98 protein-coding genes (1 of these 98 running past the window's edge) are annotated in these 95425 nt (G+C 68.1%); 47 read left to right on the forward strand and 51 right to left on the reverse strand.

The window, feature by feature from the left end:
* The 6 genes in view from H8R02_RS11245 to H8R02_RS11270 are tightly spaced (at most 15 nt apart) and all read left to right on the forward strand, a layout consistent with a single transcriptional unit that may run on beyond the window.
* On the forward strand, nucleotides 1-629 hold the 3' portion of the coding sequence (locus H8R02_RS11245; RefSeq protein ID WP_187081482.1) for a DMT family transporter. 268 nt of this gene lie to the left of the window's left edge; the window shows 629 of its 897 coding nt (coding positions 269-897); the start codon falls outside the window, past its left edge; it ends in the stop codon at nucleotides 627-629.
* Between the two features lie 15 nt (nucleotides 630-644).
* Nucleotides 645-1835, forward strand: a complete 1191-nt coding sequence (locus H8R02_RS11250) for an aminotransferase-like domain-containing protein (RefSeq protein WP_187081483.1) — start codon at nucleotides 645-647, stop codon at nucleotides 1833-1835.
* A complete protein-coding gene (locus H8R02_RS11255) occupies nucleotides 1832-2458 on the forward strand; it encodes a glutathione S-transferase family protein (protein ID WP_187081484.1) in 627 nt (208 codons plus the stop codon). The genes H8R02_RS11250 and H8R02_RS11255 overlap by 4 nt, the downstream gene beginning before the upstream one ends.
* 7 nt (nucleotides 2459-2465) lie before the next feature.
* Nucleotides 2466-3323 carry a PhzF family phenazine biosynthesis protein gene (locus H8R02_RS11260; protein WP_187081485.1) on the forward strand — a complete coding sequence of 286 codons (858 nt, stop codon included), beginning with the start codon at nucleotides 2466-2468 and terminating at the stop codon, nucleotides 3321-3323.
* Complete coding sequence (locus H8R02_RS11265) at nucleotides 3320-4009, forward strand: VOC family protein (RefSeq protein ID WP_187081486.1); 690 nt, start codon at nucleotides 3320-3322, stop codon at nucleotides 4007-4009. Before H8R02_RS11260 ends, H8R02_RS11265 begins: the two co-directional genes overlap by 4 nt.
* The gene (locus H8R02_RS11270; RefSeq protein ID WP_187081487.1) at nucleotides 4006-4974 is read left to right on the forward strand and encodes a threonine dehydratase; all 969 of its coding nucleotides are present in this window, start codon (nucleotides 4006-4008) and stop codon (nucleotides 4972-4974) included. Before H8R02_RS11265 ends, H8R02_RS11270 begins: the two co-directional genes overlap by 4 nt.
* Nucleotides 4975-4980: 6 nt before the next feature.
* Here the strand turns inward: H8R02_RS11270 and H8R02_RS30375 are convergent, their stop codons facing one another.
* Nucleotides 4981-5490 (reverse strand): DUF6496 domain-containing protein, encoded by a 510-nt coding sequence (locus tag H8R02_RS30375; protein ID WP_187081488.1) that lies wholly within the window; start codon nucleotides 5488-5490, stop codon nucleotides 4981-4983.
* A 151-nt stretch (nucleotides 5491-5641) separates the two neighbouring features.
* On the opposite strand from H8R02_RS30375, the gene H8R02_RS11280 reads away from it, so the two are divergent.
* Nucleotides 5642-6313, forward strand: a complete 672-nt coding sequence (locus tag H8R02_RS11280) for a histidine phosphatase family protein (RefSeq protein ID WP_187081489.1) — start codon at nucleotides 5642-5644, stop codon at nucleotides 6311-6313.
* On the opposite strand, the gene H8R02_RS11285 is transcribed toward H8R02_RS11280, so the two are convergent.
* Nucleotides 6304-7620 (reverse strand): sensor histidine kinase N-terminal domain-containing protein, encoded by a 1317-nt coding sequence (locus H8R02_RS11285; RefSeq protein ID WP_187081490.1) that lies wholly within the window; start codon nucleotides 7618-7620, stop codon nucleotides 6304-6306. The two genes, H8R02_RS11280 and H8R02_RS11285, sit on opposite strands and share 10 nt — an antisense overlap.
* On the reverse strand, nucleotides 7617-8303 hold the full coding sequence (locus H8R02_RS11290; protein ID WP_187081491.1) for a response regulator transcription factor: 687 nt from the start codon (nucleotides 8301-8303) through the stop codon (nucleotides 7617-7619). The genes H8R02_RS11285 and H8R02_RS11290 overlap by 4 nt, the downstream gene beginning before the upstream one ends.
* Nucleotides 8304-8357: 54 nt before the next feature.
* Between H8R02_RS11290 and H8R02_RS11295 the strand changes: the two genes are divergently transcribed.
* The 4 genes from H8R02_RS11295 to H8R02_RS11310 all read left to right on the forward strand — a co-directional run bounded on the left by H8R02_RS11295 (nucleotide 8358) and on the right by H8R02_RS11310 (nucleotide 11519).
* Nucleotides 8358-9059, forward strand: coding sequence for a phosphatase PAP2 family protein (locus tag H8R02_RS11295; RefSeq protein ID WP_187081492.1), 702 nt, complete (start codon nucleotides 8358-8360; stop codon nucleotides 9057-9059).
* Nucleotides 9059-10690, forward strand: a complete 1632-nt coding sequence (locus H8R02_RS11300; protein WP_187081493.1) for a phosphoethanolamine transferase — start codon at nucleotides 9059-9061, stop codon at nucleotides 10688-10690. The genes H8R02_RS11295 and H8R02_RS11300 overlap by 1 nt, the downstream gene beginning before the upstream one ends.
* Before the next feature lie 9 nt (nucleotides 10691-10699).
* Nucleotides 10700-11056 carry a protein disulfide isomerase family protein gene (locus H8R02_RS11305; protein WP_187081494.1) on the forward strand — a complete coding sequence of 119 codons (357 nt, stop codon included), beginning with the start codon at nucleotides 10700-10702 and terminating at the stop codon, nucleotides 11054-11056.
* Nucleotides 11057-11192: 136 nt separating this feature from the next.
* Complete coding sequence (locus H8R02_RS11310) at nucleotides 11193-11519, forward strand: KGG domain-containing protein (protein WP_187081495.1); 327 nt, start codon at nucleotides 11193-11195, stop codon at nucleotides 11517-11519.
* A 58-nt stretch (nucleotides 11520-11577) separates the two neighbouring features.
* Here H8R02_RS11310 and H8R02_RS11315 read toward each other — a convergent pair whose 3' ends face one another.
* Both H8R02_RS11315 and H8R02_RS11320 read right to left on the reverse strand, forming a co-directional pair.
* Nucleotides 11578-11766, reverse strand: coding sequence for a hypothetical protein (locus H8R02_RS11315; protein ID WP_187081496.1), 189 nt, complete (start codon nucleotides 11764-11766; stop codon nucleotides 11578-11580).
* Nucleotides 11767-11881: 115 nt separating this feature from the next.
* The gene (locus H8R02_RS11320) at nucleotides 11882-12706 is read right to left on the reverse strand and encodes a creatininase family protein (RefSeq protein WP_187081497.1); all 825 of its coding nucleotides are present in this window, start codon (nucleotides 12704-12706) and stop codon (nucleotides 11882-11884) included.
* 44 nt (nucleotides 12707-12750) lie between these two features.
* On the opposite strand from H8R02_RS11320, the gene H8R02_RS11325 reads away from it, so the two are divergent.
* Nucleotides 12751-14094 (forward strand): TldD/PmbA family protein, encoded by a 1344-nt coding sequence (locus H8R02_RS11325; RefSeq protein ID WP_187081498.1) that lies wholly within the window; start codon nucleotides 12751-12753, stop codon nucleotides 14092-14094.
* Entirely contained in the window at nucleotides 14091-15380 is a 1290-nt protein-coding gene (locus tag H8R02_RS30780) for a metallopeptidase TldD-related protein (RefSeq protein WP_187081499.1), read from the forward strand. Before H8R02_RS11325 ends, H8R02_RS30780 begins: the two co-directional genes overlap by 4 nt.
* Here the strand turns inward: H8R02_RS30780 and mdeB are convergent.
* Nucleotides 15377-17923: an alpha-ketoglutarate dehydrogenase gene (mdeB, locus tag H8R02_RS11335; protein ID WP_187081500.1), complete on the reverse strand. Its 2547-nt coding sequence runs from the start codon at nucleotides 17921-17923 to the stop codon at nucleotides 15377-15379. The two genes, H8R02_RS30780 and mdeB, sit on opposite strands and share 4 nt — an antisense overlap.
* Nucleotides 17924-18120: 197 nt before the next feature.
* Between mdeB and H8R02_RS11340 the strand changes: the two genes are divergently transcribed.
* A complete protein-coding gene (locus H8R02_RS11340) occupies nucleotides 18121-18579 on the forward strand; it encodes a helix-turn-helix domain-containing protein (RefSeq protein WP_187081501.1) in 459 nt (152 codons plus the stop codon).
* 101 nt (nucleotides 18580-18680) lie between these two features.
* A complete protein-coding gene (locus H8R02_RS11345) occupies nucleotides 18681-19148 on the forward strand; it encodes an Lrp/AsnC family transcriptional regulator (RefSeq protein ID WP_187081502.1) in 468 nt (155 codons plus the stop codon).
* Between the two features lie 9 nt (nucleotides 19149-19157).
* Here the strand turns inward: H8R02_RS11345 and H8R02_RS11350 are convergent, their stop codons facing one another.
* On the reverse strand, nucleotides 19158-19622 hold the full coding sequence (locus H8R02_RS11350; RefSeq protein ID WP_187081503.1) for a carboxymuconolactone decarboxylase family protein: 465 nt from the start codon (nucleotides 19620-19622) through the stop codon (nucleotides 19158-19160).
* A gap of 138 nt (nucleotides 19623-19760) precedes the next feature.
* On the opposite strand from H8R02_RS11350, the gene H8R02_RS11355 reads away from it, so the two are divergent.
* Nucleotides 19761-20627 carry an RNA polymerase sigma-70 factor gene (locus tag H8R02_RS11355; RefSeq protein WP_187081504.1) on the forward strand — a complete coding sequence of 289 codons (867 nt, stop codon included), beginning with the start codon at nucleotides 19761-19763 and terminating at the stop codon, nucleotides 20625-20627.
* Nucleotides 20628-20685: 58 nt separating this feature from the next.
* Complete coding sequence (locus H8R02_RS11360; protein ID WP_187081505.1) at nucleotides 20686-21111, forward strand: YciI family protein; 426 nt, start codon at nucleotides 20686-20688, stop codon at nucleotides 21109-21111.
* Here the strand turns inward: H8R02_RS11360 and arfB are convergent.
* Nucleotides 21108-21512, reverse strand: coding sequence for an alternative ribosome rescue aminoacyl-tRNA hydrolase ArfB (gene arfB / locus H8R02_RS11365; protein WP_187081506.1), 405 nt, complete (start codon nucleotides 21510-21512; stop codon nucleotides 21108-21110). The genes H8R02_RS11360 and arfB overlap by 4 nt on opposite strands.
* Nucleotides 21512-22894: an ATP-dependent RNA helicase DbpA gene (gene dbpA, locus H8R02_RS11370; protein ID WP_187081507.1), complete on the reverse strand. Its 1383-nt coding sequence runs from the start codon at nucleotides 22892-22894 to the stop codon at nucleotides 21512-21514. The genes arfB and dbpA overlap by 1 nt, the downstream gene beginning before the upstream one ends.
* Between dbpA and H8R02_RS11375 the strand changes: the two genes are divergently transcribed.
* Nucleotides 22886-23527 carry a class I SAM-dependent methyltransferase gene (locus H8R02_RS11375; protein ID WP_255429289.1) on the forward strand — a complete coding sequence of 214 codons (642 nt, stop codon included), beginning with the start codon at nucleotides 22886-22888 and terminating at the stop codon, nucleotides 23525-23527. The genes dbpA and H8R02_RS11375 overlap by 9 nt on opposite strands.
* Here H8R02_RS11375 and H8R02_RS11380 read toward each other — a convergent pair.
* From H8R02_RS11380 to H8R02_RS11400, 5 genes are read right to left on the reverse strand one after another with little or no spacing between them, the layout of a single operon-like run.
* On the reverse strand, nucleotides 23524-23817 hold the full coding sequence (locus tag H8R02_RS11380; RefSeq protein WP_187081509.1) for a hypothetical protein: 294 nt from the start codon (nucleotides 23815-23817) through the stop codon (nucleotides 23524-23526). The genes H8R02_RS11375 and H8R02_RS11380 overlap by 4 nt on opposite strands.
* A 56-nt stretch (nucleotides 23818-23873) precedes the next feature.
* Nucleotides 23874-25187: a PQQ-dependent sugar dehydrogenase gene (locus H8R02_RS11385; protein ID WP_187081510.1), complete on the reverse strand. Its 1314-nt coding sequence runs from the start codon at nucleotides 25185-25187 to the stop codon at nucleotides 23874-23876.
* An 11-nt stretch (nucleotides 25188-25198) separates the two neighbouring features.
* The gene (locus H8R02_RS11390) at nucleotides 25199-27145 is read right to left on the reverse strand and encodes a protein kinase domain-containing protein (RefSeq protein WP_187081511.1); all 1947 of its coding nucleotides are present in this window, start codon (nucleotides 27143-27145) and stop codon (nucleotides 25199-25201) included.
* Complete coding sequence (locus H8R02_RS11395) at nucleotides 27142-28932, reverse strand: DAHL domain-containing protein (RefSeq protein WP_187081512.1); 1791 nt, start codon at nucleotides 28930-28932, stop codon at nucleotides 27142-27144. Before H8R02_RS11395 ends, H8R02_RS11390 begins: the two co-directional genes overlap by 4 nt.
* Nucleotides 28929-29885: a cytochrome-c peroxidase gene (locus tag H8R02_RS11400; protein ID WP_354004904.1), complete on the reverse strand. Its 957-nt coding sequence runs from the start codon at nucleotides 29883-29885 to the stop codon at nucleotides 28929-28931. The genes H8R02_RS11395 and H8R02_RS11400 overlap by 4 nt, the downstream gene beginning before the upstream one ends.
* Nucleotides 29886-29979: 94 nt before the next feature.
* On the opposite strand from H8R02_RS11400, the gene H8R02_RS11405 reads away from it, so the two are divergent.
* The 6 genes from H8R02_RS11405 to H8R02_RS11430 are packed head-to-tail and all read left to right on the forward strand — an operon-like array spanning nucleotide 29980 to nucleotide 35706.
* The gene (locus tag H8R02_RS11405) at nucleotides 29980-30714 is read left to right on the forward strand and encodes an alanyl-tRNA editing protein (RefSeq protein WP_187081514.1); all 735 of its coding nucleotides are present in this window, start codon (nucleotides 29980-29982) and stop codon (nucleotides 30712-30714) included.
* Nucleotides 30711-32828: a protein-disulfide reductase DsbD family protein gene (locus tag H8R02_RS11410; protein ID WP_187081515.1), complete on the forward strand. Its 2118-nt coding sequence runs from the start codon at nucleotides 30711-30713 to the stop codon at nucleotides 32826-32828. The genes H8R02_RS11405 and H8R02_RS11410 overlap by 4 nt, the downstream gene beginning before the upstream one ends.
* A 10-nt stretch (nucleotides 32829-32838) precedes the next feature.
* Nucleotides 32839-33447, forward strand: a complete 609-nt coding sequence (locus tag H8R02_RS11415; RefSeq protein ID WP_187081516.1) for a thioredoxin family protein — start codon at nucleotides 32839-32841, stop codon at nucleotides 33445-33447.
* A 6-nt stretch (nucleotides 33448-33453) separates the two neighbouring features.
* A complete protein-coding gene (locus H8R02_RS11420; protein WP_187081517.1) occupies nucleotides 33454-33873 on the forward strand; it encodes a hypothetical protein in 420 nt (139 codons plus the stop codon).
* Nucleotides 33874-33896: 23 nt separating this feature from the next.
* Entirely contained in the window at nucleotides 33897-34376 is a 480-nt protein-coding gene (locus H8R02_RS11425) for a CoA-binding protein (RefSeq protein ID WP_187081518.1), read from the forward strand.
* Between the two features lie 4 nt (nucleotides 34377-34380).
* Nucleotides 34381-35706, forward strand: coding sequence for an O-acetylhomoserine aminocarboxypropyltransferase/cysteine synthase family protein (locus H8R02_RS11430; RefSeq protein ID WP_187081519.1), 1326 nt, complete (start codon nucleotides 34381-34383; stop codon nucleotides 35704-35706).
* Here the strand turns inward: H8R02_RS11430 and H8R02_RS11435 are convergent.
* The 3 genes from H8R02_RS11435 to H8R02_RS11445 are packed head-to-tail and all read right to left on the reverse strand — an operon-like array spanning nucleotide 35679 to nucleotide 38978.
* Nucleotides 35679-36779 carry a methyltransferase domain-containing protein gene (locus H8R02_RS11435; protein ID WP_187081520.1) on the reverse strand — a complete coding sequence of 367 codons (1101 nt, stop codon included), beginning with the start codon at nucleotides 36777-36779 and terminating at the stop codon, nucleotides 35679-35681. The genes H8R02_RS11430 and H8R02_RS11435 overlap by 28 nt on opposite strands.
* Nucleotides 36776-37882 (reverse strand): methyltransferase, encoded by a 1107-nt coding sequence (locus H8R02_RS11440; RefSeq protein ID WP_187081521.1) that lies wholly within the window; start codon nucleotides 37880-37882, stop codon nucleotides 36776-36778. Before H8R02_RS11440 ends, H8R02_RS11435 begins: the two co-directional genes overlap by 4 nt.
* A complete protein-coding gene (locus tag H8R02_RS11445) occupies nucleotides 37875-38978 on the reverse strand; it encodes a tetratricopeptide repeat protein (protein WP_187081522.1) in 1104 nt (367 codons plus the stop codon). Before H8R02_RS11445 ends, H8R02_RS11440 begins: the two co-directional genes overlap by 8 nt.
* A 63-nt stretch (nucleotides 38979-39041) precedes the next feature.
* Between H8R02_RS11445 and hemE the strand changes: the two genes are divergently transcribed.
* Nucleotides 39042-40151, forward strand: a complete 1110-nt coding sequence (hemE, locus tag H8R02_RS11450) for a uroporphyrinogen decarboxylase (protein WP_187081523.1) — start codon at nucleotides 39042-39044, stop codon at nucleotides 40149-40151.
* A gap of 348 nt (nucleotides 40152-40499) precedes the next feature.
* Nucleotides 40500-42512: a primosomal protein N' gene (locus H8R02_RS11455; protein WP_187081524.1), complete on the forward strand. Its 2013-nt coding sequence runs from the start codon at nucleotides 40500-40502 to the stop codon at nucleotides 42510-42512.
* Here the strand turns inward: H8R02_RS11455 and rsmI are convergent.
* A complete protein-coding gene (gene rsmI / locus H8R02_RS11460; RefSeq protein ID WP_187081525.1) occupies nucleotides 42509-43405 on the reverse strand; it encodes a 16S rRNA (cytidine(1402)-2'-O)-methyltransferase in 897 nt (298 codons plus the stop codon). The genes H8R02_RS11455 and rsmI overlap by 4 nt on opposite strands.
* Here rsmI and H8R02_RS11465 point away from each other — a divergent pair.
* Nucleotides 43387-43767, forward strand: a complete 381-nt coding sequence (locus H8R02_RS11465) for a YraN family protein (protein ID WP_187081526.1) — start codon at nucleotides 43387-43389, stop codon at nucleotides 43765-43767. The genes rsmI and H8R02_RS11465 overlap by 19 nt on opposite strands.
* 26 nt (nucleotides 43768-43793) lie before the next feature.
* On the opposite strand, the gene H8R02_RS11470 is transcribed toward H8R02_RS11465, so the two are convergent.
* Nucleotides 43794-44129 carry a hypothetical protein gene (locus H8R02_RS11470; protein ID WP_187081527.1) on the reverse strand — a complete coding sequence of 112 codons (336 nt, stop codon included), beginning with the start codon at nucleotides 44127-44129 and terminating at the stop codon, nucleotides 43794-43796.
* Nucleotides 44130-44352: 223 nt separating this feature from the next.
* On the opposite strand from H8R02_RS11470, the gene H8R02_RS11475 reads away from it, so the two are divergent.
* Both H8R02_RS11475 and H8R02_RS11480 read left to right on the forward strand, forming a co-directional pair.
* The gene (locus H8R02_RS11475) at nucleotides 44353-44952 is read left to right on the forward strand and encodes a phosphoheptose isomerase (RefSeq protein ID WP_187081528.1); all 600 of its coding nucleotides are present in this window, start codon (nucleotides 44353-44355) and stop codon (nucleotides 44950-44952) included.
* Nucleotides 44949-45557: a BON domain-containing protein gene (locus tag H8R02_RS11480; RefSeq protein ID WP_187081529.1), complete on the forward strand. Its 609-nt coding sequence runs from the start codon at nucleotides 44949-44951 to the stop codon at nucleotides 45555-45557. Before H8R02_RS11475 ends, H8R02_RS11480 begins: the two co-directional genes overlap by 4 nt.
* Here H8R02_RS11480 and H8R02_RS11485 read toward each other — a convergent pair whose 3' ends face one another.
* The 4 genes from H8R02_RS11485 to H8R02_RS11500 all read right to left on the reverse strand — a co-directional run bounded on the left by H8R02_RS11485 (nucleotide 45558) and on the right by H8R02_RS11500 (nucleotide 49175).
* Nucleotides 45558-46460 (reverse strand): NAD(P)-dependent oxidoreductase, encoded by a 903-nt coding sequence (locus H8R02_RS11485; RefSeq protein WP_187081530.1) that lies wholly within the window; start codon nucleotides 46458-46460, stop codon nucleotides 45558-45560.
* 26 nt (nucleotides 46461-46486) lie between these two features.
* Nucleotides 46487-46870 (reverse strand): tautomerase family protein, encoded by a 384-nt coding sequence (locus tag H8R02_RS11490; protein ID WP_187081531.1) that lies wholly within the window; start codon nucleotides 46868-46870, stop codon nucleotides 46487-46489.
* 97 nt (nucleotides 46871-46967) lie between these two features.
* Nucleotides 46968-48104: a PilT/PilU family type 4a pilus ATPase gene (locus tag H8R02_RS11495; protein WP_187081532.1), complete on the reverse strand. Its 1137-nt coding sequence runs from the start codon at nucleotides 48102-48104 to the stop codon at nucleotides 46968-46970.
* A gap of 27 nt (nucleotides 48105-48131) precedes the next feature.
* Entirely contained in the window at nucleotides 48132-49175 is a 1044-nt protein-coding gene (locus tag H8R02_RS11500; protein ID WP_187081533.1) for a type IV pilus twitching motility protein PilT, read from the reverse strand.
* Nucleotides 49176-49228: 53 nt separating this feature from the next.
* On the opposite strand from H8R02_RS11500, the gene H8R02_RS11505 reads away from it, so the two are divergent.
* A complete protein-coding gene (locus H8R02_RS11505) occupies nucleotides 49229-49921 on the forward strand; it encodes a YggS family pyridoxal phosphate-dependent enzyme (RefSeq protein WP_187081534.1) in 693 nt (230 codons plus the stop codon).
* On the opposite strand, the gene H8R02_RS11510 is transcribed toward H8R02_RS11505, so the two are convergent.
* The 3 genes from H8R02_RS11510 to H8R02_RS11520 form a co-directional block, all read right to left on the reverse strand.
* A complete protein-coding gene (locus H8R02_RS11510) occupies nucleotides 49911-50321 on the reverse strand; it encodes a PIN-like domain-containing protein (RefSeq protein ID WP_187081535.1) in 411 nt (136 codons plus the stop codon). The genes H8R02_RS11505 and H8R02_RS11510 overlap by 11 nt on opposite strands.
* Nucleotides 50305-51015: a DUF433 domain-containing protein gene (locus tag H8R02_RS11515; protein ID WP_187081536.1), complete on the reverse strand. Its 711-nt coding sequence runs from the start codon at nucleotides 51013-51015 to the stop codon at nucleotides 50305-50307. Before H8R02_RS11515 ends, H8R02_RS11510 begins: the two co-directional genes overlap by 17 nt.
* 87 nt (nucleotides 51016-51102) lie before the next feature.
* Nucleotides 51103-51648 carry a DUF3617 domain-containing protein gene (locus H8R02_RS11520; protein WP_187081537.1) on the reverse strand — a complete coding sequence of 182 codons (546 nt, stop codon included), beginning with the start codon at nucleotides 51646-51648 and terminating at the stop codon, nucleotides 51103-51105.
* A gap of 164 nt (nucleotides 51649-51812) precedes the next feature.
* On the opposite strand from H8R02_RS11520, the gene H8R02_RS30385 reads away from it, so the two are divergent.
* Nucleotides 51813-53012 carry a hypothetical protein gene (locus tag H8R02_RS30385; RefSeq protein ID WP_255429291.1) on the forward strand — a complete coding sequence of 400 codons (1200 nt, stop codon included), beginning with the start codon at nucleotides 51813-51815 and terminating at the stop codon, nucleotides 53010-53012.
* A gap of 56 nt (nucleotides 53013-53068) precedes the next feature.
* Nucleotides 53069-54790, forward strand: coding sequence for a RecQ family ATP-dependent DNA helicase (locus tag H8R02_RS11530; protein ID WP_354004905.1), 1722 nt, complete (start codon nucleotides 53069-53071; stop codon nucleotides 54788-54790).
* On the opposite strand, the gene H8R02_RS11535 is transcribed toward H8R02_RS11530, so the two are convergent.
* Genes H8R02_RS11535 through H8R02_RS11545 form a run of 3 tightly spaced genes read right to left on the reverse strand, consistent with a single transcriptional unit; the run spans nucleotide 54722 to nucleotide 58139 of the window.
* Nucleotides 54722-56197: a hypothetical protein gene (locus tag H8R02_RS11535; protein WP_187081538.1), complete on the reverse strand. Its 1476-nt coding sequence runs from the start codon at nucleotides 56195-56197 to the stop codon at nucleotides 54722-54724. The two genes, H8R02_RS11530 and H8R02_RS11535, sit on opposite strands and share 69 nt — an antisense overlap.
* Before the next feature lie 2 nt (nucleotides 56198-56199).
* Nucleotides 56200-57480: an SPFH domain-containing protein gene (locus H8R02_RS11540; protein ID WP_187081539.1), complete on the reverse strand. Its 1281-nt coding sequence runs from the start codon at nucleotides 57478-57480 to the stop codon at nucleotides 56200-56202.
* Between the two features lie 29 nt (nucleotides 57481-57509).
* Nucleotides 57510-58139: a hypothetical protein gene (locus tag H8R02_RS11545; protein ID WP_187081540.1), complete on the reverse strand. Its 630-nt coding sequence runs from the start codon at nucleotides 58137-58139 to the stop codon at nucleotides 57510-57512.
* Between the two features lie 131 nt (nucleotides 58140-58270).
* On the opposite strand from H8R02_RS11545, the gene H8R02_RS11550 reads away from it, so the two are divergent.
* Both H8R02_RS11550 and H8R02_RS11555 read left to right on the forward strand, forming a co-directional pair.
* Nucleotides 58271-58972, forward strand: a complete 702-nt coding sequence (locus H8R02_RS11550) for a response regulator transcription factor (RefSeq protein WP_187081541.1) — start codon at nucleotides 58271-58273, stop codon at nucleotides 58970-58972.
* Nucleotides 58954-61005 (forward strand): sensor histidine kinase, encoded by a 2052-nt coding sequence (locus H8R02_RS11555; RefSeq protein WP_187081542.1) that lies wholly within the window; start codon nucleotides 58954-58956, stop codon nucleotides 61003-61005. The genes H8R02_RS11550 and H8R02_RS11555 overlap by 19 nt, the downstream gene beginning before the upstream one ends.
* Here H8R02_RS11555 and H8R02_RS11560 read toward each other — a convergent pair.
* Nucleotides 60992-61225, reverse strand: a complete 234-nt coding sequence (locus H8R02_RS11560; RefSeq protein WP_187081543.1) for a hypothetical protein — start codon at nucleotides 61223-61225, stop codon at nucleotides 60992-60994. The two genes, H8R02_RS11555 and H8R02_RS11560, sit on opposite strands and share 14 nt — an antisense overlap.
* A 226-nt stretch (nucleotides 61226-61451) precedes the next feature.
* Between H8R02_RS11560 and H8R02_RS11565 the strand changes: the two genes are divergently transcribed.
* The gene (locus tag H8R02_RS11565; protein WP_187081544.1) at nucleotides 61452-61730 is read left to right on the forward strand and encodes a hypothetical protein; all 279 of its coding nucleotides are present in this window, start codon (nucleotides 61452-61454) and stop codon (nucleotides 61728-61730) included.
* Here the strand turns inward: H8R02_RS11565 and rocF are convergent.
* On the reverse strand, nucleotides 61727-62647 hold the full coding sequence (rocF, locus tag H8R02_RS11570) for an arginase (RefSeq protein WP_354004906.1): 921 nt from the start codon (nucleotides 62645-62647) through the stop codon (nucleotides 61727-61729). The two genes, H8R02_RS11565 and rocF, sit on opposite strands and share 4 nt — an antisense overlap.
* A 136-nt stretch (nucleotides 62648-62783) precedes the next feature.
* On the opposite strand from rocF, the gene H8R02_RS11575 reads away from it, so the two are divergent.
* Nucleotides 62784-63941 carry a zinc-dependent alcohol dehydrogenase gene (locus tag H8R02_RS11575; protein ID WP_187081545.1) on the forward strand — a complete coding sequence of 386 codons (1158 nt, stop codon included), beginning with the start codon at nucleotides 62784-62786 and terminating at the stop codon, nucleotides 63939-63941.
* A gap of 11 nt (nucleotides 63942-63952) precedes the next feature.
* Nucleotides 63953-64489, forward strand: coding sequence for a hypothetical protein (locus H8R02_RS11580; protein WP_222622430.1), 537 nt, complete (start codon nucleotides 63953-63955; stop codon nucleotides 64487-64489).
* Here H8R02_RS11580 and H8R02_RS11585 read toward each other — a convergent pair.
* Together H8R02_RS11585 and H8R02_RS11590 are read right to left on the reverse strand one after the other, a co-directional pair.
* Nucleotides 64467-65909 carry a hypothetical protein gene (locus H8R02_RS11585; protein WP_187081546.1) on the reverse strand — a complete coding sequence of 481 codons (1443 nt, stop codon included), beginning with the start codon at nucleotides 65907-65909 and terminating at the stop codon, nucleotides 64467-64469. The two genes, H8R02_RS11580 and H8R02_RS11585, sit on opposite strands and share 23 nt — an antisense overlap.
* A 49-nt stretch (nucleotides 65910-65958) precedes the next feature.
* Complete coding sequence (locus H8R02_RS11590; RefSeq protein WP_187081547.1) at nucleotides 65959-66984, reverse strand: asparaginase; 1026 nt, start codon at nucleotides 66982-66984, stop codon at nucleotides 65959-65961.
* A gap of 71 nt (nucleotides 66985-67055) precedes the next feature.
* Here H8R02_RS11590 and H8R02_RS11595 point away from each other — a divergent pair, with 71 nt between their 5' ends.
* On the forward strand, nucleotides 67056-68963 hold the full coding sequence (locus H8R02_RS11595) for a carboxyl transferase domain-containing protein (protein WP_187081548.1): 1908 nt from the start codon (nucleotides 67056-67058) through the stop codon (nucleotides 68961-68963).
* A 10-nt stretch (nucleotides 68964-68973) separates the two neighbouring features.
* On the opposite strand, the gene H8R02_RS11600 is transcribed toward H8R02_RS11595, so the two are convergent.
* Nucleotides 68974-69939, reverse strand: a complete 966-nt coding sequence (locus H8R02_RS11600) for an AEC family transporter (RefSeq protein WP_187081549.1) — start codon at nucleotides 69937-69939, stop codon at nucleotides 68974-68976.
* A 35-nt stretch (nucleotides 69940-69974) separates the two neighbouring features.
* On the opposite strand from H8R02_RS11600, the gene H8R02_RS11605 reads away from it, so the two are divergent.
* The gene (locus H8R02_RS11605; protein WP_187081550.1) at nucleotides 69975-72047 is read left to right on the forward strand and encodes an ATP-dependent helicase; all 2073 of its coding nucleotides are present in this window, start codon (nucleotides 69975-69977) and stop codon (nucleotides 72045-72047) included.
* On the opposite strand, the gene H8R02_RS11610 is transcribed toward H8R02_RS11605, so the two are convergent.
* On the reverse strand, nucleotides 72032-73309 hold the full coding sequence (locus tag H8R02_RS11610; protein WP_187081551.1) for an NAD(P)-binding domain-containing protein: 1278 nt from the start codon (nucleotides 73307-73309) through the stop codon (nucleotides 72032-72034). The genes H8R02_RS11605 and H8R02_RS11610 overlap by 16 nt on opposite strands.
* 45 nt (nucleotides 73310-73354) lie before the next feature.
* Between H8R02_RS11610 and H8R02_RS11615 the strand changes: the two genes are divergently transcribed.
* Nucleotides 73355-73756 carry a hypothetical protein gene (locus H8R02_RS11615; RefSeq protein WP_187081552.1) on the forward strand — a complete coding sequence of 134 codons (402 nt, stop codon included), beginning with the start codon at nucleotides 73355-73357 and terminating at the stop codon, nucleotides 73754-73756.
* 9 nt (nucleotides 73757-73765) lie between these two features.
* On the opposite strand, the gene H8R02_RS11620 is transcribed toward H8R02_RS11615, so the two are convergent.
* On the reverse strand, nucleotides 73766-74077 hold the full coding sequence (locus H8R02_RS11620) for a hypothetical protein (protein WP_187081553.1): 312 nt from the start codon (nucleotides 74075-74077) through the stop codon (nucleotides 73766-73768).
* Between the two features lie 221 nt (nucleotides 74078-74298).
* On the opposite strand from H8R02_RS11620, the gene H8R02_RS11625 reads away from it, so the two are divergent.
* Nucleotides 74299-74463, forward strand: a complete 165-nt coding sequence (locus H8R02_RS11625; RefSeq protein ID WP_187081554.1) for a hypothetical protein — start codon at nucleotides 74299-74301, stop codon at nucleotides 74461-74463.
* A gap of 10 nt (nucleotides 74464-74473) precedes the next feature.
* On the opposite strand, the gene H8R02_RS11630 is transcribed toward H8R02_RS11625, so the two are convergent.
* Nucleotides 74474-75427: a Bug family tripartite tricarboxylate transporter substrate binding protein gene (locus H8R02_RS11630; protein WP_187081555.1), complete on the reverse strand. Its 954-nt coding sequence runs from the start codon at nucleotides 75425-75427 to the stop codon at nucleotides 74474-74476.
* A 77-nt stretch (nucleotides 75428-75504) separates the two neighbouring features.
* On the opposite strand from H8R02_RS11630, the gene H8R02_RS11635 reads away from it, so the two are divergent.
* Nucleotides 75505-75984 (forward strand): hypothetical protein, encoded by a 480-nt coding sequence (locus H8R02_RS11635; RefSeq protein WP_187081556.1) that lies wholly within the window; start codon nucleotides 75505-75507, stop codon nucleotides 75982-75984.
* A gap of 32 nt (nucleotides 75985-76016) precedes the next feature.
* Here H8R02_RS11635 and H8R02_RS11640 read toward each other — a convergent pair whose 3' ends face one another.
* A complete protein-coding gene (locus tag H8R02_RS11640; RefSeq protein ID WP_187081557.1) occupies nucleotides 76017-76250 on the reverse strand; it encodes a dodecin family protein in 234 nt (77 codons plus the stop codon).
* A 71-nt stretch (nucleotides 76251-76321) separates the two neighbouring features.
* Between H8R02_RS11640 and H8R02_RS11645 the strand changes: the two genes are divergently transcribed.
* Nucleotides 76322-77233 carry a glutaminase gene (locus tag H8R02_RS11645; RefSeq protein ID WP_187081558.1) on the forward strand — a complete coding sequence of 304 codons (912 nt, stop codon included), beginning with the start codon at nucleotides 76322-76324 and terminating at the stop codon, nucleotides 77231-77233.
* Nucleotides 77234-77260: 27 nt separating this feature from the next.
* On the opposite strand, the gene H8R02_RS11650 is transcribed toward H8R02_RS11645, so the two are convergent.
* Nucleotides 77261-78199: an ABC transporter substrate-binding protein gene (locus H8R02_RS11650; RefSeq protein ID WP_187081559.1), complete on the reverse strand. Its 939-nt coding sequence runs from the start codon at nucleotides 78197-78199 to the stop codon at nucleotides 77261-77263.
* Nucleotides 78200-78304: 105 nt separating this feature from the next.
* The gene (locus H8R02_RS11655) at nucleotides 78305-78940 is read right to left on the reverse strand and encodes a cysteine hydrolase family protein (RefSeq protein ID WP_187081560.1); all 636 of its coding nucleotides are present in this window, start codon (nucleotides 78938-78940) and stop codon (nucleotides 78305-78307) included.
* A gap of 122 nt (nucleotides 78941-79062) precedes the next feature.
* On the opposite strand from H8R02_RS11655, the gene H8R02_RS11660 reads away from it, so the two are divergent.
* A complete protein-coding gene (locus tag H8R02_RS11660; protein WP_187081561.1) occupies nucleotides 79063-80019 on the forward strand; it encodes a GlxA family transcriptional regulator in 957 nt (318 codons plus the stop codon).
* A gap of 4 nt (nucleotides 80020-80023) precedes the next feature.
* Here the strand turns inward: H8R02_RS11660 and H8R02_RS11665 are convergent, their stop codons facing one another.
* Both H8R02_RS11665 and H8R02_RS11670 read right to left on the reverse strand, forming a co-directional pair.
* On the reverse strand, nucleotides 80024-80653 hold the full coding sequence (locus H8R02_RS11665) for a hypothetical protein (protein WP_187081562.1): 630 nt from the start codon (nucleotides 80651-80653) through the stop codon (nucleotides 80024-80026).
* Nucleotides 80650-81645: an ABC transporter substrate-binding protein gene (locus H8R02_RS11670; protein ID WP_187081563.1), complete on the reverse strand. Its 996-nt coding sequence runs from the start codon at nucleotides 81643-81645 to the stop codon at nucleotides 80650-80652. Before H8R02_RS11670 ends, H8R02_RS11665 begins: the two co-directional genes overlap by 4 nt.
* Nucleotides 81646-81785: 140 nt before the next feature.
* On the opposite strand from H8R02_RS11670, the gene H8R02_RS11675 reads away from it, so the two are divergent.
* Complete coding sequence (locus H8R02_RS11675) at nucleotides 81786-82919, forward strand: IQM protein middle domain-containing protein (protein ID WP_187081564.1); 1134 nt, start codon at nucleotides 81786-81788, stop codon at nucleotides 82917-82919.
* A 15-nt stretch (nucleotides 82920-82934) separates the two neighbouring features.
* Here H8R02_RS11675 and H8R02_RS11680 read toward each other — a convergent pair whose 3' ends face one another.
* From H8R02_RS11680 to H8R02_RS11720, 9 genes are all read right to left on the reverse strand, one after another.
* Nucleotides 82935-83354, reverse strand: coding sequence for a hypothetical protein (locus H8R02_RS11680; RefSeq protein WP_187081565.1), 420 nt, complete (start codon nucleotides 83352-83354; stop codon nucleotides 82935-82937).
* 176 nt (nucleotides 83355-83530) lie between these two features.
* Nucleotides 83531-83923: a PX domain-containing protein gene (locus tag H8R02_RS11685; protein ID WP_187081566.1), complete on the reverse strand. Its 393-nt coding sequence runs from the start codon at nucleotides 83921-83923 to the stop codon at nucleotides 83531-83533.
* Between the two features lie 9 nt (nucleotides 83924-83932).
* Nucleotides 83933-85033, reverse strand: coding sequence for an ImmA/IrrE family metallo-endopeptidase (locus H8R02_RS11690; protein ID WP_187081567.1), 1101 nt, complete (start codon nucleotides 85031-85033; stop codon nucleotides 83933-83935).
* A gap of 54 nt (nucleotides 85034-85087) precedes the next feature.
* Nucleotides 85088-85447: a hypothetical protein gene (locus H8R02_RS11695; RefSeq protein WP_187081568.1), complete on the reverse strand. Its 360-nt coding sequence runs from the start codon at nucleotides 85445-85447 to the stop codon at nucleotides 85088-85090.
* Between the two features lie 314 nt (nucleotides 85448-85761).
* Nucleotides 85762-86028 carry a hypothetical protein gene (locus tag H8R02_RS11700; protein ID WP_187081613.1) on the reverse strand — a complete coding sequence of 89 codons (267 nt, stop codon included), beginning with the start codon at nucleotides 86026-86028 and terminating at the stop codon, nucleotides 85762-85764.
* Entirely contained in the window at nucleotides 86016-90644 is a 4629-nt protein-coding gene (locus H8R02_RS11705) for an RHS repeat-associated core domain-containing protein (RefSeq protein ID WP_187081569.1), read from the reverse strand. Before H8R02_RS11705 ends, H8R02_RS11700 begins: the two co-directional genes overlap by 13 nt.
* Before the next feature lie 149 nt (nucleotides 90645-90793).
* Nucleotides 90794-91519 (reverse strand): hypothetical protein, encoded by a 726-nt coding sequence (locus H8R02_RS11710; RefSeq protein WP_187081570.1) that lies wholly within the window; start codon nucleotides 91517-91519, stop codon nucleotides 90794-90796.
* A gap of 116 nt (nucleotides 91520-91635) precedes the next feature.
* Nucleotides 91636-92958, reverse strand: coding sequence for a S8 family serine peptidase (locus tag H8R02_RS11715; protein WP_187081571.1), 1323 nt, complete (start codon nucleotides 92956-92958; stop codon nucleotides 91636-91638).
* 111 nt (nucleotides 92959-93069) lie between these two features.
* Nucleotides 93070-93531 (reverse strand): hypothetical protein, encoded by a 462-nt coding sequence (locus H8R02_RS11720; RefSeq protein WP_187081572.1) that lies wholly within the window; start codon nucleotides 93529-93531, stop codon nucleotides 93070-93072.
* Between the two features lie 128 nt (nucleotides 93532-93659).
* Here H8R02_RS11720 and H8R02_RS11725 point away from each other — a divergent pair, with 128 nt between their 5' ends.
* Both H8R02_RS11725 and H8R02_RS11730 read left to right on the forward strand, forming a co-directional pair.
* On the forward strand, nucleotides 93660-94013 hold the full coding sequence (locus H8R02_RS11725) for a nucleotide pyrophosphohydrolase (protein ID WP_187081573.1): 354 nt from the start codon (nucleotides 93660-93662) through the stop codon (nucleotides 94011-94013).
* Between the two features lie 94 nt (nucleotides 94014-94107).
* Nucleotides 94108-95313, forward strand: a complete 1206-nt coding sequence (locus H8R02_RS11730) for a DNA/RNA helicase domain-containing protein (RefSeq protein ID WP_187081574.1) — start codon at nucleotides 94108-94110, stop codon at nucleotides 95311-95313.
* Nucleotides 95314-95425: the final 112 nt, after the last annotated feature.

The following is a 95425-nucleotide window of genomic DNA, read 5'->3' on the forward strand; positions in this document are numbered from 1 at the left end:
CGTCGATCGCGATGCGCTACGTCGAAGCCGTGCACGCGAGCGTGATCGTCGGTGTGCTGCCGCTGGCCACCGCGGCGGTCGGCGCGATGCTGCACCGGCAGAAACCCTCCCCCGGCTTCTGGGCCTGCGCGGCCGCCGGCAGCGCGCTCGTCGTGGCATTTGCAGTGCTCAAGGCAGGAAGCGGCGTCGCCTTGCACCCCGCCGACGCGCTGCTGCTCGCGGCCATGGGTTGCGCAGCCGTCGGCTACGGCTACGGCGCGCGCCTGTCGCAGACGATGCGCGCCGAGCACGTCATCTGCTGGGCGCTCGTGATCTCCCTGCCCGTCACCCTGCCCTTCGCGCTCGCCACAAGGCCGCAACACGAGCTGAACGACTCGGCGTGGTGGGGCTTCGCGTACGTCGCCGTGTTCTCGATGTGGATCGGCTTCTTCGCGTGGTACCGCGGCCTCGCGCTGGGCGGCACGGTGCGCGTGAGCCAGGTGCAGCTGGTGCAGCCCTTCCTCAGCATGCTGTTCGCCGTGCCGCTGCTCGGCGAGCGGCTCGATACCCTGACCCTCGCTTTCGCCGTGGCGGTGATCGCGACCGTTTTCGTCGGCAAGAAGATGCCCGTGCAACTGGCGCGGGCCTGACCTGGAGCCCCTGGAATGAAGATGAACGACCTGAAGCCCACCTGGACCCTCGCGCGCCGCGCCGAGCGCATGAACCCCTCGGTGATCCGCGAGATCCTCAAGGTCACGGAGCGGCCGGGCATCATCAGCTTCGCGGGCGGCCTGCCCTCGCCCAAGACCTTCCCCGTCACGGAGTTCGAGCAGGCCTGCGCCGAAGTGCTGCGCACCGACGGGCAGGCCGCGCTGCAGTACGCGGCGAGCGAAGGCTATGCGCCGCTGCGTGAAGCGGTGGCGGCGATGCTGCCGTGGAACGTCGACGCGTCGCAGGTGCTCATCACCACCGGCTCGCAGCAGGGCCTGGACCTCGTGGCCAAGGTGCTGATCGACGCCGACAGCCGCATCCTCGTGGAAACGCCCACCTACCTCGGCGCGCTGCAGGCCTTCACGCCCATGGAGCCGCAGGTCGTGGGCGTCGCCAGCGATGCGGAAGGCGTGGACGTGGACGACCTCGCGCGCAAGGCCGACGGCGCGCGCTTCTTCTATGTGCTGCCCAACTTCCAGAACCCCACCGGCCGCACGATGAGCGAAGCGCGCCGCGCGGCGCTCGTCCAAAGCGCAGCCGAGCACGGCCTGCCGATCGTGGAAGACAACCCCTACGGCGACCTGTGGTTCGACGCGCCGCCGCCGGCGCCGCTCACCGCACGCAACCCGGAGGGCATGATCTACCTCGGCTCCTTCTCCAAGGTGCTCGCGCCGGGCCTGCGCCTGGGCTACATCGTCGCGCCCGCGGCCATCGCGCCCAAGCTGCTGCAGGCCAAGCAGGCGGCCGACCTGCACAGCCCCACGTTCAACCAGCGCATGGTGGCCGAGGTGCTGAAGAACGGCTTCCTCGGCCGCCACGTGCCGAAGATCCGCGCGCTGTACAAGTCGCAGCGCGACGCGATGCTGGCTGCGCTGACGCGCGAGCTGGGCGACCTCGACGTGAGCTGGAACGCGCCCGACGGCGGCATGTTCCTGTGGGCGCGCCTGCCCGAAGGGCTGTCCGCGATCGACCTGCTGCCGAAGGCCGTGGAGCGCGGCGTCGCGTTCGTGCCGGGCGCGGCGTTCTACGCCGAGCATGCGGATCCGCGCACGCTGCGGTTGTCGTTCGTGACGGCGACGGTGGAGCAGATCGACACGGGAGTCGCTGCGCTGGGGCAGGCGATCCGGGAAGCCATCCGGCAATGACGACGCGCATCTGGGGCCGCATTTCCTCCATCAACGTCCGCAAGGTCGTGCTGGCGGCGCAGTGGCTGCAGGTGCCGTTCGAGCGCATCGACGCGGGCGCTGCGTTCGGTGTCACGAAGACACCCGAGTACATCGCGAAGAACCCCAACTCGCTGGTCCCGGTGCTCGAGGAGCCCGACGGCTTCACGCTCTACGAATCGAACGTGATCGTGCGCTACCTCGCGGCGAAGCATTCACCCGGCGCGTTGTACCCCACCGACCTGCGCGAACGCTTCGACGCGGAGCGCTGGATGGACTGGCAGCAGACCACATTGAACCCCGCCGGCCGCGAAGCGTTCATCCAGTACGTCCGCACGCCGGCCGAAAAGCGCAGCGACGAGAAAATTGCAGGCTCGGTGCAGCTCGCCGAACCGTTGCTCGACGTGCTCGAAGCCCACCTGGCCTCCCGACAATTCATGGCAGGCGACGGGTTGACCATGGCGGACATCCCCATCGCCTGCGAGATGCATCGCTGGTGGGGCCTGCCGATGCAACACAAGCCACGCCCGCACCTGCGGGCCTGGTACGACGGCATCCGCGCGCTGCCTGCCGCGCGCGGCGTGCTGGACATTGCCCTATCGTGAGGACTCCATGAAGCAGCGCCCGTTCAAGCAAGTCGACGTCTTCACCGCCGAGGCCTACCGCGGCAACCCGCTGGCCGTGGTGCTGGACGGCAGCGGCCTGTCGGACGCGCAGATGCAGCACTTCACGAACTGGACCAACCTGTCCGAAGCCACCTTCCTGCTGCCGCCCACGCAAGCCGGTGCTGACTATCGCGTGCGCATCTTCTGCCCCGGCCGCGAGCTGCCGTTCGCCGGCCACCCCACGCTGGGCTCGTGCCACGCGTGGCTGCAAGCCGGCGGCAAGCCGAAGGGCGACTACATCGTGCAGGAGTGCGGCGTGGGCCTCGTGAAGCTCAAGCGAAGCGGGGAACGCCTCGCCTTCGCCGCGCCGCCGTTGCGCAAGAGCGGGCCGCTGGCGGAAGAAGACGTGTCCCTGATCGCACGCGGCCTCGGCATCGCGCGCGACGACATCGTGGCGCACTCGTGGTGCGACAACGGGCCCAACTGGCGCGGTGTGATGCTCAAGTCGGCCGAGCAGGTGCTCGCGCTCAAGCCCGATGCGCAAATCCTGGCCGGCCTGGACGTCGGCGTGGTCGGCCCGCGCGGCAAGGTCGGCGTGGTCGCGCCGCGCAACGACGACATCGCTTTCGAAGTGCGCGCCTTCTTCCCCGGCAACAACGGCATGGCCGAAGACCCGGTGACGGGCAGCCTGAACGCCGCGCTTGCGCAATGGCTGATCGGCGCGGGTTTGGCGCCCGAGCGCTACATCGCCAGCCAGGGCACCGCCCTCGGCCGCGCGGGGCGGGTGCACGTCGAGCGCGAGGGCGCGGACATCTGGATCGGCGGCGCGTCGGTGACGTGCGTGGACGGGACAGTACTGATATGACCGCACGCATCGACCACCTCGTCGTCGTCGCCGCGAGCCTGGAGCAAGGCGCGGCCTGGTGCCGTGAGACGCTGGGCGTCGAGCCCGGCCCGGGCGGCGAACACCCGCTGATGGGCACGCACAACCGGCTGCTGCGCATCGCCACGGTGGACTACCCGCGCGCCTACTTCGAGATCATCGCGATCCAGCCGGGCCGCGAGCCGCAGGACGGGCGCCGCCGCTGGTTCGACATGGACGACGCGCGTTTGCAGCGCGCCGTGAAGGAAGAGCCGCGCCTGGCGCACTTCGTCACGGTGGTGCCGGAGATCGCACCGGCGTTGCGGGCATGGGCCGAGCTCGGCATCGACCGCGGCCGCGCACTCAAGGCTTCGCGCATGACGCCGCGCGGCCTGCTCGAATGGCAGATCGCCGTGCGCGACGACGGCCAGCGCCTGTTCGACGGTGCGCTGCCCACGCTGATCGAGTGGGGCGCGACGCACCCGGTGCCGGGCATGCCCGAGTCGGGCGTGACGCTGCAGTCGTTCGGCGTCGCGCACCCCGAGCACAGGAAGCTCGCGACGGCCTTCGACGCGATCGGCCTGGCCGGCGTGCACGTGAAGGAAGGCGCGCCGAAGCTGTGCGCCGTGTTCGACACGCCGAAGGGCCGCGTCAAGCTCGAATCGAACCTGCTGCCGGAGGGCGCATGAACCCGATCACGCGAGAAGAAGTCGAAGCGGCGCAGCGCGTCGTCTACGCCATGATGAAGCCGACGCCGCAGTACGCGTGGCCGCTGCTGCGCGAGCGGCTGGGCATCAAGGTGTGGGTGAAGCACGAGAACCACACGCCGGCCGGGGCGTTCAAGGTGCGCGGCGGGCAGGTGTACTTCGAGGCGCTGGCGCGCACCGAGCCCGCGACGCGAGGCGTGGTCTCCGCCACGCGCGGCAACCACGGCCAGTCGGTGGGCTGGGGCGCGCGCAAGTACGGGCTGGCGGCGACCATCGTCGTGCCGCACGGCAACTCGGTGGAGAAGAACGCGGCCATGCGCGCGCTCGGTGTCGAGCTGCTGGAGCATGGCGAGGACTTCCAGGCCGCGCGGGAGTATGCGATCGCGCTTGGACAGGAGCGCGGGCTGCACATGGTGCCGTCGTTCCATCGCGACCTCGTGCGCGGCGTGATGACCTACTGGGTCGAGTTCTTCGAGAGTTTTCCGCGCGGCGAGGAGCCGGCGGTCGTGTACGTGCCGGTCGGCCAGGGCTCCGGCTTCTGCGCGGCCGCGGCGGCGCGCGCGTTCACGGGTGCGAAGAGCAAGCTCGTCGGCGTGGTCTCGGCGCATGCGACGACCTACCTCGATTCGTTCCGGGCGAAGCGCGTGGTCGAGTCGCCGGTGACGGCGGTGCTTGCCGACGGCATGGCTTGCCGCATTGCCGATGAGGAGGCGCTGGAGATCGTCCTGCGCGAGGCGGAGGACATCGTCACCGTCACCGACGACGAAGTGGCCGAGGCGATGCGCATCCTCTTTGCCGATACGCACAACGTGGCCGAAGGCGCCGGCGCCGCGGGGTTGGCCGCTGCGATCAAGGGGCGCGGGCGGTGGCCGGGCGCCACCGTCGGTTTCGCGCTGACGGGCGGCAACGTCGACACCGACGTGTTCGCCCGCGTGCTGCAGGGCTGACAGCCGCTAGGAAGACTTCTTCGCCGCGGACTTGCGGCCCGTCGATTTGCGGGCGCTGGTCTTGCGGCCGGTCGAAGACTTCTTCGCCGAGGCCGACTTGCGAGAGGTGGTGGATTTCTTCGCAGCAGTCTTGCGCGACGTGGTCGACTTCTTGGCGGCCGTCTTCCGTGAAGTCGTGGACTTCTTGGCGGCCGTCTTGCGTGAAGTCGTCGACTTCTTCGCAGCCGTCTTGCGTGACGTCGTCGACTTTTTCGCCGCACTCTTGCGCGCCGTCGTGGACTTCTTCGCCGCCGTCTTGCGCGCGCCCGACGTCTTCTTCGCAGCCGTCTTCGTGCCGCCCGAAGACTTCTTCGCAGGCACCTTGCCGCCTTCCCTGCGCGCCTCGGACAGCCCGATCGCGATGGCCTGCTTGCGGCTGGTCACCTTCTTGCCGCTGCCGCTCTTGAGGGTGCCCCGCTTGAACTCGTGCATCTCCTCTTCGACCTTGTCCGAAGCCTTCTTGCCATAGCGCGCCATCGTTTTCTCCTTGTGGTTGTCGCCGATCCGCCGATGACAACGCCATTCGCGGCCCTTGGTATGACAGACAAGGCGCCGCGTGCGTGTGAGCCTTCGGCGACAGTCGCGAGCGGGACGGACACGCCTGCTTGCGCTCGCCACAATCCGCCGCATGGGAACGCTATACATGGTGCGCCATGGCCAGGCCTCGTTCGGCGAGGCCGACTACGACAACCTGAGCGAGCTCGGCCACAAGCAGAGCGTGCGCCTGGGTGAATGGTTCGCCCGCAAGGGCATCCACTTCGACGCCTTCATCGCCGGCACGCTGCGCCGCCACAAGCAGACGCTGGAGGGCATCCTCAAGGGCATGGACCGGGCGGGCGAGCACCTCTCGTGGGAAGGCCTGAACGAATACGACAGCGAGGCCGTGATCGCCACCGTGCACCCGCACAAGCTGGAAAAGCCGACGTCGCCCGAGATGTACCGCCACCACTTCCGCCTGCTGCGCGACGGGCTCGCGCAATGGATGGCGGGCGTGGTCAGCCCCAGGGGCATGCCGTCGTACAACGACTTCGTGACCGGGGTGTCCAGCGCGCTCGACCACGTGCGCGCCAACCACTATGGCCAGAACGTGCTGGTCGTCACCAGCGGCGGGCCGATCTCGACAGCGGTGGGCTACGTGCTCGGCACCGGCGCGGAAACGACGATCGACCTGAACCTGCGCATCCGCAACACCTCGGTCACCGAGTTCGCGTTCACGCCCAAGCGCCACATGCTCGTGATGTACAACGCCATCCCGCACCTGGACGCACCCGAGTACAAGGACTGGGTCACCTACTCCTGAGGGGGGAAGGTGATGGCGTAGCGGCGCCCCGCGCCTGCGGGGTTGGTGCCCGCTTCGAAGCGCGCGCCGTGCACGGCCGCCACCTTCTCGATCACCCGCAGGCCGAGCCCCAGTCGCAGCGCCGGCGTCGCGCTGTCGGACGCGGCGTCGCTCGCGTCGTCGCACACCGCCAGTGTGCGCCGCGGCGCGTCGACCTCCACCCGCACGTGCGTGCCACGCGGCGTGTGGCTCACGGCGTTTTCCAGCAGGTTGCGCAGCGCCAGCTCCAGCAACACGGCGTGGCCCGGCACCGCCAGCGGGGCATCGGCGACGAGTTCCAGCTCATGCCCGGTGCGGTCGGCCTGCGGCGCCATCTCGGCGACGACGCGTTGCGCCAGCTCGCCGAGTGCCACCGGCTGGGCGGCCTCGGCCAGCTCGGTGCGGCTGGCACGCGCGAGCGCCAGCAGGTGCGACAGCACTTCAGCGGCACGCAGGGCATCCACTTCGAGGCGGCGCGCCAGCGCCGGCACTTCCGCGCCGTCCGCATCCTGCAGCGCACGCGCCTGCAGCGAGATGGAGGCGAGCGGCGTGCGCAGCTCGTGCGCGAACTCGCTCGCCAGCGACCGCTCGCGCTCCAGCGCCGCCTGGTAGCGCACCACGAGCTTGTCGATGGCGTCCACCGTGCCCTGCAGCTCGCGCGGCCGCGCGGCGGCGTCGAGCTGCTGGCCGCGCTCGACGTCGAGCGCATGCACCTGCTGCGAGAGCTCGTGAAGCGAGCGCAGCCCGCGGTGGATGGCAAACCCCAGCACCAGCGCCACGACCGGCAGCAGCCACAGGCTGGGCGCGATCACCTGCCCCGCAATGTCGTCGGCCAGGTCGTCGCGCTCCCGTTCCGAGAGCAGCACCATCACGCGGCGGTCGTGCGAGTCGTTCCAGCGCGAGAACGCGCGCCACGGCTGCGGCGGCTCGCCGAGCGACAGCGTCGTGAACCCTTCCGGGCTGCCGAACCCGGGTTCCGGCGCGTCGCCGCTGCGCGCCAGCACGTTGCCGCGCGGGTCCCAGATGATGACGCTCAGCGACTGCTGGTAGTCGTGGGCGCGCAGGTCGCTCGCGGTGTCCGGCAGGCGAGCGCCGCTTTCGCGCATGAAGCTGCCGTTGGCATAGGCCATGAGCAGCGCGGACGTGCTGGCGAGGTGGCCGTCCGTCAGTTCGTCGGCCTCGTGCTGCCCCGCCTGCCAGCCGGCGACCAGCAGGCTGGCCCACACGACACCGAGGCCGCCCAGCACCCAGGCGAACAGGTCGCGCGCGAGCGAGTTGCCGGGCTTCAAGGTGCAGGCTCCGCGGGGATGAAGTAGCCCACGCCGCGCACCGTGCGCACGAGCCCCTCGCCCAGCTTGCGCCGCAAGCGGTGCACGTGCACCTCGATCGCGTTGCTGTCGAGGGCACTGTCGAAGTTGTACAGGCGCGCTTCGAGCTGCGCGCGCGACAGGACGTGCGGCCGCTCCTCCAGCAAGGCGAGCAGCACGGAAAACTCGCGCGGCGAAAGCTCCACCGGGGCGCCGCCGCGCGTCACCGTGCGCGCGGCCGGGTCAATGACCAGCTCGCCGTACGCGATCGTCGGCAGCGCGCGCCCCGCCGCACGGCGGCGCAACGCGCGCATGCGCGCGGCCAGCTCGTCGGGATCGAAAGGCTTGGCGACATAGTCGTCGGCGCCGAGGTCGAGCCCGGCGATGCGCGACGCAACCTCGTCGCGCGCCGTCATGATCAGCACGGGGGTGTGCGGGTCGGGCAGCCGCCCCGCCGGCGCCGCGCGCAACTGCCGCAACAGCGTCGTGCCGTCGCCGTCCCGCAGGCCCAGGTCCAGCAGCACCATGTCGAAGGGCTCCGCCGCCAACGCGGTCCACCCGTCGCGGACGGAAGCGACGACGTCCACCGCGAGCCCCTGCTTGCGCAGGTGCGCCGCCAGCCCGCCCGCGATGCCTTCGTCGTCCTCGACCACCAGTACCCGCATGCCCCATTCTGCCGTTAAGGATGACTTAAGCCGGCCGGTGCACCATGCCGACCCATGTCTGTACCCGCGCTGAGCGCCGGCCCGACGCCCGCGGTGCGGCGCGTGGGCGCCGGCACGGTCCTCGTTGCCTGCCTCGCACTCGTCATCGGGTGGGACGTGCTCGGCCTCGACTTCGCGGTGGCGCAATGGTCCGGCGACGAATCCGGCTTCCCCCTGCGCCACCACTGGCTCCTGACCACCGTCCTGCACGACGGCGCCCGCTGGCTTTCGTGGGCGCTCGCCCTGCTGCTGTGCGTGGGCGCCTGGCGCCCCGCCGGCCCGCTCGCACGCCTGCCGGTGGCGCAGCGCCTGCAGCTGGCCGTGAGCACTCTCGTGGCGGCCGCGGCCGTGTCGCTGCTCAAGGGGTTCAGCGTGACGAGCTGCCCGTGGGACCTGCAGCAGTTCGGCGGCGTCGCGCAATATGTCTCGCACTGGTCGCAGCTGGCCGACGGCGGCGCGGGGCACTGTTTCCCGGCGGGCCATGCCTCGTCCGGGTTCGTTTTCGTCGCCGGCTGGTTCGCTTTCCGCGACAATGACCGCAGCCATGCGGCGACATGGCTGGCGGGCTCGCTGGCCGCGGGCACCCTGCTCGGCATCGCCCAGCAGCTCAGGGGCGCGCACTTCATGAGCCACACGCTCTGGACCGCCTGGATCTGCTGCGCCACCTGCTGGGCCCTGGACGGCCTGCACCGCAAATTCGCCGTCTCGGAGTTCTGATGGATCGCAAGCGCTGGGCGGTGGCGCCCGCCACCCTGGTGGTGGCCGCCTGCACGTGGCTGGCCACCGTGGGCAACCTCGCATTGTGGAGCGAGCTGCACGCGCTCGGCGCGTTGAACGGCCCTGCCGACTGGCTGCTCGCCGCCGCGCTGGCCGCCATCAGCGGCGCGCTGCTGGTCGCCCTCTCCAGCCTGTTCGCGTGGCGCGGCGTGCTCAAGCCGTGGCTCGTGTTCCTCCTCGTGGCGGCCGGCATCGGCCTGCACTACATGCTGGCCTACCACGTGGTGATCGACAGCACGATGATGGTCAACGTCGCGCAGACGGACCCGCGCGAGGTGGGCGGCCTCGTCGGGTGGGACCTCCTGTTCACGCTGGCCTGGTCAGCCCTGCTGCCGGCCTGGCTGGTGGCGCGCGCACCGCTCGGGCCGTGGCCTGGGTGGCGGCGCCAAGCCGTGCGCAACGCCTTGCTCGCCGGCGCCGCGCTCGCCGCCTGCGCGGCCTTCCTGCTCGCGCAGTTCCAGCCGCTGGCGGGCACGATGCGCAACCACAAGCAGCTGCGCTACCTGCTCAACCCGCTCAATTCGCTCTACGCCCTGGCCGAGCTGGGCACGCGCCCGCTGCGCAACCCGATCGGCCCGATGGAGCCGCTGGGTCGCGACGCGCAGGTCGCCGGTACGCGGGAGAAGCCGCCGATGCTGGTGCTGGTGCTCGGCGAGACGGCGCGCAGCGGCAACTTCTCGGTCAACGGCTACGCACGCGAGACCACGCCCCAGGTCGCGCGCGAGGACATCGCGAGCTGGCGCAACGCGTGGTCCTGCGGCACGAGCACGGCGGCGTCGCTGCCGTGCATGTTCTCGCACCTCGGGCGCACGGCGTTCGACGCGCGCCGCGCCGACAGCGAGAACCTGCTCGATGTGCTGCAGCACGCGGGGCTGGCCGTGCTGTGGGTCGACAACCAGGCCGGCTGCAAGGGCCTGTGCAAGCGCATCCCCAACGTGGCGACCACCTTCGAGAAGGACCCGGTGCTCTGCGCCGGGGGCGAGTGCCTCGACGCCATCATGCTGCAGGGGCTCGAGGCGCGCGTGAAGGCGCTGCCCGCCGAGCGCCGCGCGCGCGGCGTCGTGCTCGTGCTGCACCAGATGGGCAGCCACGGCCCGGCGTACAGCAAGCGGTCGCCACCGGAGTACAAGCGCTGGCTGCCCGAGTGCACCAGCATCAACCTGCAGGACTGCGGCCGGCAGGACGTGGTGAACGCCTACGACAACACCATCGCGTACACCGACCACGTGCTCGCCTCCACCATCCGCTGGCTCAAGGCGCAGCCCGCCTACGAGACGGCGATGGTGTACGTGTCCGACCACGGCGAGTCGCTCGGCGAGAACAACCTCTACCTGCATGGCATGCCGTACAGCATCGCGCCCGACGTGCAGAAGCGCGTGCCGTGGATCACGTGGCTGTCGCCCGCCTTCCAGGCGCGCACCGGCATCACCACCGAGTGCCTGCGCAAGCGCGCCGGTGAGCCGGTGTCGCACGACCACTACTTCCATTCGGTGCTGGGGCTGATGCAGGTGCAGACGAGCGCCTACGACGGGGCGCGCGACGCCTACGCGCCCTGCCGCGCCGCGCCTTAAACTGCGCCGATGACCGATTGGTGGGTGATCTGCCTGTGCGCCGGCTGGTGCGGCGTGTGCCGCGACTGGCGGCCCGCCTTCGAGCAGGCCGCGCGCGACAACCCCGGCCTGCGCTTCGCCTGGGTGGACGTCGAGGACGAGGCGGACCACATGGGCGACATCGACATCGAGACCTTCCCCACGCTGCTGGTCGCCCGCGCTGACGAGGCCCTGTTCCTCGGGCCCGTGCAGCCCACGGCGGCGCAGGTGACGCGCCTCGTGGCCAGCCTGCAAGCTCAGCCGCAGCCCGCGCCGGGGCTTCCCGACGACGCCCAAGGCCTCGTCAAGCGCCTCGCCGCACACGTCTTGCAGGGCGCCGCCCTGTAGGCGCGCAAGGCCGCGTCCTACAGCGGACTGCAGGCGCGCCTGACGAGCGCGAAACGCTCACCCAAGCTCAATCGATGCATGGCCCACGCAGATGCGGCCATGCAGTTCCAACCCGTTACCCAAGGAGATCCAGACCATGGCTTCCAACAACCAAGACATGCAGGGCATGCAAGGCGGCGCAAGCGGCGGCATGAAGTCCGGCAAGAGCAACCGCGGCTTCGCGTCCATGGACCCGGAGCGCCAGCGCCAGATCGCCAGCGAAGGCGGCCGCGCGGCGCACGAGAAGGGCACCGCCCACGAGTTCACGTCCGAGGAAGCCCGTGAAGCCGGCCGCAAGGGCGGCATGGCGCGCAGCGCCAACCGCAGCAAGGCGAACCAGTCCAACCAGGGCAACCAGCCCGCGGGCGGCAATTCGCTGGGCAGCAACCAGCAGGATGGCCAGGGCGAGAGCTCCAACCGCTGATAGCGCCGCGTCTGCGCGACTGAAGTTCAAAGGGCGCCGAGGCGCCCTTTTTTGTTGCTCACCACTCGCCGACCTGCCATTCGCCCGCGAGCCGAACGCGCTCGTCGAGGTCGTCGGGCGGGCTGTCCGCCGGCCACGGCGGCGACGTGCTGGCCATGCTGCGCGGCGCGCCCTCGGCAGCGTCCGCCAGCGCCCGGTCGACGGGAGGCGGCGTCTGCTTGGAGAAGTCGGGGGCTGCGAATCGCATGGTGGGCACCTGTTGCTTGCAGTCTATGCAAGCTCAGGCTTTTGTGCTGTGACCAAACTCACATCGTTCGTCTTGTGTCGCCCTGTCGCGACACAGGTATGAGGACAAACGTGAGTTATTTCGCGGGGCGATCCACCAGCGTGGACAACGGCAGCGCACTCAGCTCCTGCAGCAGCAGGGCGAGTTGCTGGGCTGCGGCGTCGAGCACCCGCCGGCCCTTGTCGGCCGTGGCGGCTGCGGCGTTGCCGGCTGCGCCTTGCGGGTTGTAGTCCTGCATGTGCCAGCCGAGCTTGGCGCTCTTGCCGTTGCCGAGGATGGGGTACTGCGCCGAGCGGTCGCGGGAGGTTGAACCGAAGTTCATCGCGGCCTTCATGTCCACGAGCCCGGCTTCGATGGCCAGGAGCAGCGACGTCTCGATCTCACCCGCGTGCACACCGAAGCGGTGCTCGTCGGCCGTGAAGAGGCCCTCGACCTCGGCGCCCAGCGGCAGGTTCCACCAGCTGCAGCCGTAGACGACCATGTTGGCCCGGGTGCGCAGCTCGCGCGCCGCGATGTCCAGCAGGCTCACCTGCCCGCCGTGGGCGTTGAAGAGCAGCAGCTTCTTCACGCCGGCCGCCGCCACGCACTCGCCGATGTGGACCCAGGTGTCGATCACGGCCGATGCGGGCAGCGTCAGCGTGCCGGCGAAGCGGGAATGCTCGGGGCTGTAGCCCACCGCCTGCGTGGGGAGCACCAGCACGGGTGCGTCGGCGGGAAGTTGCGGCAGGGCGGCGGCGAGGATCGTGTCCACGAGCAGCTGGTCGACCCGCAGCGGCAGGTGCGGGCCGTGCTGCTCGGTGGCGCCCACCGGCAGGACGGCGACCGTCTTTGCGGCGTCGATGTGCTCGAAGTCCGTCGTCTTCAGGTCACCCCAGAAGCGTGAGGGGAGTGCTCTTGCCATGGCCTGATCTTAGGCTTTAATCCTGTTTCCCTTCAGGAGACGAGATGACCTACCTCGAGACGCGCCGCCACGAGCTGCGCACGCGCCGCCTGCTGATGGTGGACGGCAACCTGATGGCCAACTCGCAGGCCGCCGAAGGCGCCACCAGCGCCCGGGTGAACGCGGGCGGCTACTGGGGCTTCGCTTCCAGCAGCGACGGCGGCGGCGAAACGCTCGCCCGCGTGACGGACCAGGCCCAGCGCAACGCCGCGGCCATGGCGCGCTTCGGCGCACGCGACACCACGCCGCTGCCCGGCGGTGCGTATACCGGCCGGCACGAGGTGACCGGCCGGCCCGGCATCAGCCAGGCCGAAGCCATCGAGCGGCTGGAGGCCGTCACGGCCTGGTGCCGCCAGCGCTACCCGCAGCTCAAGTCGGTGCGGATCATGGCGCACGAGGAGCACCACTCGAAACAGGTCGCCAACAGCCTGGGCGCCGACGCGCTGAACACCATCGGCCGCGCGGTCTGGCTGGTGGACATGGTCGCGACCGGCAAGGACGGCGCGCCGGTCGAAGTGCGCGAGATCCTGAGCACGCGCGGCACGTTCGCGGACCTCGACGTCACGCCTGAAGCGCTCGCGCCGCGGCTGGACGAACTGCACGGCCACCTGCGCGCCAAGTGCGAGGCCGTGCCGGCGCGCGGCGGCGTGCACACGGTGGTGATCGGCCCCAACATCGCCGGGGTGCTGGCGCACGAGGCGATGGGCCACCCCTGCGAAGCCGACATCGTGCGCGGCGGCGCCGTCACCCGCGAGCTCGTGGGGCAGCGCGTGGCCAGCGAGCTGGTGACGATGGTGGACGCGGCGCACACCTTCCAGGGGCGCCAGTGCCTGGTGCCGGTGTACTGCGACGACGAGGGCACGCCCGCGCGCGATGCGGTGATCATCAAGGACGGCGTGCTGATGGAATTCATGAGCAACCGCGAAGCGGCGGCGCAGATGGGCATCCCGGCCACCGGCAACGCACGTGCCTACGCACCCTCGGACGAGCCGCTGATCCGCATGCGCAACACCTTCTTCGTGCCCGGCACGAGCAAGCTCGAGGACATGATCGCCGGCGTGGACGACGGCTACCTGATGCTGCACCGGGGCAATGGGCAGGCGGACACCACCACCGAGTTCATGTTCGGGATCACGCTCGGGTATGAAATCAAGAACGGGAAGGTCGGCCGCGCGATCCGCGACACCACCGTGTCGGGCTCCGCGATCAAGGTGCTGCAAAGCACGGACGCCGTCTCCGACGACATGTACTGGGCCACGGCCGGTTATTGCGGCAAGAAACAGCCGATGGTGGTGTCGATGGGCGGGCCCGCCATGCGCGTGAAGATGCACGTCGGGGGCCAGGCGTGAGCGCGGGCGGGCAGTTGCAGTCGATCGCGGCGCATGCACTGGAAGCCATGCGTAGCGCAGGGTTCGAGCACGCGCAGGCGCACGCGAGCCTCACGTCGCTGACCGAGCTGAATTTCAACGACAACGAGCCGTCGCTGCTGCGCAGCACCGAGGCGGGCAAGCTGGCGCTGCTGGGCATCGTGGACGGGCGGATGGCGAGCACCGAGCTGGCCGACCTGTCGCCCGAGGCGGTCGCCGCGCGCGTGAAGTCGCTGTTCGCCGATGCGAAGTCCGCGCCGCAGGACGAGGGCAACGCGGTCTCGTCCGGCCAGCGCGCCGCCTTCGAGCGCGGGCCGAAGGAAGCGAACAACGAGGCGCTGGTCGCCGCGGTGTCCGGCCTGCTCGACTACCGCCAGCAAGCCACGCCGAAGTTCACATTGGCCGAGGGCGCCGCGGCGCACCGCTACCGCCGCTTCCACCTGCTCACCACCGGCGGCAGCGAGATCCGCGGCGGCTGCGGCTGGTACGAGCTGGGCATGCTGGGCTCGGCGCGCGAGGGCGCGAAGGCCAGTTCCATCAGCTATGGCGGCGGCTTCACGCAGGACCTGGGCGCCGCGCCCGCGCACGAGCACTTCGGCCTGGGCGCGTTGATGCACGAGACCGAGCGGCAGGTGCACACGCAGCTGCTCGGCGACAAGTTCGTGGGGGACGTCGTGTTCCAGCCCGGCGCCGTGGCCGACCTGGTGAACTGGCTCGTGGGGCAGCTGTCGGACACCGCGCTGATCGCGGGAACGTCGCTCTTCAAGGCCAAGATCGGCGAAGCGATTGCCGCCCCGCTCTTCACGCTGCGCGGCCGCTTCGATGCGCCGGGTGTGTTGCCGCTGTCCGCCGATGGCTTCGTCGCGCGGCCGGTCACTGTCGTGGAAGGCGGCACCTTGCGCACGGCGCTGCCGACGCTCTACGGCAGCCGCAAGACGGGCCTCGCGCACGTGCCCACGCCCGGCGGCGGTTGGGAAATCGAGCCCGGCGATGCCCCGGTGGCCGACATGGTGGCCGGCGTGGAGCGCGGCGCGATCGTCGGGCGCCTGTCGATGGGCATGCCCGCTTCGAACGGCGACTTCTCGGCGGTGATCAAGAACAGCTTTCTCGTGCGCGGCGGCGAAGCCGGGCCGGCGCTCGCGGAAACGATGATCACCGGCAACATGGCGCAGGTGCTGCGCAGCATCGTTGCCGTCAGCCGCGAGACACGCGACGGCGAGGGCTGGCGCCTGCCGTGGCTGCGCGTCGCGGGGCTGCACTTCTCCTAGGCGAGCGATTCGCGGGCGGCGCGAGCAATGTTCGCGGCGTCGACGCCGAAGTACTCGCGCAATGCCGCGCGCGTGTCGCTGCGGCCGAAGCCGTCGGTGCCGAGCGTGGCGTAGCGGCGCGATGCGGGCACGTGCTGCCGGATGCTCTCGGGCACGAGTCGCACATAGTCCGTCGCGGCAACGATCGGGCCGTGCGTCGCACCGAGCAGCTGCGCCGTGTACTCACCGTCGCGCGCGAGCTCGCTCCAGCTCGTCACGCTCACCACCTCGCTCGCGATGCCCTCACCGGCCAGCACTTCGGCCGCCTTGATCACCTCGGTGAGGATCGCACCCGAACCCATCAGCGTGATGCGCGGCTCGCCCTTGCCGTAGCGGCCAAAGCTGTAGCCGCCGCGGATCACCCCCTCGCGCGCCGACTCGGGCAAGTCCGGGTTGGCGTAGTTCTCGTTCATCAGCGTGATGTAGTAGAAGACGTCGCGCTGCTCCACCAGCATCTCGCGCATGCCATGGTCCACGATGGCCGCCATCTCGCCCGCGAACGCCGGGTCGTAGGCCTTGCAGTTCGGGATGGTCGCTGCGACAAGGTGCGAAGTGCCGTCCTGGTGCTGCAGGCCTTCGCCGCCCAGCGTCGTGCGCCCGGACGTCGCGCCGAGCAGGAACCCGCGCGCCCGCTGGTCCGCCGCGGCCCAGATCGCGTCGCCCACGCGCTGGAAGCCGAACATCGAGTAATAGATATAGAAGGGCAGCATCGGCAGGCCGTGCACGCTGTAGCTGGTGGCCGCGGCGGTCCAGCTGGCGATGGCGCCCGCTTCGCTGATGCCTTCTTCCAGGATCTGGCCGTCGAGCGCCTCGCGGTACGACAGCACCGAGCCGATGTCCTCCGGCTCGTAGCGCTGCCCCACGCTGGAATAGATGCCGACCTGCTTGAACAGGTTGGCCATGCCGAAGGTGCGCGCCTCATCCGCGACGATCGGCACGATGCGCGGGCCGAGCTCCTTGTCTTTCAGAAGGTTGCCCAGCAGGCGCACGAACGCCATCGTGGTCGACATCTCCTTGCCCGCTGCACGCGTGGCGAACTCGGCGTAGGTGGAGATCGCCGGCACCGGCACCACGGGCGCCTCGGTGCGGCGCTGCGGCATGTAGCCACCGAGCTTGGCGCGCCGCTCGTGCAGGTAGCGCATCTCGGGGCTGTCGTCCGCCGGCTTGAAGAACGAGAGGCTCTTGGCCTGCTCGTCGGAGATCGGCAGGTTGAAGCGGTTGCGGAACTCCACGAGCGCCGAGTCGTCCAGCTTCTTCTGGCTGTGCGTGGTCATGCGGCCCTGGCCTGCCGCACCCATGCCGTAACCCTTCTTCGTGTGCGCGAGGATCACGGTGGGTTCGCCGCGATGCATCGCAGCTGCCTGGTAGGCCGCGTGAATTTTCACGAGGTCGTGGCCGCCGCGCTTCAGGCGGTCGATCTGCTCGTCCGTCATGCCCTGCGCAAGCGCGGCGAGCTCCTCGTTCTGGCCGAAGAAGTTGTCGCGGTTGAAGCGGCCGTCCTTGGCGGCGAACGTCTGCATCTGGCCGTCGACCGTGTGCGCGAATGCGTTCACGAGCGCGCCGTTCGTGTCGCGGGCGAACAGGCCGTCCCAGTCGCTGCCCCACAGCAGCTTGATCACGTTCCACCCCGCGCCGCGGAACAGCTTCTCCAGCTCGTCGACGATCTTGCCGTTGCCGCGCACCGGCCCGTCGAGCCGCTGGAGGTTGCAGTTGACCACCCACACGAGGTTGTCCAGCTTCTCGCGCGAGGCGAGCGTGAGCGCGCTCATGCTCTCGGGCTCGTCCATCTCGCCGTCGCCGAACACGCCCCACACCTTGCGGTTGCCGCAGTCGAGCAGCTGGCGGTGTGTGAGGTAACGCATGAATCGCGCGTGGTAGATCGAGCTGATCGGGCCGATGCCCATCGAGCCGGTGGGGAACTGCCAGAAGTCCGGCATCAGCCACGGGTGCGGATACGACGAGAGCCCGCGAGCGCCTTGCTTGGGGCCGGCGATCTCCTGGCGGTAGTGCGCGAGATCCGCTTCACCGAGCCGGCCTTCGAGGAACGCGCGTGCGTAGACACCCGGCGCGCTGTGCGGCTGGAAGAACACGAGGTCGCGCGTGTGGAAGAAGTGGTTGAAGCCGACTTCGAACAGGTCGGCCGCGCTCGCATAGCTCGCGATGTGGCCACCCAGCTCGCCGTACGCCGTGTTCGCGCGCACGACCATCGCCAGTGCGTTCCAGCGCATCAGCGATGCGAGCTTCTCCTCGATCGCAAGGTCACCCGGGAAGCGCGGCTGGCGTTCCACCGACACCGAGTTGACGTAAGGCGTGACGAGCTCCGGCGACCAGCCGACCATGGGGCTGCGCGCCAGGATTGCGAGCTGGTCGAGGATGAAGCGCGCGCGTGCCGGGCCTTCGTTGGCGACCAGCGCGAGGAAGGCTTCGCGCCATTCGGCTGTTTCCATCGGATCGGCGTCGCCGTTTTCGTCGCGCAGGTAGCGGGTGAGGCTGTGGTCGGTCATTCCGACACTCTAGGCTTCGCGCGGTGGAATTGGCTATCGAATTCGCCGACCGCTCTCCCTTGACAAGCATAAACTGCCGCTAAATTCGAGCACAACAGCCTTTCCTGCCAAGAAGGCTAACGCGTCGGTTTCTTTTCGTTTATTGCGTTTATTGCGTTTATTGCTAATATTGCGACTGAAATGCGAAGGAGTACGCAATGAGCCAACAGATCCTTGAGCCCGCAAGCGAAGCCGAAGCCGAAATGGCTGCCGCCGCGCGCGCATGCCTCGTCGCGGCGTTGGACCATTCGAAAGCTGAAACGATCACGGTCACGATCGAAACCGGCGCGGCGACTGCGCCCGTCCTCCACTTGCCGCCACGCGCGCTGAGGTTCTTCGCCGACGTCCTGCGGCAGATGGCCAAGCGTGAGCCCATGTTGCTGGTTCCGCAGAAGTGCGAGCTCACAACCCAGGAGGCCGCTGCCTTCCTGAACGTGTCGCGGCCCTTCGTGATCAAGGAGATCGAAGCGGGCCGCCTGCATTGCCGAATGGTCAACAGCCATCGCCGCATCGAGTTCGAGGAGCTGGTTCGCTACCGGGACGAGCAGAAGAAGCGGTCGGAAGAGGCGTTGAAGAAGCTGCGTGTCGCCTCGGATGCCATGGGCGAGGAGATTTGAATGGCGGTCAGCGGGCGCTACACGGAAGTCCTGGACGCATGTGTGTTGTACCCGCGCCTTTTGCGCGACGTGCTGGATCTCATCTGAGCAGGAATCGATTCATGGAACTCGACGCCGTCGACCTGCGCATCCTCGCTGAGCTGCAGCAGGACGGCGGGCTCACGAACGTGGAACTCGCGCGGCGCGTTCACCTGTCGCCCTCACCTTGCCTGGTCCGCGTGAAGGCGCTCGAGGCCGCGGGCGTGATCGAACGCTACGTCGCGCTCGCGAACGCGAAGTCCCTGGGACTGGGCCTGAACGTCTTCATCAACATCTCGCTCAAGGAGCAGTCGAAGAGCGCGCTCGCCGAGTTCGAGCAGCGCATCGCGGAGCACGACGAGGTGATGGAGTGCTACCTGATGACCGGCGAGAGCGACTACCTGATCCGCGTGGTGGTGAGCGACATGGCGGCCCTGGAGCGCTTCATCCTCGAGCAGCTCACACCCATCCCGGGGATCGAGAAGATCCGCAGCTCGTTCGCACTGAAGCAGGTGCGCTACAAGACGGCGCTGCCGCTGCCGGGCCGCTGACCGAACGCGTCACCCCGCCGAATATGGCACCTCGGGCACCGGCATGTGGAAGCTCGCATTCAGCATGTTCCACGCGCGGATCGCGCCCACGGCAAACGTGAGGCTCGCGATCTGCGCGTCGCTGAAGTGCCGCTTCACCGCCGCGAACTCCTCGTCGCCCGGCGAGCGGTGCGGCACCGCGTTCACCGACTCGGCCCATGCCAGTGCGGCGCGGTCGGCGCCGCTGAAGAAGCGATGCGCCTCCCGCCAGCCCGCGACAGCGTTGACGTGCCGAGGGTCCACGCCTTGCCTGAGCAACTCGGCCCAGTGCATGTCGATGCAGAAGGCGCAGCCATTGATCTGGCTGATGCGCAGGTTGACGAGCTCGTGCAAGCGCCTGTCCAGGCCGCTGCCGGCCGCGTGCGAAAGCTGGGCGAGGTGCTTCGCGCTCTTGGGATCCAGCGCGTGGTAGTTGAGGCGGGCTTCGTGCGACATGGCGCGGTTTCCTTTCAGGGTGGATTGAACACCTGCTAGACGGGCGAGTCCTCTCGCTTGTGACACGCGCCCCGTTCGTCGGCGCCGTGTCACAAACAGCGCGCCTCGCACGTCTGGCTGAAAATCACCAGGACACCCATGGACCCCGCGCATCTCTTCGAAGCCTCGCGCCGCAAGCTGCACGGCGTCGCCTACCGCATGCTCGGCTCGGTGCACGACGCCGAGGAAGTGGTGCAGGACGCATGGCTGCGCTGGAGCGAGACGGACCGCACGCAGGTCGACAGCCCCGAGGCCTGGCTCGTGACGACTACAAGCCGCCTTGCACTCGACCGGCTGCGCGCGGCGAAGGTCCGCCGCGAAAACTACCCGGGTCTCTGGCTGCCCGAGCCGCTGGTGGACGACTCGCCCCCCACGCCGCAGGAGCTGGTCGAACGCGCGGACGACATCTCCGTCGCCTTCCTCATGCTGCTTGAGCAGCTCGCCCCCGAAGCGCGCGCGGCCTTCCTGATGCGCGAAGTATTCGACGCGAGCTACGCCGAAGTGGCACAGGTGGTCGGCAAAAGCGAGGCCGCGTGCCGGCAGCTCGTGCACCGCGCCAAGGAGCAATTGCGCGAGGGCCGGCCGCGCCAGCGCGTGTCCCGCGATGTGCACCACCAGCTGCTCGCCCGCTTTGCCGAGGCGGCCATGCAAGGCGACATGGATTCGCTGAAGACGCTGCTGGATGAAGACGCCGAGCTCATCGGCGACGGCGGCGGCGTCGTGCCCAGCTTCGGGGTGCCGCTGCACGGGGGCCAGCGGATCGCGCAGCTCTACTTTGCCGGCCATCGCCGTTTCGGCGCGGGGTTGCGGATGGAGGTCGCGGTCATCAACGGCGAGTGGGGGCTGCTGCGCTACATCGACGGCCAGCTCGAGTCGGCCCAGTCGCTGGAAGTGGGCGAGGACGGCCGCATCGTGCGCATCTATGTGCAGCGCAACCCGCGTAAGCTTCCGACGAACGGCGCCTGAGCATGTCGATTCCGCGGCCGGCCGATCGTCGTCCCGGTATCAGCAACAGGAGAACGCAATGCCCCGATTCATGGTCCTCGTCAAAGCCACCGCCGACAGCGAAGCCGGCGTCATGCCCACGGAAGAACTGCTGGCCGCCATGGGCGCCTACAACGAAGAACTCGTCAAGGCCGGCATCATGCAGGCGGGCGAAGGCCTGCACCCCAGCAGCAAGGGCGCGCGCGTGCGCTTCTCCGGCAAGGAGCGCACCGTTACCGACGGGCCGTTCGCCGAAACCAAGGAGCTTGTCGCCGGCTTCTGGATGTGGAAGTGCAAGTCGCTGGCCGAAGCGATCGAGTGGGTGAAGAAGTGCCCGAACCCGATGCCCGGCCCGTCGGAGATCGAGATCCGGCAGGTGTTCGAGGCCGAGGACTTCGGCGCGGAGTTCACGCCCGAGCTGCGCGAGCAGGAGGAGCGGCTGCGCAAGGAAATCGAAAAGCGCTAGAGCGCGTCGGGCGGCGGCTTGCGCCGCCCCGCCTTGATGCCGGAGCGGATGGTCTTGCCCTGCAGGCGCTTCTGCTTCGATGCGTAAGTCGGCTTGGTCGGCTTGCGGATCTCCGGCACGTGCGAGGCTTCTTCCACCATCGCTTCGAGGCGCTCCAGCGCAAGCGCCCGGTTCTGGTCCTGGCTGCGTGACGTCTGCGCCTTGATCACGAGCACGCCGTCCTTGCTCACGCGCCGCCCCGGCAGCGCGAGCAGGTTCTCCTTCACGTAGTCCGGCAGCGACGACGCGCGGATGTCGAAGCGCAGTTGCACCGCGCTCGACACCTTGTTCACGTTCTGCCCGCCCGGCCCCTGCGAGCGGATCGCGGTGAACTCGACTTCTTCCTCGCGCACGCGTCCCATCAGTCCCTCAGCAGCCGCGCCTTCACGCTGCGGCCCTTGATGCGCCCCTCGTTCAGGCGCGCCACCGCGTCCTTCGCGATGCCGCGCTCGACGGCCACGTAGGTCGCGAACTCGTTGATGTCGATCTTGCCGATTTGCTCGCGGGTGTAGCCGAGGTCCGCGGTCAGCGCGCCGAGGACGTCGCCGGGGCGGATCTTCTCCTTGCGGCCGCCGAGGATGTGGATGGTGGCCATCGGCGGCAGCAGGCGCTCGCCGCTGTGCGGCTTCAACTCCGAGAGCTCGTGCCACTCGGACTCGCGGCCCTGGAGTTGTTCGATGCGGCCGACGGCGCCCATCTCGTCGAGCGACGCAAGGCTGAAAGCGTGACCGGTTTCGCCGGCGCGCCCCGTGCGGCCGATGCGATGCACGTGCACTTCGGCATCGGGCGGCACGTCGACGTTGATCACGGCCGCGAGCCCCGCGACGTCCAACCCGCGTGCAGCGACGTCGGTGGCCACGAGCACCGAGCAACTGCGGTTCGCGAATCGCACCAGCACCTGGTCGCGGTCGCGCTGCTCGAGGTCGCCATGCAGGGCGAGCGCGCTGTAGCCCTGCGCCTGCAGCAGCTCCACCAGCTCGCGGCAGCGCGCCTTGGTGTTGCAGAAGGCGAGCGTGCTCGCCGGCCGGAAGTGGTCGAGCAGCCGCGCCACGGCCTGCAGGCGCTCGTTCTCGCGCACCTCGTACCAGCGCTGCTCGATCTGCACGGCGTCGTGCTGCGCCTCGACCTTCACCATCACCGGCTCGCGCATGAACTGCGCGGCGAGCTTCGCGATGCCCTCGGGGTAGGTCGCGGAGAACAGCAGCGTCTGCCGCTGCGGCGGGCATTGCCGTGCGACCTTCGCGATGTCGTCGACGAAGCCCATGTCCAGCATCCGGTCCGCCTCGTCGAGCACCAGCGTGTTCAGCGCGTCGAGTTGCAGGTTGCCGCGGTCGAGGTGGTCCAGCACGCGCCCGGGCGTGCCCACCACCACGTGCGCGCCATGCGCAAGGCTCGTCGTCTGGCCGCGCAGCGGCACGCCGCCGGAGAGCGTCACCGCCTTGATGTTGTCCTCGGCGCGCGCGAGCCGCCGCACCTCGGCCGTCACCTGGTCCGCGAGTTCGCGCGTGGGGCAGAGCACCAGCGATTGCACCGCGAAGCGCCGCGGGTTGAGGTTCGCCAGCAGCGCTAATGCGAATGCGGCGGTCTTGCCGCTGCCGGTCTTGGCCTGGCCGATGATGTCCTTGCCGAGCAGCGCGGGCGGCAGGCTCGCGGCCTGGATGGGCGTCATCTCGCGGTAGCCGAGCCGCGCGAGGTTTTCGAGCGTGGCGGGCGAGAGCGCGAGGGTCGAGAAGCTTTGGGTCACACGGCGAGCATAGCGGCCGGCGCACCGACCCTGCGAGAATGCATCGCAATGGACACTGCCGACCTGTGGATGGACCGCTGGATCAAGCTGCTGCGCGCGGGCGCGGGCAACGGCTTTGCGCTCGAGCTCGGCTGCGACAACGGCCGCGACACGGCCTGGCTGGTGCAGCAGGGGCTGTCGGTGGTGGCCACCGACATCTCCGCCGACGCGCTGCGCGTTTGCAAGCGGGCCGTGCCCGAAACGCTGGTGGTGCAGCACGACATCACCAAGCCGCTGCCGTTCGCAGACGCGAGCTTCGGCGCGGTGATCGCCAGCCTGTCGCTGCACTACTTTCCGTGGAAGGACACGCAGGCGGCCGTGGCCGAGATCCGCCGCGTGCTCAAGCCGCCCTTCGGCATCCTGCTCGTGCGGCTGAACTCCACGCGCGACGTGTACCACGGCGCCGGCGACGGCGGGCGCGAGATCGAGCGGCACTACTACGAAGTGGAAGCGAAGTACGCCGACCGCAAGCGCTTCTTCGACAAGGGGGAGGTGATGGACCTCTTCAAGGGGTGGAAGGTGCTCTCTTGCAACGAGCAAACCATCCACCGCTACGAGAAGCCCAAGGTGGTGTGGGAAGTGGTGGCCCGTTAAGGGTCGACACCGCGCGGCGGCGGCCTGGGTGCGTCGGCCGGGCCGCCCATCACGGCGGTGTCCGCAGCATCCCCGGGCTCGCGTTGGGCGCTGACCACGACGGTGGGAAGCACGAGCGGCTCGAGCTTCGCCTGCGGCGGCTTCGGCGGCTTGCCGCCCTCGGCACTGAGCACCAGGACCGCCACCAGCGGAAGGCCGACGAGCAGTGCCGCGGCACACGCGACGATTTCGGCCGTGGTCCAGAGCCTGTTCACTTCGAGGTATTGCGGCCAGGCGTGCGGTTCTTGCATCTGCGGTCTCCCTTCAAGGGGAGCGACTATAGGTGCGGCCCCGGCCGCTGCACACCCTACCGAAGTCTCGGTGGCTCGACTCGCCAGATGACGTTGCCCACATCGTCCGCGACGAGCAATGCGCCCGTGCGATCCAGCGCCACGCCGACGGGGCGGCCGTAGGCCTTGCCGTCCGGGCTGAGGAAGCCGGTGAGGAAGTCCACCGGCGGGCCCGAGGGACGGCCGTTGGCGAAGGGGACGAACACCACCTTGTAGCCCGCGAGCGGCTCGCGGTTCCACGAGCCGTGCTCGCCGACGAAGGCGCCGCTTGCGAATGACGCGGGCATGCGCGTGTCGGCGAAGGCAAGGCCGAGCGGCGCCACGTGGTTGCCGAGTGCGTAGTCGGGCGCGACGGCCTTTGCCACCATGTCGGGCCGCGCGGGCTTCACGCGCTCGTCCACGTGCGTGCCCCAGTAGCTCCACGGCCAGCCGTAGAAAGCGCCGTCCTTCACCGAGGTGAGGTAGTCCGGCACGAGGTCGCTGCCGAGCTCGTCGCGTTCGTTCACCACGGCCCACAGCACGCCGCTCGCGGGCTCGAAGGCCATGCCCACCGGGTTGCGCAATCCGCTCGCGTAGAGGCGCTTGCCGCCACTGGCGCGGTCCACCTCCCAGATGGCGGCGCGGCCTTCCTCGATGCCCATGCCGCCTTCGGCCACGTTGCTGTTCGAGCCGACGGATGCATAGAGCCTGCTGCCGTCGCGGGAAGCCACGAGCCCCTTGGTCCAGTGGTGGTTGATGCCGGCCGGCAGGTCGGTCACCTTCGTGCCCGCGGCCGACAGCTGCGTTTGGCCCGCTGTGTACGGGTAGCGCACCACCGCATCGGCATTGGCCACGTAGAAGTCGTTGCCCACCAGCGCCATGCCGAAAGGCGAATGAAGGCCTTGCAGGAAGATGCTGCGCGTTTCCGCGATGCCGTCGCCGTCCGCGTCGCGCAGGAGCGTAATGCGGTCCGCGCTGGGCGCGCCGGCGCCGGCGCGCTTCATGATGATTCCGGCGATCCAGCCTTTGAGGCCGCCGCCTTGCTGGCCCGCGGGCGGTGCCGGCTTGTTGCTCTCGGCAACCAGCACGTCGCCGTTGGGCAGCACGTGCAGCCAGCGCGGATGGTCCAGCCCTCGCGCAAGTGCTGTCACGCGAAAGCCGGCTGGTGCCTGCGGCATCGCGCCTTCAGGCCAGCCCTGCGCGGGCGCGATCTTTACCGTTGGGATCAATGCCTTGACGGGCGGCGGCAACTGCGGGTTGGCGCCGATGCTGGCGCTTTCGGGCAGCTTGGCCGTGTCGCTGCAGGCGGCGAGTGCGGCTACCAGTGCGATGCAAAGGGCGATGCGGCGCATGCCCGATTCTGTCACCGCGCCAGCGCCGCCGGCCGCACGAGCATCGACAACCGTTGCAGGATCTGCCGCCCGATCGACGTCGCCGCCGTCTCCTCCTTCACCGCCACCGCCTGCCGCTTCTCCAGCACCGGCGCCGATTTGAGGTTGCCGTGCACCGCCAGCGCGCTGCGAAGCGCACGGTCGAGCAGGCCGATGCGCAGCGGCCGATTCAGGAAGCGCAGGATCTGCGCCTCGTTGATCAGCGAGATCAGCGCCTCGGAGTCCGACTGCTCGGCCAGCGCCACGCTCTGCACGCGCGGATGCGACTGCTTGAGCAGCTTCAGCATCACGTCGGCCCCCGGCATCTGGTCGAGGTCGCACAGAAGCACGGCGACGTCCTCGTCTTCCACGGCCTGCATCACAGCAGCGACGTCGGCTGCGTGGCACACCGGCCGCGTGCTGCCGAACGCCTGGCTGATGAGGTCGAACAGCTCGCGGCCCGGCTGCGCGACGACGATCGCCTCGCCCGCACGCTGCTGCGGCGTCGCCGGCAGCGTCGCTTGCGCGGGCGGTCGCGTCGCCGCGGCCGAGCGCGTGGCATGCGCGATCTCCATCGCCTGCGCCACCGTGTCCTTCATCTCCTGGTTGCTCCAGGGCTTGTTGACGAAGCGGAAGACTTCGCCGTCGTTGATCGACCCCACGATGGCCGCGAGGTCCGAGTAGCCGGTGAGCAGGATGCGCACGGACGCGGGGTCGACCTCACGTGCCTGCCGCAGGAAGTCCACGCCCAGCATGCGCGGCATGCGCTGGTCGCTGATGATCACGTCCGGCCGCTGCTCGCGCACGAGTTCGAGCGCGCGGTGGCCGTCGGTGGCGGTGATCACGTCGTACTTCAGGCGGAAGAGCGCCGAGAGGGCGGCCAGGATGCGCTCCTCGTCGTCGAGCAGCAGCAGCTTCTGGCGCGGGCCGCGGACGGCGACGCGCAGCGGCAAGGTCGCGGCCACGCCTTCGCGCGGCGCGGGTGCGGCCGCGGCGGGCGCCGCGATATTCGCGGCAGCAGCATTCGCGACGTTTGCGGCACCGGCACCCGCGACTGCCGCGGCGCGAGCCACCGCAACCGCGCCATCTGCGGTTGGCGGTGCGACGACAGGCACCGCCCGGATGAACGCCTCGCGAAACTCGCGCATGTTCGCGAACCGTCCCGCGGGGTCCCGCGTGAGCGCCCGCGCGATCACTTCCTCCAACGCCTCCGGCACGTCGGGGCGAAGGGTGCGCGCGCGAGGCGCATCGCGGTTGAGCACCTGGTCCACCACCTGCGCGAAGTCGCCCTGGAAGGTGCGCGAGCCCGTCACCATCTCGAACAGCATCACGCCCAGCGCGTAGATGTCCGTGCGCGGGTCGGTCGGGTCGCCGCGGTATTGCTCCGGCGCCATGTAGCCGGGGGTGCCGAACACGGTCCCCGCATGCGTGAGCGCCGCCTTCGACGCGATGCGCGCGATGCCGAAGTCGAGGATCTTGGGCCGCAGCAGCGCGGTGTCTTCGATGGGGCCGGTGAGCACGATGTTCGCCGGCTTCAAATCGCGGTGCAGCACCCCCTGCTCGTGCGCATAGATCAGCGCGGCAAACAGGTGCCGCACGATCGCCTGCACCATCGGCAAGGCGAGCGGCCCCTGCTTCGTCAACAGCTCGCGCAGCGTCGGCCCTTCGGCATGCTCCATCGCGATGAAGCACGTATCGCCCGCCTCACCGTATTCGTAGATGGTGACGATGCCCGGGTGCGTCAGCCGCCCGCCCGCGATCGCCTCGCGGCGAAAGCGTGCCACCATGTCGGCGGCGTCGGTGCCGGGCAGCAGCGCGCGGTCCAGCGTCTTGATGACGACGACGCGTTCGATCACGGGGTCGAACGCGGTGCAGATCTCGCCGACACCGTTGAACGCGATCTCCTTGCGCACTTCGTAGCGGTCGATCCTGCGCGTCATGCCAGCGCCTCCTCGGCTTCCACGTGCGCGGCCACATCCTCCGCGCAGGCCGGCAATCGCACCGTGAACGTCGTGCCCTGCCCCACAAGCGACTCGACGCCGATCGTGCCGCCGTGCTCCTTGACGATCTTGTAGACGATCGACAGGCCCAGCCCCGTGCCCTTGCCGATCTCCTTCGTCGTGAAGAACGGGTCGAAGATGCGCCGCAGGTTCTCCTCGGGGATGCCCGCGCCGTTGTCCTGAACGTCCACGCGCACCATCGTGCCCTCCAGCGCCGTCGACACGGTGATCACGCCCATGTCGTGGCCGATCGCCTGCGCCGCATTGGTCACGAGGTTCAGGAACACCTGGTTCATCTGCGACGGCGCGCACTCGATGCGCGGGATGCTGCCGTAGCGCTTGACGATGCGGCAGCCCTTGATGGCGCCGCGAGCGATGGTGAGGGTGCTCTCCAGCCCCTCGCGCAAGTCGAATTTCATGGTCTTGCCGCGGTCGAGGCGGCTGAAGTTCTTGAGGTTGACGACGATGTCGCCGATCTGGTCCAGCCCGTGCAGGCCTTCCCGGGTGAGGTTGCGCAGCTCCTGCACGATGCCGTGCTGCTCGAACGCGCCGGCGATGTCCGCGAGCTCTCGGTAGTGCGCCTGCAGCGCGTCCGGGTCGGGCGTCTCGGCGTCGAGCGCGGCGAGCAGCGCGTTGCTTTGCCTCACGAGCGATTGCACGTCGCCGAGCTGCTCGCTCACCGTCTCCATGCTGGAGCGCACGTACGCGAGCGGCGTGTTGATCTCGTGCGCCACGCCGGCCACCATCTGGCCGAGCGAGGACATCTTCTCGCTCTGGATCAGCTGCGCTTCCGATTCGTGCAGCGATTCGAGCGCGTCGCCGAGTTCCTGCGTGCGTTCCTTCACGCGCTGCTCCAGCAGGCGGTAGGACTGCCGCAAGTGCCACGCGGTCCATGCCACCAGCGCCAGCAGGATCGCCGAGTACACGACCAGCGCCTTGCGCCACATCTCGGCGTCGGCCGAGCGCTGGCCGTAGAACGCTTCGTACGCCGTGTTCACCTGCTGCAGCGCGCCGACCGTGCGCACTTTCAGGATGCCGGCCAGCAGGTCACCCTCGTCGTTCACCTGCCGCAGCACCGTGCGCGCGTGGTTAAGGTAGATCGCAGCGGGTTCGCGTGCGCCGCCCGCCTCGGGCCAGGTGCGCAGCAGGTCTTCCACGCGGGCGATGGCCTGCTCCAGCGCCTGCTGCTGCGACGCCTCGGGGATCACCGCGTAGCGGGCCGCGTCGTCCACGCTTTCCGCGATGGCGGCCGCCAGCGCCTGCGCGCGCGCCGCTTCGGGGCCGCGCATCGCGAGCAACGCATCGCGTGCTTCCTGCGCCGCGGCGGGGAGGTAGCGCAGCGAATTGCGCAGGATCGAGTTGTGCGACTTGAAGTTGTCGACGAGGTCGCCTTTCTGGGTGAACGCCTGCCGCAGCGCAGACAGCTGCGCATCGATGCCCGCGCCTTGCTCGGCCTGGTGCCGGCTCACGCGAGCGATCGCCGCGGCGATGTTCTGCGCCGGTACCACGAGCGGGTCGTAGCTTTCGTTCAAGCCGACCTTCGCGCTCATCACGCCGACGTTCCAGTCGGAGTCCAGCTGGTTGATCAGGCGCAGGTCGTCCTGCACCACCGCACGCATGCCGGGTGGGGCGCCCTGCGACTTGTCGTAAAGCAGGCCGAGGAGCCCCAGCGCAGCCGCGGCCGCGAGCGCGATGCCGGTGCGCCGGAAGATGCCGGCCGCTTTCATTGCGCCCCCTTCGGCTGCTCGCCGGTCAGCGTGCCCAGGAACTTGACGATCAGCTCCACGTCCTGCGGCGACGCGCTGCGCCCGAGCTGGTAGGTGAACATCACCTGCACGGCCTGCGGCAGCGTGTCGGCACTGCCGTCGTGGAAGTAAGGCGCCGTGAGCGCCACGTTGCGCAGGCTGGGCACCTTGAACACATAGCGGTCGCTCTCGCGCCCCGTCACGTTGAAGCGGCCGTAGTCCGCCGTCTTCACGTTGCCGCGCGCGGCGAAGTAGTCGCCCATCACGCCGAACTTCTGGAACATGTTGCCGCCCACGTTCACGCCCTGGTGGCAGGCCACGCAGCCGTACTTCTTGAACAGTTCGTAGCCGGCGCGCTCGTCGGGCGTGATCGCGTCCGCCTTGCCGCGCAGGTACTGGTCGAAGCGCGCGTTGGGCGTGGTGAGCGTGCGCGTGTATTCGCCGAGGGCGTTGGCGGCGTTCGCGGCGGTCATGCCGTCGGGGTACGCCTTGCGGAATTTCGCGGCGAGCGCGCCGTCCGCGGCCAGCTTCGTGAGCACCTCGGGCCAGGACGAGCCGAACACCACCGGGCTCTTGACCACGGCGTCCACCACTCCCTCGATGCCGGGTTGGCCGCCCGACCACAGCTGGCGGAAGTTGTAGGCCGAGTTGAAGATGGTCGGCGAATTGAGCCCGTGCTCCTTGCCGCCGACGCCGGTGGGCCTGGCCGCCGCGTAGGCGCCGCCCTTGTCGAAGGCGTGGCAGCTCGCGCAGGACACGCTGTTGTCCTTCGAGAAACGGCGGTCGAAGAAAAGCGCCTTGCCGAGGTCGGCCTTGGCCGCGTCGACCACGGGCGGCGGGGGCAGCGGCTTGATCGGCTCGGCGGGCGGGGTGCCGTTGGCCAGCGCCAGGCCGGCGGCGGTGGCTGCCAGGGCAGCCGGGAGCTTCCAGTTCACGGGCAGGTCCTCCAGGATGAGGGGCCCAGTGTGGAAAAGGGGGCGTTCCACGGGCGTTCCACCCCGTTTTTGCGCCCCGGCGACAATCACGGGCATGACGCAAGAGCTGTTCCGGCAGGACTCGTACCTGCGCGAGTGCGAAGCCACGGTCACCGCCGTGGGCGACCAGGGGGTGGTGCTGGACCGCACCGTGTTCTATCCCGTCGGCGGCGGGCAGGCCGGCGACAGCGGCGTGCTGGTGCTGGCCGGCGGCCGCGAGCTGCGCATCGCCGACACCCGCAAGCTGAAGGACGCCGAAGGCAAGCCCACCACCGGCATCGCCCACGTTCCCGCGCCCGGGCAGGAAGACCTGCTGACGAATGTCAAGCCGGGCGAGGCGGTCACGGCCAGAATCGACTGGGAGCGGCGCCACAAGCTGATGCGGTTCCACACCACCACGCACCTGCTTTGCCACCTGGTGCCGCAGCTCGTGAACGGCTGCTCCATCACGCCGGAGTACGCCCGCCTGGACTTCAACATGACCGACCCGCTCGACAAGGAAGCACTCACCGCCGGCATCGCCCGGCTGGTGGAGGCCGCGCATCCGGTGACGATCGGCGCGATCACGGATGAGGAACTCGACGCCAACCCGGCACTCGTAAAGAGCATGTCCGTGCAACCGCCCCGAGGTACCGGAAGCATCCGCACCATTCGGGTCGGCGATGCCGTCGACTTCCAGCCTTGCGGCGGCACGCACGTGGCCAACACGCGCGAGATCGGCGCGGTGGTGGTGACCAAGATCGAGAAGAAGAGCGCAACCACGCGGCGCGTGGTGCTGGGGTTCGCATGAAGTCGTTGAAAGTCCTGTTCGCCGCGCTGGCGTTGTGCACGGGTGCCGCCCACGCGGCCGGTGCGTCCGTCACCACCGAACACGTGCGCGCCGAGCTGCTCGCGCATGCACCCGACGGCGTGGCCGCGGGCAAGACCGTGTGGGTGGGTCTGCAGATCAAGCACCAGCCCGAGTGGCACACGTACTGGAAGAACGCGGGCGACTCCGGCCTGCCCACGCAACTGCAATGGACGCTGCCCGCGGGCGTGACGGCCGGGGACATCGCATGGCCGATCCCGGTGAAGATCCCCATCGGCAACCTCGCCAACTACGGCTACGAGGGCACGGTGCTGCTGCCGGTGCCGCTCACGGTGTCGCCCGACTTCAAGCCGTCGGTGCTCAAGAGCGACTTGGAGGTCAAGCTCAAGGCCAACTGGCTGGTCTGCCGCAAGGAGTGCATCCCGGAGGAAGGCGAGTTCGTGCTGAACGTGCCGACGAAGAGCAGCACGGCCGTCAACGGCGCCGCGTTCGATGCCGCGCTCGCGAAGCAGCCCAAGCCCCTGTCCACCCCCAATGAAGTTGTCGTGGATGGCCAGCAGCTGAAGGTCAAGGTCACCGGCCTGCCCGACGCGGTGCGCGGCAAGCAGCTGGAGTTCTTCCCCGAAGTCGCGGAGGTCATCGAGACCGGCGCGCCGTGGACACAGGAGTGGAAGGCCAACGTGTGGACGGCGGTCGTGCCGCTTTCCGCGCAGCGCAGCCAGAGCCCCGCCGCGCTGCCCTTCGTGGTGGCCGTCGGCGACAACGGCTGGCGCACGGAGCCCAAGGTCACGGGCACCTGGCCCGCACTGACCGCCGCCGCTCCCGCGCAGATTTCTCCCGCGCTCGCCGAGGCGCTGCGCAGCGCCGCGCAACCGGCACCGGCCGCGCCCTCGCTCACGCTCGGGCTCGCGATGCTGTTCGCGCTGCTGGGCGGCCTCATCCTCAACCTGATGCCCTGCGTGTTCCCGGTGCTCGCGATCAAGGTGGTGGGCTTCACGAAGCACGCCGACGACACGCGCGGCCACCGCGTCGCCGGCCTGTCGTACACGGCGGGCGTGGTCGTGTCCTTCCTCGCGCTGGGTGGGCTGATGCTCGCGTTGCGCGCCGGCGGCGAGCAACTGGGCTGGGGCTTCCAATTGCAGTCGCCGGTGGTGATCGCGCTGCTGGCGGCGCTGTTCACCGTCATCGGCCTGAACCTCGCCGGCCTGTTCGAGTTCGGCACCTTCCTGCCGAGCGCCGTGGCCGGTTACGAAGCTCGCCACCCCGTGATGAACGCGTTCCTCTCGGGGGTGCTGGCGGTGGCGATCGCCTCGCCCTGCACCGCGCCGTTCATGGGCGCATCGCTCGGCTTTGCGATCGGGCTGCCCGCGGTTGAAGCGCTGCTGGTCTTCGGCTCCATCGGCATCGGCATGGCCCTGCCCTACCTCGCCGCGAGCTGGGTACCGGCAGTTGCGCGCCTGCTTCCGCGGCCCGGCGCATGGATGGACGTGTTCCGCAAGCTCATGGCCTTCCCGATGTTCGCCACGGTCGCGTGGCTCGTGTGGGTGCTGGGCCAGCAGGCCGGCATCGACGGCGCCGGCGCCCTGCTCGTGCTGCTCGTGGCGATGGCTATGGTCATCTGGGCATTCACCCTGCAAGGGCGCGGGCGCACGGTCGTCGGCGCGCTGTCGGTCGCCACGCTCGCCGCGCTCGCCTGGGGCATGGGCCCGTCGATCACGCAGCAGCCGCCCGCCAAGGCCACCACGGCCGCGGCGCAGGGGCCGTGGCAACCGTGGGAGCCCGGCCGCGTGGACCAGCTGTTGGCGTCCGGCCAGCCCGTCTTCGTGGACTTCACGGCCGCGTGGTGCGTGACCTGCCAGTACAACAAGAAAACCACGCTGGCCGACGGGGCGGTGCTTGCGGACCTCACGGGCAAGAACGTAGCCTTGCTGCGCGCCGACTGGACCCGGCGCGACCCCGCGATCACCGCGGCGCTGGCCCAGCTGGGCCGCAGCGGCGTGCCCGTCTACGTGTTCTATCGCAAGGGCGCACCGCCGATCGTGCTGTCGGAGGTCCTGGGTGTCGAAGAGGTCCGTTCGGCCATAGCCAAACTGTAGGAGTCGTCACATGCTGCGCCGTACCGTGCTCGCTTCGTCCCTGTTGCTCGCGTTCACGGCGCATGCGGCGCCCACCGTCGGCCAGCCGGCGCCGGACTTCACGCTGAAGGACACGGGCGGCAAGCCGGTGAAGCTGTCGGACTTCCGCGGCAGGTACGTGGTGCTGGAGTGGACCAACCCCGGCTGCCCCTACGTCAGGAAGCACTACAACAGCGGCAACATGGCCGACACGCAGCAGCACGCCACGGGCAAGGGCGTGGTGTGGCTCGCCATCAATTCCACCGAACGCGATGCGTACGACTACCTCGAGCCCGCGAAGCTCGCCGGCTGGCTGCAGGAGCGCAAGTCGCGCCCGAGCGCGATCCTGATGGACGAGGAAGGCACCACGGGCCGCGCTTACGGTGCCCGCACCACGCCGCACATGTACATCGTCGACCCGCAGGGCCGGCTGGTCTATGCCGGCGGCATCGACAGTATCGCGTCGAGCAATCCCGACGACATCAAGCGCGCGACCAACTACGTGCGCGTGTCGCTCGACGAGGCACTTTCCGGCAAGGCCATCTCGAACCCGGTGACGCGCCCCTACGGGTGCTCCATCAAGTACAAGGCCTCGGCCTGAGACGCCGTGCTGCCCAAGGTCCTCGCGCTCGCCTGCACGGTCATCCTGCTCGTCTTCATGGGCTACTTCGCCCTGGGCTCGCTGCCGCTGCTGATCCTGAAGCACGACACGCCGATGGATGCGCGCTTCATCCGCGGCTTCTTCCACCTCTACTACCGCGCGGTCCTGTTCGCGGCCGTCACGACTTCGGTCGCCTATGCCTTCGCGGGGCAGCCCGGGTTCTGCGCGGGCATGGCGGTGCTGGCGCTGGTGGTGTTCACGGCCAGCCGCATCGTGCTGCCCGGCATGGATGCCCTGCGCAACACAATGACCCCCGAGGACGCGGGCGCGATCGCGCGTTTTCGGCGGCTGCATGGCTATGGGATGGCCCTCAATGCCTTGCAGGTGGTCACGGTGGGATGGAGCATGACGCTGCTGCGCCTTTGAAGGCCTTTGCCCATAATGGGGCGATGAGCAGCACGATTCACGACCTGCGCCGCATCCTCGGCAGCTGCAAGACGCTCGCCGTCGTCGGCCTGTCGCCGCAGTGGCACCGGCCCAGCTTCTTCGCGGCCAAGTACATGCAGGAGCACGGCTACCGCATCGTGCCGGTCAACCCGACGGCGAAGGAAATCCTCGGCGAGAAGTGCTACCCCTCGGTGACCGAAGCCGCGAAGGAAAACAGCATCGACCTCGTCGACTGCTTCCGCCGCAGCGAGGACATCCCGCCGATCGCCGACGAAGCCATCGCCATCGGCGCGAAGTGCCTGTGGATGCAGATCGGCGTGATCAACGAGGCGGCCGCCGCCAAGGCACGTGCCGCGGGGCTGGACGTGGTGATGGACCGCTGCGTGAAGATCGAGCACGCGCGCCTGTTCGGCGGCCTCAATTGGGCCGGTGTGAACACCAAGGTGATCTCGTCGCGCCGCCCGCAACAACTGTTCTACTGAAGCCATGGCCGAGAAAGACCACGACTACGGCTTCGGCACACGCGCCATCCACGCCGGCGCCATGCCCGACCCGGTGACCGGCGCGCGCGCGACGCCGATCCACCAGACCACCAGCTTCGTCTTCGACTCCGCCGAGCACGCGGTGTCGCTGTTCAACCTGCAGACCTTCGGCAACGTCTATTCGCGCATCAGCAACCCCACGGTGGCGGTGCTGGAAGAGCGCGTGGCCTCGCTGGAAGGCGGCCGCGCCGCATTAGCGTGTGCGACGGGCATGGCGGCGCAGATGACGGCGCTGCTCGCGATCCTGAAGGCCGGCGACCACATCGTGGCCGCGTCGACGCTGTACGGCGGCACGGTGGGGCAACTGGGCGTGGGCTTCTCGCGGCTCGGTATCGAGACGACTTTCGTGGATCCCGAAGACCCGGAGAATTTCCGCCGCGCCATCCGCCCGAACACGCGCGCCGTGTACGGCGAGACGCTCGGCAACCCGCTCGTCAACGTGTTCGACATCGAGCCGGTCGCGAAGATCGCGCACGAGCACGGCCTGCCGCTGGTGGTGGACAACACGGTCGCCTCGCCCTACCTCTGCAACCCGTTCGCCTTCGGCGCCGACATCGTGGTGCACAGCGCGACGAAGTACCTCGGCGGCCACGGCACCACGATGGCGGGCGTGGTGGTGGAGTCCGGCAAGTTCGACTGGGGCGGGCCGATCGCGAAGGACAAGTTCCCGGAGATGCTGGAGCCCAGCCGGGCGTACCACGGCGTGAAGTTCTACGAGACCTTCGGCGACTTCGGCTACACGATGAAGGCGCGCATGGAAGTCAACCGCACCTTCGGCGGCTCGCTCTCGCCGCTGAACGCGTGGCTGATCCTGCAGGGCATCGAGACGCTGCACCTGCGCATGCAGGCGCATTGCCGCAACACGCTGCGCGTCGCGCAGTTCCTCGCCGACCATCCGCTCGTGAGCTGGGTGAACTACCCCGGCATGGAAACGTCGAAGCACTACGCGCTGGCGAAGAAGCAGTTCCGCGCGATCGACGGCAAGCCCGGCGCCTCGGGCATCCTCACCTTCGGCATCAAGGGCGACGACCCGGCGCGCGCGGGCGAGAAGTTCATCGATGCCTGCGAGTTCCTGAGCCACCTCGCCAACATCGGCGATGCGAAGACGCTGGTGATCCACCCGGCTTCCACCACGCACCGCCAGCTCAATGACGAAGAGCTCGCGAGGGCCGGTGTGCGCCCCGACATGATCCGCCTCTCCGTGGGCATCGAGGACGTCGACGACATCCTCTGGGACATCGATCAGGCGCTGCGAACCAGCCAGAAGTAGATACCGGGCATGGGCGCTTCGCTCTCCGTGCGCAAAGCGCCTTTCTGCATCGCCTGCACCTGCAGGCCATTGCGCGACGCGAGGTCGAGCACGTAGCCCTCCGCGTGCGCGAAACGCCGGCTGGGGCGCAGCACCATCTTCTCGACGCCCGGGCCCGCATCCTCGATGGTCAGCGCGAACACGCCGCCGGGTTCGAGGCATCGCGCGACGTGGCTGAACACCTCTTCGAGCGCACCGACGTAGACCAGCACGTCCGCGCACACCACGAGGTCGTACGGCCCCTGCGCGCCGCGCAGGTACTCCACGATGTCGCCGTGCACCAGCTTCTCGTACGTACCGGACTCGGCGGCTTTCTGCAGCATGCCCATCGACAGGTCCACGCCCTCGATGTGCAGCATGATCGCCTTGGCGATGCGGCCCACCAGCCCGGTGCCGCAGCCGAGGTCCAGCACGCGCTCGAAGCGGCGGTCCAGCGTGGCGAGGTGCTGCGCGAGCACCGCCGGCGCCTGGTAGTTGAGCGCCTGCACCAGGTGCTCGTCGAAGCGCACCGCGTACTTGTCGAAGAGGTTCTCGACGAAGGCGCGCGGCATGTCGTCGACGCTTTCCCCGCGCAGCGCGCGCAGGAAGTACTGCGCCAGTTCCTTGTCGCCGCCATGCGCGATCGCCTTCTCAAACGACTCGGCGGCTTCGGCCTCCTGTTTGAGCTCCACGAGCAGGTTGCCGCGGTACAGCCAGAGCGTGCCGGCTTTCGGGTCCGCGGCGAGCGCGCGGTCGAAGGCTTCGAGCGCCCCGGGCCTGCGGCCCAGCTCCGCGAGTGCGAGCGCGCGCAGGCCCAGCGACGAGATGTTGCCCGGCTCGCGTGCCAGCACCTTGTCCGAGACGGCAAGCGCATCGGCGGCACGCCCGAGTTTCATCAGCGTCGCGGCCAGGCTGCCCAGCGCGATGGTGTCGGCCGGGGCCAGCGCCACCGCCTGCGCGAAGCTGCGCTCGGCTTCGGCGAAGCGGCCGGCATTGAAGTCGGCGCTGCCCTGCGCGATCAGCTTGCGCACCTTCAGGCGGCCGCCCGTGTTCATGGTGCCGCCCGCTCCAGCCAGAAGTAGAGCCCCGCGATCGGCTTGTGCTTGTCCTCGCGGATCGGGGCGCGCTGCATGCCCTGCAAGGAGAACCCGTTGCGATCCGCGAGCTCGCGGATGTAGGCCTGCGAATGCGCGTAGCGGCGGCTCGCGCGCAGCGCCAGCGCGGGTTCGCCTTCGGCGGGCTCCTCCACCGAGAAGCAGAACACCCCGCCCGGCGCCATGCAGGCCGCGACGCGTTCGAACACCTCTTCGAGCGCGCCGACGTAGATGAAGACGTCGGCGGAGATCACCAGGTCGTACGGGCCCTGCGCGGTGCGCAGGAACTCCACGATGTCGGCGTGCACGAGGCTGTCGTAGGCGCGCGTTTCAGCTGCCTTCTCCAGCATGCGTGCCGAAATGTCCACGCCCTCCAGCCGCGCCATCATGGGCTTGGCCATGCGCCCGCACAAACCGGTGCCGCAGCCCAGGTCCAGCGCGTTGGCAAAGCGGCGCTGCATCGCGGCGAGGCGGTTCGCGAGCACCGTCGGCGCCTGGTAGCGCAGGTCCTTCACCAGGTTGACCTCGAAATCGTCGGCGTACTTGTCGAAGAGCCCCTCGACGTAGTCGCGCGGCGGTGCGGGCGGCGTTTCGCCGCCCGTGAGTGCGGCGAGGTAGTAGCCGGCGAGCTCCGGGTCCGCGCCATGCGCCAGCGCCTTGCGGTACGACTCGGCCGCCTCGAGCGGCCGCCCCATCTCCACCAGCAAGGTGCCGCGCTGCATCCACAGCGTACCCGCTTCGGGCCGCGCGGCCAGCACGCGGTCGAAGGCGGCGAGCGCCTCGGGGTGGCGGCCGATCTCGGCCAGCACCAGTGCGCGCAGGCCGAGCGTGTCGAGGTTGCCGGGCTCCAGTTCGAGTGCGTCGTCGAGCAGCGGCAGCGCCTCGCCGGCACGGCCCAGCCGCATGCGCACGACGGCGAGGTTGGACTGCGTCGACGCGCGCCGCGGCACGAGCGCCAGCGCCGCGGCGAAGCTGCGCTCCGCCTCTTCCAGCCGGCCCGCCTCGGTGTGCTGCACGCCCTGCGCGAAGAGCTCGCGGGCCTGCTCGAACGCCGCGTCAGCCATCGCGCTCCAGCCACACGCAGAAGCCCTGCACGGGCACGCCGCGCTGCTCGCGGATCGCCGCGCGCTCCAGTTGCAGCATGCGCAAGCCGTGGCCCGCAGCCAAGCCTTCGACATACGGCTGCGAATGGGCGTAGCGCCGCGTGTGCTGCAGCACCAGCGGCTCGGGGCCGTCGTGCGCCTCGACGGAGAAGCAGAGCACGCCGCCCGCAGGCATCAGCCGTTGCAGCTGCGCGAAGACGGGCTCGAGCCGACCGACGTAAAGGAACACGTCGCCCGCGACCGCGAGATCCCAGGGTGTCGAAGCGGCCGCGAGGAATTCGACGATGTCGCCCGCGTGAAGCGACTCGTACAGGCCGCGTGCCTTCGCGTGCTCCAGCATCTGCGGGGAGAGGTCGACGCCGTCGAGGCGATCCACGAAGGGTTTGACCAGCGGCGCGCACAAGCCCGTGCCGCAACCGAGGTCGATGCCTTGCGAGTAGCGGCGCCCGAGGCGCTGCAGCCCCTGCGCAAGCAGTTCCGGCACGCGGTAGTTGAGCGTGTCGACCAGCTCGGTGTCGTAGTTCGACGCATAGTTGTCGAAGAGCGACTGAACGTAGTCGCGCGGCGCGCTGTCCGGCGGCGCGTCGCGGCCGCTTGCCGCGGCGAAATACGCCATCACCTCGGGGGCGGGGCTGTCCTGCACGGCCTTGCCGAACGACGCCTCCGCCTCCTCGTAGCGCCCCATCTCCCGCAGCACGTTGCCGCGCAGCGTCCACGCCTGCGCGTTGCGCGGCTGCAGTTCGACCAGCTGGTCGAACGCCTGCAGCGCATTGGGAAAGAAACCGAGCATCGCGAAGGCGGTGCCGCGCAGGCCGAGCGCGTCGGCGTGGCCGGGGTCGGCGTCGAGCACGCCGTGCACGAGCCCCAGCGCTTCTTCCGGCGCGCCCTGCTTCAGCCGCACGCCGGCCAGGCGCACCGCGGTCGCCGCCCGCCCCGGCTCCAGGCGCAGCGACTCCTCGAAGCTGCGGCGCGCCGCGTCCAGCTCGCCGGCCTCGTACTGCTGCACCCCTTGGCGGAACAGGCTGCGCGCGGCCTCGGGATCGTGTTCAGTTGCCATATCGCAAGTGGCCCCATCATAGGCGGGCGGCAAGGGGCGGCGGGCACTGCGAGAATCCGGGGGATGAGCTTCGCCCCCCTCAGAAACGACACCTTCCTGCGCGCCTGCCTGCGCCAGGCCACGCCGTACACCCCCCTCTGGTTGATGCGCCAGGCCGGCCGCTACCTGCCCGAGTACCGCGCCACGCGCGCGAAGGCCGGCAGCTTCATGGGCCTGGCCACCAACAAGGATTACGCCACCGAGGTGACGCTGCAGCCGCTGGACCGCTACGCGCTCGACGCCGCGATCCTGTTCTCCGACATCCTCACCGTGCCCGACGCAATGGGCCTGGGCCTTTCATTCGCCGAAGGCGAGGGCCCGCGTTTCGCACGCCCGGTGCGCGACGAAGCCGCGGTTGCCGCGCTGCAGGTGCCGGACCTCGAGAAGCTGCGCTACGTGTTCGATGCCGTCACGTCGATCCGCCGCGCGCTCGATGGCCGCGTACCCCTCATCGGCTTTTCGGGCAGCCCGTGGACGCTGGCCTGCTACATGGTCGAAGGCGGCGGCTCGGGCGACGACTGGCGCGGGGTGAAGAGCCTCATGTACAGCCGCCCGGACCTGATGCACCGCATCCTCGAGATCAATGCGCAAGCGGTGAGCAGCTACCTCAATGCGCAGATCGACGCGGGCGCGCAAGCCGTGATGGTGTTCGACAGCTGGGGCGGCGCGCTCTCCGATGCGGCCTTCCGCGAGTTCAGCCTCGCGTACACACGGCGCGTGCTCGCCGGCCTCAAGCGCGAGCACGAGGGCGCGGTCATCCCGCGCATCGTGTTCACCAAGGGCGGCGGGCTGTGGCTCGATGCGATGGAGCCGCTCGACTGCGACGTGCTCGGGGTCGACTGGACCGTGAACCTCGGCCGTGCGCGTGCACTCGTGGGCCACTCGAAAGCGCTGCAGGGCAACCTCGACCCCGCCGTGCTGTTCGCGCCGCCCGCGCAGGTGCAAGCGGAGGCGCGCCGCGTGCTCGACGATTTCGGCACGCCGCACACGGGGCCGGGTACGGGGCCCACGCAGGTGTTCAACCTCGGCCACGGTATCAGCCAGCACACACCGCCTGATAACGTTCAGGCACTGGTGGAGGCGGTGCATTCCCACTCCGCCCGGCTGCGCGAGCCAAGCGCGGCGCGCGGCTAGGCGCATCCGGGAGTTCCCTAGGAGGCGGAAGCGCAAAATCTTCCGTGGCGGCTTGACTTATGCACAAAAACTGTGTTGCGGGAATTGTCAACCCGGCCCGGCGAGCGGCGCCCGCTACAAAAGCCGTAGCTAACGCAAGTTGTTGATTCTTATAGGATCTGTGGATTGCCCGTTTTGACGGCAAAGCAGCCAACTGCTTGATTTTCCGGGCTTCGCCGGCCTGCGCCGCATGCCTATCAACAAAGTTATCCACATAAAACCTAGACAAAGGTCTAATCGCTTTTCAATCAAGGACTTACCGCGGATTTCACCAAGCCACGTGAAGAGCACAGCGTAAACCCTCATTCGATGTCGCACCGCACCGCCGTCGTCGTCCCCACACCCGCCCACAGCTCGATCGGCGGCGTCCTGACCTACCTGAGTGAGGCACCACTCGCGCCGGGAACATTGGTGCGCGTGCCCTTGGGGCGGCGTGAGCTATTGGGGGTGGTGTGGGAGCCGGACAGCGCGGACGACTTCGAGGCTCGGACAAAATCTGTCAGCGCGGCCCTGGGCGACCTCCCTCCGCTCGACGCTTCCTGGCGACAACTCGTAACCTTTTCATCACAGTACTACCGGCGCGGGATCGGGGAGGTGGCGCTTGCGGCGTTGCCGCCACAGCTGCGCGACCTGGACGCTGCGCAGCTCGCGCGGCGGCTGAAGCGGCAGGGCTCGCGCGACGTCATTCATGCAGAGGAGGCCGCGCACGAACTCACGGCCGAACAGCGCGATGCGCTGGCCGCGATCGAAGGTGAGGCCGGCCCCTTCCTGTTGTTCGGAAGCACCGGCAGCGGCAAGACCGAGATTTACCTGCAGGCGGTGCAGCGCCTGCTTGCGCACACACCCGACGCGCAGGCGCTGGTGATGGTGCCGGAGATCAACCTCACGCCGCAATTGCACGCTCGCTTCGTGGAGCGCTTCGGCGAGGCCGCGGTCGTCGCGATGCACAGCGGCATGACGCCACCACAGCGCCTGAAGGCCTGGCTCGCCGCGCATCTCGGCCACGCACGCATCGTGCTCGGCACGCGCATGGCGGTGTTCGCGTCGATGCCGAAGCTCGCGCTTCTCGTCGTCGACGAGGAGCACGACCCCAGCTACAAGCAGCAGGAAGGCGCGCGCTATTCCGCGCGCGACCTCGCGATCTACCGCGGCAAGGCGGCGGGCGCGAAGGTGCTGCTCGGCTCCGCGACGCCTTCGCTCGAGAGCTGGCAGGCCAGCGAGAAAGGGCGTTACCGGCGGCTGGAGATGCCCTCGCGCATCGGTGCGGGTGCCTTGCCCGGCGTGCGGCTCGTGGACATGAACCTGCAGCCGAAGAAAACGGTGTTCGCGGGCACGCTCATCGACGCCATCGCGCAGCGCATCGCGCGCGGCGAGCAATCACTGGTCTTTCTCAACCGCCGCGGCTATGCGCCGGTGCTGGCGTGCGGCGCATGCGACTGGAAAAGCGAGTGCCCCAACTGCAGCGCCTTCCGCGTGTTCCACAAGATCGACCGCACGCTGCGCTGCCACCACTGCGGCTTCACCGAGCGCGTGCCACGTGCGTGCCCGAGTTGCGGCAACGTGGACATCGCGCCGCTCGGCCGCGGCACCGAGAAGCTGGAGGAGCAACTGGAGGCGCTGCTGCCCGGCGCGCGCGTGCTGCGCATGGACGCGGACACGACGCGGTTGAAGGGCGAGCTGGAACGGCAGCTGGCGGAGGTGCACTCGGGCGATGTCGATGTGCTCGTGGGCACGCAGATGGTGACGAAGGGCCATGACTTCCGGCGCATCACTCTCGTTGCCGCGGTCAACCCCGATGCCGCGTTGTTCTCGGCCGACTTCCGTGCGCCGGAGCGCTTGTTCTCCTTGCTGATGCAGGCCGCGGGCCGCGCGGGGCGCGATGCGGCGCAGTCGGCCGGCAGCGAGATGTGGATCCAGACCTGGCACCCGCAGCATGCGCTGTTCACCGCGTTGCGGCGGCATGACTTCCCGGCGTTTGCCGCGCAGCAGTTGAAGGAGCGCGAGCTGGCGGGGATGCCGCCGTTTGCGTCGCAGGCGCTGGTGCGTGCGGAGGCACGGACGCAGGAGGTGGCGCAAGGTTTCTTGCACGCCGCGGCTGAAGCAGCGGCCGATTCGGACGCCGTGGAGCACGTCAGCGTCTACTCGCCGGTGCCGATGACCTTGCAGCGCGTGGCGAATGTCGAGCGAGCGCAGATGCTCCTGGAGAGCACGTCGCGGGTTGCGTTGCAGCGCTTCCTTGCGGACTGGCAGCCGCGCCTTCACGAGCTGCGCCCGCGCGGATTGATCCGCTGGGCGATCGACGTCGATCCGCTGGCCGTCTAGGCCTTCTTGATCTTCAACGCCGTTTCGTAGAGCTCGTTGCGCGGCGCGCCTGTGATCTCCGCGGCAAGCTTCACCGCGGTCTTCACAGGCAACTCCGCCAGCAGCAGCTCCAGCACGCGCACACCTTGGGCGCCTTCATCGACCACCGCCTGCGGATGCAGGACAAGTGCGAATTCGCCATGGGTCCGCTTGGAGTCCTCCGCGAGCCACGAGGCGAACGACGCGCACGTCACCACCGCCACCTGCTCGAACTGCTTCGTCAGCTCGCGGCCCACGGTCAGCTTGCGCTCGCCCAACACGGCAAGCGCCTTGGCCAAGGCCTCGATCCGGTGCGGCGCCTCCAGCAGCACGACCGCCCGCGGTTCCTGCGCCAGCAACTGCACTGCGGCATCGCGTTCGCCGGCCTTCGCCGGAAGAAAACCCTGGAAGACGAACGAAGGGTCGTCGCTCGCAGTCCCCGCCACGCTCAGCAGCGCCGTGATGCTGCTCGCGCCCGGCAACGGCACGACGACATGCCCGGCCTCTCGCACGGCCGCAACGAGCCGCGCGCCCGGATCACTCACCGCCGGTGTGCCCGCATCGCTCGCGTAGACGACACGCTCGCCCGCCGCGAGCCGCTGCAGCACGGCCCCCGCCGCCGAAGCCTCGTTGTGCTGGTGCACCGCGACCCATGCGGACTTGTCTATGCCATACGCCCGCAGCAACGACTGCGTGTGGCGCGTGTCCTCGCACGCGATGGCATCCGCGATCTGCAGCACGTGCAGCGCGCGAAGCGTGATGTCGGCGAGGTTGCCGATAGGGGTGGCCACGACGTACAGCGCGCCCTGCGGATAATGCTGCGCACCGGCCGCGTCGCGTGCCGCGGCGAGGGAGGATGAGAACGATGCAGCCACGTCCCGAGGCTACCACCAAGGCCCGCGGCGACGCCGCGGAAGACCTCGCGCTGGCGCACCTGCAGGCGCAGGGCCTGCAGCTGGTGACCCGCAACTTCCGCACGCCGGGGCGCGGCGGCGGCGAGATCGACCTGGTGATGCGCGAGGGCTCGACCCTCGTGTTCGTCGAAGTCCGCAAGCGTGCCAGCCGCGCTTATGGCGGCGCGGCCGCGAGCGTGACCCCGGTGAAGCAGCGGCGCATCGTCTTCGCTGCGCGCCACTACCTGCTGCGCCTGCGCAACGCGCCGGCGTGCCGTTTCGACGTGGTCAGCTTCGAAGGCGGCGCGGTCCAGTGGATCCGCGCGGCCTTCGACGCAGGATGACCGTTACGTCGTCAGAGCGGCGCGGATCAGCCGCGGTCGCGCTTGGCCGGCTTCACTTCCGCAACGGTTTCCTGTTGCGGGGCGGGCGCGGCACCCAGGGACTGGGTTTCCTGCACTTGCGCCACCGGCGCCGGCTGCTCGACGATCGCGACGGCAGCAGGCTGCTGGATCTGGGCGGTCGCGATGTTCGCGCCCGGCCACGGCGTGCCGGTCTCGCCCATCGGGGCCAGGTGGGCGTTCTGCTGGCCAGCGCCGACGGCGTGGTTCGTTACGAACGGGTTGGGCGGGACGCCCTGGGCGACGGCAACGCCGACAACCGCCACGGCGGCGATACCAGCGGCGAACCCAGCGATCTTTTTCATGGCAGACATTGAAACTTCTCCTTAGCTTGTCGTAAGACGGTTGAACCTGCGGGCAATGAAGCCAGCCATTGAAGGGTAGTGAGCCGCCACTGCTGCGGAGTCAGCCCCGTGCGGCACCTCGTGTCCGGTTCTGCTCCCGGCGGCGTCGGTGCATGGCCTACACCCTGTTTGCGGTTGTGAAAGCCTTGACGGTCGCGTTACGTGTGCCGGGTATCATCCGCGCATGCTCGAGCAACGCATCCTCCAGCACTTCGCGGACAGCGCGGACCTCAAGTACCAGGCCGCCCAAGTGCTCGCCAGGCCCATCTCCCAAGCCGTGCAGGCGGTGCTGGCCTGCGTCACCAGCGGCGGCAAGGTGCTGGCCTGCGGCAACGGCGGTTCGGCCGCCGACGCGCAGCACTTCTCGGCCGAGTTCGTGGGCCGCTTCGAGCGCGAAAGGCCCGAGCTGGCGGCCATCGCGCTCACCACCGACAGCTCCATCCTCAGCGCCGTCGCCAACGACTACGCGTGGGACCGCGTGTTCTCCAAGCAGGTGCGCGCGCTCGGCCAGTCGGGCGACGTGCTGCTGGCACTGTCGACCTCCGGCAACTCGGCCAACGTCATCGCCGCCATCGAGGCCGCGCACGAGCGCGAGATGACCGTGGTCGCGCTCACCGGGCGCGGCGGCGGGCGCATCGGCAGCCTGCTGCGCGAAACGGACGTTCACATCTGCGTACCCCACGAACGCACCGCCCGCATCCAGGAAGTGCACATCCTGGCCATCCATTGCATCTGCGACGGCGTCGATGCACAACTCCTCGGCGAACAGGACCCGAATCCATGAGCTTTGCGCGTTTGATCACCACCACCCTGCTCGGCGCTGCGCTGGCCGGCGCCCTTGCCGGCTGCGCGCCGCTCGTCGTCGGCGCGGCCGCCGGCGCCGCACTGATGGTCACCGACCGCCGCACCTCCGGCATCCAGATCGAGGACGAAGGCATCGAGCTGCGCGCCGCGGCACGCCTGCGCGAGGCTTTCGGCGACAGCGCGCACGTCAACGTGACGAGCTACAACCGCCTCGTGCTGCTCACCGGCGAAGTGCCGAACGAGCAGGCGAAGCAGCGCGCGGAGGAAATCGTCTCGCGCGTCGAGAACGTGCGCTCCATCGTCAACGAGCTGGGCGTGATGGGCGTGACCACGCTGACGCAGCGCTCGGCCGACACGCTGGTGACGGGCAAGGTCAAGGCGTCGATCATCGACGCCTCCGACCTGCAGATCAACGCGTTCAAGGTGCTCACCGAGCGTGGCACCGTGTACCTGATGGGCCGCGTGACGCAGCGCGAGGCCGACAAGGCCACGCAGATCGCGCGCGGCGTGAGCGGCGTGCAGCGCGTCGTGCGCGTGTTCGAGACGATCAGCGACGAAGAGCTGAAGCGCCTCACGGCGCGCTGATTACTTCAGCCTCTTGATGAGGCTGGACGTGTCCCAACGCGCGCCGCCCATCTCCTTGATGTCGGCATAGAACTGGTCGACCAGTGCCGTCACCGGCAACCGTGCGCCGTTGCGCTTGGCTTCTTCCAGCGCGATGCCGAGGTCCTTGCGCATCCACGCCGTGGCAAAGCCGAAATCGAACTTGCCTTCGATCATCGTCTTGCCGCGGTTGTCCATCTGCCAGCTCTGCGCGGCGCCCTTGCCGATCACTTCCAGCACGAGGTTCATGTCGAGCCCCGCCTTCTGGCCGAAGGCAATCGCTTCCGACAGGCCTTGCACCAGGCCGGCGATCGCGATCTGGTTGACCATCTTCGTGAGCTGCCCCGCACCGGCCGGGCCGAGCAGCGTGAACGCGCGCGAGAAGCACATCGCGACCGGCTTCACCGCGTCGAACGCCGCCTCGTCGCCGCCGCACATCACCGTGAGCAGGCCATTCTGCGCGCCCGCCTGGCCGCCCGACACCGGGCCGTCGACGAACTGCAGCCCGCGCTTTTTCGCCTCGGCGTACATCTCGCGCGCCACGTTGGCCGACGCGGTGGTGTGGTCCACGAGGATCGCGCCCGGCTTCATGCCGGCGAACGCACCGTCGGCGCCCAGCATGATCGCGCGCACGTCGTCGTCGTTGCCCACGCAGCTGAACACGAAGTCGCAGTCCGCCACCGCTTCGCGCGGCGTGGGCGCGTACGCCCCGGTGAACTCCTTGCACCAGGCCAGCGCCTTCTCGCTGCTGCGGTTGTAGACCGTCACCTTGTGCCCGGCCAGCGCCAGGTGGCCCGCCATGGGAAAGCCCATGACACCGAGGCCGAGGAAAGCGACCTTGCGCGAGGGGGTGGGTTCGTACTGTTTGGGGTTCGTCGAGGCCATCGCTACTACTCCTCTGGTGGAATGACCTACAGAGTGTAGTGGGCCACGCCTTCCCCGAAGGACCAGTTCTCCCGGTGCGTCTCCACGAGGTGGACGATGACGTCCGCGGGGCTCACGTCGGCCGCTTCGGACACGTCCGTGGCGATGCGGGCAAAGAGCTGGCGCTTCTGCTGCACGGTGCGGCCGGGCGACAGGTTGATCTGGATGAACAGCACCTTGTTCGTGTGGCGCACGCCGAGGTACTCGGGCGTGCTGACCATCACGCCTTCGCCATGGCGCGCGAGCACCTGGAAGCGGTCGTCGGCGGGTACGGCGATCACGTCCCCCATGGCGCGGTGGACGGCGTCACCGGCGCGCAGCGCGCGCTCGGGGCTGATGGAAGCAGGCAGGTCGATGCGGACGAACGGCATGGGTGTGGCTCCTTGGAAGGGAGCCACTTTGCCTTTCCAGGGTTGCGCGCGAAACCGCGCGGGGCGCAAGACGGCTTTGCAGCCGCCGCAACGGGCCTCAGACGATGGCGAGGTGTTCGGTGCCCGCGGACAGGTCCTGCGACTTCGCGCGCTGCGAATTGAGCTTGATCTGCAGCCGCAGGTCGTTCACCGAGTCCGCGTTGCGCAGCGCATCCTCGTACGTGATGATGTTGTTCTCGTACGCGTCGAAGAGCGCCTGGTCGAAGGTCTGCATGCCCAGGTTGCGGCTCTTCTTCATGATCTCCTTGATCTCGGAGACCTCGCCCTTGAAGATCAGGTCGCTGATCAGCGGCGAATTCAGCATCACCTCCACCACCGCCTGGCGGCCCTTGCCGTCCTGCTTGGGCACCAGGCGCTGCGACACGAAGGCCTTCAGGTTGAGCGACAGGTCCATCAGCAGCTGCGGGCGGCGCTCTTCCGGGAAGAAGTTGATCACGCGGTCCAGGGCCTGGTTGGCGCTGTTGGCGTGCAGCGTGGCCATGCACAGGTGGCCGGTTTCGGCAAAGGCGATGGCGTGCTCCATCGTCTCGCGGTCGCGGATCTCGCCCATCAGGATGACGTCGGGCGCCTGGCGCAGCGTGTTCTTCAGCGCCGCCTCCCAGTTGTCGGTGTCCAGCCCCACCTCGCGCTGCGTCACCACGCAGTTCTTGTGCGGATGCACGAATTCGACGGGGTCCTCGATCGTGATGATGTGGCCGTAGCTGTTCTCGTTGCGCCAGTCGATCATGGCCGCCAGCGTGGTCGACTTGCCGGAGCCCGTGGCGCCCACCAGCACGACGAGGCCGCGCTTGCTCATCACCACGTCCTTGAGCACCGTCGGCACCCCCAGCTTGTCGATGGTGGGCAGCGTCATCGGGATCACCCGCAGCACCATGCCCACCTTGCCCTGCTGCACGAAGGCGTTGACGCGGAAGCGGCCGATGCCCGGCGGCGAGATGGCGAAGTTGCACTCCTTGGTGCGCTCGAACTCGGCCGCCTGCTTGTCGTTCATGATCGAGCGGGCCAGCGCCAGCGTGTGGCCGCCGTTGAGCGGCTGCGGCGACACCTTGGTGATCTTGCCGTCCACCTTCATCGCGGGCGGGAAGTCGGCCGTGATGAACAGGTCGCTGCCGTTGCGGCTGATCATCAGCTTGAGCAGGTCGTTGATGAATTTGCTTGCCTGGTCGCGTTCCATGGTGGAGCTCCTTTCTTGCTGCCTGGCTCAACCAGGGAAGTTCTCGGGCATCTTGGCCTTGCTGCGCGCTTCGGCCGGGGAGATGACGTTGCGCTTGACCAGGTCGCTGAGGTTCTGGTCGAGCGTCTGCATGCCGAAGCTGTTGCCGGTCTGGATGGCGGAGTACATCTGCGCCACCTTGGCTTCGCGGATCAGGTTGCGGATGGCGGAGGTGCCCAGCATGATCTCGTGCGCCGCCACGCGGCCGGAGCCGTCCTTGGTCTTGCACAGCGTCTGCGAGACCACGGCCTGGAGCGACTCGGAGAGCATCGCGCGGATCATTTCCTTCTCTTCGGCCGGGAACACGTCGATGATCCGGTCGATGGTCTTGGCGGCACTCGACGTATGCAGCGTGCCGAACACCAGGTGGCCCGTTTCCGCGGCCGACATCGCCAGGCGGATCGTCTCCAGGTCGCGCATTTCGCCCACCAGGATGCAGTCCGGGTCCTCGCGCAGCGCGGACCGCAGGGCGGCCTGGAAGGACAGCGTCATCGGGCCCACCTCGCGCTGGTTCACCAGGCACTTCTTGGACTCGTGCACGAATTCGATCGGGTCCTCCACCGTCAGGATGTGGCCGTACTCGGTTTCGTTCAGGTGGTTGATCATCGCGGCCAGCGTGGTGGACTTGCCCGAGCCCGTGGGGCCCGTCACCAGCACCATGCCGCGCGGCTTGAGCGCGAGGTCGCCGAAGATCTTGGGGGCGTTGAGCTGCTCCAGCGACAGGATCTTCGAGGGAATGGTCCGGAACACGGCGCCGGCGCCGCGGTTCTGGTTGAACGCGTTGACGCGGAAGCGCGCGAGGCCCTCGATCTCGAACGAGAAGTCGCACTCGAGGAATTCCTCGTACTGCTTGCGCTGCGTGTCGTTCATGATGTCGTAGACCATCGCGTGGACCTGCTTGTGGTCCATGGGGTCGACGTTGATGCGGCGCACATCGCCATGCACGCGGATCATGGGCGGCAGGCCGGCCGACAGGTGCAGGTCGGAGGCCTTGTTCTTGACGCTGAACGCCAGCAGCTGGGTAATATCCACGTGTCCCTCTCCAGTGACGGCGCCTGACGGCGGCGCCTTGTCGCTGGTCAATTATGACCACGATTCGAAACAACCTCCATAGCGTCAGGGAGCGCATCGCCAGCGCGTGCAAGGCCGCCGGGCGGCCTGTGGAAGAAGTCACGCTGCTTGCGGTGAGCAAAACCTTCGGCCCCGACGCGGTGCGCGAGGCCGCCGATGCCGGGCAGGCGGCCTTCGGCGAGAACTACATCCAGGAAGCCGTCGAGAAGATGGCGCTGCTGGGCGGCCTGCCGCTCGAATGGCACTGCATCGGCCCCATCCAGAGCAACAAGACGCGGCTGGTGGCGGGGCATTTCGACTGGGCGCACACGGTCGACCGGCTCAAGATCGCCCAGCGGCTGGCGGAACAGCGCCCCGAAGGGCTGCCCCTGCTCAACGTTTGCGTGCAGGTCAACATCGATGGCGGAGCGTCGAAGTCCGGCGTCGCGCCCGAGGAAGCGTTGGCGCTGGCACGAGAGGTCGCCCACTTGCCGCGCCTGAGGCTGCGCGGCCTGATGACGATCCCCGAGCCCCAGCCCGACTTCGCCGCGCAGAAAGCCGTGCACCAGAAGGCGCGCCGGCTCTTCGATCAGCTGCGCGACGCGGGGCTTGCCCTCGACACGTTGTCGATGGGCATGACGGCGGACCTCGAAGCGGCGATCCACGCGGGAAGCACCATGGTGCGCGTGGGCACCGCGATATTCGGCGGGCGGGCGCCTAAAGTCTGATCTGCTCGAACTTGCCGGAAGTTCGCCAGGGAACCCTGTAAGCAGATCGCTGTACAGCCGCTGCCTGCGAAATGATCCTTGGCCACCAATGGACCAGCTGCGCGGCCTGTGCCCAGTATGACTGTGATGCCCAGCTCTTTTGGAGCACGAAAACGTTCAGCCCTGACGTGCGCATCAATTCGCGCTCCGCGTCGGACTTTCTGAAGTTGTCTGCCGACAGGACGCTCGAGCTCTCACCGGTTGCCTTCAAAGCTCCAAGCCAGTCATGGTCCTTCGCGTCCTGTTCGAACCGCTCCCGTAACGCGAATACCTCGACGGACGGATTCGCTTCACGCTTGCTCAACTCGTGAAGCGCTCTTGCGAGATGCGGCGAAAGGTTGTTATCAATGAGAAACTTCACGTGCCAGAGAAGTTTCGAAACGGACAGCCGCGTCTACTTCACTGGGGCTCACGTCGAATGTCTTCGCAGCCGCAGACCGGCTTTTCCGTTCTGCAAGGTAGCATGCGTACAAGGCGCCCGTCGGTACCTGCGACAGCGTCGTCACCGGCTTTCCGAACTGCACGTCGGGATCGATCACTACTGAGCGACTGCGCTGGAGAGGGAACCACCTCGAAGCGTGCCCGTCCCTGTACTCTATTCCTGCGTACAACGAGGGTTTGATGACATCCCTGAAGGCGAATTGACTGCTCCTCAGGTCGAGTAGTTCATGCTCGCGGATATCAGCGAGAGCCTCCGCATAGATGGTTCTTCCGTCCGTGCAGAAGCGAGTCGATGTCAACGGGTAGTCGGTCTTGAAGATCTCCCGGGCTTTTTCCAGACATCGCCTCACCACGAGGGGGTGGACGCCATGCTTCACAAATTCGTTGACGATGCGCGCTTCGAGCAGGTCTGCAAACCCGATCGTCCGCTCCTTCGTCGGCTCGTCAACGTATGCCGGATGCCATAACGGTTCGGAATGGTACGTTTTCTTTCGACCCGCGTAAGTGTGGGCAAAGTCATACCCGTAAAGCCAACGCTTGAGCTGGGCGCGTCTTACCCCGATGAGGCTGGCAGCCTCTCCAAGGCTGTAAAGACCACGACCAATATCGAACACGTGCACCCCCGTCGCAATGGCTAAATATACCTAATCACAGGGAGTTCACAGGACACCAACACGTTGCCAACAGGTTTCGCCTAGTGCTTAGTTTGTGCGAGGCGGCTTCACGCTGCCGCAATCCGCTCCCAGGAAGCGGGCGCTGCTGTCGATGTTCATCGTCTCGGGCTTGCCGTCGATCACCGTCTTCACGGTGACCTTGGAGTTGTAGGCGTCCGTGCCCGTGAAGGTCACCAGCGCCTCGCCGGTGGACGGCGGGTTGGTGCAGGAAAAAGCGGCCTTCAGCGTGTTGCCCGTGCGCTGCTGGCTCGTCATCTTGCAGTCGCCCTTGTTCATGGGCACTTCGTCGCGCCTGGCCATCTCGGGCGTGATGCACATCTGGATGGTCGTGCCGCCGCCGGCGCCGGGGGCCATGCGCATGCCCTGCTTGGCCATCATCTCTTCGACCATCTTGCGCTGGTCGGGCGGCATGTTCTTCATCTGCTCGGCCATCTGCGCCTGGGCCGCGGCCATCTGGCCGCCCGCCGCGCCGCCCATCTTCGTGGTGATCTCCCACAGGCCCGGCTTGGCCTGCTGCGCCGCGGCGCCCGACGAACACAGCGCCGCAGCCGCGGCAACAACGAGAACGCGCATGGTGACTCCCGATGTGGTTGCGAGAGCCCGATCCTAAGCGCGCGCGGGAATTCCGGGGAAACCCGAACGAGACCCTTGGCTCCCTGTCAATCCCGACAGTGGGCGAGCGCGTACGAAGGTTATAGATTCCGGCCCTGTCAAGAACAAGCCTCGCAGGGAGCCTGATGACCGCACCGTACATCCGCCGGCTGGACCGGCACAACAACGCCACGCACGGCTGGGAGGTGCACGTCGCCCGGCGCGACCTGCGCGCCAGCCGCATGTTCAGCGACACGCGCTACGGCGGCAGCGAGGGCGCCCTGGCCGCCGCCATCGCCTGGCGCGACGCGCAGGAGTGGTACCGCAACGGCGACGTGCTCAACCGCCGCTCGCGGCTCACCCGCGCGGACGCATTCGTCACAGCCGTGCTGCTGGAGCACGAAATGCGCGGCGCCCCGGAGGGCGACCCGCCGCCGGCCGCCGAGCCCGGCGTCTCGCGCATCGAAGGCGACGAAGGCACCCGCCCGGGGTGGATGGCCTCGGCGCCGCGCGACCGCCGCGAGACCCACAAGTTCTTCGCCGATCGCGACTGGGGCGACATGCACCTGGCCCATGCGGCCGCCACCGTGTGGCGCCAGATCCACATCGGCGGCCGCGACGCGGTCGCCGAGCTGAAGGCTCCCCGCAAATTCATGCCGGCACCGGCCGCCGTGAAAAGCGTCGGGCGTGGCATCGCCGAGCCGCCCGTGCGCTACGAGAAGACGCAGCTGGGCGACGGCCGCCGCGGCCAGTTCGCGTTCTGGATGGTGGCGGTCACAGATGGCAACGGCCACCGCCTCGAGCGCAAGTTCTCGGTCAACTATTGGGGCGAGGACATCGCCCGCCGCAAGGCCGAGGCGGTGCACCGGCAGAACCTGCAGTGGGCGGACCTGTCCGACAGCGGGACCGCCCCCCGGACGACTCCTGCGGGGCAGGGCGGCTCCCAAACTGGGCTGGACCACTACACGGAGCAACCCATGGCGTACAGCAGCATCCTGGGCGCAGACCCGGCGCCCCAGCAACCCGGCGGCCGCGATTCCGGCGCGCTCGGCCCCAGCGACAACTCCGATTCCGGCAGCGACACCATCGGCACGCATGAGGCGCACGCCGACAGCGACGCGCGCGGCACCGGCGAACGCGCCGCGGTGGCCGGCCCCGACCTGAAGGAAGGCGGCGACATCATGCCGGACCGCGTCGTGCAACTGGCCGACGGCGAGGGCTTCCCCGAAGCCGACCCGGACACGCAGGAGTTCACCGACCTCGACGCGGACAGCGAAGGCAACTTCATCGACGCGGACGCGGACGCCGACGCCGACGCCGAGGCCACCGAGGAGCGCGGGCGCTGACCGCCCCGCGCCGCAGTCCACGGGCGCGCCCACTCACTGCACGGCAGGTCGATGCCGTGCTGCGGGGGACGTTCGGCCTGCGCCGCCTGCGCCCGGGCCAGCGCGCCGTCATCGAGCGCGTGCTGCGCGGCGAGCCGACGCTCGCCGTCATGCCCACGGGCTCGGGCAAGTCGCTCTGCTACCAGTTGCCCGCCCTGCTGATGCCGGGGCTCACGCTGGTGGTGTCCCCGCTCATCGCGTTGATGAAGGACCAGTGCGAATCGCTGCGCGAGCTCGGCGTCGAGGCCGTGCAATTGAACAGCGCGCTCGGCAGCGCCGAGCTGCAGGAGGCCGAGGCCGCGATCGCCGACGGCCGCGCGAAGATCGCGATGACCACGCCGGAGCGGCTGCAGGACGCCGGGTTCCGCGAGCTGCTGCACGGCCGCGAGGTCAGCCTCGTGGCCGTGGACGAGGCGCACTGCATCTCGCAATGGGGCCATGACTTCCGGCCGGCCTTCCTGGAAATCGCGCCACAGCTGGCGCAGCTGGGTCGCCCGGTCGTGCTGGCGTTGACGGCAACGGCGCAGGAGGATGTGGCGCGGGACATCTGTTCGCAGCTGGGCATCCCACCGGAAGGCGTGGTGAACACCAGTGCGCATCGCGCCAACCTCGACCTGCGCGTGGAGTCGATGGCCGGCGACGCCGACAAGCTGCGGCGCGCCGTGCAGCTCGTGCGCAAGCTCGAAGGCAGCGGGATTGTTTATTGCGCCACGATCAAGGCCGCGACGGCAGTGCACGAGGCGTTGCATGCTGCGGACGAGCCCGCCGGCATCTACCACGGCAAGCTGCCCGTGGCGGAACGCAGCGCGCAGCAGGAAGCCTTCATGGAGGGGCGCTGCCGCGTGATGGTGGCGACCAATGCGTTCGGCCTCGGCATCGACAAGGCCGATATCCGCTTCGTGCTGCACTACCAGCTGCCGCCGACGCTGGAGTCCTATTACCAGGAGGCGGGACGTGCCGGCCGCGACGGCGAGCCGGCGCGCTGCACCCTGCTTTTCCTGCGCGGGGACAAGGCGGTGCAGCAGTTCTTCATGGCGGGGCGGTACCCGACAGGCGAGGACGCCGATGCGATCGTCGCCGCGCTGCGCGAGCCCGCTCCCGACGGCGATTCGTGGACGCTTGCGCTGCTGCAAGGGCGGCTCGCGCGGCCCCGCAACAAGCTGCAGGTGGCGCTCGGCCTGCTGCGAAAGCACGGTGTCGTGGAAGCGGATGCGGACGGTGCGATCCGGCTCCTCAAGCACAAGCTCAAGGCCGAGGAAGTCGACGCGCTGATGGATTCTTACGGCAAGCGCCGCGACCTCGACCGCGAGGGGCTGGAGCGCATGGTGTTCTACGCGCAGACGGGCCAGTGCCGCTGGCGCGTGCTGCTGGAGCATCTCGATGGCGAGGCGCCTTTCGAGCGCTGCGAGCATTGCGACAACTGTCGGCGCATCGCGGCGCACGAGAAGGTGGTGGAGCACCTGGCGCAGGAGTCGGATGACGAAGAAGTCGCCGGGGAAAGTACGGTGCAGTTGTCGCGCGGTGACATCGTCATGGTCAAGCGCTACGGGCGCGGCATCGTGGAGCAGTCCACTGCGCTCGAAGTGACTGTGGCGTTCGCGGACGGCACTCGGCGGGCATTCCTGCCGCAGTACGTGGCCAAATACCGCGCGCGCCGCGGCAAGGCAGCCTCAACGCAGGCTGACGGTCGTGCGCTTCCAGGCCGGGTCTTGCCAGCGCTGGAACGGTCCGAGGGTTGACGCGTCGCCGGTCTGGCGCTGAACCGTGAGAGTGTCGAGGTTCATCACCTCGTAATTGCGCTTGTACTTCCCTTCCCCCCGCGCCTCGCGCGCCACCAGCACCTGCTGCCCACCCGGCACCCAGCCCGCGAACTCCGCATAGCCCAGTTCGGGCGCAACACTCGCCGGCGGCAGCACATCGATGGCCCAGCCGCGCTCGGTCTTGCGGAACAGCCACAGCTCGCGCCAGCTCTCCATCGGCTGCACGGCGAGCGCCAACGCATTTCCCTCACGGTTGAGCGACGCGGATTGCGGCCAGACCTGCGCGAACGTGCAGCGCTTGGCGAGCGGGCGCGAGATGTCGGCCTTGGCATCGACCAGCAGCACGCAAGTCACGCCCGGCTGCGCGCGCACGGTGAGGATCGCCGGTCGATTGCCGGCCGGCTGTGCGGGCGTGTCCACGACGGCCGCCCAGCGCGACGCGTTCACGCGCATCGCGGCTTCGTTGTACAGCGGCGCGTCTTCCTCCGGCAGCTCGGACTTGTGCACGGACGCGAGCTCGTCCAGCGCACGCTGCGCCGCGGTGCGGGAAGCCGCATCGCCCAGGCGCGCATGCTCGTACGCGAGCGTGCTCCACACCGATGCGCGGCGCATCGCGATGCGGTTCTTCGTGTACGCGGGCAGCGTCGAAACATCCACGCGGTCCAGCACCTGCGCGCGCCACGCATTCACCTTGTGGCGCGCGAGCGGCTGCAGGTTCGGGTCGATGCACTCGGTGCGCGTCAGCGCGAGCGCGGCACGGGCCCGCTGCGCCGGCTGCGACTCGAGCGCGAGCACGCGGCGGAATGCGTCGCCGTCGTAGCACACCTGCATGCGGCCTTCGCGCTCGTAGCTCGTGAACTTCACGCCGTACTGCGCGGCCACGTCCAGGTGCGCGGCAATCGCCGCCTGCGCGCCCTTGCCGGGCGTGGCGACAGGCGATGCGACGCCGCTGCCTTGGCCGGCGCCGGCGGACGACGCGCGCTGCGCCAGCCGGTCCGCCAGCGTGCCGATGGCGTCGAGCGCTTCCACGCCGGCCTCGCCACGCACCGCTTCCGCGGGCGCCGCCTGCAGCCAGGCGCCGGCCAATGCGATACCGAGCGCTTCGTTGCCGGCCGACTCGCGCACGAAACGCAGAACCGCCAGCAGTTCCGGCGCCTCGGCGGCGTTGAGGGCGGTGCGCCGCACCTGGCTGGCGCGCACGAACCCGCCGCGTTCGCGGCGGTGGTCCCACACCTGCAGCCAGTCGAGGCGCTCGCCACGCACTTCCAGCAGCTCGCCCTGCCAGAGCTGGGCCTGCTGTTGCGCCGACTCGCGCGGCGCGGCGCGCAGCACGGCGGCGTCGGTGGTGACGAGCGCGGTAGAAAGCGCAAGGGCAGTCGCGAGCATGATCACTTCTCCTCTTCGGCGGGCGCAGCGGCGTGCTGCATGCCTTCCTTGCCCGCGCCTTGCCCGCCACCCAGCAGGTTCGCCGCGATGAAACCACCCGCCGCACCCGGCGGGGCGATGATCACCTGCACCTTGTCCGAGAGCTTGTCGGCCAGCGTCTTCTGGATCAACAGCGGGTGACGCGACAGCAGCGTGCCCTCGCGCGCCATCTGCTCCGCGTTCGCCAGGCCGATGCGCTCCATGCGGAAGGCTTCGGCCTCGGCCAGCTTCTTGCGCGCATCGGCTTCGCCGTTCGCCTCGATGCGGCGCGCCTGCGCATTGCCCTCGGCCTGCTTCATGCGCGCCTGCTTCTCGGCCTCGGCTTCCAGCTGGCGCTGCTCGATCTGGCGCTGCTTGAAGGGCAGCACGTGCTTCATCGCCTCTTCCTGCGCCTTGGCGGCGATCACCTGTTCGCGCGCCGCGGCTTCGGCGCGCACTTCGCGCTTGACCTTCTCGGCGTTGGCTTCGAGCTCCGTCTCCTTGACGCGCTTGTCCTTCAGCTCGAGCGTGTAGCGCATCTTCTGCGTCTCCAGCTCCTCGGCGAGCAGGCCTTCCATGCCGCGCTTGTAGTCCGCCGGCAGGTCCACCTTGCCCACGAGCACGCCGCGCAGCACGATGCCGTCGTCGGCAAGCCGCGCCTTCAGTTCGTTCTCGACCATCTGCTGGATCTCCGCGCGCCGCGTCGAGAAGATCTCGCGCACCGTGTAGCGGGAGAACACCTTGTAGACCACGTTCTGCACGCCCGGCTCGACGATCTCCCTGTCGATGTTCTCCGGCAGGTTGCGCGCGGTGGCGGCGACGCGCCTGGCGTCGAGCGCGTAGCGCACCACCAGGTCGATGCCGACCGACAGGCCTTCCACCGATTGCACCGGCGCGGGCCCGCTCGCCGATTGCATCTGCGCCGGGTGGTACGTGCGGTCGCGCAGCGAGAGGATCCGCATCTCGTGGATCCCGGGCAGCACGAGCACCGTGCCGTCGCGCCAGATCGTGACGTCGCCGGTGAGCTGGTTGGTGCGCACGCCGATGTCGCCATGCTCGATGGTGTCCATCGGCGGGTGGCGCACGACGAGCCAGCCGGCCAGGCCCACGCCCGCCGCAACGATGAGCACGCGCTTGCCGGCCGCGAGCCGCGCGAGCGTGCCCTCGGCGTGGAGCATCGGTTCCCCCGCCACGCTCTCGCGGCGGAGCTTGCTGGAAACTGCGCGGCGCACGGCACGCGCGATGATGGACATCCTGTGCAGCATGGTGGTTCTCCTCGTGAAGGTTCGGTTGCTTACTCCGCGGCGGCCCAGAGCTGCGCGCTGGGCAGGTTCAGGCCCGCCTTGGCGTCGCTGGACAGCAGCAGGAAGATCTCGCCGCCCACGTCGACGACGAAGTCGGGCTTGCGGTCGCCGTCGAGGTCGGCCACCGCAAGCACCTTGGTGGCGGCGGCGGGCAGGCCGAGCAGGTACTCGTGGTCGCTGCCGTCGTAGCTGATCACGTACGCGGTGCCGACGGCGTTGCTCCACACCTTGAAGCTGTACTCGGTGCGGCCGAGCGTGCGTTGGTACCGGTGGCCGACGACCGGGCGGAATTCCTCGGTGGGGAAGCCGTGGTTGATGCGCACGCCTTCGACCAGCGCCGCGCCGGGGCGGTGCAGGAACATCGCGTCCTGGCGCACCGGCTCGTTCGCACGCGGCTTGGCAACGGCGCGCACGCGCACCGCATCGGCCGTGACGGCGATCTCGTACCAACCTTCCTCGATGCCTTCTTCGTTGGCGGCGACGATCTCTTCGCGCCAGAGGCGAGCGTCCAGCATGAGGCCCTCCGGCGCGGCGCCCGCGGCCCAGGCCGAGGCGGCCAGCACCGCGCCGCTGGCGGCGAGGCTGAAGTTGCGGAAGGCGGTGGTGTTCGAGGCGGTCATCGCTTTCTCCTTGTGTGTTCGCGATGAACCCATTCTTCGAAACGGGGGCGGAAGTAACAACGCGAGGCAAGGGCCTCTTGCTTCACACCCCGGAAGATTTCTTCCGGACCCCGCGGCCCATAATCCCGCCCATGACCCGAGTCGCCGTCATCGAGGACGACCCCACCTTCAGCCGGCAAGTGGCCGGCTGGATCCGCGCGGCCAAGCCGGACATCGACGTCGACCAATGGGCCACGCGCGACGAAGCCGAGGCCGCGCTCGCACGCGAGGCCTACGACGTGGTGGTGCTGGACATCGAGCTGGGCCGCGAACGGCATGCGGGCGTGGCGCTGATCAACGCGATCAACAAGCAGCGGCAGGGCACGCCGGTGCTGGTGGTGTCGGCCATGCCGGCCGCGATCTACCGCAGCATCATGAAGGCGCTGGACGCGTGGGACTACCTGCAGAAGACCACGTTCGAGGAAGCCGACTTCATCGAGACCTTCCTCGAGATCCTTCGCGTCGCGCGCGAACGCAAGGCGACCACGGCGAAGGCCGCCGCGCCGGCCGCCGAGCTCTCGCTCGACCCGCTGTGGCAGCGCACGCCCACGTGGCGCGGCCAGCGCGTGAACCTGCCGCTCACCGCGCAGCGCATCCTGGCCACGCTGTACCAGCGGCAGGGCGAGGTGGTGAGCTATGACGAGCTCTTCGACGTGGTCAAGAGCGGCCGCAACCGCGACAACGTGCGCAAGCACGTCAGCACGATTCGCGATGCGTTCCGCGAGGTCGACCCGAATTTCGAAGGCATCGAGAACATCCCCATGCGCGGCTTCCGATGGGTGAACAAGGCCTGAGGACGGCGCTCGCCAGTTTTCGCCGCCGCATCCTCTTTCGCGGCGTGTTCCTGCTGCTGGCGCTCGCGACCATCGCGCTCGCCATCGTGCTGCTGCAGGAGGAGAAGGAGCGCAGCTACGCAAGCTACCAGCAGGCGTTCCGCCGCAGCCAGCAGGACGTGATTGCGCGGCTGCGCCAGCCCGCGGGCATGCTGGTGCTGCTGAACCCGCGCATGCCGCGCGAGCCCGTGCCGGTGCGGCCGCTCGTGCTGCCCTACCCGGCGCTCGACTTCGAAGACCCCGCGCGCGTGCAGCAGGCGATCGAGGCGGCGGACTGTTCGGTGCGCTACACCGACGGCTCGACCCTCTGCGCGGGCGTGGGCAACAGCGCGTATGCAGGCACGTATCTCTACCTCGCAGGCAGCTTCCGCGCAGGCGACCTGCAGCTGAGGGAAAGCGGCGAGCTCGACATCGAAGCCGTGCACCGCGCCGTGGTCCGGCTGGAGCTGCGCGGCGAGATCCATTCCTGGGTCGCGCCGTTCGAGCGCACGTCGATGCGCGGCGAACCGCTCGTGCGCGGCCGCCTGCTCGGCTTCGAAACCACCGGCGACCCGACGCTGGCCAACGCGCGCCCCGTGCGCGACTTTCGCGGCTGGCTTTCGCAGGCGGCGACGTGCGCGTCCGGTGGCGACGTGCCCGACTGTCCGCGGCAAGTGTTCTACGCGATGCGCGTGCCCGTCGAAGCGTTTCGCTCGGGCGCGAGCTGGCCGCCCGCGGACCTCGACCTGATGCGCGTGCACGTGCAGATGCTCGCGCCCGGCAGCGGCGGCCCCGCCCTCTTCTCCAGCGACGCACCCGGCGCCGAAGGCCCGGCCACAGCGGGCGACCTCGCGCAGGCGCTGCTGCCCGGCGAGGTGCTCACGCTCACGCGGCAGGACGGCCCGCGCTCGCCCATCGTCGTCAAAGGCGGCGAGTCCGAGCGCGAACGCACCTCGCCGCTGATCCTGCGCCTGATCGACCAGCTGCCCGTCGCCGCGCGCGTGCCGACGATGCAGGCGCGCGAGACGCTGGTGACGCCGGTGGGCAGCTACGACGTGCAGCTGACCGCCGACGCGCGCGGCATCGACCGCAACCTCGGCGTGATCGCCACGCGCCTGTCGTGGTACGTCGGCGCGATGCTGGTCGCTATCCTGATCGCCTGGGGCCTGATCGAGATCGGCCTGATCCGCCGCATCACCGTGCTCAGCCGCCGCGCGGCGGACGTCTCGCGCAACGTGCAGCAGGACGCACGCGGCGGCGAGCGCATCGGCGCGCTCGACGTCTCGGACCTGCGCGGCCCCGACGAGCTCGGCGTGCTGGCCGGCGGCCTCTCGGACCTGCTGCAGCGCGTGAAGGACGACGTGCAGCGCGAGCAGCTGCGCGCGCAGCAGGAGCGCGACATGCTGCAGGCCGTGGGCCACGAGATCCTCTCGCCGCTGCAGTCGCTGATGGTGCTGCACCCCGGCAACGACGACCCCGCGCATCGCTACGTGCAGCGCATGCAGCAGGCGGTGAAGGTTCTCTACGGGCAGTCGTCGCCGAGCGAGGCGCTCGCGGCGGCGGAGATCGCGCTGTCGGCCATCGACCTCGACGCGTTCCTGCAGCAGGTGGCGCAGAACTCGCGCTTCGCGGGCGTGGCCGATGTGCGCTACGAACCGAAGGGCGAACCAGTCACGGTGCGTGCCGACGAGTTCTCGCTGGAAGACGTGGTGACGCACATCCTGCGCAACGCGGACCGGCATCGCACGCCCGGCACGCCCATCACGATCACGCTGCGCACCGACGATGCACAGGCCTTCGTCGCGATCCACAACGAAGGCGCCACGATCCCCGGGGACCTGCTCGCCAAGGTGTTCGACTATGGCGTCACCGAGGCACCCGAAGGCGGCGCCCGCCGCGGCCAGGGCCTGTTCGTGGCCCGCACCTACATGGCGAAGATGGGTGGAAAGGTGACCGCCCGCAACGAGGCGGGCGGCGTGACGTTCGAGCTGGTGCTGCCGCTCAGTGCGGGTTGATCTCCCGCACGGAGATCCTGCGGCCGCGGGCCAGCACGCCACCGGCGGGCGGCAACGGCTCGGTGAGCGCGGGGCGATGGTCGTGCAGGAAGGTCAGCTGCTGCGTGAAGGAGGGGCGGTGCACCGAAGCCAGCACGACGGTGCGCGGCGGCAGGTCGGCCGTGATGGTGTCGAGGAGCGAATCCTCGAAGTCGCCGAAGGCGCTGTTGTTCCGGGACATGACGTGGCTCCTCCTGCTTGAAGCGTGGCTGCGATGCTTCGCAGCGTACGGCCGGGCCAACGTCGTCCTTTAGGGAAATTGATTATGCGGTGTCAGCATCTGGCTGATCCGTAAGCGATTGTGTCCGACACGGTGTCGGGACATGCGGCCTCCCCAGGTTGTGGGATGGCCGACAGGCCCGCGCGCGCGCAGGGGCGATGCTGGAAGCGTCTCACGGAGAACACGAATGACGTACATCAGCAAAGCCCAACGCCAGCTCGATGGCGACCTGCTGCTTCGCACCGACACGCAAGCGCTGCTCTATCGCACGGTGCAGGAACTCGCGGCGCGGCTGCAGGCCGAGAAGGACGGCCGGCCGGTGGGCGACCCGACGGATTGCCTGCGCGCGCTCACCGCGCTGCAGGACAAGCTGGGCCTGTTCCACGGCGACCTGCCGAGCGTGAACGACCTGCTCGGCGACCCGCACAGGGAAATGGTCGCGCGCAACCTGCTCAAGGGTTGCTAGCGCTCGCGCACCAGCGTTGACGCGCCAAACAGGCTCTGCACGAACTCCACAGCAAGTTCGGCAGTGCGATTGCGAACATCGAGGGCCGGGTTGATCTCGACGACGTCGAGCGAGCCCATGAGCCCCGTGTCCGCGATCATCTCCATGCAAAGCTGCATCTCGCGGTAGGTCGGCCCGCCGCGCACGCGCGTGCCCACGCCCGGCGCCTCGAGCGGGTCGAGGCAATCGAGGTCGAAGCTCACGTGCAGGTGCGTGTCCGCGTCGAGGTCCTGCAGGATCTCGGTCATCGTGTGCCGCATGCCGTACTCGTCGATGTGGCGCATGTCGTAGACCGACAGGCCGAGCAGGCGGATGGCCTGCTTCTCCTCCGCGTCCACGCTGCGGATGCCGATGAAGTCGATGTCCTCCGGGCTGAGCGCGGCGCGCTGCCCGCTCCATCCCACCAGCGAAGCCGGGCCATGGCCCAGCAGGCACGACACGGGCATGCCGTGCAGGTTGCCGCTCGGGCTGATCGCCTCGGTGTTCACGTCCGAATGCGCGTCGAGCCACAGCACGCGCAACGACTTGCCCATCGCGCGGCAGTGCTTCGCGATCGCGCTGATGGAGCCGATGGCCAGCGAATGGTCCCCGCCCATGAGGAGCGGGATGTGGCCTTCACCGAGCGCACCCGACACCGCATCGAACACCGCACGGTTCCACGTCACCACTTCGTCGAGATGCCTCACGCCGTTGGCCGGCTCGTGCCACGGGTTGGGCGGTCCCGCGAGGTTGCCGCGATCGATGACGTCGAGCTTGTGCGCGCGCAGTGTTTCTACGATGCCGGCAACGCGCAGCGCATCCGGGCCCATGCCCGCGCCGCGCACGCTGGCACCAACGTCGGTGGGCGCGCCGATGAGGCTGACGGTGGAGGCAGTCACGAGCGCGATTGTGCAGCAGCACGGCGGCAAGCGGGGGCACGCGGGGCGATGTTGATACAGGTTGCGTCGGATCGCCCTAAGGCCGCGCACGCGTGCCCTAAAAAGAAGGCATCACCAGAAAAGAAGGACCTGTCCCATGCTTGCCATGAACTACCGCGGCCCGTACCGCGTGCGCGCCGCGCACAAGGCCGAGCCGCGCATCGAACACCCCGGCGACGCCATCCTGCGCGTCACGCGCAGCTGCATCTGCGGCTCGGACCTGCACCTCTACCACGGCCTCGTGCCCGACACCCGCGTCGGCATGACCTTCGGCCACGAGTTCACGGGCATCGTCGAAGAGGTCGGCTCTTCCGTGCAGAACCTCAAGAAGGGCGACCACGTGCTCGTGCCCTTCAACATCTTCTGCGGCAGCTGCTACTTCTGCCGCAAGGAGCTCTACTCCAACTGCCACAACACCAACCCCGAGGCCACGGCCGTCGGCGGCATCTACGGCTACTCGCACACCACGGGCGGCTACGACGGCGGCCAGGCCGAATACGTGCGCGTGCCGATGGCCGACGTCGGGCCGCACCTCATCCCCGCCGACATCCCGCCCGACGACGCCGTGCTCCTGACCGACGCCCTGCCCACCGGCTACCAGGCCGCGGAGATGGGCGACATCCGCCGCGGCGACACGGTCGTCGTGTTCGGCGCCGGCCCGGTCGGGATCTTCGCCGCGAAGAGCGCGTGGCTGATGGGCGCGGGCCGCGTCATTGTGGTGGACCACCTCGAATACCGCCTCGATTTCGTGCAGCGCTACACCGGCTGCGAGATCCTGAACTTCAAGGAAGTGCAGGACATGGCCGAGAAGATCAAGTCGATGACCGACTGGCTCGGCGCCGACGTGTGCATCGACTGCGTCGGCGCGGAAGCCGTCGGCAACGCCTTGCAGCACCTGACCGGCGTGAAGCTCAAGCTGCAGGCGGGTGCGGCCACGGTGCTGCACTGGTGCATCAACTCCGTGCGCAAGGGCGGCACGGTGTCCATCGTGGGCGTGTACGGGCCGACCTTCAACATGGTGCCCATCGGCAACGTGGTGAACAAGGGCCTGACGATCCGCGCGAACCAGGCGAGCGTGAAGCGCCACCTGCCGCGCCTGATCGAGCACATCCAGGCCGGCCGCATCAAGCCGAGCGAGATCATCACGCACCGCATTCCGCTGGAAGAGGTCTCGGACGCGTACCACATCTTCAGCAGCAAGCTCGATGGCTGCATCAAGCCCATCCTCGTGCCGCCCTCGGCGGCGCTGCACTGAAAGGAACCGCCATGTCCGACACGATCTACGTCGAACGCACCGACCCCGAAGAGCGGCAGACCAAGCGGCAACCGCCGCCGGAGGTGTCCGGCTGGGGCGCCGACCTCGTCCCCGACGACCGCCCGGCCTTTCCGAAGGAGCGCACGCCGCCGCGCATCGGCGACGTGCCACCCCCGGAGCTCCAGCCGGTGACGGTGGAAGTGCTGCACTCCACCGAGCGGCCGGGCCTCACGCCGGTGTTCGGCACCACCTGCCCGCCGAGCGGCGTCTCCGGCTCGATCCGCCGCGCGGCCTTCCACTACAGCGAGAACGACGTCCGCCACTGGCTGATGCTGCTCTTCGCCGACCGGGTGAACGTGGTCGAGGGCATCCTCGACGACCTCGCGCATGGGCACGTGCCCGACATCCTCGGCGAGATGGGCATCCGCGCCGAGTGGCGCTACAACCGCGCCGGCTTCGTGCGCAAGGCGTTGATCGCCTCCGCCGCCATCGGCCTGCTGGTCTACATGGCGCGCAGGCGGGGCTCTACGCCACTCGACGACAGGTGAAGGTGTAGCTGAAGCCGGGGATCGCGGAGGCGTTGAGCGCCTGCGCGATCGCGGTGGCCGACTGCGTGCAGGTGGCCTGCGCGTTGTACGACGTACCGCCGACCGTGTCGCCGGCGCTCACGCACGTGCCGGCCACGCACACGCGAGCGGAGAACGTGGCCTGCCATGTCTCGCTGCCGCCGGTGGATGGCGTCGTCGTGACGGTTCCGGTGAAGGTGAACGTGGACACGCGCAGCGGCGTCTGCGTGGGCGTGGCCGCGTAGTTGTCGGCCTGGCCCCAGAACACGCAGCCGGAGCAGCCGAAGTTGTAGGCCGTGCTGGGGGTGATCGAGATCGGCGTCGGCGTGGCCGTTGTCGGCTGCGTCGGGTCGCAGCGGATCGGCGCGCCGCTGGCGATGTCGTAGCCGCACACGTTGGGCGTCGTGGTCGTGGCCGCCGGCGGGTAGGTGTAGCGCGGGCAGCTTCCAAGCTGGGCTTGGGCGCACGCGCGGCCCATGAAGACCGCGTTGTTGGGCGTCATGCCGGTGTCGGTCTGCTGGTCGACGTTGCCGAGGCCGCTGGCCAACGGCGAGCCGTCGGTGATCGGGTTGGTGCTGGTGGAGGACAGGCCGTTGTCCGTGAGCGTGGGCGCGATCAGGATGCGCGTGTAGATGACGACCTGCGTGACCGTGGTGACCGTGATGCGCGAGGCGTGCTCCACGGCGCTCAGGTCCGCGGCCCGGCCCGTTGGCGAGAGCATCGCGGCCAGTGCGCTGGTCCACGCGCTCAGGTTCACGCGCTGCGCGCCGGTGAGCGCGCTGGACGTGCTGACCGAGTACAGCGTGTACGGCGTCCCGTTCGACGTGCCGCTGGCCGTGACGACGTAAGGCGGTGACATGCCCGCAACGGAGATCGTGTAGTTGCCGGAGCCGTCGGTGGTGGCCGTGCGCGAGCCGCCGGTGCTGTCGCGCAGCGTCACGCCCGCGCCAGTGAGCGCGATCCCGCGCGCCATGGCCTGGCCCGTGACGGTGGAGCCGGTCGCCGCGCAACTGCTCGCGAGCGCCGCGCAGGTGAAGCTCGCGACACTGCCCACGCGCACGATCGCGCCACCGGTGACGGGGCCGAGCACGTAGACGCCGCCAAGCGCGACGCCGAGGTAGTTGCCGTTCGGGTACGCGCGGAAGACGAACGGGTCCGCCGTGCGATTGGGCTGCGTGCCGGGAAAGAAGGTCGGAAAGGTGCGCTCGGCCCAGTTGAGCAACGTGTCGGTGTCGAGGCGGGCGGCCTGGGCCTGCCGGGCGGGTGCCGCGGGCGAGGCCTGCGCATCGGCCATCGCGGCCGGCGCCGCGCTCGCGCTGGACTCGGGCACATCGGCGCCGCCGCCGCATCCGGTGGCCAGCAGCACGGCCGCGCAGAGCGCGGCACGGGTCAGTCGTTCCATGGGACCTCCTCCATTGCTGCCTTCATTCAAGGCGAGCCGGAGGCGGAAATCAAGCTGTTTGCAGCTTGAACACCGGCTTGCGCTCGCCCACCGGCGTGCCGCGCCAGTTGGTGACGGTGGCGGCGCGCCATTTGGCCAGCGCCTCGCGCTGCGTGTCGTCCAGCCAGCCGAGCTGGTCCATCGCTTCCACGGTGGCGGCCTGCAGCGCGATCACGTTCGTGTCGACGACCTTCACCGCGATGGCCTGCCCGCGGCTCGCGCTCGCCACGACGTGGATGCCGTCCGCGCCCGCCTTGGTGACCCAGTCGCCGCGGCCGGCGCGCATGTAGTCGTTGTCGGCACGGCCGGTGCCGGAGACGAGTTCCGGATGCGCGCGCATCGCGCCGGCGAGCGGCTGGAAGGCTTCGCCGAATTCGCTGTCGCGCGCGCCGGTGGCCAGGCGCGCATAGCCGCGCGCGAGGGCGGAGAGCGGCATCGCGTAGTTGGGTGCGGAGCAACCGTCGATGCCGAGTTTCAAGTCGTCTTCCTGCAAGCCCACGGCGCGCGCGAGGTGGCTGCGCACCGCGCGCTGCAGCGGGTGGTCGGGCGAGAGGTAGGTTTCCAGCGGCAGGCCGTGCACCGCGCAGTGGGCGAGGAAGCCCGAGTGCTTGCCGCTGCAGTTGTGGTGGCGCTCGTCCCAGTGCGTGTCGGTGGGCGGGGGTTGGTTGACGGCGAGCTGGATGTGGTACGGCACATGGCAGCCGCATTGCAATCGCTTGTAGCCAACGTGTGCCTTGCCGAGGATGTCGTCGATCTGCTCGACATGCATCGGCTCGCCGCCGTGGCTGGCGCACAGCATCGCCAGGTTGCGCTGCGTCAGGCCCAACTGCTTCGGGCCGCCGGACATCACGAAAGGCAGCGCCTGCAGCGCCTTGATGGTGGAGCGGGTGAAGGCCACCCAGTGCGGGTCGCCCGCGTGCGCGACGAGCTTGCCGCTCGCGTCGCACACGGCGACGGCGCCGAAGTGGATGTTGTCGAGCGTGCCGCCGCGCGTGGTCTGCACCAGCGGCACGAAGCCGGAGGGGATGCTGCTCATGGCCTGAAAGGGTAGCAGCTTGTCGCCGGGTTGACGCGCGGGTGATCGCCGCCCGCCGCACAATCCGCGGCATGGTCAATGTGCATTCCCCGCTGCAGGCGCAGCTGGTCCAGTGGCTCGTGGTGCCGGGCGACGCGGTGCGCGAGGGCGACGTGCTGGTCATCCTGGAGTCGATGAAGATGGAGCACGAGGTGCGCAGCCCGGCGACGGGTGTTGTGCTCGAGTGCCTGTTTGCGCAGGGCGAGACGGTGCCGCAGGACGAGGTGCTGGCGTCGCTGTCGGTCACGCAGGCGGGCACCCAGGCGGTCCCCCAGGCGGTCCCCCACGCTGTCACCCCGGACTCGATCCGGGGTCCATCGACGAGTGTCGACACGCCGGCATGGACCCCGGGTCAAGCCCGGGGTGACAGCGTGGCGCGTGACGAGCGTGCCGGTAACGACGTTGCAGGCGACAAGACGCGTGCCGACCTGAAGCGTGTCCTGGAGCGGCACGCTCTCACGGAAGACTCGGCGCGCCCGCAAGCTGTCGAGAAACGCCACGCCCTCGGCCTGCGCACCGCCCGCGAAAACATCGCCGACCTCTGCGACGAAGGCAGCTTCGTCGAATACGGCGCGCTCGCGGTCGCCGCGCAACGCACGCGCCGCAGCGAGGAAGACCTTCAGCGCAACACACCGGCCGACGGCATGGTCACCGGCATCGGCGCGGTGAACGGCGAACGCACCGTCGTCATGGCCTACGACGCCACGGTGCTCGCCGGCACGCAGGGCATGCGCAACCACCAGAAGACGGACCGGCTGCTGGGCATCGCGCTGAAGAACAAGCTGCCGGTCGTGCTGTTCGCGGAAGGCGGCGGTGGGCGGCCCGGCGACACCGACATGCCGGTGGTGGCGGGTCTGCACGTGACCACCTTCGCGAGCTTCGCGCAGTTGAACGGGCAGGTGCCTGTGGTCGGCGTCGTCGCGGGGCGATGCTTTGCCGGCAACGCGGCGCTGCTCGGGTGCTGCGACGTGATCATCGCGACGAAGGACAGCAACATCGGCATGGGCGGGCCCGCGATGGTCGAAGGCGGCGGGCTCGGGGTGTACCGGCCCGAGGAGATCGGCCCGAGCGGGGTGCAGCACGCGAATGGGGTGATCGATGTGCTGGTGGGGGATGAGCGCGAGGCGGTGGCGGTTGCGCGCCAGTACCTCGGATACTTCGGCAAGCAGGCATGGACCCCGGGTCGAGCCCGGGGTGACAGCCTGAGGGACGTGGTACCGGAGAACAGGTTGCGGGTGTATGACAGCCGCAAGGCAGTCGAAGGCATCGCGGATGAAGGAAGTGTGCTGTGGTTGCGCACGGGGTTCGGGGTCGGCATTCACACCGTCCTCGCGCGCATCGAAGGCCGGCCGGTCGGCATCATGGCCAACAATCCGCTGCACCTGGGCGGCGCGATCGACGCGGACGCGGCGGACAAGGCCGCGCGCTTCATGCAGCTGTGCAACGCGCACGGCCTGCCGATCGTGAGCCTGGTCGACACGCCCGGCTTCATGGTCGGGCCGGGCATCGAAGAAAAGGCGCAGGTGCGGCACGTCAGCCGCATGTTCGTCGCCGCGGCACACCTGCGCGTGCCGCTGTTCGGCGTGGTGCTGCGCAAGGGCTACGGCCTCGGCGCGATGGCGATGGTGGCGGGTGGTTTCCACTCGCCGGAATTCATGGTCGCGTGGCCGAGCGGCGAGTTCGGCGGGATGGGGTTGGAAGGTGCCGTGCGGCTCGGCTATCGCAAGGAGCTGGAAGCGGTGCCGGAGGGTGCGCAGCGCGATGCGCTCTTCGAGAAGCTCGTGGCGCAGAAGTACGAGGAAGGCCAGGCGATGAACATGGCCGCGACGCTGGAAATCGATGCGGTGATCGACCCGGCGAAGACGCGCGAGTGGCTGGTGCGCGGTCTGCAATCGGCAAAGGTGCGCGAACACACGGGTCCATCGATCGACACGTGGTGACCCTGCGCAGTCACTTCAGCAACGCCACAGCCGCCGAAAACGTCACGAAGGCCACCGCGGTCGTCAGCAGGATGATGCGCGCGATGCGCCCCGAGTCCGCCTCGAAGCGCTCGGCCAGCATCGCGACGTTGCTGGCACTCGGCAAGGCCGCGACGAGCGTCATCACGGTGAGCGCGAACGGATCCAGCGGCAGGCCGGCTTTGCGGGCCAGGCTGCCGAGCCCCAGCACCAGCAGCGGGTGCATGACGAGCTTGGCGACCGCCACCGGCACATAGTCGCCCGGCGCGGGCGCGCCGTGTTCATGTTCCGCGGCGAACATCTGCGAGCGGGCCAGGACCGCGCCGATGGTGAACAAAGCCACGGGCGACGCCGCGTCCGCCAGCAAGCCGATCGTGTCCATCACCGGCTGCACCGGCCTGACGCCCGCCGCCGAGGAAAGCCCGCCCAGCACGATGGCCCACGGCAGCGGGTTCAGCGCGGCACCCTTGAGCGCGCGCTTCGCCGCTTCGGACGCGCCATGCTCGTCGGCGCCATCGAGCCGCGACAGCGCGACGCACAGCGATGTCGTGATCACCATGTCGATCGCGATCGTGAGAATGGCCGGGCCCGCGGCTTTCGCGCCGAGCAGCGCGACCAGCAGCGGCACGCCCATGAACCCGGTGTTGGGAAAAGCCGCCACCAGCGCGCCGAACGATGCGTCGTTCCAGCGAATGCGTGAATTCATGCTCGATTTCACGGTGCCGGCGACCATCAGCAACGCACACGCGAGCCACAGGAGCATGGCGGCGGGGTCCAGCAATTGGGCAATGGGTGTGTTCGCGCCGAAGCGGTACAGCATGCAAGGCAGCGCGAAGAACAGCACGAACGTGTTCAACCCGCCGATCGCTTCCAACGGAAGCATGCGGCGGCGCGCAGCCACGTAGCCCGCGAGCACCAGCGCGAAAAAAGGGAACGTGATCCTCAGGATGTCAAGCACGGGGCTATTGTGTCAGCTCGGTATCATTCGCCGCGATGTCCGGCCTGAACCTCGCACAACAAGAAGCAGTCAACTACATGCACGGGCCGTGCCTCGTGCTCGCGGGCGCCGGCTCGGGCAAGACGCGCGTCATCACGCACAAGATCGCGCGGCTGATGCAGGCGGGCCTCGAGGCCAGGCGCATCCTCGCCATCACCTTCACCAACAAGGCCGCGACCGAAATGCGCGAGCGCGCGAAGGCACTCGTCGGGCGCGAGGCGAAGGAAGTGGTGATCTGCACCTTCCACGCGCTGGGCGTGCGCCTGCTGCGGCAGGACGGCGAGGTGCTGGGCCTGAAGCAGCAGTTCTCCATCCTCGACTCCGACGACGTCACCTCGATCCTGAAGGACGCGGGCGGCACGACCGACGCCGCCACCGCACGCCAGTGGCAATGGGCGATCTCGCTGTGGAAGAACATGGGCCTGAACGCCGCGCAGGCCGAGGCGCAGGCCAAGGACGACAACGAGCGCATCACGGCGCGCATCATGCAGCGCTACGAGGAGCGCCTGACGGCCTACCAGAGCGTCGACTTCGACGACCTGATCGGCCTGCCGCTCAAGCTGCTGCGTGATCACGCGCCAGTGCGCGAGAAGTGGCAGCAGCTGCTCGGCCACGTGCTCGTCGACGAATACCAGGACACCAACGCCACGCAGTACGAGCTGCTCAAGCTGCTCGTGGGCGACAAGGGCCGCTTCACCGCGGTGGGTGACGACGACCAGTCCATCTACGGCTGGCGCGGCGCCACGCTCGACAACCTGCGCCGCCTGCCGCAGGACTGGCCCAACCTCAAGGTGGTGAAGCTGGAGCAGAACTACCGCTCCACCACGTCCATCCTGAAGGCCGCGAACAACGTCATCCAGCCCAACCCCAAGCTCTTCCCGAAGACGCTGTTCTCCGAGCTCGGCGAAGGCGAGCCGGTGCGCATCGTCGACTGCGACAACGAGGAGCACGAAGCCGAGCGCACCGTCGCGCGGATCCAGTCGATCCGCGCCAACGGCCTCGGCAAGGACTGGAAGGACTTCGCGGTGCTGTACCGCGCCAACCACCAGGCGCGCGTGCTGGAGCAGGCGCTGCGCAAGGCGCAGATCCCGTACAAGGTGTCGGGCGGCCAGAGCTTCTTCGACCGCGCCGAGATCCGCGACCTGTGCGCGTGGCTGCGCCTGTGGGTGAACAACGACGACGACCCCGCCTTCCTGCGCGCGGTGACCACGCCCAAGCGCGGCATCGGGCACCAGACGCTGCAGTCGCTGGGCACGTTCGCATCGAAGTACAAGCTGTCGCTGTTCGAGGCGCTCTTCTCCAACTCGCTGTCGTCGGCGTTGTCGTCGCGCGCCGTGGGCTCGCTGCACGAGTTCGGCCGCTACATCAACGACCTCGAGTTCCGCGCGCGCCACACCCACGGTGCCGAGGACGCGCGTACTTTCCTGAACGAGTGGCTCAAGGACATCGGCTACGAGAAGCACCTCTACGACAGCGAGGAGAACGAGAAGCTCGCGGCCTCGCGCTGGACCAACGTGATGGACTTCTGCGACTGGATGGCGCAGCGCTGCGGCGGCCAGATCGACGACGCCGCGGGCGTGACGATGGCCAGCGAGAAGAAGTCGCTGATCGAGGTGGCGCAGACCATCTCGCTGCTGTCCACCATCAGCGAGCGCGAGAAGGACCAGAACGTGGTGACGCTCTCCACGCTGCACGCCGCGAAGGGGCTGGAGTGGCCGCACGTGGTGCTGGCCGGCTGCGTGGAAGGGTTGCTGCCATTCAAGCCCGAAGACGGGGAAGACCGCGGCGCGGTGAGCGAGGCCACGCTGCAGCGCATCCAGGAAGAGCGGCGCCTGATGTACGTGGGCATCACGCGCGCGCAGCGCTCGCTCGCGGTGAGCTGGACCAAGAAGCGCAAGAAGGGCCGCGAATTCGTCGCGGCGCAGCCCAGCCGTTTCATTGCCGAGATGGCGCTGGAGAAGGCGACGACGAAGGAAGACCCGCGCGAGAAGCTCAAGGCGCTGCGCGCCGAGTTCGCGAAGAAGGCGGCGGCCACCGAGGCGGCTGCGTCCGTTCAGGGCATCGGGTAAGGCTGGTCGTCCGGCGTTTCGAGCGCGATGGCGCGGTAGCGTTCGCGCCACTCGTGCGGCGGGAAGCTCGCGGGGTCGCGCTCGGCGAGGTAAGCAACGAGGTCGAGGTGGTTGACGTTGTGGTCCACCGCCTCCATCGTCAGGGCCGCCTTGCCCTGGATGTGCGCCATCACCGTGCGCGCCAGCAGCGAGAAGACGAATGCCGTGGCACCGATGCCGTCGAGCCCCACGCCGGGGAAGTACAGGTTCGGCGCATCCACGCTGCGGAACATGCCGCCGCAGCGCGCGCCCAGTTCGTCGAGCGTGCGGATGCGCGCGATCCGCGGCTCGTCGAACCACGACAGGTCCAGCGCATAGCCCGTGCCCCACAGCAGCAGGTCGGGCTGCAGGCGCGTGCCGTCGGAGAGCAACACGGTGCGGCCTTCGATGCATTCCACCGTGGCCGCGTGCCGCTCGATCGACGCGAAGTTCTCCAGCATGCGGTAGCGGCCGGGGAAGAGCTGGTGGTGCAGCACGTCGAAGTCTTGCGACGGCGCGATCGCGTCGAGCCCGAACTTCGCGTAGCGCGAGCGCATGTCGGCGGTGATCTGCGCGCTCTGCTCCTTGTGCGAGAGGCCGCTCGCCTGCAAGCGGGCGAAGCCGCGCACGCTGCCCGCGACGACCTTCGGCTTCTTCGTCGGCATGAACCAGCGCACGCCGCGATGCGCCCAGACTGCGCGCGCGGCACCTTGGGAGAAGCACAGGTCCAGCAAGTCGAGGGCGGAAGCGCCGCCGCCGACCACCAGCACGCTCTTGCCCGCAATGGACGACGCGTCGCGCAACGCGCTCGAATGCAGCTCTTGCACCTGCGCGTTCTCGCGACGCACCGCGGGGATGACGGGCACGTTGTGCGCACCCGTGGCGCACACGAGATGGTGCGCGCGCACCACTTCGCTCGGTGTCTCGAGCACCCACGCCTGGCCGTCATGGCGCGCCTTCAGCACCGGCGTGCCCAGCCGAATGTGATCCCGCAACGCGAACCGCCCCACCCACGCCTCGATGTTCGCCAGGATCTGCGGCTGCATCGCCCCTTCGAGCGGCAGGTCGCCCAGCGTCCAGTCCTGCGGGCTGATCTGGATGTCCTGCCACGCGGGCAACTGGCGCCAGAGGCCGCCCACCGCCGGCTGCTTCTCCAGCGCCACAGCGCTCAAGCCGGCGCGGCGCGCGTACGCGAGGTGGATGATGCCGCCGATGCCGGCGCCGACGATTGCGAGGTCCAGCACTGGGGAGCTCCTGAGGCCGTTGTGCGGCCGACTATAGTCCTGTGCGTGAAGAAAGTCGCCTGCCTGCTCCTGCTGCTGTCACCCTTGTTCGCCGCCGCGCAGGAGTGCCCGCGCCCGGTCGATGTGAAGGTCCCGCACCTGCTTGGCATGTGGCACGCCGTGATCGAAGGCGTGCCGCAAGGCGCCACGCTCCTCTTCGAGAAGCACCCGCTCTATACCGCGAGCGTGAGCGGCGCGATCAACCGCAACGGGGACAAGGGCGTGGTCTCCGGCGAGCTGGAAGACGGCGAGTTCAGCATGGAGGAATCGGCCGACGGCCGGCGCATCTTTGCGACGTGGGTTGGTGCCGTCGTCGAGGGCTCGTGCGGGCGCGAGATTCGCGGCACGTGGCAGCGCGACGGCGCGGCGCTTGCGCACCCGTTCGTGCTGCGCAAGCTGCCGTCGTGAGCGTGGCGCTCAGCTCCAGTCGGCGTACGCCTCGCACATCTTGTTGATGCGCGCGCCGCGGGAGGACTCGGAGAAGCTCACGAGGTTGCCGCGGAAGTCGTCCGGCGTTTCGTTCCACACGCAGGTGCACCACGCCTGCACCTTGGTCTGCCCGCGCACGGGGCTGGGCTCGTCGCCGCCGGTGTAGCGGTTGGATGCGTAGCGCAGGCACTGCCTGTATTGCGGGTCGTCGGAGGGGACGCGGTTGTATTCGGATTGCGCGTGGGCTGCGCCGAAGAAGGCGCAGGCGGCCAGCGCTGCGGCTGCAAATGCGGGTTTCATGGGGCCAGGTCCTTTCGGGTTGAAAGGGGCGTCGGCCCTGACTGCAGCCGCCGTACCAGCGTCCCTCCTCATGGCCCCTCGGGGCACGATGCTAACCGCGCGGGCGCCGCCACGGAAGAGCCAGGCCGTGGAAAGCTTCCGGCGCCAAGCCACGGCGAAAGGGAGGCGCCGGAAAGTCGCTGTCCTACGCAGCCGGCAGGGCCGCTGCGCAACGATGGGCCATGGTCCAGCGAAAGGCTTCCTCCCATTTGCACACCACGCGTGCGTCGACGGGCACACGTACCGACTTGCGTGCCTGGCCGCCGGAACTGCTGGCGTATCGCGAGGAGTTGCGCCGGGCGGTGCACGCCATCGAGGACCGCCGCAGGATCGCGGCGCGGCGCTGAGGCTCGCCCGTCAATCCGGCTGCACGCCGGCCGCGGCCAGCACGCGCCGGTAATTCTCCAGCTGCTCCTTCACGAGCGAGCCGAGCTCCGCGGGCTTCGACGGGTTGAGCAGGAAGCCGTGCTTCTCCATCGTGGCGAGCACCTCGGGCAGGCCCATCACCGCGGCGAACTCGCGGTTCAGGCGTTCCACCACATCGCGCGGCATCTTCGCCGGGCCGAACAGCCCTGCCCACGACGTGAGCGCGAATTGCGGGTAGCCGGCCTCGGGGATGGTCGGCGCATCCGGCAGCACGGGGCTGCGGCGCGGCAGCGTGGTGGCCAGCACGCGCAGCTTGCCCTCGCGCACCATCGGCGCGGTAGTGGTGGCCGATGCGGCCATGGCGAGCACTCGGCCGGCCACGAGGTCCGGCATCGCTTGCGGCTCGCCCTTGTACGGCACGTGGACCATCTGCGCACCTGCCGCCGTGGCGAGCCATGCCATCGTCACGATGCCGGTCGTGTTGCCGCTGGCATAGGTCACCTTGCCCGGGTTCGCCTTTGCGTAATCCAGCAGCTCCTTCAGCGTGTTGGCCGGCACGGAAGGGTGCACGACCACGAAGAAGGTGAAGCGGCCGATGTCGGTGATGGGCGTGAAGTCCGCCACCGGGTCGTAGGGTGGCGACTTGCGCAGGGACGGCACCGCGGACATCGGGCTGTTGGTGGCGAGCAGGATCGTGTAGCCGTCGGGCGCCGCCTTGCTCACGTCCACGCTTCCGATGGCTCCGTCCGCCCCGGCCTTGTTCTCCACGACGACCGGCTGCCCGAGCGCCTGCCCCACGTGGATGGCGAGCGTGCGGGCGACCGTGTCGGTGGCGGTGCCGGCTTGCAGCGGCACGACAAGGCGGATGGGTTTGGCTGGGTACGGCTGCGCCGCGGCAAACGCGGACAGCAGGCACAGGGCGAGTGCAACGAGCCTTGGAGCCATGGTCGTTCTCCTTCCGCGGGCACGGGTTGCCACTATGGCTTGAGCTTCACACCGTGGCAACCCCGAACATCCGGGGCATGTCACGCACCACCCACAACCAACTCAGGCGCCTCGTCCTCGCCCTGCTCTCGGCGGCAGCCGCGTCCGTCTTCTTCGGCGTGGTGGCGCACCACGTCTGGAACGGCGACTTCCAGCCGCTGGCGGCTTTCTGCCTGCCGATCGTCGTGCCGTTCTTCGGCTTCACGTCGCTGCTGTTCATGCGCGGCCGCTCGCTGGGCAAGAGCCGCGAGTCGTTGCGCACGCTCTTCGCCGCCGAGCGGTCGATGCAGGGGACGGTGTTCTACCTGTTCGGCATCGTGGTCGGGGCGAGCCTGTACGGCCTGATGCAATACATGGACCTCGCCTCGCGCGGCTGGCTGCTGATGTTCCTGGTGCCTTACGCGCTGATGCAGCGCGGGCTGCTGCTGTTCATCAGCGCGGTGTGGATCATCGCGCCGCAGCTGGTCCACCCCGTGAGCCCCTTCACCGTGTGGCGGCGGGTGGCGCGGGAGGTGTGATGAGACCCAGGGGCGGCGCGGCGCCGCCCCGGTCAGCCGTCGTACTTGAACGACAGCGACACGCGGGCGCGGTACGCGACCACCTTGCCGCCATCCACCTTCATGTCCAGCTTGGTGATCTCGGCGATGCGCAGGTCGCGCAGCGTCTTGGCCGCCGTCTTGACCGCGTTGCTGGCGGCGTCTTCCCAGCTGGTCTTGCTGGTGCCGACCACTTCCACGATCTTGTAGACGCCTTCGTCAGCGTCCTTGACTGGTTTTTTCGCCATCTGATCCTCTCCGTCGGTGGTTGAAGGGATGAAGCGCATGCTACAACGCTGCTTCAACGTTGTCAGCCGCCATGGACTACCAACTCCTGCTCGAAGACATCGTCGACACGCTGCGCCCCGAGCTGGGAAAGGCCGGTCAAGTAGCCTCCTACATCCCGGCGCTGGCGCGTGTGCCGGCCGCTCAGTTCGGCATCGCGCTGCGCACGTGCGACGGGCAGGAGGCGCACGCGGGCGACAGCACCACGCCGTTTTCCATCCAGAGCATCAGCAAGCTCTTCGCGCTCACGCTGGGCATGCAGGCAATGGGCGAGAAGCTGTGGGAGCGCATCGGGCGCGAGCCTTCGGGCAACCCATTCAACTCGCTCGTGCAGCTGGAATCGGAGCAAGGGATCCCGCGCAACCCCTTCATCAACGCGGGGGCCATTGCCGTCACCGACAGGCTGGTGAGCCTGTTCGATGCGAAGGCGCACATGCTGGGCCTGCTCACCAGCCTGTGCGGCGAGCCGATCGCTTTCGACGACGAAGTGGCGGCGTCGGAGGCGGCAACGGGCTTTCGCAACATCGCGCTGGCCAACTTCATGAAAAGCTTCGGCCGCATCGACAACGACGTGGGCCCGGTGCTGGACGCGTACTTCCACCACTGCTCGATCCGCATGAGCTGCCTGCAACTGGCGCGCGCCGCGGGCTACCTGTGCCGCGACGGCCAGCACCCGTACTCGGGCGAGCAAGTGCTGACCGAGAAGCAGGCGCGGCGCGTCAACGCGTTGATGCTCACGTGCGGCACGTACGACGCGGCGGGCGAGTTCGCCTTCCGCATCGGCCTGCCGTGCAAGAGCGGCGTGGGTGGCGGCATCGTGGCCGTGGTGCCGGACAAGCTGACGCTGTGCGTGTGGTCGCCGGCGCTGGAACACAGCGGCAATTCGCTGCTGGGGATGAAGGCGCTGGAGATGTTCGCGGGGCGCACGGGGGTGTCGGTCTTCTGACGCCGATGGTGACCGGCTGGCGGCCGGCTACTCGATCAGCCTCGTCGCCCGCATCAGCACCGTTTGCGGCACCTTCAGCTTGAGCGCCTGCGCCACGCGCATGTTGACGACGAGGTCGAAGCTGGTGGGCTGCTGCACGGGAAGGTCCGCGGGCTTGGCGCCCGCGAGTATCTTCTGCACGTAGACGACCGCCATGCGCGCCAGCGCGGCCTGCGCGGTGTACGTGACCACCGCGCCCGACTCCGAGAAATTGCCGTCGACGCTCACGATCGGGATCGCATGCGTGGACGCGAACTGGGCGAAGCGCGCGCGATACGCGACGTGGCTGCTGTCCAGGCCGGTGATGAGGGCGTCCGGCCGATTCTTCAACAGCGCCGCGAGTGCCGCGTCGATCTGCTCGGGCGCACTGATCTCCACCATGTCCGCGGCGATGCCCGCGCTGCGAGCCAGTTGCGCGAAGGTGCGGAAGATGGGCCCGTTCGAGGTATTGAGCGGGTTGACCAGCACCGCGATGCGCTTCGTGCCGGGGATGATCTCGCGCGCCAGTTCGAGCAGCTTGCCGATGTAGTCGTCGGACATGCTCGCCGTGCCCGTGATGTTGCCGCCCGGCTGCGCATAGCTCGCAACGAGCCGGTTGCCGACCGGGTCGTTCAGGCCCGTCATCACGATGGGGATGGTGCTGGTTGCCTGCTGCGCGGCCCGCGCCGACGCGATCGTGGTCACCAGGATCAACGCCGGCTTGCGGGCAGCTGCCGATTGCGCCAGTGCCGGGAAACGCTCGTAGTGGCCGTCGGCCCAGGTGTAGTCGAGGACGTAGTCCTTGCCGTCGGCGAGGCCGACGCCCTGGAGCAGCGACCGGAAGGCGGCGGCGACCCGGGCGCCCTCCTTTTCGGAGCCGGTGTAGAGGAGCTCGATGCGCGCGGGGCCGGCCTGCGCGATGCAGGCAAGCGGATGCAGCGCAAGCAAGAGTGCGCCACAAGCTGCACCACGCCTCGTGCACAGCGACCTGTCCATGTTGCCCCCGAGCTTACCCGGGCCGGCGAAACGGGCAATGTGCGGTTTCGCACCCGGCTACGCAGCCGCGGCGGCGAAGGCAGCCACCACGTCTTCGGTCACCACCATCTCGTGCGCATACGGCCCCGCATTGAGGAACGTGGCGTCCATCTCCTCCTTCAGGAAAGCCGCCGTCGCGTCCTTCACCATCGTGAGGTGGTAGCCCAGCTCCACCGCATACCGCGCCGTCGCTTCATAGCAGGCGTTGGTGCGCATGCCGCACAGCACGATGTGGCTCACGCCATGCAGCTTGAGCAGCGTGTCGAGGTCGGTGTTGGCGAAGCCGCTGTGCGTCCAGTGCTCCTTGCACACCATGTCGCCGGGCTTCGGCACGAAGTCCGGGTGCCACTCGCCGCCCCACGTGCCCGCCGCGAAGAAGCGGTGCTCCGCCGTCTTGCGGTGCGTGAAGTTGGTGAAGCGCCAGCCCTCGTAGTCGCCCTCGCGCCAGCGGCGGTGCGGCACGAACCCCACGCGCACGCCCGCCGCCCGCGCGGCCGACTGCAGGCGGCGCAGGTTGGGCAGCAGGTTGACCCGCGCCGCGTTGTCCTTGAGGTACGGCCACATCTTGCCGCCTTCGGAGATGAAATCGTTCAGGGGGTCGACGAAGAGCACGGCCGTCGACGCGAGCGGGTAGGAAAGGGCTTTGGCTTGCATGCGGACCAGTCTAGGAAGCGAAGCGCGTTTGCGCCGCGCCGGCGGCGGACAGGACAGCATCGATTTCGGACATATTGCGGCGCCCAGTGCAAGGCGGGCCGGCCGCTGGCAAAGTACGGGGCATGGACACACCGCACCGAGTTGTGGTCGTCGCGACGCCGGGCGTCGTGGCTTTCGACTTGATGGTGCCCGTGCAGGTGTTCCGGCGCGTCACGCGCAGTCGCTACCAGGTCACCATTGCGGGCCTGGAGGCCGGGCAGGTGTACGAAGGCCACGGCATGGAGGTGCGCGCCGCGCGCGGGCTGGACGCGCTGGACGAGGCCGACACCGTGATGCTGCCCGGCCTGGACGACGTGGGCGCACCAGCGCCGCCGCAGTTGATCGACGCGGTGCTGCGCGCCCACGCGCGTGGCGCTAGGCTCGCATCCATCTGCACCGGCGCGTTCTACCTCGCGCAGACGGGCTTGCTGAACCACCGCACTGCCACCACGCACTGGGCGCTGGCGGCGGAATTCTCCGCGCGCTTCCCGAAAGTGAAGGTGGACCCGAACGCGCTGTACGTAGACCACGGCGACGTGGTGACGTCCGCCGGTGCGACGGCCGGTATCGACATGTGCCTGCACATCGTGCGGCACGACTTCGGCGAGCGCGTGGCCAACTCGGTCGCGAAGTTGCTCGTGGCCAGCCCGCATCGCAACGGCGCACAAGCGCAGGTGATCGCGCGGCCGATGCCGCCTACGCGCACGCGGCACCTGGGGCCGGTGTGCACATGGGCCATCGAGCACCTGGACGAGCCGCTGACCGTGACTGCGCTGGCCGAACGTGCCGGCCTGACAACCCGCTCCCTCTCGCGCCGCTTCCAGGACGAGATGGGCATGAGCCCGCTGCAGTGGTTGAACGAGCAGCGCGTGCGCAAGGCGCAGGCGCTGCTGGAGGCCAGTGCGTTGTCGGTCGAGCAGGTGGCGCAGCAGTGCGGTTTCGGCGGCGTGTTGCCGTGCCGGCGGCACTTCAGGAAGCTGGTGGGCGTGAGCCCGCAGCAGTATCGCAGGGACTTCGTGGCGCGAGAGGCGAGAAGCTGAAATCTCAAGGCGAATACCGGAACTGCACCCTCACCGGCAGCTTCTCCGCCCGCCCCTGCTCCTTCATCCACTTGCGCGCGAACTCCTGCACGGTTTGCGCGGCATGGGGCTGCACGGCGCGCAGGTAAGCGTCCTGCCCCGCTCGGCGATCGAGTTCGGGGCCGAGTTGGCGCATGAGCGAGCGCTCGTTGCTGGCCTGCGTGGGGCTGAGCCAGCCGCGCTGCGACTCGACCTCGAGCTTGCCCGTGTCGAATGCGACCGGGCTGGCCGGCTGCAAGGCGGGCACCGTCAACTCGTAGTGATCGCCATTGAGCTGCAGCTCCCACGTCTCGGCGAGCGGGACGCGGTAGACGTAGTGCACGGGAACGCGCACGCGCGAGATGGTGGGCTGCAGAATGGACGAGCAGTCGATCAGCGGGCATTCGTACCGCGCCTGCCAACCGAACTCCTCCACCTTCTTGAGCGTTGCCACTTCGAGCATGCCGCCGGGCGTGCGCAGGATGATGACCTTCGCGGGGTCGAGCAGCTCGACGCGCTGCTGGCCGGGTTTCGCCGCCTTGTACGCAACCAGCGTGATGGCGCCGAGCAAGGCGACGGCCACGAGGGTGACGACGAAGCGGGCAATGGCGTTCACTCGATCACCCGCGTAGCCCGCACCAGCAACGTCTGCGGCACCTTCACGCCCAGCGCCTGCGCCACCTTCATGTTCACGGCCAGCGTGAAGCTGGTGGGCTGCTGCACGGGCAGGTCCTGCGGCCGCGCGCCGGCGAGGATCTTGCGGACATACACCGATGCCATCTTGGCCAACGCATATTCCGCGGTGTACGTGACCAGCGCACCCGAGGTGCTGAAGTTGCCGTCGACGCTGACGATGGGCACGCCCTGCGCCGCCGAGAACGCGGCGAAGTGCGCGCGAGCGGCGGTGAGGCTGCTGTCCAGCCCCGTGATCATCGCGTCGGGGCGGCGACGGGCGAGCTGCGCCAATGCAGGCTCGATCTGCTCGGGCGCGCTGATCTCGACGGCCTGCGCGGCAATGCCGTCCCTGCGGGCCAGGCGCTCGAACGTGCGGAAGATCGGGCGATTGGAAGGGTTCAGCGGGTTCAGCAGGACGGCGATGCGCTTCGTGCCGGGCAGCGCTTCACGCGTGAGCTCGAGCAGCTTGCCGACGTAGTCTTCCGTCATGCTGGCCGTGCCCGTGATGTTGCCGCCCGGTTGCGCAAAGCTCGCCACGAGGCCGCTGCCCACGGGGTCGTTGATGCCGAACATCACGATGGGGATGGTGCTGGTGGCGTGCTTCGCGGCGAGTGCGGCGGCCGCCGTGGTGACCAGGATGGCCGCAGGCTTTGCGGCAACGGCAGCGCGCGCGAGCCCGGGAAAGCGTTTGTAGTCGCCACCGGCCCAGAAGAACTCCAGCACGAAGTCCTTGCCCTGGACCATGCCGGAGGTTTCCAGCACGCGCTTGAAACTGCGGGCAGTGCCCGCGTCGTCGTGCTCGGAGGCGGTCGCCAGCACGGCGAGCACGGCGGGTGCGGCCTGCGCGGCGGCATCGCCGGCGCGTGCCAGGACAAGTGCAACGCCCGATGCGAGAACGGCGCGGCGCGCGCCTGCGGCAGGGGGGTTCTGCATCTTTCAAGCGTAGCCGCAACGCTGCCGACGCGTAGCGATTGGTTGCAAATGGTTTCGGCTAGTCATTGCTTGAAAGAAGATCACACATCAGGATCGAATTCGATGTGCGTTGTTGCGGCGCGAGCGGGAGGCGGGGACGAATGAAAATCAAGACAAGCTTCGTGATCTTCAAGGGCAAGACGGGCCTTGACGGCGACCCGGAAGCGCGCGGCTCCAAGATCCAGGAGATCGACCAGGCATTCGTGACGTACGAAGCGCAGTGGAACGGCGCCAGCGACGCCGGCAAGATCCAGCTGACGGCGAACCTGTTCGTCGCGTGCAAGAACTGGCTGAAGAAGAAGGAGCGCAAGAGCCTCTACAAGGAGCGCTTCCTTCAGCCCACCATCCTGAACACGAACCTGCACGACCGCAAGAAGGCGATCCTGGCGGTGGCCGAGGAGTGCCTCGACGCGCTCGCGGTGATGGACCCACAGCTGTGGACGAGGACGGAGTTCGACCGGCACAAGGTGCGCAGCCTCGAGGGCGGCGAGCGCCTGAGGCATGCCAAGACCCTGTCACCCGGCTACAACCTCGAGCGCGACAGCTGGCTGAAGTCGGGCAAGACCCGGGCGATTGCCGGCAGCGGGCTCAGCAGCGACGTCAAGGAGCTCAAGAAGAAGAACAAGACCAAGCTGCACGACCTCGACCTGAAGGACTACATCAAGCTCGACAAGCTGGTGAACGGCGGCGCGGTGCAGTACCTGAAGAAGGCGCAGCGCCTGGACAAGATGATGGTGCTCAACGACGACTGCCTTCTGTGCCACGCCACCTCCCCCGACGTGCCGGCCTCGACCACGCAAAAGCCCTTTCCCGCGCGCGAGCGCATGCCCAACGACTGGCTGGGGGTTTCAGGGTTCGACCGCGAGCACTGGATGTACGCGATGGACTCGTACGGCAACCTCTTCATCTCGAAGGGCGAGGTCGAGGACGGCTTCGCGTTCTTCAACCATTCCTCGTTCAATTCGGGACGCGAGGTGACGTCGGCCGGGATGATGACCATCATCGCCGGCAAGCTGCGCTGGATCGAGAACAACAGCGGCCACTACAAGCCCACGCCGGACAAGGTGCACCAGGCGATCAAGTTGCTGGCGCTGGACGGGCACGACCTCAGCGAGGCGCTCGTGGGCATCGGCGTGTACAACAACCTCGGGCACCTGAGCGGCATCGAGTGCTACGAGGCGCGCTCCTACCTGGACCTCACCCACGCCGGGGCCAAGCCCTTCCTGGTCTTGTAGAAGGAGCAGGCGCCGTCAGTCCAGGTTCACGACGTGCGGCATTCCGTCGGGCTTGGTGATCATCGCCGTCAGCGCGGTGGCCAGCTCCTGCAGGCGTTGATGGGTGGTGGGGACGACGCAATCGAGCTTCGCCTGGACGACCTCGACTTCGGTGTCGACAGGGTGCGCGAGCAACACACTCAGGCCCACCATGTCGGGCGCGCTGAAGACGCGTTCCGATATCTGGATGTGCACTTGCGTGAACGCACCGGCGTTGCCCGCGCGATAGCCGGACGCGAAGACGGCGGGCTCGTGCACCGAGAACGGAAACACCGCGAAGCGCTTAGCTGCTGCCCTGATCGAATCCGGATCGACAAAACAGCTCGCGCGGCCCGTGAACCCGCCTGCCGCCAGGGACACTTCCAACTTTGTCCTGGACTCGTCCAGCGCGAGCATTGAAAGCGTGAGGGTGTTTGGCGTGCTGGGCATGGGTCCGTCCCGGTTGTTGTTGGAGCCGGAGCGGAATCTACGATGAAAGAAGTGCCTGGAGGTCGGTCGCGGCACCAGACTGAAGTCTAGGGGGCGTCCCTCCCCGCGCGCGCATCAACTACGAATTCATTAGCCGCTTCCAATCAGCTCCCGCCGAAAACGTTCACAGCTTGCCCAGGTACAAGTCGGTCTTGAGCTGCGACATTTCTCGGTGTTACCGCACTGGCTCTGAACTGGCTCGCATAGACCAGCAAGTCAAGCTCGCCGGCGTCCAGCAGAATGCCGCCTCCCTTCGCAACGAACGCGGCGCGCTCCACTTCCGACACTTCATAGATCGTCCCGAAGTGCGAGCGCAGTTCGGGTTCCGAAATGTTGTCGCTTTCCTCGCGGTTTTGAGCGCCTGTCTGGGTCTCGGTGATCACCGTCTCCACGGTATGCAAGGTGAAGTACTCGGCCAATGGCCTCAGTACGCCCGTGCGCCGTGCTTCGATGATGACATTGGTGTCGATGAGGACGATGGACTGGTGCTGAAACACGGGGCGCAATCAAAGCTCATACGGACACGCAACTTCGTTGGCCTTGAATATCGATGCGAGACGATCAACCGAAACGCCTGTCAGCGCAGCAGCGCGTCGAACGGAAATTTCGCCCTTGTCGATGGCCCACGACAGCACGCCCAGGAAGCGTCGGCCAAAGAGGGGGGGCTTGGAGTCCCCCGGCCCGGACCGCTCCCTCTCGAGACTCACTCGCTCGCCGGCGGCTTTTGACACGTGGCCCAGGTTGACGAGGCGCCAAAGCATTGCCTGCGGGCTGACAGACATGTACCGTGCCGCGGCTGCGATCCATGCAGCGAGCTCGGCCTCCTTTGGAAGCGGATGGTGCTCGACGATCTGTTGGATCGTTGCCGCAGGCATCAACAAGCCAGCGGCGAAGTTGTCAGCCAATTGCTCGATCCGCTTGTACTTGTAGTCCCCTCTGCCCGCTTCATCGATGTGGTGCGGAGGCATTGAATGCCAGGTCAGAAGGTGGAAGAACTCGTGCGCGAGGTCGAACGCACGGCGCCCGGGGGGCTCATTGCGATTGACAAGAATGGTGTTGAGCGCACCGACACGACAGGCAGCCCCCGATACGCCGGGAATGGCATCGACGTAAAGAACCACGGTGTCGAGAAGGTTCTCGAGCGCCTGCGAAAGAGTCTGAGCGGGAATCTCGCCGAGATTCATCAACTTCGCGATGCTTTCACCCTGACTCTGCGCATCTTCGAATGTGCTGCGATGGTCAAGGTCGATCTGGCGCACTCCTGAGTTGACGGGGTCGCCCTTCTTTTGGCTTAGATAGCGAAACGCAGCAATCCAGCGGCCGGCCTGTTCTTCATAGGCATCGAGCTCGTGGCGCGGCACGTTTTTCTGGCGCCAACTGAACACCCCTTCGCCTACCAATTGCAGCGGGTCCGCAATCGCAAAAACCGTCGTGCCGAGTGCCTTCGCGGCCCTGGCAAGTTCCTCAGGACTCACCTCGCGGGCGCCGTTCTCAATGTCTGAAAGCGCTTGCCGATCGGGCAACTCCATGGCCGCAGCCAGCGCGTCCTGCGAAAGGCCGCGCTTCTCTCGGAGCAACCTCAGCCGTTGCCGTTGCAAGTTGTGCATGGGCACCTATTAATCCCGCAAATGTGAGATTTGCGGGATTATTATAGCTCCAGGCTACCCGGGTGTGAGGCATGCCGTAGAGGACGCCAGCTTCTTGCACGTGGCGCGGGGCGCAGGCTCACCGGCCATGAGTGCACGAACGGTGGCGGCGATGTCGGATGCGTCGCTCCTGGATGTGGAGATCCCGATCCAGTAGTCGACCAGCTTGCCGTCGGCCAGGATCGCGAGCTGGGGTGAGCCGGTGACGCCGTTCGCTGCTTGTGCGAGCACCGGCTGCAGGTGGCGAATCTGCGGGGGAAAGGCGTCGGCGGCGGGGACGGTGGCGCGTATCGGCTTGATGACGTGCGTGAACCGCATCTGGGCGAACTCGGGGAGCTTCTTGAGCTTGGGGAGTTCGGTGGCGCGCCAGTACATGCACGGCGGGCAGTCGTTGTCGCCGAAGTAGACGAAGTCGATCTGGGGTGGGTCGGCGCGAGCGAGGGTGGTGAGGAAAGGGAGCAGGAGGGCTGCTGTACGCAGCCAGCTGGTGAGGCCTCGGAAGACGGCTGTGTAAGTCGACCTGACTCCTCCCCAATTGCGCGCATGAACCGCCTGTTCATTAGTGACTGCCAATCCGCGATCTCCGAAACTGCATTGTTCAGTGAAGCTGCTGATGACCAAGGCACCTCGCGCGTAGTGCCTGCCTTTCACCGCAGGCTCGCTGCGATCGACGCGCCCAAACTAAGCTCTCACCTGGGACAAACTGTCTTCACTGGCAAACCATCCTTGTAAGCGTAGTACTCCACGCAGTCCTTGCCTGCCTTCGCCACGTCGCGTTTTCCAATGTCGCTCGCCTTGAAGAAATCCGCGATCGATGTGGTGCCGCGCTGCTGCCAATCCATCTCTTGCCACGAATAGCCTTGCATAGCGCTGGCACCGATGCGGACGACGAGATACATCACCGCCAGTACGGCCAGTGCCGCGGGGATCGTGAGTACGCGCTTTATCTTGCCCATGGTGCACTCGTTCCTGTGCTGGGTTTTGACTGAGGGTATTCCTTTATACCCTTGACCAGCCCCATTTCAATCAGCTTGTTACCCAAAGATGCCGGCAACGTCTGATTACCGGTATTAACTCCCAAAGCGCTCAGGCAGCGTTGCACTGGGCTCCCGCAATTGTTGGACGCCACGTTGTAGTCTCCTTGCGGCCTCGAGAGGCACTGCTGCAACGCAGCTTCTTGCTGTGGCGTCAGGGGCAGTTCTAGCTCCGTGCCCGATCGAAAGTCATTTTTTGAGGTGTATTCCGACGTCGGCATCTTCGTCATTCCTCCGGGGCCAAACGAGAACGTTGTCCCATTGATGTCGACGGATACGTGACCGAAGGAGGACTCACCCCAACCAACCGGCTGCCAAATTGTCACGCCAGTTCTCAACCCGAAGGGATCAATGAAGCTGAGGGGATTCCCACCTACGTAGGTGATCCTGTTCCAGCCTGCATGGAGACCCAGGGGATCCGGCTGCATAAAGCGACCGCAGCCCGGGCAGTAGGTGCGCTGGTCGTTGTAGAAGAGCCCCGTCTCGGCGTCGTAGTACTGCCCGTCGAAACGCTTGTTGAGCTCGACAGCCGGCGGAGTCGCCTTCAGCGCGGCGGAGGACGCGCTGAGGATCCCCGTCGGCTTGTTGTTGCCGAACGCGCTATACGTCCATTGCCACACAGGGTTCTTGGAGGGGTCGGTCACCACACGAGGTGTGCCGATTTGGTCAGTGTGGATCGCGTACAGCACACCGCCGCGGTACATGCCAACGAGGACAGGGCGCCCGCCCTCAACCGGCAAGTAGATGTACTCCACAGCCCCCCTCGCAGTCGAAGTGCCGTTGTCGTACTCACCGATCAAGTTTCGCGCATCGTTATAGACATAGGCCGTCCCCAACAGCGAACGCGAACCACCCTTGCCGAACAACCAACTGAAATTCGTCTTCAACCACGACACGAAGTCCCGGCTCAGCGTCTTCTCGCTCGGCGCGAGCTGCTCCACCTGCGGCTCGCTCTTGAAGACGCGTTGCCCCAACGCATTGGTCAGGTAGATGACGCTGGCAGCCTCACCGCCGCGAATGATCTCCGCCTTCGACATGCGCCCGGTGGCGTCGTACACGAAGGTGCGCAGGCCATCCGTCGTCTGCGCGCCGTTCTCGTCGGGCGCGAAGCTCGCCGACGCCGTGACGGTGCTGGTCGATGTACCACTGACGGTGGTGGTCTGCTGCGTGACGCCCAGCAGCCGGTTGCTCGAAGCTTCGACACGAAGACTCTGCGCCACAGTCTGCGAGGCGGCATCCGTGGTGAACTGGCCTTCAAGATCCACAGCCCCCGAAGCCGTCTCGCGGGACGCAAGCCTGTTCCCGTTCGCGTCGTACTCGAACGTGCTGCCCGCACCTGCGCGAGTGAAACTGGTCAGGCGCCCCCTGCTGTCGTAGGCAGCCGACCACGTGACCGCAGTTCGCATCGGCGCAGCCCTGCCCGCCTGCGACCACAAGTGCTGCGTCACGCCGGTGATCTGGCCCAAGGCGTTGTACGAGTACGAGGCAAACTCGTTGCCGATGATGCGCCCGTCCGCATCAAAGCTGCGGCTGGCGTTGTCCCCATTGCTCCACAGCCACTGCTTCGGCTGCCCCAGTGCGGTGTAGCCGATGTTGGAGACGAACGGCACCGGGCCGGAACGGCCCGCTGCCACGTTGATCTGCGTGACGCGGCCAAGCGTGCGGACATACTGCACCTTCATGCCGCTTGGGAAAGTGATCGTTGCGAGCTCGCCGTTGGCGTACTCGTAAGCAACGCGGTACTTGCTGGGGCTGGCGGTGTTGTCCGCAACAGCCTGCTCCATCACGAGCGTGCGGCCCTGCAGGTCGCGCGTGTACGTGGTGGAGCCGGACGGGTCCTGGTGCGCCGCCAACTTGCCGAGCGAGTCGTAGCTCAAGCTCGTGGTCGTCCCGTCGTGCCAACGCACCAGCACAGGCCGCCCCAACGCATCCCGTTCGTAGCGCGTGACCTGGTGCTTCGCGTCTTCACTGGTGACCACGTCACCGGCTGCATCGCGCGTGTACTTCAGGGCGCCGATGTCCGGGCTGCTTTCCGAAAGCACTTCGAGGAAGGCGTTGTACGTGAACCCCGTACCAACGCCCTTCGGGTCGACGACGCCGGCCAGTTGCCCCAATTTGCCCCACGTCTGCGAAGTGGTGCTGCCGTCGGCGAGCGTTGTGCCCGCCGGCCGCCGCAGCGCGTCGAGCGCATGTTGCGTGCGTTGGTTGAGCGGGTCGACGACCGCGGCCAGTTCGCCATTGGCGTCGTGCTCGAAGCGCGTGGCGTGGCCGGCCGCGCCCTGCACTGCGGTTAGTTGGCCGAGGCTGTTGAACGCGCGGTACGTGGCTGCGGCGATGTTGCCACCCGCGTCGCGCACCTCGTGCCGTACCGGGTTGCCGGCCGCATCCACGCCGATGACGACAGAGGCGCCCCGGTTGTCCGCGGCGCCCACCAACTGCTGCGCGGCGTTGTACGCGTAGTTGACCGAGTAGCCGGTGGGCAGCGTGACACTGGCGAGCAGGCCTGCAGGTGTGTACGAATAGGAAGTCGCCTCGCCTTGCCGGGTTTCACGCAGCAGGCGGCCGCGCAGGTCATACGCGTAGTCCGTGCGCAAACCGTTGGGGCGCGTTTCGCTCAGCACGCGCCCTGCGGCATCGTGCGTGTATGTGGTGGTTTCCCCTTTCGGGTTGGTGATGCTGGCCCTGTTGCCCAAGCTGTCGTACCCGATGCGCCAGGTGCGCCCCTTCGGGTCCACCGCCGTTTCAACCAGCCCTGCATTGCCGTACGTCCACCGCCACGTGCGCGACTCGCCCGTCGCGGTGTCGACGACCGTGCGCTCCAGAAGGCTGCCCGCGCTGTCGTAGATGAAGGACGAGGTGCGCCCCTCCTCTGTGATGCCGACGGGCACGCTCAGCGTGGGGTGCCACTGGATGGCCGTGGTGCGCTCGCCCGGCTGCCCCGCCGCGCGGACGATGGCCACCGGCAGGCCGCGTGCGTCGTACTGGTAGCGCGTGGATACGCCCGCGAAGTCCTTGTGCTCGATGGTGCTGCCACGCGCGTCGAAGGCCTTGGCCGCGGCGTCGCCGCTGCAGCCTGCGCACGGCGCCGAGCCGCCCGCGAACAGCAACTTGCCGCCGATGCTTTGCCGCTGCAGCAAGCGCTGCGCGCCGAGTGGGTTGGTCACCTGCACGAGCAAGCCCGAAGGGTCGTACGAGATGGCGTGGGCCATTGCGCCGCCGGCATGCTCGCTCTTCACTGCTCGCGAGCGATCGTCGTATGCCCAAGTGGCAAGCCGCGTGCCAGTTTCGTCGACGAGGCCAGTCAGCGCGTACTTGTACCGGCTGTCCTCGTAGACGTACTGCCGGCTCGTGCTATCGGCATAGCTGGCCTTGGCCAGGAAGCCGTTGCCGTTGTACTCGTAGCGCACGGGCTGCGCGTCCGGCGGCGTGATGGCGGCTATGCGCGACTGCGCGTCGTACGCGAACTGCAGCTGCCGCCCGAAATCGTCCACCACGGCTTTCAACTGGCCGGCCGCGTATTGCATGCGCAGGCGCCGGTTGCCGCGGCTGGCCAGCTCCAGCGGCAGGCCGTCGCTGGTGTACAGCTCCACTGTGTCGTCGCCCGTGACGAGCTTCCACGCTGCGCCCGCAGGTGAGGCAACGCTGAACAAGCGTTCGGTGACGGTGGCGTTGGACTGCCATTCGCCGCTGCCGGTGCCCGTGAACACCAGCGTCTTGCCGTCCGGGCGCACCACGACGGCTGTGCCGCTGGCGGGGTACGACCACACGCGCATGGAGTAGCTGTGCGTCCAAGCCTTGAGCCCCGAGTTGTAGTGGCGCGCGAACACGAAGCTGCGGTCCGCGTAGTCCAGCTCCTGCTGGTACTTGTTGCCGGTGGCGATGTTGATGGGGTTGCCAACTGCATTGGCGGGGCACATCGAGGACTGCTCGATGCCGAAGTCGCCGGGTGTGGAGCCCTCGCCCGAGTCAGCGATGCCACGCGGGTCCGCCGCCACCGGTGGCGGCTTGGGGTCGCCCAGGTTTTGCAGCGGTGTGTTGACCGGAGGCGGTGTGGTGATAGGTGTGGAGCCCGGGCACGCGAAAAACCCGTTGGCGCCGGCCGCGCAGCCTTCGGGGGGAAAGGGCGCGGGCGGCGGTGGTGGGGGCGGCGGTGGAGCCGGCGGGTTCACGCCCCAGAACCAGCACACCGGCGTCGACTTGCCGTTGACCATGCCGCCCTGGCCGCCGGTGGGGCAGGCGTAGTACTGGTACACGTAGCCCTGGGTCCACGAGCCGAGGCGGGTGTGGACCATGATGTTGTTGCTGGCGTCCAGCCCGACGAAGTAGCAGGTGGTGGACGGCTCGCCGCTGTAGACGCACCAGTCCTTGACGCCGGCTTGCGCCGCGGCCACGGCGGAGTCGTAGCCAATGTGGTGTTCGTCGCTGCCGTGGAAGGTGCTCTCCCAGTACTGCACGGCGTCGATCCAGTAGTCGGCCCAGGCGGCTGCAGGCAGCAGGCACGCGGCGGCGAAGAGGTGTTGCAGGCGCGCGCGAGTCACCAAGCGCCCCTTGAGATGAAACGCGATGGGGTGCCCGCCGGCACCGGGGCGCCGGTCGACGCAATGAGGAGGACCCAATTGAATGGTTTCACTTGAAGCTTCTTCGTGTTGTTAATGGTGTTGGGGGAAGTACCGCGAACGTTTGGCGCTCAAGCGCCGGAACCGAGCGCGTTCTGGTCCACGCTGAGCACGCGCGGGTCCTTGCGCAGGCGCTCGGCGTCCGCTGCATCGATGCTCAGCACCGCGCCATTGATCGCCTCGAGGATGTAGACGACATCGCCGCGAATACCGAGTTCGACGGCGAGAGCTGCCTTGCTCTGCCCCGTGCTGGGCTCGCCGAACGGGACGCCGTTGTCGAAGCCGCGTGGCCTGCCTTCAACAGGAGGCCAGATGGGAGACTTGTACGACCCGCTCGAAGGCTTGAACGTGACGATGTAGGAGTTTTCGATGTACGTCGGACTTGCGGCGGCCGTTGGTGGCGGGGGTGGTTGGTCGACTTTCAGGAACCAAACAGGAAGTGGTGAGCGCGGAATGGCTGCTACAACCGCGGGCCTCGCAGAAGATGCCCCGCACGCAAATCGGCGCGATGCCACGCCAGGCGAAACGCCCTCCGTGTATTCCACCCGGACTGCGGCTTCCTCTTGGACGACCCGCTTGACCTCGGCGATGGTGCAACCAACGGATTTTTCGCCACCGAAGATACCGACAACCATAAGCGACTGGAAGTCGATGGTTGGAACGGGTTTGCCGTCGCTGCCCTTGTATTCGGCCCACAATGCGCGCCACTCGGCATCGGTCCTCGATGTGGTGAAGTCCGGTTTGCGGATATTCCCAATTGAGCCGTAGGCCGAGCTGTCCACGATCGAGAAGTCCAAAGGCCTCGGTGCGGCCAAGCCATCCCCGCCTCCGCCACAGGAGCTGAGATTCAGGAGCAGCAGCGCTGCTGCCGCACAGCGATGTGCTCGCATGTTCTTCCTCGGGGGCGGCTCAACTACCAAACGCCTCTCGAAATGAACCTCGAAGGCGACCCACCCGGCAGCGGCCCGCCATTCGGCTCCACGACCGTGTTCATCGTCCCCGTCCCCTTGAGCAGGTTGAAGATGGACCCGGAGTTCGGCATGGTGTTGCAGTAGGTCCCCAACACCTGGCAGCCTGCAGCGAAGATGCCCGCCATGTACGGTGCGGCGAACGATGTTCCAGACCGCAAGACCGGCGTGCCATCGAAATTCATGACGGCGACATTGGTGCCGGGGCTGAACGTCGAAATGGTGGTGCCGTAGCGCGAGAACCAAGCCCTCGCGTCCTTGCCGCTCGGCAACAGCGAGCTGTCTGTGGCGCCGACCACGAAGGCCTCTGCCATCCGTGTAGGCGTGTAGTAGGCGGCGTTGCAACCGTCGTTCATCGCTGAGACGACGACGATGATGCCGGCGTTGTATGCCTTGCGAATCGAGTTCTCCACGGCATCGTCCGTGTAGGCGCCGCAGACGATGTTCTTGTTCGCGTCGCGTGCGTAGAGCCCAGAGCTGAGGTTGACCACGGTCCCTCGGGGTGCGTAGGCAGTTAGCCAGTCGATGGCCTTGACCCACTGCGGTGTGTCCGATGCGGTGCCGCAGCCCGTCATGATCTTGACTGCGCGCACGATCGCGCCCTTCGCGATGCCGTAAGTGCTGCCCGCCGCCGCGCTGGCCACCTGCGTGCCATGGCCGTTGCAGTCCCTGCCGTCGCCGCCGGTCAAGTCCGCGAACATCATGGCGCGACCGCCGAACTCGGCCGCGACTCGCGCGTTGGACAGGTCCAGCCCACTATCCAGCACGAAGATGAGGCGCCCCGCCCCGTCGGCGTTGTATGCGTACTGCCCGTTCAAGGGAGCGGTCGGCTGGTCCAGCCGGTCGAGCGCCCAACCGGGGTTTGCCTGCAATGCCTGACCGTGGGTCACCTTGGCCTGGTCCACTTGCTGCACGCGCGGGTCCCTGCGGAGCCGCTCTGCTTCCTTCGCATCGACCAGGACGTGCGCCGCGTTGATCGTCGGGAAGATGGATGCGACGTGCCCGCGAATGCCCAGGGCTGCCGCGAGTGCCACCTTGCTCTGCCCGGTGCCGTGCTCGCCAAACGGCACGTTGTCGAAGCCGCGTGCGGCGTCGCTTGCCTGTCGCGGCAGTATCACGGTGTGCCCGATTTCGGAAGGAGGCTTGAACGTGACGATGTAGGAGCCCTCGACGAGCTCCGCTCCGGCCGGCGCCGCGGCGTGCGTGGTACCGATGCCAAGTGCCAGCGCGCCGGCGAGAAGGCAATGCATCCAGTTGAACAGCTTCATGAGATCCTCCAGTTGTTGGTGGTTTTCGAGGGGGACTACCGAGGCGTAAAGGCGCGGCGCAGCCCTTTGCCGGGTGCGCAGCGTCGGGGCAGGCCGCGAGCGGCCTGTGGGTTACTGCGGGACCTTCGTGAAAGAGACGGGAAGGTCCGAGTGAGGGACTTCGGCGACGACGGCCGGGGCGGTGAATGCACCTCCACACGCAGTTTGAGCGGGAGGCGCAACGAGTGCGTATTCGACCCGGATGCTGCTTTCTTCGCGGATGACCCGCCGGATGGCAGCGGCGTCGCAACCCACAGGCCGCTCGCCCGTGAACACGCCAACGACCATGCGCGAATGGAAGTCCACCGCCGGTGCGGGTTTGGCGTACGCGCCCTTGTACTCGGACCAGAGCGACTTCCACTCCACGTCGCTCTTCGCCATGGCGAACCGCGCGGCGCGGATGTTGCCGTTGTCGGAGCTATCCAGAACGGAAAACTCGAGGGGCCTGGGCGTGGCCGGTTCTTCGGCACCACCGCCACATGCGGCCAGGGTGCCAAGCAGCAGGGTTGCCGCTGCGTAACGTGTCGTCAGCATTTCGCTCCTCCGTGGCGGCGGAGACTAACGGCTGCTCGTCCATGGCGGCAATTGGACCGGCGGATAGTTGCGCCGGAACGCGAGCTCTGGTATCTGGCGCCGGCATCGAGGCGCCGTACCATTGCGGCATGTCCTCCTCATCCCTGCAAGAACTCACCGCGAAGGTCGTGGCCTTCCGCGACGCGCGCGACTGGAAGCAGTTCCACAACCCGAAGGACTGCGCGTTGTCGCTGGTGCTGGAGGCGACGGAGTTGCTGGAGATCTTCCAGTGGAAGAATGGGGTGGAGGTGGAGGCGGTTGCCAGTGAGCGCAAGAAGGAGATTGCGGATGAACTGGCGGATGTGGTCTATTGGGCGCTGCTGATCGCGCATGACCAAGGCATCGACCTCGCTAAAGCGATGCGCGACAAGATGGCCGAGAACGAACAGCGCTATCCGGCCGACAAGGCAAGAGGCACAAGCAAGAAGTACACGGAGCTCTAGCGCCTCATCTACCTGGAGGAGAAGGGTGCTACCCCTCCCCTTCGCGATTGGCTCCTCGACTCGTGCGAGATATCATCACCGCACGAGGGGCAGTATGCAGCTGTACGCGGGTAGTTCCACCGACTTCGTTTCCCAGACAACGCGCAACGCGATCGCCGGAAGGCTGCAGCAGGCGTTCGTCGACGCCTTTCACTTCAAGCCTTCGCCCCACGAAGTCCAGTCTTGGCAGAACTCGCTGTTCCGGATGGCTTCGGTTCTCGAGAAGGGTGCGTTCGAAGACCACGGGATCCTCCTTGAGTACCAACTCCCGCTTTCGAGCAAGCGGCTCGATTGCATGATCACGGGCCATGACACGGCGGGCAAGGCGAACTCGGTTGTCGTCGAACTGAAGCAGTGGAGCGAAGTCGAGGAGTCGAATGCGGACGGTTGCGTGACGACATGGGTGGCCGGCAGGAAGCGTGACGTCCTCCATCCGTCTCAACAGGTGGGCCAGTACGAGCAATACCTGCGCGACATGCATTCCGTGTTTTCGAGCGGAGACGTCGACATCAGCTCGTGCGCCTACTTGCACAACATCTCGTTCAGTGACAGCAACGAGATTTACTCGCCTCGCCACGCCGGATTGCTGAAGAAGTATCCCGCTTATGCCGGCGACCAATCCAGTGACCTGATTGACTACTTGGCCAGCCGCCTGCGTGGCGGCGAGGGCGAGCGAGTACTCGACCAGGTTCTCGTGAGCAGGTTCGCGCCCAGCAAGAAGTTACTTGAGCACACTGCCGCGGTCATCCAGGACCAGAAGTCCTATGTGCTGTTGGACGAGCAGCAAGTGGTTCTTGCCAAGGTATTGGCCGAAGCGCGCGAGGGCGCCAAAGCCTCCAAGTTGAAGAAGACGGTCGTTCTCGTGCACGGGGGGCCCGGCACCGGGAAGTCGGTGATTGCTTTGCATCTCCTCGGCCGCCTTTCTGCAATGGGCCTAAACACCATGCATCTCACCGGCTCAAAGACGTTCACGGAGAACATGCGGCGGGTGGTGGGGACACGTGCTGGCACGCAGTTCGGGTACTTCAACGTCAACAAGAAGGGCTCGCTGCCCCCCAATCACTTCGATGTGCTCGTGCTCGACGAGGCACACCGGCTGCGAGAGACGAGTAAGGATCGATTCATGAAGGCCGCTGATTGGTCAGGTCTGCCGCAGATTGACGAGCTTGTGTACTCGGCACGGGTCTCGGTGTTTTTCATCGACGATCGCCAGGTCGTGCGGCCCGGGGAAGTTGGGAGCTCGGACCTAGGGCAACGCTGAAAAAGGTCCACCACGAGCACGGCTGATGCGTTGATCGGAGCATGAAGCAACAGACCCTCGCCATGGCCGCCGACAAGGGCTTCGAGCAGTTCCGCCGCCCGACCAAGCGCGA

Source organism: Ramlibacter albus (genome assembly GCF_014297445.1).
GTDB lineage: Bacteria > Pseudomonadota > Gammaproteobacteria > Burkholderiales > Burkholderiaceae_C > Ramlibacter > Ramlibacter albus.

Coding starts and splice junctions, on each gene's coding strand:
- H8R02_RS11360 (WP_187081505.1), top strand. CDS start 20,686: ATGCCCCGATTCATGGTCCTCGTCAAAGCCACCGCCGACAGCGAAGCC.
- H8R02_RS30375 (WP_187081488.1), bottom strand. CDS start 5,490: ATGGCGCGCTATGGCAAGAAGGCTTCGGACAAGGTCGAAGAGGAGATG.
- mdeB (WP_187081500.1), bottom strand. CDS start 17,923: ATGACCGACCACAGCCTCACCCGCTACCTGCGCGACGAAAACGGCGAC.
- H8R02_RS11630 (WP_187081555.1), bottom strand. CDS start 75,427: ATGGCTCCAAGGCTCGTTGCACTCGCCCTGTGCCTGCTGTCCGCGTTT.
- H8R02_RS11355 (WP_187081504.1), top strand. CDS start 19,761: ATGGACCCCGCGCATCTCTTCGAAGCCTCGCGCCGCAAGCTGCACGGC.
- H8R02_RS11605 (WP_187081550.1), top strand. CDS start 69,975: ATGTCCGGCCTGAACCTCGCACAACAAGAAGCAGTCAACTACATGCAC.
- H8R02_RS11715 (WP_187081571.1), bottom strand. CDS start 92,958: ATGAAGCTGTTCAACTGGATGCATTGCCTTCTCGCCGGCGCGCTGGCA.
- H8R02_RS11290 (WP_187081491.1), bottom strand. CDS start 8,303: ATGCGGGTACTGGTGGTCGAGGACGACGAAGGCATCGCGGGCGGGCTG.
- H8R02_RS11540 (WP_187081539.1), bottom strand. CDS start 57,480: ATGCTGCACAGGATGTCCATCATCGCGCGTGCCGTGCGCCGCGCAGTT.
- H8R02_RS11395 (WP_187081512.1), bottom strand. CDS start 28,932: ATGAAAGCGGCCGGCATCTTCCGGCGCACCGGCATCGCGCTCGCGGCC.
- H8R02_RS11645 (WP_187081558.1), top strand. CDS start 76,322: ATGGACTACCAACTCCTGCTCGAAGACATCGTCGACACGCTGCGCCCC.
- H8R02_RS11250 (WP_187081483.1), top strand. CDS start 645: ATGAAGATGAACGACCTGAAGCCCACCTGGACCCTCGCGCGCCGCGCC.
- H8R02_RS11415 (WP_187081516.1), top strand. CDS start 32,839: ATGCTGCGCCGTACCGTGCTCGCTTCGTCCCTGTTGCTCGCGTTCACG.
- H8R02_RS11670 (WP_187081563.1), bottom strand. CDS start 81,645: ATGCAGAACCCCCCTGCCGCAGGCGCGCGCCGCGCCGTTCTCGCATCG.
- H8R02_RS11260 (WP_187081485.1), top strand. CDS start 2,466: ATGAAGCAGCGCCCGTTCAAGCAAGTCGACGTCTTCACCGCCGAGGCC.
- H8R02_RS11300 (WP_187081493.1), top strand. CDS start 9,059: ATGGATCGCAAGCGCTGGGCGGTGGCGCCCGCCACCCTGGTGGTGGCC.
- H8R02_RS11490 (WP_187081531.1), bottom strand. CDS start 46,870: ATGCCGTTCGTCCGCATCGACCTGCCTGCTTCCATCAGCCCCGAGCGC.
- H8R02_RS11590 (WP_187081547.1), bottom strand. CDS start 66,984: ATGAGCAGCATCCCCTCCGGCTTCGTGCCGCTGGTGCAGACCACGCGC.
- H8R02_RS11575 (WP_187081545.1), top strand. CDS start 62,784: ATGCTTGCCATGAACTACCGCGGCCCGTACCGCGTGCGCGCCGCGCAC.
- H8R02_RS11595 (WP_187081548.1), top strand. CDS start 67,056: ATGGTCAATGTGCATTCCCCGCTGCAGGCGCAGCTGGTCCAGTGGCTC.
- H8R02_RS11580 (WP_222622430.1), top strand. CDS start 63,953: ATGTCCGACACGATCTACGTCGAACGCACCGACCCCGAAGAGCGGCAG.
- H8R02_RS11380 (WP_187081509.1), bottom strand. CDS start 23,817: ATGCAAGAACCGCACGCCTGGCCGCAATACCTCGAAGTGAACAGGCTC.
- H8R02_RS11430 (WP_187081519.1), top strand. CDS start 34,381: ATGGCCGAGAAAGACCACGACTACGGCTTCGGCACACGCGCCATCCAC.
- H8R02_RS11655 (WP_187081560.1), bottom strand. CDS start 78,940: ATGCAAGCCAAAGCCCTTTCCTACCCGCTCGCGTCGACGGCCGTGCTC.
- H8R02_RS11255 (WP_187081484.1), top strand. CDS start 1,832: ATGACGACGCGCATCTGGGGCCGCATTTCCTCCATCAACGTCCGCAAG.
- H8R02_RS11620 (WP_187081553.1), bottom strand. CDS start 74,077: ATGAAACCCGCATTTGCAGCCGCAGCGCTGGCCGCCTGCGCCTTCTTC.
- H8R02_RS11495 (WP_187081532.1), bottom strand. CDS start 48,104: ATGGAACGCGACCAGGCAAGCAAATTCATCAACGACCTGCTCAAGCTG.
- H8R02_RS11270 (WP_187081487.1), top strand. CDS start 4,006: ATGAACCCGATCACGCGAGAAGAAGTCGAAGCGGCGCAGCGCGTCGTC.
- H8R02_RS11440 (WP_187081521.1), bottom strand. CDS start 37,882: ATGGCTGACGCGGCGTTCGAGCAGGCCCGCGAGCTCTTCGCGCAGGGC.
- H8R02_RS11305 (WP_187081494.1), top strand. CDS start 10,700: ATGACCGATTGGTGGGTGATCTGCCTGTGCGCCGGCTGGTGCGGCGTG.
- H8R02_RS11425 (WP_187081518.1), top strand. CDS start 33,897: ATGAGCAGCACGATTCACGACCTGCGCCGCATCCTCGGCAGCTGCAAG.
- H8R02_RS11555 (WP_187081542.1), top strand. CDS start 58,954: ATGGGTGAACAAGGCCTGAGGACGGCGCTCGCCAGTTTTCGCCGCCGC.
- H8R02_RS11585 (WP_187081546.1), bottom strand. CDS start 65,909: ATGGAACGACTGACCCGTGCCGCGCTCTGCGCGGCCGTGCTGCTGGCC.
- H8R02_RS11435 (WP_187081520.1), bottom strand. CDS start 36,779: ATGAACACGGGCGGCCGCCTGAAGGTGCGCAAGCTGATCGCGCAGGGC.
- H8R02_RS11520 (WP_187081537.1), bottom strand. CDS start 51,648: ATGCGCGTTCTCGTTGTTGCCGCGGCTGCGGCGCTGTGTTCGTCGGGC.
- H8R02_RS11560 (WP_187081543.1), bottom strand. CDS start 61,225: ATGTCCCGGAACAACAGCGCCTTCGGCGACTTCGAGGATTCGCTCCTC.
- H8R02_RS11350 (WP_187081503.1), bottom strand. CDS start 19,622: ATGTCGCACGAAGCCCGCCTCAACTACCACGCGCTGGATCCCAAGAGC.
- H8R02_RS11405 (WP_187081514.1), top strand. CDS start 29,980: ATGACGCAAGAGCTGTTCCGGCAGGACTCGTACCTGCGCGAGTGCGAA.
- H8R02_RS11625 (WP_187081554.1), top strand. CDS start 74,299: ATGGTCCAGCGAAAGGCTTCCTCCCATTTGCACACCACGCGTGCGTCG.
- H8R02_RS11565 (WP_187081544.1), top strand. CDS start 61,452: ATGACGTACATCAGCAAAGCCCAACGCCAGCTCGATGGCGACCTGCTG.
- H8R02_RS11675 (WP_187081564.1), top strand. CDS start 81,786: ATGAAAATCAAGACAAGCTTCGTGATCTTCAAGGGCAAGACGGGCCTT.
- H8R02_RS11310 (WP_187081495.1), top strand. CDS start 11,193: ATGGCTTCCAACAACCAAGACATGCAGGGCATGCAAGGCGGCGCAAGC.
- H8R02_RS11545 (WP_187081540.1), bottom strand. CDS start 58,139: ATGACCGCCTCGAACACCACCGCCTTCCGCAACTTCAGCCTCGCCGCC.
- H8R02_RS11730 (WP_187081574.1), top strand. CDS start 94,108: ATGCAGCTGTACGCGGGTAGTTCCACCGACTTCGTTTCCCAGACAACG.
- hemE (WP_187081523.1), top strand. CDS start 39,042: ATGAGCTTCGCCCCCCTCAGAAACGACACCTTCCTGCGCGCCTGCCTG.
- H8R02_RS11280 (WP_187081489.1), top strand. CDS start 5,642: ATGGGAACGCTATACATGGTGCGCCATGGCCAGGCCTCGTTCGGCGAG.
- H8R02_RS11465 (WP_187081526.1), top strand. CDS start 43,387: ATGAGAACGATGCAGCCACGTCCCGAGGCTACCACCAAGGCCCGCGGC.
- H8R02_RS11320 (WP_187081497.1), bottom strand. CDS start 12,706: ATGGCAAGAGCACTCCCCTCACGCTTCTGGGGTGACCTGAAGACGACG.
- H8R02_RS11695 (WP_187081568.1), bottom strand. CDS start 85,447: ATGTACTGGCGCGCCACCGAACTCCCCAAGCTCAAGAAGCTCCCCGAG.
- H8R02_RS11550 (WP_187081541.1), top strand. CDS start 58,271: ATGACCCGAGTCGCCGTCATCGAGGACGACCCCACCTTCAGCCGGCAA.
- H8R02_RS11445 (WP_187081522.1), bottom strand. CDS start 38,978: ATGGCAACTGAACACGATCCCGAGGCCGCGCGCAGCCTGTTCCGCCAA.
- arfB (WP_187081506.1), bottom strand. CDS start 21,512: ATGGGACGCGTGCGCGAGGAAGAAGTCGAGTTCACCGCGATCCGCTCG.
- H8R02_RS11345 (WP_187081502.1), top strand. CDS start 18,681: ATGGAACTCGACGCCGTCGACCTGCGCATCCTCGCTGAGCTGCAGCAG.
- H8R02_RS11470 (WP_187081527.1), bottom strand. CDS start 44,129: ATGAAAAAGATCGCTGGGTTCGCCGCTGGTATCGCCGCCGTGGCGGTT.
- H8R02_RS11725 (WP_187081573.1), top strand. CDS start 93,660: ATGTCCTCCTCATCCCTGCAAGAACTCACCGCGAAGGTCGTGGCCTTC.
- H8R02_RS11660 (WP_187081561.1), top strand. CDS start 79,063: ATGGACACACCGCACCGAGTTGTGGTCGTCGCGACGCCGGGCGTCGTG.
- H8R02_RS11720 (WP_187081572.1), bottom strand. CDS start 93,531: ATGCTGACGACACGTTACGCAGCGGCAACCCTGCTGCTTGGCACCCTG.
- H8R02_RS11385 (WP_187081510.1), bottom strand. CDS start 25,187: ATGCGCCGCATCGCCCTTTGCATCGCACTGGTAGCCGCACTCGCCGCC.
- H8R02_RS11295 (WP_187081492.1), top strand. CDS start 8,358: ATGTCTGTACCCGCGCTGAGCGCCGGCCCGACGCCCGCGGTGCGGCGC.
- H8R02_RS11410 (WP_187081515.1), top strand. CDS start 30,711: ATGAAGTCGTTGAAAGTCCTGTTCGCCGCGCTGGCGTTGTGCACGGGT.
- H8R02_RS11455 (WP_187081524.1), top strand. CDS start 40,500: ATGTCGCACCGCACCGCCGTCGTCGTCCCCACACCCGCCCACAGCTCG.
- H8R02_RS11475 (WP_187081528.1), top strand. CDS start 44,353: ATGCTCGAGCAACGCATCCTCCAGCACTTCGCGGACAGCGCGGACCTC.
- H8R02_RS11690 (WP_187081567.1), bottom strand. CDS start 85,033: ATGCACAACTTGCAACGGCAACGGCTGAGGTTGCTCCGAGAGAAGCGC.
- H8R02_RS11640 (WP_187081557.1), bottom strand. CDS start 76,250: ATGGCGAAAAAACCAGTCAAGGACGCTGACGAAGGCGTCTACAAGATC.
- H8R02_RS11700 (WP_187081613.1), bottom strand. CDS start 86,028: ATGGGCAAGATAAAGCGCGTACTCACGATCCCCGCGGCACTGGCCGTA.
- H8R02_RS11535 (WP_187081538.1), bottom strand. CDS start 56,197: ATGCTCGCGACTGCCCTTGCGCTTTCTACCGCGCTCGTCACCACCGAC.
- H8R02_RS11480 (WP_187081529.1), top strand. CDS start 44,949: ATGAGCTTTGCGCGTTTGATCACCACCACCCTGCTCGGCGCTGCGCTG.
- H8R02_RS30385 (WP_255429291.1), top strand. CDS start 51,813: ATGACCGCACCGTACATCCGCCGGCTGGACCGGCACAACAACGCCACG.
- H8R02_RS11505 (WP_187081534.1), top strand. CDS start 49,229: ATGACCACGATTCGAAACAACCTCCATAGCGTCAGGGAGCGCATCGCC.
- H8R02_RS11485 (WP_187081530.1), bottom strand. CDS start 46,460: ATGGCCTCGACGAACCCCAAACAGTACGAACCCACCCCCTCGCGCAAG.
- H8R02_RS11340 (WP_187081501.1), top strand. CDS start 18,121: ATGAGCCAACAGATCCTTGAGCCCGCAAGCGAAGCCGAAGCCGAAATG.
- H8R02_RS11325 (WP_187081498.1), top strand. CDS start 12,751: ATGACCTACCTCGAGACGCGCCGCCACGAGCTGCGCACGCGCCGCCTG.
- H8R02_RS11635 (WP_187081556.1), top strand. CDS start 75,505: ATGTCACGCACCACCCACAACCAACTCAGGCGCCTCGTCCTCGCCCTG.
- H8R02_RS11390 (WP_187081511.1), bottom strand. CDS start 27,145: ATGACGCGCAGGATCGACCGCTACGAAGTGCGCAAGGAGATCGCGTTC.
- H8R02_RS11265 (WP_187081486.1), top strand. CDS start 3,320: ATGACCGCACGCATCGACCACCTCGTCGTCGTCGCCGCGAGCCTGGAG.
- H8R02_RS11315 (WP_187081496.1), bottom strand. CDS start 11,766: ATGCGATTCGCAGCCCCCGACTTCTCCAAGCAGACGCCGCCTCCCGTC.
- H8R02_RS11680 (WP_187081565.1), bottom strand. CDS start 83,354: ATGCTCGCGCTGGACGAGTCCAGGACAAAGTTGGAAGTGTCCCTGGCG.